The organism is Ensifer sp. ENS10 (assembly GCF_014852025.1).
GTDB lineage: Bacteria > Pseudomonadota > Alphaproteobacteria > Rhizobiales > Rhizobiaceae > Ensifer.
In genome coordinates, this window is record NZ_JACVAS010000013.1 from 1 (window position 1) to 115,343 (window position 115,343).

The following is a 115,343-nucleotide window of genomic DNA, read 5'->3' on the forward strand; positions in this document are numbered from 1 at the left end:
TTGCCGTCGACGTATCACCGTCGCCGTCCGTCACCGTGTAGGTACCGTTGACCGGCAGAGATGCTCCGACCGTCGGAGCATCCGCCTGGAACTCGTAGCTGCCGTCGGCCTTGACCCGGATCGAGCCTGCACCGACATCGATCCATGCGGACCAACCGGTGACTGCATCGAAAGCACCGACCGAGGTGCCGTTGATCTGTGTCAGCGTTGCTCCATCCGCGCCAGCCGCAAAGTCGAACGAGCCACTGATCGTCGTGCCTTCCGAGACGTTCCCACCGGCTTCGCTCGACGCCAAAGGTACGTCGTCGGAGACGGAGACCGAGACAGTGCCTTCGGCCGTATCGCCATCGGTATCGGCAGCGATCACCTTGACCGAGCCGAGGCTCGCAAGGTCGTCGGCGTTGATGCCGGGGTGGCTGGCATAGTTATCGTTCAGGGTCGCCGTCACCGTCGCGCTGTCGCCGTTGCGCACCAGGTCGAGGGTGACGATCGCAACACCACCGGCACGGCCGATAATCTGCGTGTCTGAGACGCGATCCCAGGTCAGTGCCCCGGTCAGGCCGCTGGTGTTGCCGAACGCGATCGTCGCGATCGCATCCGAACCGGCCGTAAAGCCGATCGTGCCGCTGCTCGTGTCCGAACCGGCCGGCGTCGAGCCGTCCGCAAGGTTCTGGTCGTCAAGCGTCAGCGAGGCGGAGGCGGCAAGCGGATCGACCGCCGGGCCAGCACCATCCGTCACCGTGATCGTCTGGCTGTCGCTCGTCGTGTCACCGTCGGCATCCGTGGCCGACAGCGAGAAGGTGACATTGACGCCACCAGCATTGTTGAGGTTGCTGGCCGCATCGAACGACCAGGTCTTGTCGGCATTGACCGTCAGCGTGCCTTCGGCAAGCGTGAACACCACCGACTGACCTGCCGTCAGCGCCAGGGTGTGGGTGGTGTTGCCGACCGTGACGTCCACGGTGCTGACACCGTCAGCGCCGGCCGAAAGCGTCCAGTTGCCGGCAAGCGCCTGGCCCTCGACCACGTTGGACGAGGCCGGATCCGTGATGCCGATTACCGGAACGTCGTCGGAGACCGACACGTTCACCGCGCCCTCGGCCGTGTCGCCGTCCGTGTCGGAGGCGATCACCTTGACCGAGCCGAGGCTCGCAAGGTCGTCAGCGTTGATGCCGGGGTGGCTGGCGTAGTTGTCGTTCAGCGTCGCCGTCACCGTGGCGCTGTCGCCGCTGCGCACGAGGTCGAGCGTGACGATCGCAACGCCGCCGGCGCGGCCGACGATCTGCGTGTCGGAGACGCGATCCCAGGTCAGCGCCCCGGTCAGGCCGCTGGTGTCGCCGAACGCGATCGTCGCGATCGCATCCGAACCGGCCGCAAAGCCGATCGTGCCGGCGCTCGTGTTCGAACCCGGCGTCGAGCCGTCCGCAAGGGTCTGGTCGTCGAGTGTCAGCGATGCGGTTCCCGCCTCCGCTTCGATCGACGGACCACTACCATCGGTGACGGTGATTGTCTGGCTGTCGCTCGTCGTGTCACCGTCGGGGTCCGTGGCCGACAGCGAGAAGGTGACGTTGACGCCACCGGCATTGTTGAGGTTGCTGGCCGCAGCGAACGACCAGGTCTTGTCAGCATTGACCGTCAGTGTGCCTTCGGAAAGCGCGAACACCACCGACTGACCTGCCGTCAGCGCCAGGGTCTGGGTGGTGTTGCCGACCGTGACATTCACGGTGCTGACACCGTCAGCGCCAGTCGAAAGCGTCCAGTTGCCGGCAAGCGCCTGGCCCTCGACCACGTTGGACGAGGCCGGATCCGTGATGCCGATCGAGGGAACGTCGTCGGAGACCGACACGTTCACCGTGCCCTCGGCCGCGTCGCCATCCGTGTCGGAGGCGATCACCTTGACCGAGCCGAGGCTCGCAAGGTCGTCGGCGTTGATGCCGGGATGGCTGGCGTAGTTGTCGTTCAGCGTCGCCGTCACCGTGGCGCTGTCGCCGTTGCGCACCAGGTCAAGCGTGACGATCGCCACGCCGCCGGCGCGGCCGATAATCTGCGTGTCGGAGACGCGATCCCAGGTCAGTGCCCCGGTCAGGCCGCTGGTGTCGCCGAACGCGATCGTCGCGATCGCATCCGTACCGGCCGCAAAGCCGATCGTGCCGGCGCTCGTGTTTGAACCCGGCGTCGAGCCGTCCGCAAGGGTCTGGTCGTCGAGCGTCAGCGAGGCGGAGGCCGCAAGCGGATCGACCGTCGGGCCAGCACCGTCGGTGATGCTGATCGTCTGGCTGTCGCTCGTCGTGTCACCGTCGGCATCCGCGGCCGACAGCGAGAAGGTGACGTTGACGCCACCGGCATTGTTGAGGTTGCTGGCCGCAGCGAACGACCAGGTCTTGTCGGCATTGACCGTCAGTGTGCCTTCGGCAAGCGCGAACACCACCGACTGACCTGCCGTCAGCGCCAGGGTCTGGGTGGTGTTGCCGACCGTGACATTCACGGTGCTGACACCGTCAGCGCCAGTCGAAAGCGTCCAGTTGCCGGCAAGCGCCTGGCCCTCGACCACGTTGGACGAGGCCGGATCCGTGATGCCGATCGAGGGAACGTCGTCGACGATATCCACGCGCAGCGTCGCCGTACCGATCGCGCCGTCAACGTCGGTGACCCTCAGATTGAAGGTATCCCGGTCCTGCTCGACATTTGCGCCCGGGCCGGAGCCAGTAACGGGGCTCGTCAGTTCATAGGTATACTGCGCCGCGCCAGTGGCGGGGTTGTACGCGGTGATGGTCAGCACGCCGAACAGGCCCACGACCGATTGGCCGACGAGTCCGCCGATTGTGAAAGTCTGGCCGTTGATCGTCAGGCTGGCGACATCGCCCAGGCCGTCCGGATCGGAGATCGTGAAGATGCCATTGACCGAAGCGCTGCCATCGCCTGCGCGCGATCCGCTGGCGAGGCCAGCTTCGTCGACCTGCCGGTCGCTCACGAGGATACCGCTGGGATCGCTGCTGCCGCCATCGGGGATGATCGACGGGTTGTCATTTGGGTCAAGCGTAAAGGGAAGAAGCTCGGTCGCCTCGAGGGTCGGAAATTCCAGGGCGGTCGGCGGCAACAGACCGATAACCGGTCCGGCCTGGCCAATGTCCGCGTTGGCGTCACCAAAACCGCCGCCGCTGCTCTGGTTCGAGACGACGCTGATGCTGCCATCCGGACCCGCTGCAACGTTGATGCCGTTTTCGCCGAGCACGGCCACCAGGGTTTCGCGCGGGATTTCAGCATCGCCGATGACGAAGGTCGGAACCTTTAATGCGGCGTTGTGAATGGTGATCGTCGAGCCGTCCGGCTGTTCCAAAACGATATCGGTACCGACGACCTTGATTTTCTCGATCGACGCGCCTGCGGGCAGGTGCACCACGTTCGAAGCATCGGCTGTGACCGTCGCGGGCATGGGCGGCGTCTGTGGCGCTGTCTCGGCGCCTTTCACCGGCGCTCCGGTTGCCGGGTCGACGAGCTGGGGTTCTCCCTCTGCTCCCGTCGCCGCCTGCGCCACCAGTCGGTCAGCCTTGCCATCCGGCGCGTTGCGGAACTCGATTGCCTCTGCCTGCGTAGCGGCGGCTTCGTTCGAAATTGTGGTGCCTTCGGTTGCCATAGAAATACCCCTCGACCTTTGCGAGCAAGAAAACACCAAGCTTTTTGGAGCGCAATCGGGGGCTGAGGGATTAGCGAAAAACAGCATAATATATTATGCTAATACCCAAAATTGGTGAGCTTAGTACAAATTTAGTATTTCTGGTCATTGGTCCATAACCATCTTCCGCGCGGGCACGGCGACTCGAAAGAGTGGCCCCGAAATCGTGCTCGGCGACACCTAAGCCCTTCCATTGGTTCGACGTGCAGGCTTATCGCTTAGGGAACCTCAAGAAGAACTGCGAAACAAACGGTCGCGGTTTGCAATCCACGCGACATGCCGCCAATGACGATGTTATTGGTGTGTCTACAAGGTGGGCTGGCGACCTGATCCGAAAGAATACACAAGTATAAAATTTGAATAAAATTTTACACAAAACGTATTGTTCCGAAGCACACTAAATAATACATACCGCTTTACCGGCATTTTTCTTTTCATTCGTACAGTGTCCTCACGAAACCGAGAGACACGGCAATGAACAAGAACAGCTGGATGCACTGCGGAAAATACCTGAAGACTTCGGTGTTCGCGATCGGCCTGGTGTCGCTATCTGCGACATCATCCGTTCAGGCGGGCCAGTCCGGTATGCTCCACGCTGGTCTCTTCCAGCAGCTGCTGAGCATGGCAAGCCCCCTGGCAGCCGTCGCCACGGAGACGATCAACACCTTGTCGAAGCAGGCTTCCGAGGCTCTGAAGAGCCGGCAGGTGCAGAAGGTGGCGGTGACTGCGCGCCCGAGCCTCGGCGGCCAGGCAGCGGCAGAGTCGGAACCCTCCGCCGTGTTCCATTCGGTCGCCTTCCGCGTCTCTTCAATCCCAGTGGCGCGCAAATGGAAGACCGTATATCCGGCAGTCGTGGCGGCGGACTTCAACGGCTGCGCACAGGAGAGTGGTTGTGCCGCCCGCGGCATTCTCGGCAAGGCGATCGAAAACGCCAACGGTCTTGCATTCCGCCAGAAAATCAGCGGCATCAACCGCACGGTGAACCGGATCGTGCGCTACCAGCCGGACGCGGAGAACTACGGCTCCAAGGACTACTGGGCAAAGCCGGATGAAATTCTTGCCCGCGGCAAGGGTGACTGCGAAGACTATGCCATCCTGAAGATGGCTGCCTTGAAGGCGGCCGGTCTGCCGTCAGAGGCCATGTCGATCGTTGTACTTCGCGATGTCCGGCGCAACCTCTATCACGCGGTGCTCGCAATCACGACGAGCCAGGGCCACTTCATTCTCGACAACCTGAGTGACGAGGTGAAGCTTGACCGCGCGCTTCCGAGCTATCAGGCGCTCTTTTCGGTCAGCGCCGATCGCTCCTGGATCCATGGCATTAAAACGACCGGTGATAAGGTTGCGTCTGCCGCACCTCTCGCGGATGTCATGCCCGGCGAGGGCATTGCGGTTCGCTGAATGTCGGCTCCAACGTCGATGCCTTCCCTAAGCAGGCTATGAATGCCGCCCAGCCGTCATCGCGGCAGGCAGCACTTCCGAGCGCTCAGGCCAGGATGAAGCCGATGATTACATCCTGGTCGGCCAGCGGGGCCAGTGCGGCGTTGAGTTTGCCGCGCGTCACCTGCCCCTGCACGCCGATGGTGAAGCCCGCGGGCTGCGGCTCGCCTGGAGCTGCCTTCAAACGACGGACAAGATCGACGAACTGAACATCGAATGCGAGCCTCAAGCCGCGCGCCGGCTGCGGTTGCTGCGACCGCAGCACCCGCGACTGGACGAAGGAGAGGAACGCGGGGTTGAAGGCGACGATGTTCTTGTTTCCCGTGAGGGCAAAGGCAGGCGTTGGGCTGGCGCGCACCTGACCGGCGACGATCGCCAGATTGCTGCGTTGCCTCGCACCGATAAGCTGGTCGCGCATGTAGCGCGTGGCGACATAGCGCAGTCGCGCCGTCAAATTCCCCTCGCCTTCAAGCTCTCGTTCACAAGCTGCAACGATATCCGCAAGTCTTCGTCCCTGCCGCGCGGCAAGCTCGCCAAGACACTGCCAATAGATTTCCTCGAGCTTGATCCCGCGGCGCTGACCGCCAACGGTGACGACGCGGAACCGCAGCGCGCTCAGGTCCTCATCGGACGGTGGAGGCTGCGTTTCGTTCATTCATCAGCGCTCCCGCAGGGCTTCCTCACGCGCCTTGTTGATCGGCTTCATCAGATAGGCAAGGATCGTCTTCTTGCCCGTCATGATATCGACCGAAGCGATCATGCCCGGCATGATGGCGTATTCCCGCCCGTCCTTCACCAGCGCAGCCGTGTCGGTTTTAACGCGCACGAGATAATAGGTCTCGCCATTGTTCTGGTCGACGAGACTGTCGGCGCTGACGGTTTCGACGATGCCGCCGAGGCCGCCATAAATCGAGAAGTCATAGGCGGAGACCTTGATCAAGGCCGGTTGGCCCGGACGCACGAAGGCGACGTCGCGCGGCGAAAGCCGCGCCTCGACGAGCAGCGTCTCCGACGTCGGCACGACGCCGCCGATCACTGCGCCCGGCGTCACATAGGCACCGACCGTGTTGACATCCAACGTATTGATGATGCCGTCGACCGGGGAACGGATGTCGGTGTTGGCGACCCGGCTGGTCGCCCCGCGGATCGTTTCGTCGATCACGGAAAGCTGCGAGAGGGCCTCCGTTTTTTCGGCCAGGGCCTCCTGCTTCAGTTGCAGGGAGAGTTCGGTGACCTGCAGCGACGCCTCCTCGAGCGCCGCCTCCAGCTTGCCGACCGATTGCTTCCAGAGGGCGAGCTGTCCCCGGGTGTCGGTCAATTCCTTTTCGACCCGCAGCAGCTCCGTTTGAGCGATGAGCTTGCGTTTGGCCATCGGCTCGATAAGTCCCTGTTCCCGTTCCGTGACCTGCAGGCTCTCGGTCAGCCGGGTGATGTTGGCTTGCGCCTCCGCCAGTTCCTTCTGACGCTGGCCCTCGCGCGCCTGCATGACCGACAGCTTGTTATTGAAGTTTCCAGCCTTCGCCTGGAGCAGTTGCTCCTCGTTGGCGCAGATAGCCGGTGCGACCTTGGCGATATTCTCGGGGCAATTGTACTTGGCGTCGTAGGCCCCACTCTCTTCGAGTTCCAGCCGCGCTATCTGCGCGCGTAGCGACCGCGCCTTTGCTTCGAGCTCGCCAAGCGAGGAGCCGCTGGCCGTATCGTCGAGCCGCAGGATCAGATCGCCGCGACGGACGACCTGCCCGAGCTGCACGGCGATCTCGCGCACGATGCCGGGCTCGCTCGACTGGATGATCTGCGTCTTCGAGACGGGAATGACCTTGCCTTCACCACGTGCGATTTCGTCCACTTCGGCAATCGCCGCCCAGGCGACGAAACAACTGATCAGCAGGCCAATGACAAGCAGTCCGGCGCGAGCGGCGAGCGGCGGTTTCTCAGTCATGCTGTCCCCTCCCGCCGCTTGCGGACAGGCATTGCTTCGTCGTCATGTCGAGAGCGTGGATCATAGCGCCGCCCCCTCGGCCGGTCCGGCAGGACCGGAGCGTCGTTGCAACTGTTCGATGACCGCGGCCTTCGGGCCATCGGCGACGAGGCGCCCGCGGTCGAGAACAAGCAGGCGATCGACGAGGCTCAGCATGCTGTGACGGTGCGTGGAGATCAAAAGGGTGACATCGCTGCTGAACACATTGGAGAGCTTATTGATCAGCTCACGCTCGCTGGCGAGATCCATTGCCCCGGAAGGCTCGTCCAGGAACACCACCTTCGGCTTGCGCAACAACAGCCGGGCAATGGCGACCGCCTGGCGCTGCCCGCCCGAAAGCTGGGAACCGCGCTCACCGACCGGCATGTCATAGCCACGCGGATGATGGGAGACGAAGTCGTCGACGCCGGCAAGCCGCGCTGCCGCGACCACCTCTTCATCGCTGGCTGTCGGGTTCGCCATCAGCAGGTTTTCCTTGATGGTGCCGGAAAACAGGTCGGAATTCTGCGACACGAAGGAGACGGCCGAGCGGACGACGGAGGGATGCAACTGCCGGATATCGACGCCATCGAGCAGAATACGGCCGGCGCTGGGCGCGTAGAGACCTGCGAGAAGCCGGCCGAGCGTGGTCTTTCCCGAACCGATACGGCCAATGATGCCAACACGCTCGCCCGCCTTGATCGTAACGTTCATGCCGCTGACCACTTTGTAGTCGGTCCCCGGATAGGCGAAATCGAGATTGGTGAAAGTGATGCTGCCGCTGCGGATCTCGCGGTTGACGAAACCGATCGTGTCCGGCCGATCCTCCGGCTGCTCCATCACCGCATTCAGGATGCGCAGCGACAAAATCGCCTGACGCAGCCGTGCCAGCGTCATCGCAATCTGCCCCAGCGGCGCGACGGCGCGGCCGGAAAGCATGCTGGCCGCAATGATCGCGCCCGAGGAGATGTTGCCTTCAGTGAATTCGTAAGCGCCGGCGACGACAATGCAGACCGTCACCAATTGCTGCACGAATTGCGTCGCGTGCGAGGCCCAGGAGGAGATCTCCTTGATTTGCTCGGCCGTGTTCGAAGAGTGCTTGGCCAGTTCGTTCCAGCGGCGCAAAAGCTGCTTTTCCGAATGCAGCGTCTTCACCGTCTCGATGGCGCTGATCGTCTCTACCAATAGCGCCTGGCGCTGGGCCGATTCGTTCGAGGCGGCGGCGACGCGGTTGCCGATCTTGTACTGCGCGACATAGCCGATCAACACGCTCAAGAGGAACGCGACCGCCGGGATGAGCGCGATCCAGCCTGCGACCGCGTAGACCGCTGCGATGAAAACAAAGACGAAAAGGCTGTCGATGAGGGTGCTGAGCGTATTCGAGGTGAAGAACTCGCGAACGAATTCATACTGCATCGCTCGGTTGGCGTATTCGCCTGTCGAAGGTGGCCGCGATGCCATCGTCGCATGCAGTATCTTCTCGAACAGCATGTAGGAGAGCTTCAGGTCAGCCTTCCGTCCGGCAAAGTCGATCAGCGCGGCACGAACCGTCTTGAGCAGGAAGTCGAACAGAATGGCGGTGCTGATGCCGAGCGCCAGCACCCAAAGTGTCGCCATCGCCTTGTTCGGCAGAATCCGGTCATAGACGTTCATCGTAAAGAGCGGTGCGGCCAGCGCCAGCACGTTGATGAAAAAGGCCGCGATCGCCACCTGCACATAGGCTTGCCAGAATGGCTTGACCGTGGCCGTCAGCCAATGCCGGCGGTCGATGTTACGGGCCTCACCGACGCCGCGGCCGGACGCCGTATTGAGATAGGTGGCTGAGAAGGACAAGGCATAGGCGAGACCGCCGAGCTGCAACTCAGACAGTTTCACCGCCGCTTCGCCGGGGGCAACTGCTCTGTTCGAAAGGTTCAACGTGCCGTCAGGCGCCTCTTCCAAAAGCGCCATGGCGCTGCCGTCACGAAAGACGAGCAGCAGCGGGTACACGAAATCACGATTGCTGATCGCGCGCCCGGAAACGATTTCCGTTTCCAGGCCGACCCGCTCCGCAATACGTGAGACGTCCTCGGCGCTCGGCAACCGCGCGTCAAAAGGAACGTCGGAATAAAGCACGCTGTCGGACGAGGGGCGGTTCAAGAAGATACAGATCTCCTTGAACGCCTCGGAAAAGCCAGTCAAAGACGGGCCGATCTGCACATGCCTGTCAATGCTTTGCACTACCACCGATTGTGTCCACCTTGACGAGGACTATCATTTCTGCCGGATCGGCGCCAACAAATCGAGCGGCAAGTCGTTCGTCTGGCGCGAAGGAACACGGCGATAGGTTTCCGTGGGCGGCGTATCCGGAACATTGAACTCGTTGCGGGCATAGGCTTCGGCCTGGGCCGGCGCCTTGATCTGCATCGTAGAAAGGAGCTGGCCGGTAGCCGCAAGCAAGCGGTACTCGGCAAACAGAGCGGCGTACTGCGAGGTTTTCGCGAGAACGCTGACATTGAAACGCGAATTCTGCGCGCCGAGCACGTCAAGCAACGAACGCTGCCCGACCTTGAGCTGTTCGCGATAGGACTCGACGAGCTGTACGTTCATCTGAGCCTGCGCGTTCAGCGTGCGGGAGATCTCGTACTGGCTGTTGCGGCGTTCCCAGGAAATGCGAACGGCTTCCTCGACCTCGCGATGTGCCTGGTGGAAGACCAGCCGCTGTTCGCTTGCGCGGCGCATCTGCTCCTGCTCGTTGGCGATATCAATGCCGCCACGATAGAGGTTCCACTTCGCCACGATCCGCGCCTGGGCATCCCAGCTGTTGCCGGTCGCGCCGTCGATATCGTTGCCGGTGCGCACACGCCCTTCGGCGAAGACTTCCGGAAGCATGTTCGAGCGTGCCGCTTTGACCTGCGAATCCGCAGCGCTGATGTCGGAATCGGCGGCCTTGATGCGCGGATTGCTGCCGCGGGCGATACCGATTGCCGTCTCGAGCGTCTTCGGCAGAACGCCGGCCACCGACTTCGGCATGGACGGCTTCGTGAGCGGCTGGCCAACCAGGCGGTTGAAGCTGATCTTGACGGTTTCGAGCGATTCCTCTGCTTCCTGCAGACGGGCCTTGGCCGACAACAGGCGTTCACTCGCCTGCTGGCGATCCGCATCGGTAAGGGCGCCACCTGAAATCAGCGAGCTGATATCCGACAGGATCGACTGGTGCACGCCGACGTTCTTGCGCGCTTCCGCAACGATCTGCTGCTGGAGAATATATTCGAAATATTCGCGGACGATCTGCAGACCGATCGTCTCGGACCGTTCGAGGACCCGGAAGGAGGCGCTGTCGACGCGCGCCGCCTGACGCTCCAGTTCGGCGCGACGACCACCGCCATCGAAGAGCTTCTGCGTAATGGTCAGCCCGACGTCGGAAGGATAGAGCGGATCGTTCTCAATGGAACCAAGGCGACGGGCTTCGTCCTCAAGATGTTGAACGCCCGTCGAAGCTTCCATGTCGACGCTCGGCAGATAGAGACCGCGCGCCTGCCGCAGTTCGAACTCGATTGCCTCGCGGTTCTCGATCGACTGCCCGATTTCCGGGTTCGATTCCATCGCGATCTGAAGCGCTTCCCTCAGCGTCATCGCTTCGGCCGCGCCACCTGCAAATACGGTTGACGCGAGCAGAATGGAAAAAAGTCCGCCCTTAAAAGTTTTCCCCACTTTCAATATTATCCCCCTCGCAATCCGTACGTCATGCTGGCGAATCCGAGCGTGCGTTACAACTGCCGAAATTTACCGATAGATAATACAGAGGTAATATAACGCGGCCACCAATTTTGGGGTGGTTCTATGGCGCCCCAAGCTTTCGCACGGCTATGTTGCAAAAATGGAACATTCGTGTGGCGAGAAGAGTAACCGTTAACCTATTGAAATAAAATAAATCAGCCGCGGCTGCCCAAAGTAGCAAGGCGCTTCGACCCACTGCAACGTCGCCGTCAACGCAACGGCAGCGCGAATTCCTTACCATAGCCTCAGCCGCCGCGAGCGGAGGTTACCTGTTTTCCTGGCACTGGCGCTGGCACCAGTAAATCACGCTGAAGGCAGCCGGACGAAATCGACGGTTTGCGTTCCCTCGCTGGCCACCAACACCGTTTCGGATGCCGCCGCACGGCGCAACCTTTCGAGATCTACGCTGCCGTCGAACAATGCGCCGCCGACGCTGAGTGCCAGATCGACCTTGCTGCCGTCTGCCGAGAAGTGTGCCGAAGCCAATGCCTTCGTCAGGCGGACGGAAACCTGCTCGGCATCCGATTCGCTCGCGCCGACCAAAAGAACGTCGAAGCTTGCCGGGCCGGTTCGAGCGACGATGTCATCGCGCCGCACCGAGGTGCTGATCGTGGAGGCGACGAACTGGAGCAGTTCTTCGCTCCAGGCCGGACCGAAAGCGGCACCAACATCGTCGAGGTTGTTGATCCTGAGATGAATGAGTGCTCCGTGAAGCTCTTCGCCGGCGCGTTGCCGGCGACGCTCGAGGCCATTGACCTGCTGGACCAGCCCGCGGCCGGTTACGCAGCCCGTCGTGGCATCGTGGGCGACGACATGGTTGATCTGGTTGCGAAGGCGCTGGGCCCGGCGAAACTGCGTCGCCGCGAGAACGATCAGCGGCACGCCCATCAACAGGGAGATCAACGCGGCGCCAACCACGGCGGCCGCATAGGGCCGATCGACGAGAGCCACCAGGCTGAGATAGACCAAAACCTGGGCGAGTACGGCGAAACCAATAATGCCACCGATGACATATCGCGCGATTCGCCAGTCCCTCTGCCCGTTGAACTGTACTTCTCTTCGCATCCACCGCTCCCGATTCACCAATGACAATCGGTCTAGCGCCAGTTTATGGATATTCCATTTCCAGGGTACCTACAACTTTATGCAGTATGCGGGCTTTCCAAGAAAAATGCTCCAAAACGGGATATCCGGTTCGCCGAAAGCAGCTTGCCGGTCCCTCCCGCGGGCTTGAACGCGCCGTCAACCGCCACCGACGAAAAGAAGCGATTCGATGCCGGATGTCACCTTACCGACCGGGCTCACGCACAGCAACGCTTCCCAAGCGGTCGCCGGCTGTCGTCGATCGCTTTGTTCTCAGTACGCGAGTGCACCGCCGACAACCGACGAAGAGCGCCTTGTCTTCGGCGCTTGATAGGGCCCATGCGTCCGTTCAACTGCGGCAAGGTCGGGAACCCTCCCCGTCTTTCGGCGTTCCTATTCCGCCGGGCGCCCTTGCCCGATGCTGAAGCGCCACGAAAGGAACCGATGATGTACGACAGGGAGCGTTGGCCAGAACAAAGGGCATCAACCGGACTGCCGGTCGGAATCATGCTCCTTTCAGCCCTCACCATAACCGCCTATCTCGCCGTCGGCGGCGCATTTTCGGACGGTGGTGATCGGGCTGTCGTCTACATCCCACAGACAATCGGAAAGTAGCCCACGCAGCGCGGAAGTGCACGGCTACGTTGACCGAAGCTGGCGGACATGAGACATGGCGTGAGACGGGGCGGCTCCTCCTCCGTCCCGTAATTCACGACAGGCCTAAAATGTCTCTACAAACAATGCCGTGAGTGACCGGCAATGAATCCGGCGAGCATACAGCCCGTCCGGTGGCCATTCACGAGCTATCAAGGTGACAGCGACGGCCATTAAAGGCAACGAATCAAAGGGGTGGCGAACTACTCAATTCGGGCTAGGCGGCGCTGACCTCAGCGTCGTATTTTACCTGTTGCACAACTGCGCGCGAGCGCCCGCTCGCCGTCCTTGAGACGATGGAGTGCCGACTGTCCGGGGCCCTTTCTCATCCGAAACGATCAGATCAAGTCGAGACGCATGTGGATCTTTCGAACGCGCCCCAGCGCGCGGCTCCAATATTTGCTAAATCGGCTATAAGCCACTCGCTCAAACCAATCAGGAGAAATCATGGAAACCGTCGAGATCAGCGGCCGCAGCGACTTCGCACTTTGGGCAATCCAGCGCGCCCAGGAAATCGTCACGGCCGAGGGCGCCGCCTTTGCTATGGCCGCTCGCGACATGAATGAGGATACGCTGGGGGAAACTGCCGCCGCGCTCGGCAAAGCCATCAGCGATGCCATGCTCGAAGTCTTTGACGGTCTGACCGCGGAGTGACCTGAGCCGTCGGGACGCACACCGGTCTCGCGATAGGGGCGAGCGCCGGATATCCAAATGGAGGGTGGCGGGTAGCGATCAGCCGCACATCTGGCTTGTGGTTCGCGGTCCGGAGGGCTCGCCGTTCGCCTGTCACCAGCCAGAACGCAATGGCGCGCGCCTGTCCTTCATCAACGCATCCAAGTTCTTGAGGAGGGTTCACTTCTGCCGCACGTCGAGGCCTAATGCCTCGGCGATTGTGATGGTTTGGTCGATCGTGATGATCGCGTCCTTGAGGTGCACGTTTTCCGGTTCGATCGCACTGAGGTCGCTGCCCCTGAGATCACAGGCTGTGAAATCGATGCCGTGCAGCCACGCGCCGGAGAGATCGACGTCTCTCAGCGAGCCACCCTTGCAGGAGGCACCGGTAAGGTCTGCCTCCCGCAAGCGGGTTTCCTTGAAGGATGCGCGGCCGAGACCGGCGCCGGGCAAGCTGACGAAGGACCAGTCGCCGCCTGAGACCTGCATCTGGTCGAAGTCGCATGTATCGAACATGCTGCCGACGAACTTGCACTCTGTGAACCGGCTGTCGAAGAATTTGCAGGACACGAAAGTGCAATTCACGAAGGCACCCGCCTGATGCGACGAGGCATTGAAGCGCGCCCGCCGGAAGGTGCATTCGTGGAAGACGACACCAACGGTCTGCGCCTCGGTCAGGTCGAGATCGACGAACAGAGTGTTCTGATGACGCTCGCGATCGATCTGCCGGCCATACCAGTCCGCACCGGCAATCGTGATATCTATCTTCGGCGGCGCTTCGCCATGTCGTCGTTCAGCCATCGTCATCCATCCATTGAGCTCTGTTAGACGGCGAACGCCTGCCGTTCGGTCATCCTGTTCGACCGGGCAACAATTGAGGACACCGGCAGCGACCTCGCTTCACGCGAGGGTCGACAGACTGTTCAACCTGACTAGCAGAGTCGACAGATTCTAGTAACCGGCAACTGCCGAAGACCCGCCCGGCCGCGCGTCAGTCGTCGATCCGGAAACCGACCTTCATGACCACCTGATAGTGCGCCACTTCGCCGTCCTTGATGTGGCCCCGGATCTGATCGACCTCGAACCACTCGAGATTTCTCATGGTTTTCGACGCCCGCGCGATCGCCGTTTCGATCGCCTCCGTAACGGAAGACTTCGAACTGCCGACAAGTTCTACCTTCTTGTAGACATGGTCACTCATGACACCCTCCCGGTTGCCTCTAGAAGCGATCAACAAGCCTACAGGCAAATCACGAAAACAGCACCTGCCCCACGCATCGAAAGCGACGCGCGCGAGTTGCGGGCATCGCCACGGCTTGCTTCGACTACCCGTCGTCCTGGAAAGCGAGCGTGACCTCAAAGCGGATCATGCCCATGCCTCAGCGACCGCGTGATTTGCACAAGGAACGTGCAGTTTGCCTGGCACTGGCCGGTTTTTCCCGCAAATCGGACGCGCGGTCGTGCAAATGCAACACCGTTTCAGGTGGCCCAACTCTTGCTTCACTCTGTCTGAAACATCCAACCAAGGGATTGTCGGATGATGTGGAGTGGGTTGCTGCTGTCGCTGCTGCTGAGCGTTTCAATGGCCTTCAGCCTGACGGAGTTGAGTTTCGTGCGCAATGGCCGCGGCCAGCAATCGCGCGGCGATGCGGTGCGAACAACGCTCGCGATGTCAGCTGGATTGACCGCTTTGGGATTGGCGTTCAGTCATCAGGGGCCATCACTGGGGGTAATGGCAGTCGTCGCCGGCATAGCGCTCTCATGGCTGGCGGCGCGGTTCGCCTCACGTACCGTTGCGCTCGCGGTCACCATCCTGTCGCTCGGCTTCTATCTGCAGTTCGCGGAACTCGCACCCTTGCGCCCTTGACCGACGGTGCATGAAAGCGTTCGCCCTTCGGTCACGATCGCATCCATCGCGATGTCGTGCCATTGTGGCCTGATGCTCTCCATTCTCTGCTGTTCGAACCCAACGCCGATCACGAATGGCTTCGGTTGAAGCACGGCGAGTGTACGATCGTAATAGCCCCCACCATAACCCAAGCGATAACCGCTCTCGTCGAAACCGACGACCGGGGCGATGACGATGGTCGGCTGAACATCCCGCCCCTCGGTCGGAATTGGGATCCCCCAAACACCCCTCTCGAGCGCCTCGCCAGCGCGCCAGGATCGAAAGCCGAGAGGTTTTGCCTTGGCGAGCACCACCGGTAATGCGCAGTCGGCGCCGCGGGCAATGAGCGTGTTCATCCAGGAGCGCAGATCCGGTTCACCACGGAACGGCCAATACAGCGAAATCGTTTCGCCTCGAACGTTGGACAGAAGTTGGTCGAGCGCAGAAACGATCGCGTCTGTCCGTGCGGTCCGTTCTGCAATCGGAATGCCCTGTCGCGCGGATATCAGCCTTTTTCTCTCTTGCTCCCGCCATTGCACAATCGAGATCGCCTCTGGAGATTCCATGCCCATATAGGCCGGATCCACCTCGTGCATCAGGCAAGGCGGTGATGAAAAGCGCGGCGGAAGATCGTCCTCATCAGGCGTGCACATGGTCGATGGCCTTTCTCCGTTTCCGGGAATGTTTCGAACGCAGTTTCACGAGATCACCTTGATTATCATTTCCCATTCGAGAACAATAAAGCAGCTTCATTCCCTTTCGTAGATAAAATGGACTTCACGACCCTTGAGATTTTTCTGCTGGTAGCCGAGCGCACCAGCGTGACCCGCGCCGCCACCGAGATTGGCCGTGCGCCATCCAACGTCACCAACCGTATTCGCGCACTCGAGGAAGAATTGGGCGTCGGCCTGTTCAGCCGCGACGGCAAGAAGATGACGCTGACGCGCGAGGGGCGTCTTTTTCGCTCCTACGCCACACGGCTGGTGGCGCTCGGTGACGAGGCGCGCAACGCGCTGAAGCCGACGATGATGCCGGACGTCTTGCGGCTGGGCAGCATGGAGAGTACCGCTGCCAGCCGCCTGCCGACGGTTCTGCAGACGATCAACCGAACGCACCCGGATTTGGCGCTGAGGCTCACAATGGGCTCGACGGAGGAACTGACCCGAGCCGTGCTCGCTGAAGAAATCGACTGTGCGCTGATCGCACGTTTGCCAAGCGATATCGCGATGCCGAGACCCGACCCGCTCGAGGACCTCGATGGAGATCCGATCTACCGCGAAGACGTATTGATCGTCTTGCCCGCGTCGCATCCGCCGATCAAAACCGCCCTGGACGTGCGTGTGAGCTGGTTGGCGGCGCTCGAACCCGGATGCACGTACCGCCGTGTCGCGGAACAATGGGCACGTCCGTCGCCGACGATTGCGACCAAGGAGGTTTCCTCCTATCACGCCATACTGGCGAGCGTTGCAGCCGGTGACGCGATCGGTGTAGTGCCACGATCCGTATTCGAACTGATGGACTGGCCAGGCGACGCTCGAACCCATTCATTGCGTGAAATTCAGACACTGCTCATCTATCGTAGGGAGGCCAGCTCCCCTGCGATCGAAATCCTGCGCCGCGCATTGCATACCGACGCTGGCGCCCACTGAAATATTCAACCTACGCGCTGCCATTTACAGGTGACTGCATGACCAATTCGCCCAACCAGACGCCCTCGCAACCGCCGGGCCGTCGTTTCTTCGCGCCGATCCTGGCGGGTGCGACATTGAGGGAGCGCCTGATTGCGTGTCTCGGAGCGCTGGTTGGTATCCTCCTGACCGGTATGATCAGCGGCAGTATCTTTGGTGGCGGTGCCAGCCTTCCCTTGATCGTGGCGCCGATGGGCGCATCCGCGGTTCTGCTGTTTGCGGTTCCCACAAGCCCGCTTGCCCAGCCGTGGTCGATCGTCGGCGGCAACACGATCTCCGCCTTCGTGGGGGTTCTGTCAGCTATGTTCGTGCCGGATCCGCTGATCGCAACTGGTATTGCCGTGGGGATCGCGATCGCGGCGATGTCCTTTACGCGCTGCCTGCATCCGCCCGGCGGCGCCGCTGCGTTGACGGCAGTGCTTGGCGGCCCTGTCGTGGCGAGCTGGGGCCTCCTGTTCCCGCTGGTGCCCGTCGCGCTCAACTCGTGCCTGCTGGTGGCTCTCGGGATCCTGTTTCACAAGCTGGCGAGACGCAACTACCCGCACGTCGTCGCTCCGCCCGCAAATATGCACGCGACCATTGATCCGCCCGCCAATCGCCGGGTCGGCTTTACCGGCGCGGATGTCGATGCCGCGCTCGAGGCGCTGGATGAAACGTTTGACATCAGCCGGGAAGATCTTGATCGGGTGCTGCGCCAGGTGGAATTACAGGCGGCAATTCGGGCGACACCCCACATCCTGTGCCGGGATATCATGTCGAGGGACGTCATCTGCATCCATCAAGACGACAGCAGCGAGGCAGCGCGCTCGTTGCTTCTCAAACACAATATCCGGACCATACCCGTAAAGGATGGAAACGAGCGACTTGTCGGTACAGTCGGACTGAGGGAGCTGACCGAGCCCGGCGCCACCGTCGGCAGCAACGTTGCAACGCCAGTGGTCGCGCGCCAGGACGACCGGGCGATGAGCTTGCTTCCGGCGCTCACCAGCGGAACAATTCACGCGGTCATCATCGTGGATGACGACCATCATGTGCTGGGACTGATTTCACAAACGGATCTGCTGGCGGCAGCAGCGCGGACGTTATTCGATCACAACTCAGGTCGCGAACAGGCTGCATAGGATTTGCCTTCGGTTGTCCACCCGGATCAATCCACCATGCCCGTCGTCAGATTGGCGAGATCAGCAGGCTCAGTGCAGCGAAATCTGTCGCGTCGGTTGCCTCACGTGATGCACGAGCGGTGTTTCGCTCGATATCAGTCGCGCAACCAGACGCCCTGACGCCGTAACCACATCGATGACTGCGTCGCAATAGTCGTCGTCCTTGGTCAATTCATCGACAATCCTTTGACCATAGGCAACTGCGGGTCCATCTGATGGGTATTTCCGGCCAACTTCGTCGCGGCTGACGACGCCTGCTGCATAGATATTGAACAGATAGCGGCGCATGATATTCCACTCCATACGGGATGCCGCTTCGGCGCTGGCCATGCTGAAGGAACCGAAAGCGCTATGAGCGGCATTGCAGGGTTTGAAATGACCCTGCAACCTATCGCGACATCGTCTCCTTGTCGCGTGACCCGAGCGTGACATTTACTCTACGTTAAGCATCGTCAGCTTCACCGTGCTCGACGGACAAGCTGGGATCGGCGTGTCGACCTCGCGGATGCGTGTGACGCTGACCTGACTCGGGACATATTACCGGTCAAAAAACGGCTCGCTGTCGAAGTCGATTCCTGGGCGGACGACGCCCCGTACCTAAGAGGAACGGGTAGGTCAACGACGAGACGTACGCGCGTTTCTGGCGTTTGCGCAGGCACAAAGACGAAGATCCTCACCTCGCGTAGCCAAGGATGCTCTCTGCGCCGCACGGCAGCCCGGAAGTCCCCGGCGCCGGAGGGGCCGATACACATTGCCTCAACCCCAGACGACTTCGATGCGTCCGAGCGCTGCTCGGAATCCGTCTGCAAGCATCCAACAAGGAACAGATGATGATCGATCTCAGCCTCGAAAGCACAGTCGCAACGATCGCAGCCGAATTGCCGGGGGCCGCGGAACTCTTCCGCCGTTACGGCATCAGCTTCTGTTGCGGCGGCAAGATGTTGTTGTCGGAAGCTGCGCTCAAGGCCGGTATCGCCCCTTCGGCATTGCTTACAGAACTGGAAACGCTCAAGCGTTCCGCAAGTCGAGATGCCCCGGAGGAGACCGCCGATCTCATCGCTCACCTCCTCCACAGGTACCACCAAACGCACCGTGCTGAGCTCGCATGGTTGATTCCGCTTGCTCAGAAGGTGGAACGGGTACACGGCGGCCATCCGTCGGCGCCTGTCGGGCTTTCCCAAGCCCTGGAGGCGCTGCGCGACGAGCTCGAAAGCCACATGATGAAGGAAGAGCTCGTGCTGTTCCCGATGATGCAGCGCGGTGATGGCGCTACGATTTCCTATCCGATCGCCCAGATGCGGCGCGAGCACGACGACGAGGTGGAGCATCTGCGAACGATCGAGCACGTCACCCACGGGCTTTCCTTGCCGGACGGCGCCTGCGGTTCGTGGGCTGCGCTTTATACCGGGTTGCGTAAGCTCACCGACGACCTCGTCACTCATATGCATCTCGAAAATGCCGTGCTGTTTCCGCGCTTCGAGGCCGGCCTCCAGACGATTTGATGATCGCGGCGCCAAAGGCGTGGACATCGATCTGGCAGGCGCCGCACCGACCCCTGTTCTTTCTGGCGGGTCTATGGGCGTTTGTCGCGCCTGCGGTCTGGCTTCTGCCCGAGGGTATTGGACCGGACAAAGCCGCCTGGCACAGCCATGAGCTTCTCTTCGGCATGGCCGGTGCGGCGGCAGGTGGCTACCTGTTGACCGCCCTGCCTGCCTGGACAAAGAAGGGCCCGGTCTCGCGTGATGTCACCGTGCTCGCGACCGTTCTCTGGTGCGTGGCCCGCCTGACGACGGCTCTTTCGGCGCACCTCTCGGTCGTTGCTGCAGCGGTCGGGATGTCAGCCTACTTCGTCTTTCTCGCGGTCGTTCTCGCCCGGGGGGGTGTATCGAGCAGAGCGGGACGCCGCTTCTGGGCACCGTTCGCCATGGCGCTGATTGGCATGCTCAGCTCGCTGTGGCTTGACGGAGAGGCAAGCTATCTCGTCGCAGAGGCAGTGCCGCGGATCTTCCTCGCCCTGATCACCCTGATCGGCGGGCGTGCCGTGCCCGCTTTCACACGCTCCTGGCTCGGACGAACTGGTGAGGCAGGTCTCCTTCGGGACCAACACGGGCTTTCCTACCTGGCGATCGGCGGCATAGTTGCCGCCGCCTGGCTCAACGCTTCCGAACAATCGAATGCAGAGGGCATCTTCCTCGTACTGTCCGGCTTGGCGCTCGTGTTACGAATGAGCGGCTGGCAATGCCTGAGAACCCGGCGCTACCCGGCGCTCTTCATTCTGCATCTTGCTTTTTCCTGGACGCCGGCGGCTCTCCTGCTCATTGGGTTCGCCACCATGTTTCCAGACCAGATGTCACCCGCGACCGCCGTGCATGCGGCGACCATGGGGGCAATGGGAACAATGATGGCGGCCCTCATGATGCGTGCTGCGATGGCGCGCAACGAAGGCATACTCGTGCTCAACGGGAAGATGGCATGTGCTTTCGCCCTTACCTGCCTCGCCACAATGATTCGCATTCTCGCCGAATGGATCGGTAGCGCGTATTTCAATCCCATCGTCGCCGCGGCCGCATGCTGGATGTTGGCATGGGGGCTGTTCCTTCTTGCCTATCTACCGGCGCTAAGAGGACCTGTTCCGAGACCAGTCCTGAGCGCTGACAGGGCGCTAGCACCGCTGACCGAACCCGAACGATAGGCTTTGCGCGGTCCTTTCGGACCCGCCATGTGCACCGCCGCGAGAGCGAGTTCTGTTGCCGGAAACACCTGCCTGCCGGCCAATTGCACATTGCATCATGAACATTGTCAGGTCACAAGGTCGCGCTATCTTCCGGAAGATCCATTTAGCGGTAGCCGATGCCACGCCCTCCCAAGACCTCAACCCAGATTGCAAACACCACCAGCAAGGGTGCCGATCGCCCGGAAAGCTCGGAATCGACTGTCGAGCATGTCGTGCTCCAGACGGGCGCTTCAAACCCATCCGACGGGCCGGATCAATCCACGAAAGCCACCCCCTCCCCGACACTCTTCGGCCAAAGCGGACAGGCAGCTCGCCATCTGCTGGTTGCGCTCGGCCACGACTTGAAGGTGGGTGCAATCTTGGTCCGCGCGAAGACCAAGCATGCGGCTTCGTACTTGAAAACGAAATTCAGCCCTTCGAATGCAGACGAAGCCGCATCAACTGCCGACGATCCCCGTGGGTGGTTCGTGGCTGCTCTGGCGAAGGTCGGGAACCGGCTGGGTGCGCTGCGTAAGAAGCCCTCCGAAGATCGCGCGCGCACCTTCGTCAGGCCAAGCTGGTGGAAGGTTGCCATCGGCTTGGCCCTCCTCGCCTGCCTCCTTCTTCCCGGTACTGTACTCGTGTGGGCGCTGAAGGATGTTCCCTGGAGCGAGATTAGGGACGGAACTTTGAAGCCTGTCGTGGTGCTGGAAACGGCGGACGGAGGACCGCTGGTCAGACAAGGCCCTTATCAGGGACCCTACGCACAGTACGACCAATTCCCGCCGCAGCTGATCGATGCCGTGCTGTCAATCGAGGACCGCCGGTTCATGGACCATTTCGGCATCGATGTCAGAGGGATCGGACGGGCACTCGTGCGGAACTTCGAAGCGGGCTCGGTGGTCGAGGGCGGCAGCACCATCACCCAACAGCTCATCAAGCTGCAATATCTCGACAGCGACCGAACAATGAAACGAAAGATCCAGGAGTTCGTGATCGCCCTGTGGCTGGAGTGGAAGCTCGGCAAGCAGGAAATTCTGACGCGTTACCTCAACAGCGCCTATCTCGGCGCCGGCGCGACCGGCATGCCCGCAGCCGCGAGGATCTATTTCAACAAGGACATCGGCGCACTCAACCTGCCGGAATCGGCGATGCTGGCTGGATTGTTGCGGGCGCCGAGCCAGTGGAATCCGATCGACAATTTTGAGGGTGCGCGCCAACGCACATCGGTCGTCCTCGACACGATGGTAGCCAATGGCAAGATCACCGCACCCGAGGCTGCACAAGTCAAGGCGAGCTTCGCCACGCTCCATCCGACGACGCCGACGCCGCGATCCGGAAGCTGGTTCGCCGACTGGATCTCGCCGCAGGCGAGCGAAATCGCCGGCGCATCGCCGGGTTCGACGACGGTACGCACGACACTGTCCCCACAGCTGCAACGGATCGCCGAAAGGGTTCTGGCAAACGCGCTGGATACGGAAGGAAAGGCGGCCGGGGTATCCCAGGCCGCGTTGGTTGCGATGACGCCCGACGGAGCGGTCGTCGCCATGGTCGGCGGTCGCGACTATAAGCAAAGCCAATTCAATCGCGCGGTGACCGCCATGCGGCAACCGGGTTCCACCTTCAAGCTGTTCGTCTACTATGCGGCCCTGAAGGCCGGGTTCACTCTGTCCGACCAGGTCCTGGATGCGCCGATCGACATTAACGGCTGGTCGCCCGAGAATTCCGGTGGCCGCTATCGCGGCTGGGTCACGCTTGCCGAGGCCTTTGCCCGCTCGCTGAATGCGCCAACGGTGGCGCTTGCCCAGGAGGTCGGGCTCGACAATGTGATCGCCGCAGCGCGCGAGCTCGGCATAAACGCGCCGCTGGCCAATACGCCGTCCTTGGCCCTCGGCACTTCCGAGGTCAGCTTGCTTGACCTCACCAGCGCCTATGCCTCCGTCCATCTCGGCAAGGCGCCCGTAGAACCCTGGGGCATCATCGACTTTCAGGCGGCCGGGCAGCCGGAGGCGTTCCGTGTCGGCTCACAGGCCGCGCCGACCATTGATCTCTCCGCGTACCAGCCGGATCTCGTTGGCCTTTTGCAGTTGGTGGTCGAGCGCGGAACCGGACGCGGGGCCGCTCCCGGCGCGTTCGCGGCCGGCAAGACCGGCACCAGCCAAAACAATCGCGATGCCTGGTTCGTCGGCTTCACAGAGCCACTCGTCGCCGGCGTATGGGTTGGCAATGACGACGATACGCCGATGAAGGGGGTCACGGGTGGCGCCTTGCCAGCGCATATTTGGCGCGACTTCATGCTGGAAGCGATGGCGGCGCCTGCGGCAGGAGCGCTTGTCGAAAGCCCGGCCGCGCCGCAGTCCTGCAACATCACGGCCTGCTCCCGCAGCTATCGTTCCTTCAGGCCGTCGGACTGCACCTATCAGCCCTATTATGGCGGACGGCGACTCTGTGAAAAATGAGCCTTGCTTGGGCACGATGCCAGCTGACTGGAGCACGGCCTTTGACGTTGGACGGCGGCGATCAATCCAGTTCTTCAGGAATAAAGCCGCCGGTCTGTCGCTTCCAAAGACGGGCATAGAGCCCGTCTCGCTCCAGGAGCGCATCCGGTGTGCCTTCCTCGATGATCCGGCCGCGATCCAGAACGATGATCTTGTCCATCCTAGCAATCGTCGAAAGGCGGTGGGCAATGGCAATCACTGTCTTGCCGTCCATCAGCAGGTTGAGCTTTTCCTGGATCGCCGCCTCGGCCTCGCTGTCCAGTGCGGACGTGGCTTCGTCGAGGATCAGGATTGGCGCATTCTTCAGCAGCACCCGCGCGATCGAAACACGCTGTCGCTGACCTCCTGATAGCTTGATGCCGCGATCGCCGACAAAGGCCTCGTAGCCCTTGCGACCCTCGCCATCGGTCAGTTCGGCGATGAAGGTATCGGCTTGCGCTGCCCTTGCGGCCTGCTCGATTTCCGGCCGGGTTGCTTCGGGATGACCATACAGAATGTTGTCGCCGACCGACCGGTGCAAGAGCGCGACATCCTGGGCGATGACACCAATGTTTCGCCGCAGGCTCGCCTGGCTCACGGCGCGAATGTCCTGCCCGTCAATGTGGATGGTGCCCCCCTGGATGTCATAAAAACGCAGCAACAGGCTGACCAGCGTCGTCTTGCCCACACCGGACAGGCCGACCAAACCCACCTTCTCGCCCGGGCGAACCGTCAGCGACAGATCATCGATGACCGGCCGGTCCACCTTGTAGGCGAAGCGAACATTCTCGAACCGAATTTCGCCGCGCGGAACGGTGAGCTTCGTTGCGTCCGGTCGATCGGTCACAGTCGGCGGCGTGGTCATGACCGGCATGGCATCCTTGATCGTGCCCAGCGCCTTGAAGATCTGCTGCCCCATCTGCAGGAAGGTGAAGGAGCTCGCCGAAAGCCGTTGGAGGATATAGACGGTCGCAACGAAATCGCCGACCGTCAGAAAGCTGTCGAATAGCCCCCAGAAGCCGATGCCCAGCATGACGAGCCAGAGCAGCATGTTGAGGCTGATGACGACGAGCTCGGTCGTCCGGTAGATGCGCTGCTCGTGGTGCAGCGTACCGACCGCCTTCGACATGATCTTCCGCAGCGCACCCGCCTCACTGTCTTCGGCAGCGAATTGCTTGACCATCTGGATGTTGCCGTAGATGTCGGTCATCGCGCCGGAAACCAGGCTGTTCTGCTTCGCCGAGCGCCGTGCGCGCTCCGTGAAATCCGGTACGACCTTGATGGTGAAGAGCACATTGACGATCACCCAAAGGACGACCGGCAACGCCAACTGCCAGGAGAGCGCAAACAGGAGCAGAACCGAGCCGACGATCTGAAGCAGGAAGCGCGGCGCCGTCTGAAAGGCAATCAGGATCTGTTGCTGAACGGCATTGGCGACCTGGCCGAGACGCGATGCCACCTGCCCGGCAAAAAGGTCATGGAAGAAGGCGAGATCCTGCCCTTCGATGGCCTTGTGCCCCTGCCACTGTATGGCGATCGGCAGACTGATGCCGATCGTATGCGAGTTCAGAATGTTGGTGATGTAGAAGAAGATCGGCATCACCGGAAAGATCAGAAAGGCCAGGAACGCCAACAGCCAGAACCGGTTCTCGACGAAGAGCGCGACGCCCTGTGTCGCCACGCCATCGACGATCACCGATAGCCCCCAGATGATCGTCAGGTTGATGGCTTCCACTGCCATCGACGTCAGCGCCATCGCAATGACGACGGCACGAAACATCCGGATGAAGTGCAGGAGGACCGCGACGGGTCCGCTGGTGGGAAGTGGTTGGTATGGGATGTCGAGCGGTCGGATCAGCGTTTCGAAGGGGCGGTAGATCGCATCTGAAATGGACATAAGCCGCTCGGTTCGATCGTCGGGAGAGGAAGGTCTAGCTACACGCCGAGCATTGCACCACCATCGCGCCGCAATCTCAACTAGAAAAACCTTCTGGCTGGCCACAGGCATAGAAGCCAGAACGCGTTCGCACCGTTATTTGTCAGTTGGGGAGCCCGCCGGATTAACGACTGTTTGGCTGACACTTGTTGGTAGTCGTCGTTCAAGCTTTGCGGTCACGCCAAGCAGATTTGAGATCCACCGCGTCAGGTCCTCCATGTAGAGGTAGATCACGGGCGTCACGAAGAGGGTCACGAACTGCGATACCATTAGGCCGCCGACCACCGCGACACCTAGCGGCTGGCGCAGTTCGGCGCTCGCGCCACTGCCGACCGCGATCGGTAATGTGCTCATGATCGCGGCGGCGGAGGTCATCATGATCGGGCGGAAGCGCATAAGGCAGGCGCGGTGGATTGCCTCGCGGGCCGAACTGCCAGAACGCTGCAGCGCCAGCGCCACATCGATCATCATGATCGCGTTTTTCTTGACAATGCCGATCAGCATCAGCACCCCGACGATCGCGATGATCGAGAGGTCGAAGCCGCAGAAGTAGATCGCAAGAAGCGCCCCGGAAATCGCCGACGGCAGGCCGGAGAGCACGGTCAGCGGATGGATGAGGCTTTCGTAGAGGACGCCGAGCACCAGATAGATCGTCACAATCGCCGCGAGGATCAGCAACCCCTGGTTGGCGGCAGCATCCTCGAAGAGCTGCGTGGTGCCGTAGTTTCGGGTGGCGATCGCTGAGGGCATACCAATCTCCGTCTTGAGGCGCGCGACCTCCGCAAGTGCGTTGCCAAGAGCGACCTGCGCCGGCAGGTTGAAGGAGATCGTGACCGCCGGCAGTTGCCCCAGCTGATTGATGGTGAATGGCCCGGACACCGTTTCGACACGGGCGAAGGCGCCGAGGGGCACAAGCGCACCATTCGCGCCACCGACGCGCAGTTCGGCGAACTTGTCCGCAGACCACTCGATGCTCGGATCGAGTTCCACGATGACTTCGTAGCTGTCGCCTGCCGTGTAGATCGTTGAGATCTGCTCGGCGCCGAAGCCGCCATAGAGTGTCGTACGCACTTGACTGGCATCGACTCCCAGCGTTGCCGCCTTGTCGAGGTCGACGACCAGGCGCGTTTGCGGCGCGTTGATCTGAAGGTCGCTGTTGACGTCGGTGAAGAAGGCGCGATCAGAGATCATCGCATCGCAGAGCTTTTGTGCCCACTCGTTCATCAGCGGCTGATCGAGGCTCTGGAGGACCAGCTGATACTGACTGGCGGCGGCGCGCGACCCTACGGAGAGGTTCTGGATCGGCGACATATACGCCTGGATGTCGGGAATGGCCGCAAGCTCCCGGCGTAAATCGGCAAGAACGGTTTCGAGCGGAGGGCGGTCGCGCTTGGGCTTGAGTTCCACAAACAGACGCCCGGTGTTGAGCGCCGTCGATGCACCACCCGAACCGATCGCGCTTGCCACATGGGCGACATAGGGCGACTTGGCAAAGACCGCCTCTACCTTGGACTGAAGATCCGTCATCGCTGCAAAGGAGATATCCTCGCGCGCCTGAGTGGTGACCTGGAGCTGGCCTATATCCTCCTGAGGGAAAAAGCCCTTCGGGATCGTCGTGATCTGATAGGTCGTGATCGCGACGGTGAACAGGAAGAAAAGAAGCACCAGGCCACGCTGCCGGATGCAGATGGAAAGCAGCCGTTCATAGGTAGTCACGACGCGAGCGAAGCCGCGCTCGAACGCAATGTCCAATCGCGCAAGCACGCCGGCCGCTGGCGCGCTGTCCTTGTTGGCAGGCAGTCGCGCGGCGAGCATCGGCGTCAGCGTGAGCGAAACGAGGGCGGAGGCGAGTATCGCCACGGTGACGACCACCGCGAACTCGTGAAGGATGCGGCCGATGACGCCGCCCATCAACAGGACCGGTATGAACACTGCGACCAGCGACAGGGAGATCGCGACGATGGTGAAGCCGATTTCCTTCGAACCCGCAAGCGCGGCCGAAAAGGCATCGGCGCCCTCCTCTTCCATGTGCCGAACGATGTTTTCCAGCATCACGATCGCATCATCCACCACGAGCCCGACAGACAGCGTCAGCGCCATCAGCGAGATATTGTCGATCGAGAAGCCGAGTGGATACATTGCGGCAAACGTGGCGATGATGGAGATCGGCACGGCTAACGCTGGGATAAGCGTTGCCCAGAGACGGCGGACAAACACGAAGATAACGAGGATCACCAGGCCAACGGTCAGCGCGAGGGTAAATTGAACGTCGCGCACCGCGCCGCGCACCGAGGTCGAACGATCGTTGAGCGTTTTGATGAAGGCGGACGCGGGAAGCGACTGGCGCAGCGACGGCAGGAGCGCCTGCACCCGGTCGACGACTTGTACCGTGTTCGCATCCGGCTGGCGCAGGATTGCCAGGATAATGGCGCGCGATCCGTCATGCCAGCTCGCCGTCTGATCGTTGGCAATGGAATCGACCACCGTCGCAACATCGCCAAGCCGCACAGGCCTGCCGTTGTCGCTCTTGATGATGATGTTTGCGAAGCTCGCAGCGTTCATCCGCTGCGTATCGGCAACGATCGCCACCTGGCGGTCTTTCGTCTGCGCTGTGCCGAGCGGGGAATTGTCGTTGGCCGCAACGACCGCGGTTTTCAGCGCATCCACGGAGATACCCCGCGCCGTGAGCGCATCCGGGTGCATCTGAATGCGCACGGCGAATTGTTGGCTGCCGAAGATGGACACTTCGGCCACCCCGTCAAGCACGGACAAGGTGGGAGAAATCACCTGTTGTGCGATTGCATCGAGATCGGTGAGAGGCACCGTATCACTCTTCAGCGCCAGCAGCAGAACCGGGGCATCGGCCGGGTTGACCTTACGATAGCTTGGCGGCGCCGGCATATCCTGCGGCAGGAGCCTCAGCGTTCTGGTGATGGCCGCCTGCACGTCGGCGGCGGCGGCATCGATGTTGCGCCCGAGCACGAACTCGATGGAGATCGACGTGGAGCCAAGCGCGTTGGTCGTCGAGATCGTGTCGATCCCCGCTATCGTCGCAAACTGCTTAATAAGGGGCGTTGCAACCGAGGTCGCCATGGTATCCGGTGACGCGCCCGGGAGCGAGGCCGAGACGTTGATGACCGGGAAGTCGGTGCGCGGCAGGGCCGCAACCGGCAGGACGAGATAGCTGAAGACACCCGCAAGGATAAGTGCGACCGACAACAGCGTGGTGGCGATCGGACGGCGAATGCTGAACTCGGACAGTGGCATCTTCGTTCACTCCCGAAATATCGCAGGAACTCAATCCGTCAGCGGTTGTGCGCCAGGAGGCACCGCCTTTACGGCATCGCCCGGTTTCAGGCGGGCTTGTCCCTCGACCACGACCCTTTCGCCCGGGGCGAGCCCCGAAGCGATCACAGCCAGTTTTCCGTCATCGAACAGAGGCTTTACGGCCAGTGTTTCCACCGTGTTGTCATCCTTCACATGGAAGACGAAGGGGCCGTTCTGGCCTGGTTGCACGGCAACGCTCGGGATCACCGGCGCCTGATGCAATTGCTCCTGTTCGATATCGACATCGACGAACTGACCTGGCCATAGCTTTTGCGCGCCATTGGGGAAGGTCGCCCGCATGGCGATCGTGCCTGAGGCGGCGTCGACCGAGGAGTCGATGAAATCGAGCACGCCCTCGCCTATGGCCGTTTCAGAACCGCTCAGCTTGGCCCGCACACGCGGCGGTTTGCCCTGATCGAGCAGCGCCTTGAACGTCTGCAATTGCTGTTCCGGCAAATGGAAGGCAACGTCGATCGGGTCTATCGCCGTAATCGTCACCAGATTGTTGGAGGTAGCGCCCGTCTGACCGACAAGATCACCGAGAGCGACCTGAACGACCCCGAGGCGACCACCGATAGGCGCGGTGATCTGGGTCAGGCTCAGCGCGACCTGATCGGCGTCGACCGATGCTCGGTCAGCATCAAGCGTTGCTTGCGCCGACTGTTGCAGCGAGAGAGCGGTGTCATAGGTCTGCTGCGTACCCGTCTTGTCGTCGCGCAGGGTTCTTGCGCGCTCCATCTCTATTTTCGCGTCCGAGAGCTGCGCAGCGTCCTTGGCAAGGATCGCCGTGTTACGCGCGAGCTGCGCCTGCATCACCCGGTCATCCAGAGTGAAAAGCAGATCCCCCGCCTTGACCATCTGGCCGTCCTTCACGTGGATGGCGGTGATCTGGCTTGCGACGCGGGCACCCACTTCCACGGTATCGGGCGCCTGGACATTGCCCAAGGCATGGACAATGACGGGAACGTCCTGAAGCGTGACGGTGGCCGTTTCGACGGGCACGCTGCCTCCATGTCTGGAGTTGGCTGCAACACCACTTTCGGGCTTTGCCTCGCTCAGTACGGCCGTCCTGGTCACACTGACCCCGACGGCGGCCACACAGAGGAAACCCGCGGCGAGGATCGCGATACTTGATCGACTGGCCATCAGCGCCTCCGCGATCCTTGATATGCTCCGGACGTCCGCCTCAAGAGGGACCGCGACGTTAGACCCAGAAGACGGTATCCGCACAGCCAGCGTGGTCCGTTTGCGGGTGCAGCGGATCCCTTCTGATCTGTTCGGCCAATTGGGGCGGCGGAGGCGCATCGTGGGAAAGAGCGCGCGTCGTGCCAACGCTTCCGAAATTGGGCGCGAATCTGGCCGCTTCAATGGCGCAACACGCTGAAAAACAATTAAAAATTGTTCATGTTTAGAGATCTACACGCGGTCGCGCTTGGCGGCAGCTCCAGCCGCACGAGACGCTTCTCCTGGCGGGTCGTCAGGCGAGAGTGATGGTCGGGTTTTAGATAACCTGGCCAAGTGCTTGATCCATTCACTGTTTTGGCGGTGGAACTGTAGTGCCAACTGATTGCAAGGAATGCAGCAATCGAGCAGAGCACGTCGGCGATGTGGCGCACCACGCCCGCGCTTCTGTGGGTTGGTAGGAGCGCATCATCCTCGTCGCGCCTGGATCGGCCCGTCCTGCCCAGTCTCCTTCGATCACTCCAGGCGGAGAGCGTGGCGGCGCTGTGTTGCGGGGACATTGCGGCCCGGGATCGGATTGGGCTCGGACGACTCTGGTAGCGGACGGGTAGAGGTCGGTAAGGGACAGCGACACCCTCGCGGGTGCGTCGACGGAGACGGAGCACTGCATGGATTCGCAGTCGGCGCGAAGCTTGCTGTTGCATCGATGCCTGGGCAATGCTTGCAGCTCGATGGATTGACAGCGCGCATTTCACCGGCGAGATGATCGAGGCGAACACGATCGCGCCTGACCTGCGACCGCTCTCTGCTGAAGGCAGCGCATAACAACAAGACCGCCGAATCGATAATGCACAGCAATCGCTCGATCTTCGAACGCCCCTTCTATCTGGCCCTCCTTTGGTGTCTGCTCCTGCTTGTCGGTGGAGGCATGCTGGCGGGCTGGGAACGCCAGGCGCTGGTTGCCGAACTTGAGCAAGAGAGCACGCTCCTCCATAGCCTGGCCTCCCAGCGGGCCGATCAACACGATGCGCACCTGACCGCGCTGTCGGCCGTTGCCGTCGCCTCCGAAGGGCGCAGGCACGACCTGTTCCTCGAGGTCGCCCGCACGATTGCGCGCTTCTATCCGCGGATCGACGAGGTTCAGCTCGTCCCCCTGGATCCAAATGCGGAGACCGTCGGGACCGATCCATTCGACGCCAAGGCCACAGAGCTCATCCGGGCAGCTGCCAGAGCTTCGGACGGGCGCATTGCTCTCCTGCCCCATCCGCAACGCTCCGGCCACTACATTATGGTCAAGCGCAGCCCGAACAGCGACGGGGCCCGCTATGGATTGATGCTCGGCATCGACGCAGCGAAGTTGATCGGAGACGTTGGGCCATTCTGGTCTCGCCCGGGGGTCGCGGTGCGGTTATCTTTGCCGGACGGACACCTCCTGCTCCAGCCTGCCGCCCTGCCCGAGGCAATCCGCTTTTCGAAGGCGCTGAGCAGCGTATCGCAGCCATTGCTGCTCGAAACAGGCATGGAGATCGGACTCGCGGACATGTTCCCGCCCGTACAGACCGGCTTGACGCTTCTGGTGGTCAGCCTCGCCTATCTCGCTGGATTGGCCGCATTGCGCCAGCGTGCGCGCACGCGCGCTGCAGAACAGCAGGCAACGCTCAGTGCGCTGGAATCGCGCCTCACGCACGCCTCGCGCGTCAACGCGCTTGGCGAAATGGCGAGCGGCATGGCGCATGAACTGACCCAGCCCCTGACTGCAATCCTTGCGCAGGCGCAGGCCGGGCGCCGGCTGCTCAGCCAAGGGCAAGACGCAGCGCTTGCTCCGGTACTGGAGGATACAGTGAGCCAAGCGCGCCGGGCATCCGCCATATTGGAAAGGTTCCGCAACTGGTCGCAGCCGCATGCGGCGCCGGTTGCTGCCTTCGATCTGCGTCAGGCGCTCGCAAATGTTGAAGCGCTACTTGAACCGGACGCGATATCACGCGGAATTCAGCTTGATTTTCAGGTTCCAGAAACATCGGTTTCGGTCGTTGCCGATCCGGTCGAGATCGAACAGGTCGCATTCAATCTGGTCCGCAACGCCTTTGAGGCTTTGGCTCAACAGGCGGGCGATACAGGACGCGTGGCCGTTACCTTGAGCGAGGACGATACCACGGTGGTCTTCGAGGTCGCCGACAACGGCCCCGGCGTTCCGGAAACACTTCGCCCGCAGCTGTTCACGCCATTCGTGACGACCCGCACCGGGGGCACCGGGCTCGGTCTGGCGCTGAGCCGGCGACTGGTGGAACGCGCCGGCGGCGAAATTGCCCTGGTCGAGAGCGACCACGGTGCCACCTTCAAGGTGACGCTGCCCCGTGCGCGCCGAACCGAGGAGCCGATGCGATGACCCTCCCCGTCTATCTCGTTGACGATGACGATGCAGTGCGTCGCGCGCTCAGCCTGTTGCTCTCGACGGTCGGCATCAAGGTCACGGGTTTTTCTGATCCGCAAGCCTTTCTGACACAGGTTTCGCGCCTCGAGCCCGGCTGCCTGGTGCTCGATATCCGCATGCCCGCCATCTCCGGGCTGAAGCTGCAGGAAAGACTAAGGGAGCATGGGGTAGACTGGCCGACGATCGTTATCTCCGGTCATGGTGATATCGAGGCCTGCCGTCGTGCCTTCCGTAATGGCGCGATCGATTTTCTCTCGAAGCCTGTCGACGAGCAGGACTTGATCGATGCGATCCATAAGGGCCATGAACTGCTGGAGCGGACCATGCGCGTGCATGCCGAGAAGGCAGAGACGCTCGCTTTGCTGGCGATGCTCACGCAGCGCGAGCGCGAAGTTCTCGACCGTATCGCTGCGGGTTTCACCACCCGCCAGATCGCCGAAGGTCTCGGCCTCTCGCCGCGTACCGTCGAAAGCCATCGCGCCGCAATCGGTGCCAAGCTCGGCAGCACGTCGCAGGCGGAGATGACGCGCATCTGGCTCGACGGAACGAAAACTCCGTAGAACTACGGATGCTCGCGCAAGGTCTACGAATACCGGCGACAGCCGAGGCGGGATAGCCTTTCCACATCAACAGGAAAGGAACCTATGATGATCCGCAATATCGTGCTCGCAGCCGCGCTTCTCGCTCCCGTCGCCGCCACGGCGCAGGAACTCCCGACCGCGGCCTACCTGCCGCTCGACATGGCCGTCAAGGCTGCCGAAGCCGCAGTGAAGGCTTGCGCCGCGGAAGGCCACAATGTCAGCGTTGCCGTGGTTGGTCGCGATGGCGCAACCAAGGTGCTGCTGAAGGCCGACAATTCCGGTCCGCACACCGGTAACAGCGCGCAGGGCAAGGCCTTTACGTCTGCTGCCATGGGTCGCGACACGGCTGGCCTCGGCGAGTTCATCGCCTCCAAGCCGGCGAATGAAGGTCTTCGCGACATGGACGCCCGGATGGTGATCCAGGCTGGCGGCGTGCCGATCAAGTTCGGCAAGGCCCTGGTTGGCGGCATCGGCGTAGGCGGTGCGCCGTCGGGCGATATCGACGCGAACTGCGCCACGGCCGGCCTTCAGGCCATCGGCGCCAAGTAATCCGCTGGACATCAGAAGTGGCCCTCCCAAGAGGGCCACTTTCCGTTGGAGGTTCTGCGCTTCGGAACCGATCCAACAGAAACTTTCGCAGGGCCGAAGCGCCTGCATGCACTGGCCGTCAGTCCTGCGTGGGCTTCATGTTGCCGACGGATATCGTGCCGGATCGCACGCCTCGGGCAAGGTCTTTGCGGACCCTCGGTGCTCCGCTGCGCCGGCCATCATCTGAAGCCTACTCGAAACCGGCCCCGCACTGGTCCCTTGAAATTGCAGCCGCCCACTCCATTTAAGGGACATCACCCGTTTCGAGAGCTTGTCATCAGCGATGCTATCAGCATGCGATGACGGCACTCCGGGTCCGAACAGGGCGCTCCCCGGAACACGGGTCGAGCGCCCTGTTTCGTTGAACTCGGGCGAGCGGAATACTGTCGTAGATGAGCGGCATCAGCCGTCCCAGCCGGAACCGAGCATACCCGGCGCTCTCAGTCTGCTTTGATCCGCTGGCGGTAGACGAGATACGCACCTGCGGCGCTCATCGTCGCGAGTGCGAACCACGTCAGCGCATAGACCAGGTGGCTGTTGCGAAAGCGGACGATCGTGAGGCCGCCGATCGGCAGTCCACCGGGATTGGGTGTTGCATCCGCATCGATAAAGTAAGGCGCGACATTGTGCAGGCCCTTCGCTGGGGCGATTGCGGCGACGTCTCGCGAAAACCACCGATCGCTTGCCGGGTCATTGGACCGCAGGAAGGCGCCGCCGGGTTCGGTGATGCGGAGAAGCCCGGTTACCACAGCGGTTCCGTCGAGCTCACCCTCACCGCGTCCGGCAACATCGCGGCGATCGGCCGGCACGAAGCCGCGATTGATCAGCACGGTTGAGCCATCCTCAAGCCGCATCGGCGTCAAGACCCAAAATCCGGCGCCAAGCTCCGTCACCGCCTGTACCAGAGCGGTTTGGTCGTGCCTGAAGGTACCGGTCGCGCTGACGCGGCGGTATTCGTCCTTTTCCCGGCTGACGGCACCCCAATCGGATTGCGCTGGCGCCGGTACAGAGGGTGCACCGACACGCGCCTCGACACGGGCAATGAGATCGAGCTTCCAATAGAGCCGTTGCACCTGCCAGGTGCCGAGCGCCAGGAACACCGCAACGAGGAAGAGCAAGGCACCCGTCATCATCAGGCGGGCGCGGGAGGATAGACGGACCCTCCCCGTCGCCTTGTCGTCGGTGATCATCGTCGTGTCCGCCTGCCCCGTCCCGCGCTCAGGGCATGTTCTTCATCATCTCGTGGGTCATCGGCATCATGTTGGTGTTGAGATGATGCATGACCCAGAGCGAACCTGCGAGCGCGATGCCGACGATGACGATCGTGAAGATCAGCGCCATCAGCGTCCAGCCCCCTTCGGAACGGGCGTTCATGTGCAGGAAGTAGATGACGTGCACGACGATCTGGACGACGCCGATGCCCATGACGATGACGGCGGTCAAAAGCTTGCTGTCCAGCACGCCGCCCATGACCAGCCAGAACGGGATAGCCGTCAGGATCACCGACAGGATGAAGCCCGTCATGTAGCTCTTGAACGAACCGTGACCGGCGGCATCGCCGTGATGGCTGTGCGCGTGGTGAGGTTCGAACGCGCTTTCGTGGTCGGAATGTGCGCTCATCCGAGAGCTCCCAGGAGATAGACGAAGGAGAAGACGCCGATCCAGATGACGTCGAGGAAGTGCCAGAACATCGACAGGCACATCAAACGGCGACGGTTGTCCGGGATCAGCCCATGTTTGCTGACCTGCACCATCAGCGTGATCAGCCAGATGATGCCGAAGGTGACGTGCAGGCCGTGCGTGCCGACCAGCGTGAAGAACGACGACAGGAAGGCCGAACGTGTCGGGCCGGCGCCCTCGTGAAGCAGGTGATTGAACTCATAGAGCTCCACAGCCAGGAAGGTTGCGCCGAACACGCCGGTGACGCCGAGCCAAAAGAGCGTCTCCATCTTGGCGTTGCGCTCCATCTGGAGCATGGCAAAGCCATAGGTGATCGACGACAGAAGCAGCATCGCCGTGTTGAAGGCAACGAGGCTAAGGTCGAACAGGTCGGCCGGTGACGGTCCCGCCGCGTAGTTGCGGCCGACGACGCCGTGCGTGGCAAACAGTACGGCGAAGATCAGGCAGTCGCTCATCAGGTAGAGCCAGAAGCCCAGCATGGTGCTGTGTTCCGGGTGATGCTCTTCCGTGATGTAGAACTGCGGCTTCTCGTTTTCTTGGACTTGGGTTTCGCTCATCGTCTCAGGTCCGTTCCGCGAGCAGCTTGGAGCGTGCATCTTCAGTCGCCGCTACAGTCTCTGCGGGGATGAAGAAATCTCGCTGATAGTTGAAGGTATGGCCGATTGCGACGGCAAGCAGGGTAATGAAGGACACGGCCACCAACCACCAGATGTACCAGATCAGCGCCAAACCAAGCACGACGCTGATACTGGCGAGAATGACGCCCGTGCCGGTGTTCTTCGGCATATGGATCGGTTTGAAGCCGGTGAGCGGGCGCTCATAGCCGCGGTTCTTCATATCGTACCAGCTGTCGTGGTCATGCACGACCGGGGTGAAGGCGAAGTTGTAGTCCGGCGGCGGCGACGAGGTCGACCATTCAAGCGTTCTGGCATCCCAGGCGTCACCGGACGTCTCGCGCAGTTGCTCGCGGCGCAGAAAGCTGACGATCAGCTGCATGATAAAGGAAGCGATGCCGATTGCGATCAGGACGGCGCCGAAAGCGGCGATGATGAACCAGATCTGCAGCGACGGATCTTCGAACTGGCTGACACGGCGGGTCACCCCCATCAGGCCAAGCACATAGAGCGGCATGAAGGCGAAGAAGAAGCCGAGCTGCCAGAACCAGAAGCTCATCTTGCCCCAGAACGGATCGAGCTTGTAGCCGAAGGCCTTCGGCCACCAGTAGACGAGCCCGGCCATCAGCCCGAACAGCACGCCGCCGATGATGACGTTGTGGAAGTGGGCGATGAGGAACAGCGAGTTGTGCAGCACGAAGTCGGCTGGCGGGATCGCCAGCATGACGCCGGTCATACCACCGATGACGAAAGTGACCATGAAGCCGATGGTCCACAGCATCGGCAATTCGTAGCGGATGCGGCCGCGATACATGGTGAAGAGCCAATTGAACATCTTGGCACCCGTCGGGATCGAGATGATCATCGTGGTGATGCCGAAGAAGGCGTTGACCGACGCGCCAGACCCCATCGTGAAGAAGTGGTGCAGCCACACCAGGTACGACAGGATCATGATCACGCAGGTGGCGTAGACCATCGAGGTGTAGCCGAAGAGACGCTTGCCGCAGAAGGTCGCAACAACCTCGGAGAAGATGCCGAAGGCCGGCAGGACGAGGATGTAGACCTCCGGGTGGCCCCAGATCCAGATGAGGTTGATGTACATCATCGGATTGCCACCAAGGTCATTGGTGAAGAAGTTCATGCCGAGGTAGCGGTCGAGCGACAGGAGTGCCAGCGTCGCCGTCAGGATCGGGAAGGTCGCGACGATCAGGATGTTGGTGCAGAGCGAGGTCCAGGTGAAGACCGGCATCTTCATGAAGGTCATGCCCGGGGCTCGCATCTTCACGATGGTCGCAATCAGGTTGATGCCCGATAACGTCGTGCCGACGCCCGCCACCTGTAGCCCCCAGATGTAATAGTCGACCCCGACGCCGGGACTGTAGTCGGCGCCCGAGAGCGGCGGATAGGCAAGCCAGCCAGTGCGCGCGAACTCGCCGACGAACAGCGACATCATGATGATGACGGCGCCGCCGGTGGTCATCCAGAACGAGAAGTTGTTGAGGAAGGGGAAGGAGACGTCGCGTGCGCCGATCTGCAGCGGCACGACATAGTTCATAAAGCCGGTGACGAAGGGCATCGCCACGAAGAAGATCATGATCACGCCATGGGCGGTGAAGATCTGGTCGTAGTGATGCGGGTTGAGGTAGCCCTCATTGCCGTTGAAGGCGATCGCCTGCTGCAGGCGCATCATCAGCGCATCGGCAAAGCCGCGCAAAAGCATGATGATCGCCAGGATAATATACATGATGCCGATCTTCTTGTGATCGACGCTCGTGAACCACTCGTGCCAGAGATAGCCCCAGAGCTTGTATTTCGTGATCAGGGCGAGGATCGCAAGGCCCACCACTGCCACGACCGCGAAGGTCGCGACGAGGATGGGTTCATGATAGGGGATCGCTTCCCAGGTAAGCCGCCCGAAGATGAATTGCGTGAGGCTGGTGTCACCAAACATGGGTCTTCCAATATGTCTCGAATTGCGGCCCAAAGGGACCTTGGCGCTCGCTGGATCGGAGCCGGCGAGCGCGCGAAATCCTACTGCGTCTTGTGCATATCGTGGTTCATCGGCGCTGGCTGCTTGACGCCCTCGGCCGGTTCCTCGCTACGCGCAGGATTGCCGGTTTCGGGGAAGGTTGCGCCGGGTGCGGCCGCTTCCGTCGCGCCGCCGGCATGACGGTTGTCATGCTCGAGCTTGGCGCGGTTCTCGTGGCTTTCGACGCCGGCGCCGCCCATCATGTCGATGTGCATCATGTCCTTCATGCACATTTGCCCTTCCCGCACGCACATGTTGAGCACCGCCTCATAGAGGCCGTCGTCAACGGAGGCGTAGTAGCGCACCGGCTCCTTGATGCTCGGCTTTTCGAGCTTCAGGTAGGCATCGCGGTTGAGCATCGTGCCGTTCTGCTTCGCCCGGGCGACCCACTGGTCGAAGCCCGCCTGGTCCACACCGTGGAACTTGAAGCGCATGTGCGAGAAGCCGTCACCGCTATAGTTGGATGAGAGCCCTTCGTATTCGCCCGCCTTGTTGATGACGGCGTGCAGCTTGGTCTCCATGCCGGGCATGGCATAGATCATGCCGGCGAGCGCCGGAACATAGAAGGAGTTCATCACCGAGGATGCCGTGATCTTGAAGTTGATCGGCACGTCCACGGGTGCTGCCATCTCGTTGACTGTCGCGATGCCATAGTCCGGATAGAAAAACAGCCATTTCCAGTCGAGGGCTACGACCTCGACCGTGATCGGTTTCACCTCTTCCGTCACCGGACGTGCCGCATCGATGCGGTCGAGCGGCCGGTAGGGATCGAGCTTGTGTGTGCTCACCCAGGTGATCGCCCCGAGCGCGATGATGATCGCCAGCGGCGCCGACCAGATGATGACTTCAAGACCAGTGGAATGGTGCCATTCCGGATCATATTTGGCGGCAGTGTTCGACTGGCGATAGCGCCAGGCGAAGAAAAGCGTCAGGAAAATGACGGGTACGATGATCAGCAGCATCAGGACCGTCGAAATGACGATCAGATCCCTCTGCTGTGCGGCAATATCGCCGGATGGCGACATCACAACCATGTTGCATCCCGTGAGTGTCGAGAGCAACAGGACGGATATCATCGATCGTCCGGCTAAACTGAATGGCTTCGGCATTGCGGCCTCAACTTGCGTTTTGTCTAGTCGGCATTACTCGGGCATGATCGCGCATGGAAGTGAGGTCCATCGTCGCAGCGCAGCATTTTGCCGCAGTGCAGTGACAGCCTTATCGCTCTATGCGCGTTTGTACGGGCGCAAAGTCTCATTGTCGGTCCGATGCCAGCTGCTCCAGCGAACGTTAGGCACGAACTCAAATGAGACATGTGCGCAGGTACGTGCGCGGCATTCTTGATATCAGACGCCAATTGGTCAACACTCTAACGACAAGACGTTCGTTCGTCGGAGAAATTCATGGTTTCGGTCTCTCACCCCACATCGTCTGGTCTCGAGCGGGATGCACGTCGCATTCATGAAGACGACAAGCCTCTTTCGCCGGGTAGCATCGCCATTGGGGTGGTCATCGGGCGAACCTCCGAATTCTTCGATTTCTTCGTCTACGGGCTTGGTTCGATCCTTGTCTTCCCGAAATTGATCTTTCCGTTCGCGTCCAATGCGGTGACCGCGACGCTGATGTCCTTCGCGCTGTTCCCCCTCGCCTTCCTCGCGCGCCCCGTCGGTTCCTTCGTCTTCATGTGGATCGACCGGAACTACGGACGCGGCACGAAACTCACCATCGCCCTCGTCATCCTCGGCGGCTCAACGGCATCGATCGCCTTCCTGCCTGGCTACAACACGATCGGCTACTGGGCTGTGGCCCTGTTGGCGTTGTTCCGCCTTGGACAGGGGTTTGCCCTTGGCGGCGCCTGGGACGGTCTCGCCACGCTGTTGAACCTCAATGCGCCACAGAATCACCGCGGCTGGTATGCGATGATCCCGCAGCTCGGCGCGCCGATCGGCTTTGCACTGGCGAGCATTCTTTTCGGCTATTTCGTCAGCAACCTTTCCGAGGCGGACTTCCTCGCCTGGGGTTGGCGCTATCCTTTCTTTGTCGCCTTCGCGATCAACGTTGTGGCGCTCTTTGCGCGTCTGCGCATCGTTGCCAGCAAGGAGTTCGGTGCGGCCATGGAGGCCAAGGAGCTTGAAGCCAGGCCGATCTTCGAGATGCTGAGCAAGCACAGCATCGATGTCGTGCTCGGCGCCTTCGTGCCGCTTGCGAGCTTCGCGATGTTCCACCTCGTGACAATCTTCCCCTTGAGCTGGATAACGCTCACTGGCGGTCAGTCGGCAGCCGAATTCCTGTGGGTCCAGGTTGCAGGTGCCGCTCTCGGCGCCATCGGCATTGTGCTGTCGGGCGTGATCGCCGACCGGGTCGGTCGGCGAAACCAGCTGATGATCGGCGCCATCCTGATCGCGATTTTCAGCTTCTCTGCGCCGTTCCTGCTCGATGCCGGCGGCAAGGGCCAGGACGCGTATATCCTGATCGGCTTCGCCATCCTCGGCCTTTCTTTCGGCCAGTCCTCCGGCGCCGTTTCGTCGCGCTTCACCCAGTACTATCGCTACACCGGTGCGGCGCTGACATCCGACCTCGCCTGGCTCGTTGGCGCGGCCTTCGCGCCGCTTGTGGCGCTCGGCCTTGCCACCAGCTTCGGCATCATCTTCATCGGCGGATATCTGATCTCCGGTGCGATCTGCACGATCGCCGCGCTCAGCCTGACCCGCGCGCTCGATCAGCAGTAAGGGCATGGCGGGCGGCAGCGCCCGGCCTGCCAATCGTCAGAGACGGACTTCGACATGGAAGCCCCGGTCCATGCCTGGGGCCGGCGAAGCGATCAGCAGTCGTCCGTGCATTTGTTCCACCAGTCGCTGCACGATCGCAAGGCCGAGGCCGGAGCCGGAAGCTTCCGTCGGCCCGCGATTGAAGCGCTTGGTCAGGCCATTCAAGGTATCCGCGTCGATGACGACACTGTCGTTGGTGACGCGCACGCCTTGCGCATCGACGTCGATCCTGACCGGGCTGCCGGAAGGGCTATGGATAAGCGCGTTTTCCAGGAGATTGCGCAGGACGATCGCAAAGGCATCGGGGGGAATCGGACGCACGAGTTCGGCGCCTTCGGCAACATGAACCTTGAGGCGGCTTGCGCCGAGCGCCGACCGCTCCATGTCCTCGAGGACAAGAGCCAGCACCGGCAACAGGTCCGTGCTTTCGTCTGAGATGGCGATCCCGGCTTCGGCCCGCGACATCTGCAACAGCTTCTCCGCCAGTCGACCGAGGTGAAGCAGCGCGCGTTCGATCTGGCTGGTTCGTTGCCGAAAAGCCGGAGGCACTTCGCTCGCAAGCCGCTGTGTCTGCGCGAGTGCACCGGCGATCGGGGTCCTCAGTTCATGGGCGCTGTTGGAGGTGAACTCCCGCTCTGCGTCGAGCGCGGCCTTGAGCCTCGTCAGCAGAAGGTTCACCGAACGGGCAATTGCCCGCAGTTCCTTCGGCAGCGCCGCTTCGTCGAGCGGGGCCATGTTGCCGCTGTCCTTGGTGAGGATTTCTTCGCGCAACCGTTCGACCGGCGCAAGCGCGCGGCGCGCGACAAGGATGATGGCGATGATGCTGGTCGGAATCAGGGCCAGCAGCGGCAAGAGAAGCGCCGTGCCGCCCTCGAAGAGGGCTTCGGTGCGATGCTCGAAGGCGTCAGCCACCTGCACGAAGAGGGAGCCGTCGGCCGTTCCGGCGGTGTAGATCCGGTGCGTTGCCGTTTCCGAGAAACCGACCTCAAGCGGAACGGCGAAGGGTTCCGGCGCGCCGTCGTCAAACAACACCCTGCCGCTGCGGTCGCGGACCTGATAGGCTAGATATTGTGAATTCAGCTTTGGCGCGACCAGGCCGACGGCGGGCGTGCCATCGGCACGGTCGCGGGCGATGTCGTCGACTACGATTTGCAGCAGCCGTTCGGCCGTTTCCTGGACACCGCTGTCGAAAATCTCGGTGAATTCGTCCTGCATGACATAAACGCCAAGGCCGAGCGCGACGAACCAGAAGATGGCGATGACGCTCGTCAGCGCGATGGTCAGCCTGCGGGTCATGCTTGCAACGCGCGACATCCGGTCACCTGATGCTGTAGCCGAGGCCCCGCACCGTCTCGATCCGGTCGGAGCCGATCTTCTTGCGCAGGCGGCTGATATAGACCTCGACCGTATTGCTTTCGATCTCAGCGCCAAAGGCGTAGAGCGCGTCGTGGAGTTGCTCTTTCGAAACCAGCGCGCCGGGGTGGGCGACGAGTTTGTCGAGCACGGCCCATTCCCTTGCGCTGAGGCTCTGGCTTTCACCTTCGACCAGCACCTTGCGATGGACCTGATCGATCTCGATGCCGGGAAGCCGAACCGTTGGCGTCGCCTTGCCGACATACCGCCTGGAAACGGCCAGCATGCGGGCACTCAACTCACCGAGGTCGAACGGCTTGACCAGATAGTCGTCGGCCCCGCTGTTCAATCCTTCGATGCGATCGGAGATCTGGTCGTGTGCCGTCAGGATGATGACGGGCGTGCCGTCGCCCCGCGTCCGCAGCGAGCGCAGGAGCGATAGCCCCGAACCGTCAGGCAATCGAAGGTCGAGCAGTATCAGACCATAGAGAACCGTCTCCGTCGCGGCCGTGGCATCGGCAGTGCGCGTAAACCAATCGACGGCGTGGCCGGCCGCCGCGACATGGTCGCGCAGCGCCTCCCCCAGAACCTGATCGTCTTCGACTAGTAGGACTCTCAAGATATCACCGGACACTTGTTCGTCCTTGCCTATGTTCGATGGGGGATGGGCGTCAAGCCCCTGAAGCATTGCGCATCACTTTGCGGCAGCGGCGGCGCCGACGCTTGGATGGTCGCGATCGTGGAGCAATGGGCGCCAGCGGGCTGCTAGGATGCGGCGCGTTCGCGAAACGCGCCGCGCCTCTTCATGTAGCTGACGATCGCCGTACCGATGCCGACGAGCGCCATCAGAACGCCGAGCGCCGCGAGTGCACCGGTATTGTGTTCCGCGGGGGCGCTGCTCGCGAACTTGTACATTTCGGTCGCGAGGATTGCGATCATCGCGGCTGAGACGGTCGAGTAGTCCTTGCCGATAACGCGCTTGACGTTGAACGACATTCCCTCGGTAGACTGCGCAAAGTTCCTCATTCGCAATGCCCATCGCGGCACGTCGCGGCGATAGGCCTGGTAGGCTTCGCCGAACGTTCTGTCGAGGAAGGCTTCTTCGGCATAAACGATGCACTGGTACATGAAGGCAAAGAGCCCGATGCCGAAGACGACGAGAAGCGGGTTGCCGTGCAGCAGAAAGACGCCTGAATAGAGCAGCATGTTTCCAACGTAGAGCGGGTTGCGACAGACGCCGAACATGCCTTCCGTAACGAGATCCTTGGCGTAGACCTTTTTCTTCAGGCCGCCGCGCTGAATGTATTTGTACCCGACCACGGTCGCACGCAAGGTGAGGCCAGCCAGGATGACCAGTACGGCCGCGAGGTCCTTGGCGAGCGTTAGCGCCGGGCTATCGAGCACCAGGGCCGGAGGCGGCGCCAGCAGGAACAGAACAATGATGATGGCCGGAAACAGTTGGTTCCGGAAACGGAAGAGAAAATTGCCGATCGCGATCATGGCCCAACGTTCCTACTTGATCGCGATGATGCCGCAGAAATTGTACCAGCGGAAAAAGACCTCGACGCTGCGGAAGCCGGCTTCCTTCAGGAGCTCGAGGTTTTCCTCCAGACGGTAGGGAATGAGCACGTTTTCGAGTGCTTCGCGCTTCTTGGCGATCTCGATATCGGAGTAGCCGTTGCGGCGCTTGAAATCGTAATAGTGCTCGATGAAGAGACGATTGAACGTCGAATCTTCACTGGTGAGCTTTTCGACAAGCAGCAGAGCGCCGCGTTCATTGAGCCCGTCATAGATCGTGCGCATGATGCGCTCGCGATAGAGCGGACGGACGAACTGCAACGTCAGCAGCATCATCACGACACTTGCGTCGTGAATGTCGATGCCCTGGTGAAGGTCGCCGACCCTCAGGTCTATTGACCGGTTGGTGTTGGCTTCGACGATCTTCTCCCTCGCCTTCTCGATCATGTCGGGAGCGTTGTCGATGCCAACGAAGCGGACGGAGGGATCAACCATAGTGTCGAGGCCGAGCAATGTCGTCGCCGTCGAACAGCCAATATCGTAGAGACAGCTACCCGGTTCAGCGAAGTCTCCAGCTAGTTCGCAGGCCATCCGTTGGATCTCACCGTAATAGGGAACCGAGCGGCTGACCATGTCGTCGAAGACAGCGGCCACCGTCGCGTTGAACGCGAAGTCGCCGACCGGCTGATCTGGTGTCGCGAAAACCTCGTCTCGCCTGTTGTTGTTCTCGTGCACCTGTAGGTGCGGTACCTTGCTAGCCATTTGCAGGTTCCTTTGTCCGTCCAAAGCACTACGCGGACCCCTGCCTTCGTTGCGGCAGGAGCCGATTGCGGGCTAGAGGGCCATCGAAACCTGACATGAACCTGAATGGCGGCACCAACGCACACGACACTCCAACAGCGCCAATGTAACGCTCTGATTTTATGAACTTGCCGGCCGTCCGGATGCCGACTATTCGAGATCGTCGGCTCGGTCGTCAAAAGTCACGGAGCAGCGATGCCCGGCCGGTATGTGGTTGTTGGGATTGGGAAGCTCTATTCGCAAGCCGAATGTGCCGCTCGCTGCGTCGAAAACCTGATCAACCACCTTGATCTTACCGGTAAAGCGGCCCTGGATCGGAGCATTCGGGACGACCTGCGCATCCATTCCCACATGCAACTTGCCGAACTCGCTGACCGGGATGAAGGCCTCGACAAAGAGCGGGTCAAGCTTGGCAATTGTCGCCAGCTTGCCGTCCTGATCCAGGTATTCTCCGTTGAAGAGTGAACGCTCGAGCACGACGCCGCTGATCGGACTGCGGATCGTCCTTTGCTCAACCACCGTCTGCGCCCTTTGCAGTTCCAACTCAGCGCTGCGCTTGCGGGTTTCGGCGGTCGCAAGCTCCTTCTGGATGACCTCCATTTCGGCAACGGCCTCTTCGAGCTTGTCGGTCGAGGTGACATTGCGCGCAAGCAGCGCCTCCGCCCGTTTCATGCGGTTGCGAGCAAGATCGAGCCGCGCCTTCTGCGCCTCGATCTCGGAGGTACTCGCGGCCTGCTCGGACATCAGCTCCACGGTCGCCTGCTCCGCATCGGAATGGAGCCTGGCGATAATCTGGTTTTCGTTCACCTGGTCACCGCGAGCGATCAGAACCTCTTTCAAAAGGCCGGGAACCGGACTGCCGATGCGTACGACGACAGAAGGGTCGATGACGCAATCGAAAGCTTGTGCCGAAGCCGGCGCAATGGAGCAAAGCGGAAAGAGAACGGCGAGCATCTGCCGCGCCTTCGCGCGCCTGTCCGCCAGGGGTTTTACCATTCCGTCTTCTGACATTGCGTCACTTGTCATCGGGTCACTCCGGCAAGCCTGAAAAGGCCAGCAATGTGCCCAGGCGTCGATCCTGGGCCAGAAGGTTCTTTCGGTCCTTGGCATGCGTTCGTTCCGCCCGCTGCTGGGCCAGATCGAAAAGCAATAGCCGGGCACGCTTTCCGCATCGACCGAGCAGACGCAGCGGCTGCCAGGGAATGAGCTCAAGCAGCGGGTCTTCCAGAGACAGGATCGCTTCCGTGCTTCCCGGGTCCCCCTTGCGGGCGGTTCGTCCCTCCATCTGCCTGTCGATGCGCCCCGCGTCATGTCGTTCGCTGAGCAAAACGTGAAGGCCACCCAGCGCGAGAGCCTGCGGGACCACGGCGATGTCGACGCCGCGTCCCGCCATGTTGGTGGCGACCGTCACCCGACCGACGCCGCCGGCCTGCGCAATGATCTCGGCCTCCTCCGAACTCTGTTCCGCATTGAGCACCCGATGCTCGATCCCTTGCCCCTGCAGTACGACACTCACTGCCTCGGAGGCCGAGACCGAGCGCGTCGCAATCAGGACCGGGCGGCCGGCGGCTCGCAGTTCCTGGACGCGTCGCACGATCGTAAGCCATTTGTCGTCGAGCGTGGGGCAAATCGTCGTCGGCAGTTTCGTGCGCCGTGAGGGCGCGTTCGGGGGAATGCGCATGACCTGCAGCCCGTAGACATGCCGGAGTTCTTCGGTAATTTCGCGTGCGGTTCCCGTCATTCCCGCCAGGTGGAGGTATCGGCGGAAAAACCGCTGATAGGTCATCCTCGCCATTGTCAGCTTGCGGCTGGTGATCACGCAGCCTTCCTTTCCTTCGACCAGTTGGTGCAGCCCGTCGCTCCAGGAGCGATCAGGCATCACGCGGCCGGTATACTCGTCGATGATCTGCACCTTGCCGTCGCCGACGAGATAGTGCTCGCCCTTCCTGAAGAGCAGCAGCGCGACAAGCGCCTGGCTTGCAGCCTCCTCACGCCGGATGCGATTGCGCCAGATGCCGCCGATCGCCTCGGCACGTTCTGCAAGCTTGGCCTTTCCGGCTTCGGTCAATTCCAGCCTGCGCTCGTCGAGCAGCAGCAGATAATGGGTCGGCTCCTTGAAGCCGTCGATCAGCGCGAAGGTCTGCTCCACCCATTGCCGCTCGCCGTCCGCGTCCGTTTCCTGGGAAATGATGAGCGGCGTTCTCGCCTCGTCCACCAGTACGCTGTCGGCTTCGTCGACGATGGCGAAATGCAGTCCACGCATGACAAAAGGTGGCGATTGGCCCCGGCGCTCGTCCAGCATGCGGTTCACCTTCGCGTGAACGGGGCGTGGCTGGCCGCCGAAAGTGATGCGGTCGCGCAGATAATCGAAGGCGATTTCCTTGTTGCTGGCATAGACGATATCGCACGCGTAGGCGGCCGGCCGATCCGGTCTTGGCACAGTACTGTTGACGAGGCCAGTCGTCAGCCCAAGAAAATCGTAGATGGGGCGAAGTATATCCCGATCGCGCGCCGCCAAGTAATCATTGACGGTGATGACGTGGACTGAAAGCCCCGCAAGCGCCGCGATCGACGCCGGCAGGCCGGCGGTCAAGGTCTTGCCCTCGCCCGTGTCCATCTCCGCCACGCGCCCCTTCAGCATGGCAAGGCCGGCAAGTATCTGCACGTCGAGGTGGCGCAATCCGATGGTGCGCTGTGAAACTTCGCGCACGATCGCAAAGCCGAGACAAATATTGGCATCGGTGAGGCCATGGCACCGCAGGGCCGCACGGACTTCGCCGATGCGCGCAGCGAGCCCCTGCCCGGTTTCGTCGCCCAGGGCTGCTCCCGCCGCATTGACCTTCTGGACAAGTTCCCTCAGATGGCGCCGGTGCAAACGACCGGCAACCATCTGCGGAACGCTGGTCACCATCTTCTCGATGCCGTCAAGCCAGTGCTCGGGTCGGTCCTGGCGTTCGGGGTAGACGACCAGTGGAGGCGGCGACCAGCTTGGGACGAGAATATTCATGGTCGCTTGCCCAATCCGCCTTAGGCGCTCGCTTCCTCGACGGGCGCATCTTGGCCGTTCCGGTAGTTCTTCGGCTGTTTCGGTACGGCGGGCGGAGCGTCTCCCTTACCGGCAGCATCCACGGCTTCGGGCATGCGCTCCAGCATGCTGGAGAAATGCCTGAGCGAGTGAAGATGCAGGTACGTGCATTCCAGCTCGTCATTGGTGAACATGGCCTGCAGGTCTTCGCTTGCCAACGCTTTCAGCTTTTCACGGTTGACCGTCATGAACCCGGAAAGCGACCGGCGTTCGCCGCTGTTGAGGTTGAACTGGGCCTGCATCGGCTGCAGCAGCCCCAGTGATTTCAACCGCTCACAATACTGGCGGGTTCGCTGGTGCCTTGCCTGATAGTCCTGCAGGAAGCCAAGCACGCTCTTCAGGTATTGGGTTTGCTGTCCCTCGCTGTCGAACAGGCGCTCGCCGCGGCCTTCGCGATTGAAGCCGTCGAAACTTTCGTCGATGTGAAGGATGAACGTCTTGCCGCTGCGGTCCGTTGAGAACACGAACGGATAACGGCGCACGAACGCCGGCACATATTTGCCGAGCCAGGCACCGTCGTCGCCGACGAAGAGGTTTTGCGTCTGCTGGGCGCCGAGAACCACCGCAGGTGTCACCGTGTCGTCCGTGCCGGCAAAGACGATCGGATACTCGGCGGCGGCCTGAGCAAATTCGATGGCCGTCACCGGAACCGAGTTCACTTCTTTTGCGAACTTGTATGAAGTTCCGCTTTTAATTGACACATCCTTATGGCGATCGGCCGAGACAGGATGCACGTCTTGATAGAAAAGAAGTTGCGCTGTCATGGTGGTTTCCCTCCAGTATCTTGTAAGTGCCACTCAGGTATTCTAAAAGACAATCGCCAGATTTTTACTCAGGCTAATTTGATCGAACACTTTATTAGACTTCGTGTCCAGTCAAACTTTAAATAAACGCAGGAATATCTGCCGCGTTGAACGATAAATTCTACTGGCGACGGGCGAGGACCCGTGAGAGAACCTCACAAAGACACGTCCACCTATTCGAGGCACGGTCGGGCTCTCGGTCAGCATCAGGTCGAGATGCAAAAGATTGGCAAGCACCCGCCGCTGTGACGTGTCGCGGGGGTCGAGCGTAATGGCGCCGCCGCCGGCGGTGCTGAGCGCCGCATTGGGCAATGTGTCGGTTAGCGCCGGAACCTCGCGGACAACAACCGCCCTGTAGATCTTCGAAAAATCCTCAACGAAGCGCAGACTTACGTCCCGTGTTTGCGAGCGGACAAGGTCGGCGTCCTCCTCCGGGACGATGACCCGAATGGTTGGCTTGTCGAAGTGCGCAACGTAGGCGATCACCTTGCCACGTTGCACGAACTTGCCCGGCAGGTCGCGATCGTCGGGCAGGATCAGCGTGCCGCTCGATGGTGCTCGGACGATCAAATTCTCCTGCCTTTGCCGTGCCAGGTCGAGATCGGCACGAGCAAGCCGCAGTTCCTCCTTGACCATGCTCGCATGGGCAAGATCCGACAGATCCTGCTTGGTAAGACGCCGTTGGAGCTCGGCGACACGCAGTTGCAGCAGTTCGACGCGCGCCGCCAGCAGCGGATCCTCCTGCCGGATCAGTGGATCGCCAGCCTTGACCTCGGCGGCGGGTGCGGCGGCGATTTCATCGACCGTACCATCGGTCTGAACATGGACGATCGCATCGCCTGGCAACCATACGATCCCCTGCACGACAGTCGCGTGCGGAATGGGCAGCACGAAGACTACCAGCGCGACTGCGGCGAGGACGGAGCCGACCACCGCGAATGCGCGGCCCCGGCTTCGCCGCAGGAGCGGGCTCGTCAGCAGGAACCAGAAAGCCTTTGCCAGCGGCACTGCAAACATCAGAATGAGCGCCCAGATGGCGAGCAAGGTACCGACGATGAAAAACTTCTGACTGACGAGCGCGATGATCGCGCCAGTGACCACAAGGCGGTAGAAGAACGCCGAGACGCCGTAGAGAACGAACCAGAACTCCTCCCCAGGCGCCGTCGCCGGCGAGTTGACCGAGCCGATCTTGAAGGCGTAGCGCTGAACGAGATAGGCGAGATATTTATTGGCCCGGCTCGCGAGGTTGGGTATCTCCAGAAGATCGCTCAGGACGTAGTAACCGTCGAAGCGCAGAAGCGGGTTGCCGTTGAAGAGCACGGTTGACACGCCGCCGATCAGCATGACGTTGAAGGCGAAGGCCCGCACGAGCCCCTCCTCCGCATTGACCCATACGATGAGGGCGACCGCGGCAAGCGTCATTTCCACGAAAATGCCGGCGGCACCGACGAGGGCGCGTTGCCACTTGCTGGCAAAAGCCAGACTGTCGGATGCATCGACATATGGGACCGGCATGAAGACCAGCATCATCGCACCGACCTCGTGGACGTCGCCGCCCCATCGCTTGACTGCGTAGGCGTGCCCTAGCTCATGCAGGGTCTTGATGAGCGGATAGGCGATCAGCATCAGGAAGAGGTTCGACGTTGACAGAACGCGGTCGGTCACGTTGGCGGTCAGCGCGTTCCAATTCATGCCGGCAAGAACGGCGGCATAGGCGACAAGACAGATGAAGACGAGCGCGCCGAACCATGAGAACAGCACCCGGCCGACAATGGCGGTGGCGTTCAGAAACTCGTTCGGGTCGAGAAGGCCGAAGCGAATGGCGAGGGGATTGCCGAAACTCATCAAGAGCTTGCGATTGCGCGCCTTCTTGCCGCGCTCGGCGATTTCATTGATATCGGGCGGAACATTGCCGAACAGGACGTCCGCCGCGTGCAACTGCCCGAGAAGCTGGATGACCTCATCCTGGGTCACGACCTTGTCGGTGAGCTTGTCGCAGGCGATGTCCCAGATCGCCTGCATCGTCCGGTGGCCATCCATCAGGCTGATGATGAGATAGGTCTCGGGCGTGAAGCGGTGGAAACGCCCGGATGTCCGGTCCTGCAGCACGTACCAGAGCTGATCACGAAAGACCGTGCGATGGATGCGTACATGGCCGCGCAGCTTCAGCTTCAGTTGCGCGACGCGGTACCAGGATGAACTGAAGTAGGACCGTTCCATGTCCGCGCCCTCACGGCATCCAGCGCCACGCGGCGAGATAGGCCCATTGCACCATCTTGTCGGTGTAAACGCGGATCAGGAGCCGTTCGTCGACGGAGGTCTTGGCAATGCCCTCCATGCCAGGCCGAAGCCGATCGCTCAGATGATCCAGCGCTGCTTCGACCTTGAAGAAATTGTGTCCCTCCTTCTGGGTGGAAATCGCGGTGATCTGCTCGATTCGATAGGTGAGCGGCTCCTGCGGAAGCGCGGAAACTCGCAGGACTCCCTGGCGGCCGATCTCGACATCGTCAATGTCGCTTTCATCGACTTCGAGGATGACGCGATAGGACTTGAGCGGTGCGACCGTAAAGAGCTCCTGCCCGCGCTCGACCGCAGCGCCGATCGACTGGCTGAGGTCGCCGTTGACGACATAGCCGTCAAAGGGAGCGAGCAGCCGGGTGCGCTTGAGCTGTTCGTCGATCAAAGCGAGCTGGGCGTCGGCCTGATCGATCTGCGACTTGACGATGAGCGCCTCGGCCCGTTCGTGCTGCATCAGCGCCCGGTCATATTCGGTCGTCTTCTGCTGTCGGGTGGTCGTCAGCCGAAGCCGTTCCAGTGTCAGATCCTGGTCGTCGAGCTGCGCCAGGATCTGCCCCTGTTTGACCACTTCGCCGGCCCTTGCCGACTGGCTGGATACATAGCCGTTGAATGGCGCCACGACCGTTCGCTGGATTGTACCGCGAACGACGGCCGAAGACGTGACGGAGTATTCCGTCGTGGCCACGCTGAAATAGGCGGCCAGGATGACGGCGATCAGCGTCGCGAGCTTGCGGCCGAAATAGCCTGGGCCCAGCAGGCGCCGCAACTGGTTGCCGGCGGCCTCCCAAAGCTTCACCAAGACGTTCCTGTCGTTGCGGCGTTTTTCCTCAAGCACCGGTCCGACGACCGCTGCCACTGCATCGCACAGGTCAACGGTCGTCTCGTCGAAGGCACTGCCGCGTGGGCGCTGCAGCGTCAGGGCGCCCACGATCTGATGCCCAGATTGCAGGGGGATCGTCAGCACGCCTCCGCACTTGTGCGTCTCGACCAGCTCTTCGTGCGCCCGAAGGACACGATACTCCCAGTGCTCCTGCGGCGGGTAGAGAACGATGGCGCGCTGATCGACAGCCTCGTCCATCGCCGCGCCGATGTCGCGAATGATGTTTACCTTGTTGCCGAAGCCTGCCGCATGCGAGACCGTCGCGACACGACATCGCCGGCCGCGGACGAAACCGACGCTGACAGGGTCGCAGGCAAGCCGCATGGCGAGTTCCGTCACGAGCGCGGTGGCCGCTTCGGCGAAACCTTTTGCCTCGATCACCGCGGCAAGCATGTCGAAGGCCAGCCTGTTGCGTTCGCTGATTTCTTCGTTTTCGACTTGGAGCTGGCGCCTGAGCAGGACCTCGACCCAGCCGGAGGCCCATTGCACCTTGCGCATCACCGCGTTGATGGCAGCAGGCTCGACGGAAAGCGAAAGCGCGCAGGCGCCATACAAGCGCTCGTTGACGATCAACGGCGAAGCGATCAGTTGCACCATACGGCTACCGGTCGTTCCGGTGGAGATGCCCTGGCGTTGGCTCAGCGCCCTCTCAGCGGCGGCCGTCAATCCCTCGTCGGCGGCCCTTTCCGGCCAGAAGGCGATCGGCGTGTAGGGCCCGGTGTCCGGTTCCCCGAGCATGACCATGCCGCTGGCCACGCCAGAGATCTGCCGGCAGAGTATGGCCAGCCACGTCTCCATGAATTCGTCTGGCTCGGTCGCATTGCGGAACTTTTGCCAGAGCGCTTGATCCAAAATAGCGTAATTCACCGCCCCCGGGCCTTCGACCGGGGGCGGTGGTGCATATTCCCTGGCAATGTGATCAGTCATGCCGGCACGCGGTGGCCAGACAGTTTACTCGCACGCTAGCGCCCTCCAAAGAGACTGACCAGTCGAGAAAGCAGTCCCTTTCGGGCCTCCCACTCGATTATGCCGTTCAACACTTCTTGCTCACTCGTATCCGCATCATTCTCACCGGCGCCTGAAGTCTTGGCGGCATGATCTCCGACCTGTGTCCAAGCCGTTGGGTCGACAAACGTGCCGGTTGCCTCGTCGAAGACCCATGACTTCTCGTCGCTGCTGCCGAAGCGCACTATGCCATCGCCCCCGCCCGTTGCCGGTTGCCACGCGGCCGCCAGAGCGCCTCTGCCGCTTCCGGCCCAGCCGGATGCCGCGGCTGTCTCGTTCGCCTCGCTAACCCCTGGGACATGGAGATCCGAGGCGCTGATGCCGGCAAGTTTCATCAGCCGTCGCTCAGTCGGGGTTACGAACAGACCCAACTCCTCATCGAACACCTGGGCGTCGTTTCGCGTTTCGGACTGGGTTGCCGGCAGCGGCAACCGGCGCTCGCCGACCTCAAGCGTTTCGGCCATGACGCCGCCGACAGCATCGTCGGCAGAGTGGACCAATCCGGCCTCGTGACCCATTTCATGGAGCAGGACCGAGAGCAGATCGAAGCGTCCCGCGGCTGGGCCGCCACCGATCGCCTGCCACTTACCGTCGACAAGGCTGTACTCCTCGTTATCCTGCGGCGTGAGATCGACGAACCAGCCCCGTCCGGCGGCGTTGCGGTCGATCCTGATTGCGCCGAACACGGCTTCGGCCAGTCGGTCGCCTTCGAGATCGACGATCTGCAGATCGATCGTGCCGAGGCGCGCCAAGGTTGATGCATCGAGCAGCCCCGATTTCGCCCAGAGGGCGACGGCATCGTCGAGCACCGAGAGTGCCTGTCCTCTCGTGATCTCACCACCGGCGACGGTCGTGTCGCCGGTCGCCGCCAGCAGATTGGTCGACGTGTTGAAGGCGGGATCGTTGGTACGGATCAGGAAGCGATCGAACGAGCTTGATCCGACACGTGACATCGTGCCGAAGCCGCCATCGACCAGTGCGGCATTGAAGCCATAGGTGCCGACGAGGCCGCCGTTCACCTGAATGCTGACCGCCGCCCCCTTGAAGATCACCTTCAAAGTATAGTCGACGCCGACATCAAGGACGCGACTGAAGGACTGATCGACCTTGTAGCCGCCCTTGGCACTGACGTGGCCAACAAGGACCTTGTCGTTGGCCACATCGAGGGCGACGAACTTGTAGTCGTTCGGACCATAGCTGTCGAAGACGATGCCGCCCGTGCCCGCCGTCAGTAGCTTGGCCTCGAGTTCGAGGTAGGAGTCCGCCCGGAGCTTGGTGCCAAGGTTGAACGTGCTGATGGAAGCACCGGCGGCGCCGACGAAGCGACCACCTGCGACGGTCCAGCCCGTGGCCGCCGTACCGCTCATCGGGAACCGGCTGGTTGCGTCGAAGTTGTCGGTATAGTCAAGCGACAGGTTTGGCGGCAGGATCTGAACCGAGAAGTTGTCCACCTTCGACTTGGAGCCATCGTTGCCGGCGCCCACCAGACCGCGGTTGAGGCCCACGGGCACGCCATCCTCGATCCTGGGCGCGAAGGTGTAGCCGAACCAGTTCACACCCGCGACCGTCACCGTGACGTTCGTGCCGTTGACGGCGACGAGCACGTCATAGGTTATGCCAGCCTTCAACTGGACGGGCTTGTTCGACTGGGCGACCTGGTGCCAGCCGCTGGCGTCGCGGTAGCCCATTTCGATCTTGTCATTCGAGATGTTGATACCAGCCCATTTGAAGTCGGTCGGCGAGTGGTAGTCGAAGATGACATAGGCGTTGGCCTTCCAGCCCGCCAAAGGCTTCTGAGCGGTGATCTTGGCCGAGATCTCGAAATAGATCGGCAGGTACTGGTCGGCATAGAAGACCGCCGCCGCCTGCCCCCACGATGTCTCGGATTCGACCGACATCATGCCGCTCGAGACTGAGAACTTGCCCTGGTCGGCGGCGAACACGTCAAGCGTGCCGTCGTTGAAGTCGGCCGTGCGCAGAACGTCGCGTCGTCCACCGGGGATATTGCCCGGTTGCGGATCAGTCGGTCCGCCGGTCTGGTCTTGCCAGATGCCGTGATCCTTCTGGGTCACCAGGCCAAGTTCGCCTTCGACCCCGCCCTGGAACTGCGACACATGGCTGTATTGGTCACTGCCATTGACGCTTCCGGTATCGGCCGTGCGGGTGATGTCGACACCATCGCTGAAGGCTTGCGCATAGAGGAAGTCGAAGAGCTGCGGCGGCACCTGACGGCTGACCGTCGCGATGCCGAACGGAGCGAACGGCACGAGATAGCTGTTGAACTCGCCGACCCAATCGATCAGGCGGTCGCCGCCGGTGTTGCCGATCAGGATGTCGAGCCCGGCGCCGCCGAAGACACGATCCTCGTAGACCGGATGCGTTTCCGGCTGGTCGTTCATCCAGCCATTGGTGCTAAGCACATCGTCGGCATTCATGAGGTCATTGCCCCAGCCGCCATAGATGTGATCGCGCCCTGTGCCGCCGACGATCCAGTCGTTGCCGAGGTCGCCGAAGATGGCGTCACTGCCGTCCGTATTGCGGTCGGCGAAGGCGATCGGCGTGCCGTTGGGCGAGAACGCGATCGCGCCGTTGACCAACGGTCCCTCATTGTCGACCAGGTTGAGGAAATACTGGAACTGGGTCGGCGCAGCACCCGACTTCCAGGCGGTTCCGTCAGCATTGAACAGAATCGTCCGGCGCGGATCGTATTCGTCATAGAGGAAGAATTCGCCGAGCTTACTCTGAACCGGCTTCGGTGCGTTCCACGGATCGGTATCGGCACCAAAGCGCAGGATGTCTCCCGGGTTCCAGGGCCGTGTGAAATCGGTGCGCACCAGCCCGACCACGACGCCGTTTTCGAAGCGCTGGGTGTAGCTGAGCGGCAGGGCTTCGCCGCCGCCGACGGCATCGTCGCCGGCGCCGCCATGGATGAAGTCGTCGCCGAGACCGCCGAAGATGATGTCGTCGACGACATTGGCGTCGAACAGCGGATCATCCGCGCCCTGAGCATTCGGCTTCAGGTTATAGGGCGTGAGGTCGACCGATTTCTTCAGCTGGCCGCCGATATTGATCGTCTCGGTCTGCACCTGCCCGGGCGTGTAGATGAATTCGTTGAGCACGTCGCCCTGGCTGGTGCGGGTATCCGGGTCGGTGGCAAGGAGGGCCAGGACGCCGTAAAGCGGCTCTGCATAGGTAGCGCTGTTGCGGCTCGTGAAGATCCGTCCGTCGTCGCCGAGGATGCCGTCCTGGCCGGTACCGCCAGAGATCCAGTCATTGCCCCAACCGCCGATCAGATCGTCATTCTCGGCATCGCCGAACATGCGGTCGTGGCCGCCGCCGCCATAGGCGATGTCGTCGCCGGTTTCGCCGTGGAATTCGTCATGGCCGCCGATGTCATTCTTCGCCCACAGACCGAATTCGTTGCGATAGGCCGCGTCGTTCGGGTTCGTCTTCGAGAACAGGTCAGGACGGAAATCCGGGCCGCCCGGTGTGTAGTCGAGAAGGTGCACGCCGCGGACGACGATGCGTTCGGCGCCGGCGCGGGCCGGATCGTTCACATCGTAATTGTACCGGACGTAGAGCTGCTGGTTTGCCAGCCCGTTGGGGTTGATATCGACGCCATTGATCCCGACAATACGGACGATATTACCGTTGTCGCCGACCATGGTGTCGGCATCGCGGGCATAACGCGCAGCCGCAAGGGTGCCGTCGCCCGGAAGGTCGAGGTCGTTCCGGTCGATTTCGCCGCCGGTACCGCCGAAGATGTAGTCGTCGCCGTCAGGCCGTGCATTTGCATCGGTCAGGCTGAAGAACGAGGACGAGCCGCCGACCAGGTCGTCCTGGCCGAGGCCGCCGAACAATTGGTCATCGCCACCACCGCCTTCGATGTAGTCCTGGCCATCGCTCGCAGCAGCAAAGGATGCGATCACCGTCAACGGACCGATCGGATCGACAACACCACCCGACGTCCGGGAGGCACCGACATGCGACGTGCCGGCGAAGGCAAGTTCGATACCGCCGTCGCCCTGGATGACGTCATTACCCAGTTGGCCGAAGATTTCGTCATGACCTTCGCTGCCGGCAATGTAGTCGTTGCCGAAACTACCAACGCCGGCAGCTCCCTGGTCGAAGGCGAAGGTGTGAAGGGTCGCATAGTCGACCGCATACTCGCTCCACCACGGCGCGCCGTCCGGGTCGCGGTAACGGCGTGCGATACCGTCGACCAAGAGGAGACCGCTGTTGTCGCCAGTGACGGTGCCGAAGCCAGCCGGGATCGGCCGATCCGTACGGCTGTAGAGCAGCGCGCCGGCCAAGGTCTGGAAGCGCTTGCTGAATGTGTCGTCCAGCAAGTTGCCGTCCGCGCCGCCCTGGCGGGTGAGGTAGACGTTGTCGCCGAAGATGCGATCGTCCTGCTGGTCGCCGTCCAGCATGTCATGGCCGGCACCGCCGACGATCACATCGCGGTCAAGCCCGCCGAACACGATATCGTCGGCGCCGTTCTGCAGCTCGGCCGACTTGATCGCCGTCACGAGCACGAGCTCGGTCGTCTGGATTCGCTGTTTGAGACCGGACGGCAGGTTCGGATCGTCCACGAACATCTCGATGACGCCATGGTCGGCGAAGATGATGTCGTCGAAGTCGCCGAGCACACCGGCTGCGGCAACGGCACTCGGTCCGTAGCCGAGATGCGATGCGCCATCACCGAAGATCAAGTCACGGCCGGCCTGCATGAGGTCGCGAACCGCCGACTTCACCGGCTTGATCGTGGTGCCGTTGGTGTCGGTGTTCGGGTTGGCGGAAGGCAACGGGCTGTTGTCGACCGTGTCGATGAAGAGCTGGCGGGTGAAGATGTTCACGTTCACGCCGCTGTCGCCATAGATATGATCGACGCCGCGGTTGCCGATGATCAGGTCGTCGCCGGAACCACCGGCCAGATGATCGCCGGCCTGGCTGCCATAAATCGTGTCGTTGCCCGCGCCGCCATAGATCGTCAGGCCGACGCTGGGCAGACTCCCCCCTCCAACGCCCGCAAACAGTGCGCTGGCGTCGATGACGTCGTTGCCGGCGAGCTTGTAGGGGTTGGCGAGCGGGAAGACCCATTCATCGTCTTCGTTCTCGCCATCCTGCAGTTGCGGGAAGGGATCGAACGGCTTTTCACCGAATTCCATGCCGAGCACATTGTGTGCCTGGCCGGAATACCAGATGCCGTCCTGGCTGGTGTCGCCATAGATGACGAGCGGCGAGTTCGGACCTGCGCCGCCATTGACCTTGATGTAGTCGCCGCCGACGCGCTTGCCGCCATCGAGCGTTGTGTCATAGCCGAACACGGTCAGTTGGACGCCCGTTGCCGGTGTCAACGCCACGTTCTGCAACGTCATCACCGCGGCGGTCAGCGCCTGGATCGTGAACGGTCCGGCATAGCCGCTGACATAGACCTTCTGGCCGACATAGAAGCCGTCTGCTTGCCAGCTCCCGGCGCTGCGCGTCAGGCTGTTGGTGGCAACGTTCATCGTGCCGGAAGCCGTGATCGTGCGTGCTTCGGCGACGTGCAGAGAGCGTTCGGCGTAACTGTTGAACGCATCGGCCGCCAGCGAGACGCCGGCCCCCTGTCCGATGTGGGTGTTCGGCGCGCTCAATACCAGGGCGCTGAGATCGCCCCAGGTCAGGGCCGAGTTCGGCGGCGGCGGAAGGGTCGCGTCGACGATGGCAAGGATCGTCCGGGTGTAGGTCTCGCCCTCAAGCTGGATGACCTGGCCGACCTGGTACCGGTCTTCGGACCAGTCGCGCCCATCGAGGCGGGTCACGACGAGCGAGCCACCGCCGGCACTGGCAATGTTCATCTTGCCGGCGCTTTCGAGGTACATGTTGCCGCCGCCGTGGACGAGCGTCAGGCCGCCATGAGCACCCTGCACATAGAAGCTTTTGACCGCATCGTTCTGCGTGGCGAGCAGCGCGCCTTCTAGCTTCAGCGAGAAGCCGTCATCGGAGATCTCGATAATGCGGAAGTCGCGCTTGCCGTTTTCATCGACCATGGTGATGAGGTGACCGGCAAGATAACCCTCATCCGCCCACTTGATGCCGTCCTGACGGGTGACGATGCCACCGGTATAGGTCGGATCGATACTGACATCCGTGACCACCGTTTGCAGGATCGCGTCGGTGACCGGGTTGATGCGGTTGATAGTCCGGGGCGCGTCGCTGACGAGCGCGAGTTGACCGCCGGTGACGCGCATCGTCGAGCCGACAATCGAGACGATCTGGTATTCACCCTTCGCGAAGTCCTCGTCGATAGTGATGAAATCGCCGACCGCAAAGCCGGTCCATGAGCCTCCATCGGTGCGCACGATGATCCCGCCGGCAATCGTCTGGGCGACGTCGACGGACTTGTTGACGGTGATCACGTCCTTGTCGATCGCGGTGATGGTCAGTGCGCCGCTGGCAACGCCAGCGAGCGATGGGCCGCTGAGAACCAGGATCGAATTGTCGTTCGGGTCGGCGCCTTCTTCCGGATGCAGCGGATCGATGAGGGCGTCGTTGATCGCGACCACGGTCCAGGTGCCCACCTGCCCCGCAATCTTCACGGTCTGGCCGACGAGGAAGCCCATGGACTTCCAATCGAAGCCCGCGCGCACGATCGTGCCGCCGTTGCTGCCGTTCGGCGTCACCGTGAAATTATTGGTGACCTGAACGGAGGGCGCCGGATCGAGCGTGCCCTGGATGACGAGACCATCATTGCCCTCGCCGAGCATCAGATTGACGACCTCGATGGTGCTTTGCGTCGCATTGGTGCCGAACTGGCCGTCAGAACCGACGCTGATCTTGCCGAAGCTGATGCCGCCCGGGAAGAAGCCCGATTCGCCGAAGGTCGGATCGCCGGTGACCCCGAGGCCGAGGCTCAGATCATCGGCCATGTTGAAGCCGGTCAGCGTCGTCTGCGTCATGACGCCGTCGACATCTTCCTTGCTGGTGTCGTTGAAGATGTTGAGGACATCGATCTGTTGCGATTCCGGCGGCTGGGCGCCGATGGCGATCAGGAAGTCGTCCGCTTCACCCGGCAGTTTCAGGCCGTTTTCCAGCGAACGGTCAGCGCCCGTCGGGCCGCCTTCAACAGCCAGCGGTCCGCGCAGCTTCGAGAGATAATGTCCCGAAGCCGGGAAGACCTTCACGCCTTCGCGCGTGACGGGGATGTCGTAGTTGTCGTCCGCCTGCAGGACGACCGTCTGCTGGATATAGTAGTTCCCCGGATTGAACGTCGCGACCGCCGCGGTGCGCAGCACCTTGACGCCCGCTAGCGTGCTGCCGACCGGCAGCAGTCCAGCGTTCTCCGAGGTGATCTGGATCGTGGCATCCTTGGTGTCGTTCTCGCCGCGAATGATCGCGATCTTGAAGTTGCCGATAACGTTGTCGGCGGCGTCGAAGACACGGATCCACTGGCCTTCCAGGAAGCCATAGGCGAGCCAACCGTCCGCATCGTCGGCAAGGCCGGCGATCGTCATCCGATAGGTGGGCGTGCCGTCCTCGATGACCGTATGGAACTGGATATTGCCCGTGAAGGCGCCATCGCTGGCGAGGTCCGAGAGGATGACATCGGCAAGCTGGCCGCCGGTACCGAACGTCCGGTCAACCTTGATGAACTTGCCGTCGACCGTGTCGATTGCGGTGATGTAATAGTCACCGCTGTTGCCGCCGGCGTTGCCGACGCGGATCTGCTGGCCGACGAAGAAGCCTTCATCGACGAAGCTGCCGAGATCGGCGCCCGTGCCGCGGGTAATCTTGCCGTTGAGGCCGTCATTGCTGAAGACGAGGTTGCCGTCGAAAATCTGCGTCGGCCGGAGCCCGCCGATCACCGTATAGCCCGAGCCGGGTGTGACGGCGACGCCGTTGACGCTGACGACATCCGCCAGTCCATCGGTGACGATCGCGACCTGTACGGTGGTGCTGGGCGCCTTCGTCAGCCGGATCGTGTAGTCGTCCGTGTCGCTGCCATCGGCATTGAGCAGCGTCGTGCCGCCGCTTTCGAGCACGACGGCGCCGGCCGTGTCGTTGTCAATGACTTCAATGTCGACATAGCCGGGGCCGGAGCGCAGATTCGGGAAGACATAGTCGTGGTCGGCGTCAGTCGTCAGAACGTCGTCGCGCTGGAAGTAGATGACCGCCGTATGCGGATCTTCGCGCGGGATATCGTCACGCGCCTGAACGCCGATGCGAACCGGGTCATCCCAGTTGGTATGGTCGAAGGTTAGCCGCCAGTAGCCGTCGGCATGTTTGTACATGCGGTCGCCGACCGAGTTGAAGATGTTCGTCGGATCGTCGACATCGAAGATCTGGATATCCTCGTCGCTCGCCTCGTTGAGGAAGAGCTTGACGACGATGATGTCACCCACTTCCGGCGCCGTCGAAAGCTGAACGAGGATCTCGTCCGTCAACTGGGTCGTCGGGCTGCCTTCGATGACCAGCGACCGGCCGTCTTCGATGTTCGTGCCAGGCGCCACCTCGGTGACATAGATTCCGGGTGTGTCGTTGTCCCTGACCAGCACTTCAACATTACGGACGTCAGCCGCGTCAAAGGGGTCGCCGTCGGGATATTCGGCATCGATGTCGATGACATTGGTATCAACGCCGCTCAGATCGGAAATCACGCTGTGCTGGATGACGACCACGCGGTCGCCTTCTGCCCGCGGGTCGTCCGGCGCATAGACGTAGACCATCTGCGGATTCATCCAGTTGCTGCTGTCGAACCGCAGCACGACCGCGCGATCCTTGATGATCTGCGGTACGCCGTTGACCATGACAACATGCTGGAAGTCGCTGTCGGTGACGGTTCCGCCGGGGTTGACGGTGGACAGCCAGACCGTATCGCCAAGGCCGTTCGGCAAGGGCGCTGGGTTCAACAGTGTGCCGTCTTCCTCTTCCTGCGGCGAGCGTGCCGCAGACACGGTGACATAGACCACCTGGCCGGCGAGCGGAGCGATTGCCAGCTTCACCGTGTAGCTGTCCACATTGACCGGGCCGCCTTCGCGCACGGCAGTAAAGCCGCCGGTTTCGTCGATGCGGATGATGCCCTCTTCTCCGGAAGCGACGTTGTAGTCGAAACCGTCGACCAGCACACCGTCGTAGAGCGCGTCACCGGACGTGACGAGATGATCGACAGCACCGGAGGCCCCTTCGAGCTCGCGGGTCACGATGTCTTCGGTCACGTCGCCGGTGACGTTGATCGTATCGGATCCCAGGCCGCCAATGACGCGATAGGCAACGCCGAAGGCGGTCGACTGGACAAAGAATTCGTCGTCACCTTCGAGACCATCGACTTCGACCACTTCGATCGTGGTGTAGCGCACATTGAGACCGGCGCCGAAAATGCCACGTTCGGTGATCGCAAAGTCGTCGGCGAACTCCGTACCGAGGATGACGAGCTTGTCGAAGCCCGTGCCGCCGTCGACGGAAACCGGAGCATTGACGTTGTACTGGACCTCGTCCTCACCACCACCGGCGCGGATGTCGGGCGCCCGCGCAACAGAGAAGCCGAGCCCGATGATCGGCATCGCAACGCCCTGGTCGTCGCGCACGATCACGTCGTCGGTGTAGTCGTCGGGCGTGGAATCGGCATCGGCAAAGTTAATGACGCCGTCGCCATTGGTGTCGAGCGTGACAGCCGGCAGGTCGTCCTGGTCGATCGTGCCGTCGCCATTCCAATCCTGGTTGGCAACAGCGGCGATCGCAAAGGCGCGCACGATGAACAGGTCGTTGTTGTCGTCGCCTTCGAGCCTCAGCTCAGCTTGGTTCGAATAGACACGGAACTCGTCGTTGCCGGTTCCGCCCTGCGCGACCAGCGGCGCGCTGATGCCGGGGCTCAGCCAGCCGCGTGTCGTAGCAACCATGTCCGGGAAGACGTCCTGGGCGAGCAGGCCGCCGCCGAAGAACGGCGTGACGCCGTTTTCCGGATCGTCGGTGCGCTTGTTGCCGAAGATCTGCCCGATCTGGAAGGAGTCGTCCCCCGCTCCGCCCTGAAGCGACACGATCGCCGTCGTATCATCGGAATAGAAGTTGTCGTTACCGCCGAGGCCTTCGACGGTGACGCGACCATTGAGGGCCGTGTCGTAGTTGATGCGTGCGCTCTCGTTCGACGGTTCGTTGTCTTCGATCGTGTCCGCATAGGTGGTCGGCTGGCCATAGACCATCGCGACATAGGCCGGGCGATCGGCCGTTTCATGCGGCAGATAGTTCGCACCGCGCAGCAGGAAGATGTCGTCGATCGGCTTGTTGCCGTCGCCGTCCTTGCCGTTGAATGCCGAGTTGTAGCCGTAGACGTTCAGCGCATCGACGCCGTCGTTGGAGCGCCCGGTATCGAGCACGTTGATGACGTAGTTGCGGTTGAAGTCCGTGCCGGCCGTGCCGCGGCCCGGATTGTTCGAGCCGAGCGTGTAGACCTCATAGAGATCGCTGCCGGAGACGCCGTCGAGCGTCAGCGTGTGCTCGGCGACTGTCGTCATGTTGGGCGATGTCTGCGTCGCTGTATCCTGCAGGTAGTAGACCGTGAAGCGATCTTCGCCGTCGGCAACCGTCGGATCAAGCGTCTGGCTGCCATAGGCCCGCGTCTTCGAGCCGAGGAAGATATAGCCGGGGCTCCCCTGGCTGTTGGTGCCGCCGGCGCCCGAGGGATCGCCGAACTGGATGGTATCGACATCGGTATTGCCAAAGATCCAGGTCAGATTCGTGGCGTGAGGCGCAGCCGTCTTTGGTGCAGCGGTACCAACAGGCGTGCCATTGCTCTTGTTGCCGGGCGTTACTGCGGCATTGGCGATGATGCGCCCGCGCAACAGCATGACCGAACCGAAGCCGATATCGGCATTGGCAAGCAGGGTGATGGCCTCGTCGAAGGCGGTGACGTCGCCATAGATGTCGATCCGCTTCGCCGCCAGGATCTCGCTGTTCGAATCGAGTGTGACGTTGTCGCCGACCCGCAACTGCACATTGCCCTTCTCGGCGAAGATCTGGCCATGCGGGATGAGACGCTCGGCATCAGCCTGGAAGGTCGGGAAGGTGAGGCCGTCCTCGGAGAAGCGTGCGCTGCCGCTGTGCAGCAGGTCGAGGTTCTCGCCCTGGACCGCCGTCTCGCGAACGGTGATGCGAATGTCGCCGTCATAGGTATGGGCGAGCACGAGCCTGAGGTTGCCGGCGCTCTCGCCGGGATTAACGGGTGCTTCCGCCAGATAGATGTTGTTGTCGGCTTCGAGGGCGACGTCGTCGTTCGACGAGCCGCGTGAGGAATCTATCTCCAGGTCGTTATTGAAGGCACCGATCGAGCCGCCGCCATTGGCGTCGAGATCGATGCTCTGGCCGAGCAGGTCAGCGAAATCGTCGCCAGCGCCGTTGTTGCGAGCGTCGAGGATCGAGCCGGCGACGGTACGCAGCGAGATGTCACGCGTCGTATGGACCGTGTGGACGAGCAGGTCGCCGACGACTTCATCGAGGAAGATGCCGAGTGTGCTGTCGGCGGTCGTGTCGAATGCCCTCAGCACGCCCAGGCCGCCGACCCCGTTGCGGATGTCGACGTTGATCTCGAGGAAATCGGTCGGCAGCCCGATGCCGCCGAGCGGCGAGTTGATGTCGAGCAGCGTCGGGTTGAGAACCTGCGCAGCGACCTGTGCATGGTTCGGGTTAAAGAGACCGACACCGGCGGCCATGGTGATGTTGCGGCCGGCGACATCGGCTTCGACATCGCCTTCCGTGAGGCCCCGCGCATCGATGATGCGCCGCGGCGAATAGAGCAGCACGTCCGACGCGGTCGACTTGATCCGCTCGACGCGCATGTCGCCGGTCTTTTCGCTCAAGGCGATATAGCCGTTGGTCACCACATCGATATCGCCGTTTCCGGTGATTTCGGTGATTCCGAGGACATTGATCGTCGTTGCGCCGGGATCGGGATTTGCTGCAGCGACGATGATATCGCCACCGCTGGTGACCGCTCCGGCCTGGAGGCCGGGCAGAGTCCGATTGCCGGTAGCCGGATCAATGCCACGGAAGTCGTAGGTGGAAGCGATCGGCGTGTTGCCGGTTCCGAAAACGCCGCGGCTCAGCTCTTCAGGAAGGCCGCTGTCCGGCCGGAAGAAGTTGTAATGGGTGATCCCGGCTGCCTGGCTCGGCGCCTTGACGAGCACGCCGCCCGAGGCCCCTGCGCCGCTCTGCTCGAGGCTCGCCTGTAGCAGCACATTGGCGCTATCGCCGGCGCTGATCCGGTCGATTTCGACAATGTAGTAGCCGCCGCCGAGATCTTCGCGCAGCAGGGACTTGAGGTCGAGGTTGATGTTCTGGACGGCATCGACGGTAAATGTCTCCGCCGCAATCAGGCTGTGCTGGTTGGTGAGCGGCCCGCTCGGCGAAAGATTGATCGCGACACCGGCGAGGGAATTCGCCAGCGTGCTCGCCAGCTTAACGCTCAGGCCATCGGACGAAGCGATGACATAGTAGTAGCCGCCATCGACGAGCCCACCGATCGCCGTGCTGACCGCGTCATAGCGCACGAGTTGGCCGGTATAGAAGCGGTTTTCGTGCCCGAGGAAGATCTGCTCCGTCAAGCCGCTGACACGGCCGGTATCGAAGCTGACAAGCTGCGGCAGGCCGGCGCTGTCGACGATGTCGATGTTGACGCGGTTTCCTGTCGTGCCGACGTTTTCCTCGGCGCGGATATTGAGGATGTGCGTGCGGATCAGGGATTCCCGGCCGTCGCTGCCGAGCACACCGCGATCGTTGGTCGCGAAAACGGATCCGTCGGTATTGACGATCGAGGTGGTCCCGATCGGGTTTTCGATGGTGCCGTTGATATAGATATCCGACCGGCCGCCCGTGTCGGTGATCTCAATCAGCGTCGGCGCCACCTCGCGCTCGATGTTGAACGTAAGCGTCACCGCTTTCGACGGGTTCAGCCAGGCAAGCGGTTGCTCGTCGGTTACAACGTCGATGTTGTTGATGATGATGTCCTTGTCGGACTCGTTGCGGATCGTGACGCGCTGCAGCGTATCGCGGAACGTCCAGGTGCCGCCGGAACCGACCATCGTGTCGGAATCGAAGACGACGTCGCCCGGGCCAGGATTGACGATGTCGTTGACGACGATGTCGGCGCTCTGGATCGTATCGCCCTCTCCTTCGCTGCTGCCACCACCGCTGGCGCTATCGTTGACGGTCACCTCGACCGCGACGTCGATCTGGCCGTCAGCACCGATGACGAGCTGTTTGACAACCAGTTCTGGCGAGCGCCCGGAGAGAATGAGGACATCCGAATTGAAGTCGATCTGTTGCGGCCGGTCGTCGGGGCTGCTGCCATCGGAGCCGCCGGCGGCAAGCGAACGCTTGCTGTGGTCGGCGTCATCCGTCTGCGAGATCGAGCCGTTGACGGTGGAAGCATAGAGCGCCAGGTGTTCGCTCGATGCCGCGGGCTCCTGCGGATAATCCGGATGGCCGAGAACACCATCCGCATTGTCGCGCGGGCCGGCCGTGACCAGAGCGCCGGCGGCGCCGAATATCTTCGACGCCACGTCGGTGTCGTTGTGCGCATCGGAATCGACGAAGCCGAAAAGGCCTGTGGCACGGGCATAGGACTTGGCATGAGTCTTGACGTTGTCGTAGCGGGTGACGAGGTCGACGCCCTCCCAGCCGGTCAGTTCGGCGTCGGCATTGATGTGCACTTCCGCTTTCGGCCGGGCCGTTATGGTGCTTTCGGCCTGGCCTTCGCCATAGAAGCCGGCGCCGCGGCCGTCGCTGCCGGCGAAGACGTCGAAGCGCCCGACTTTCGCGCTGGCAACGGCGCGTTTGGCATTCAGGACCGCCCGGTCGCCGAGGGTTGCAATCGTGTCGGCCTGATCCGGATCGGGGTTCGGATCCGCAACACCGATATAGACATGCGTGACGGCGTCGCCATCTCCGCCGAAGCCGATGCCTGAACCGGTCGACTTGGCGGAAACGCCAGCTTCGGAATAGGCGGTTAGCCGTGCCAGTTCGCCGGCGACGACGATCGCGTCGGCGCCGATCGTCGCGGCACTGTTGTACTCGATCCAGACTACGGTCGTCGGCGAAGCCAAGCCAACGGCACCGCCAGCGCTCGCATGCGACGAGGCTCCGGTATTGGCATTGGTGCTGGATGCAACGGTGAAGTTCTTGCCGGCGACGATGCGCGTGCCGTCCCCAACCGAGGCAACACTGTTGATGTCCTGGTAGCTGTTGGCATCCGCGTCGCCGACGGCGACGAAGCCGCCGGTGCCGTTGACCGCGTGCGCCGTCGTATTGGTGGTGGCCGACGTGGTGATCGAGACATCGCCGCTCGTCGTTACAAGCGTCGCCGATATCGTGGCGGTCACGTTCGGATTGCTGGTGATATTGGCGTCATTGCCGTTGACGCCAACAAAGCCGCCGCCGGAACCCTTTGAATAGGCCGAGGATACGCCGTCGCCTGACTGCGGCGCGATTTCGCTGAGCGAGACCTCGCCCGGGCCGAACAGGAACTGGCCGCCAGCTACCGACGTCACTGCATCGTTGATGTCGATCCGAAGCTGTTGCTCGCTCGTGCTGTCGCTCGATATGTCGACGGCCAGCGCGCCAATGCGATGGTTGGCGTAGGGGCCGGAAAGCCCTGTCGGCGTCAACGTCATCTGCGTGCCGCCGGAAGGCGCGTCCCACAGTTCGAAGGTATCGTCGCCGGGCCCGCTGACGCCACGGACATAATAGGTCTTGCCGTCTTCGAGCCCGCCGATTGGCAGATTCTTGGCGTTGATCAGCGAATGGATGTCGTCGGCAGTCTTCGCCTTGTTGGGCGTGAGCGTGATGATCGACTGATCGAAGGTCTTGGTGAGCGTCGTTTCAGTAACGCTGTTGACGACCGACAGGATCAGCGTGCTGCCGCTGACGCCGGTAACGGTGTAGGTACCGCTGTTGGCACCGGCGCCGCTGATGAACAGAGTACCAGTTCCAAAACCGAAATCGGCCCAGTTCTCGCCATCGGTACGGATGATCCGGTCGCCGGCCCCATTGCGGACGAACTGAACCTGTTCTGTGACCACGTCATTGCGTTTCAGTTGGATCGTCGTCGAATTGACGACGTGGACACGGTAGGTCTGGCCATCGGACAGCCCTCCAATCGGCGTTCCGGGCGCTCCCGTTTCCGTTTCGACGTTGTAGACAACGTGCTCGCCCTCGCTGAACCCATGGTTCAGCGCGTTGCCGTTGTCGTCAAAGAAGCGAATGTTGTTCTGCGTGCCGTCGTCAATCGGTGAGCCATCGGGATTGAGTGCCGTCGGATGGACATCGACCTGCCGGCTGACGAAGGTCTTGGCGTCGGGCGCGTCATAGGTGACGGCAATGCCATTGGTGAACCCATGACCGGAGATCGTGATCTGATTGCCGGCGATGTCGTCGGGCTGGAAGTTCTTGAAGTAGTTTTGCGGGTTGACCGCCTTGTCATGCGTATTGACCAGTTTGATATGGGACTCGTCGATAACCAATACGTAGTAGAGATTGCCTTCTGTCAGGCCGAAGCTGTTAACCGTTTCGTCGGGCCCGGCATAGTAACGCACGGCATCGCCGCTGATGAAGTTATGCGCACCCTGGAAAGTAATAATCTCGGTTTCGGCATCGATGCGTGCGGCATTGAAAGTCGAGCCGAAGTATAGCTTGTTCGGGTCGACATTGCCGCCATCGATGACGTTGATGACGTTGTACTGACGGTTGACCGCCGGATCCTGCGGATCGGGCCAGTTAAGACCGGGGATCACCGCGCCACCGCTGCCGGCATCGTATTCGACGGTATCGCCGGTCACGAGACCATGGTTGTTGACAGTGATGGTGTTGGCGACACCATCGGCGTCGACGACTGCATAGTCGGGCTGCGTGCCTGGAATGGGCGCGGCAATCGCCTCGACCGAAACCGTGCCGGTCGCATTGATGACGCTGCCAGTGCCAATGGTGCTGGAGACGGTCGGGCTGACATTGGTCGTGGCATCGGAATCGCCGGCGCCGAAAATGCCGCCGATCGTCACGCCGACGACCTTCGAATCCCCTTCGGTGTTGGCGAGTGCCTTGAGCCGGATATGGCGTGCGGACTGAACGGACGTATTGTTGCCGATGGTCGCCGCAACGGAGGACGGGCTTGCGGTTGCCGTGGCGCTGTTGAGCGTCAGCGCCCCGAGGACGCCGCCGCCTGTCGCTTCCGCAACGGCGAGCGCGCCGTTGATCGCAAGCGCGTCGACCCCGATGTCGCGAACCGAAACGATATTGGCATTCATCGCCGCGTTCGACTGGCCGTTAGCGGTCGCTTCAGCATCGGTTGCACCGACAGCGGCCGCACCAAAGGAATTCGCCTCGGTGTTGGCGACGGCGTAGTTGCGCAGGCGCGACTTGATATCGATGTCGTTGGTAATGGTCAGGCTGCCGCCCGCGCCGATCGTAGCATTGACGATGGCGTTGGCCTTGGCGGTGGGCACTGCGCCCTGGCCGCTGAACAGGCCGCCACCCGAGGCTTCGGCAAAGGCCTTGGCGCCACGATCCGTCGCTGTTTCGCCGACGAAATTGTGGGAGGCGAGCATGACGATGCCGCCGGCTGTAATAGTCGAATTGCCACCGATCAGCGCACTTGTCGTCGGCACGACATTCACCGTCACGAAGCTCGTGCCGACCGCGCCGAGACCGATGGTGAGCGCGAAAACATCGCCCTTGGCATTGTGGCTCGAAAGCGCTTCCAGCGTCACGGTGCCGGTGGCATCGATGTTTGCGCCGCCAAGGATCGATGCTTCGATGTTGGTCTCAACATCGATCAGCGCAAAATTGAACGAGAGGCCGAGCGCACCGCCGGCGAGCGCAAAGGTCTCCGCCTTGGCGTCGACGGTCGAGTCCGCATGCACAGTGATCGCACCGACCGTGTCGGTCTGGCCGATCTGGCTGCCAGCCCCGATGGTCGCCAGAGATTCGATAGTGCTGTCGTCCGTGTCGCCGATATTGAGGTCGACATAGGAGGCGCCGGCCGCCACTGCGCCGACCTGTATGCCTGTCGTCGTGACGTCGAAGTCCTGCGTGTTCGAAGCGTTGACCGACAACAGGGCGGCATTCTCCACCACGGTTCCATCGAGCAGGCGGGCCTGCACGCGGCTGGTATCGTTGATGACGATGACCGATGCGCCGAGGCCGACGAACCCGCCCTGGAAGGCGACGGTCGTCACATCGACCTCTTCGTCAAGCTCAGCCTCGACCTTGATCTGGTTGCCGGCGCTGAGGTTACCGCCGGCCTTTGCCTTGACCTGTCCGGAGACGTTGAGCACGGTCACGGCTGCGCCGGCGCCGACGAGGCCCGCGGCAGCGTTGCCGATCAGAAGATCGACCTTCATGTTCTGGCGCGAGACGACCAGAATGTCATGGCCGGCCTCGACATCCGCACCGGCTTCGATCGTGGCGGTGGTACCGTGCTCCTCATTCGTCGGGATCAACGCGGCATCGAGGTCCGCGCCCGAGAAGAACGACGGGTCGTTCAGCCGGTCCGATGCACCCTGCATGTTGTCCCTGACACGGGAGTCCGCGGTGCGGGAGTTTCCGTCGCCGCTGAAACCGGTCATCTGGCCGGTCAGTTCGCCGACGCCGCCATCGGTCTTTTCCCCCGCATCGGCGGCCGCGTTGTCGCCACCACCTGTGGTGGCATCGCCCGACGTGCCTTCCTTCTCGTTGGCGTAATCGTCCTTGAAATCCTGTCCGATCGACCAGACCGAGACCGACGCACCGAGGCCCACGACGCCGCCGACGCCGCTGAAGGCGAAGCCCTTGAGGGCCTGAATCGAGTCTGCACTGACAGCGACATCGTTGCGGGCCAGGATGTCAGCATTCGCGCCGATCGAGGCTGTGGTGTCGTTCTTGATGCTGCCGAAATCGATGCCACCACCGATGCCGACGAAGCCGACGGCAGCCGAGCCGGCAAAGGACGTGATGCGGACATCATTGGCGGCGTTGACATAAACGCCCTGCCCGAGGCCGACATTGCCCGGATGCAACTGATAGTCTGCAAAGCCCTGGTTGATCGCGGCACCCGCGCCGATGGCGGCCAAAGTATCGGAATCGATGATTGTCACACTGACCGCACCGGCAATGCCGACATAGAGCCCGCCGGCGCCGGCAACGGCGATATGCGTAACGATTTCCGACGATTGCGCCTGGACGATCACGCCGTGCGCCTCACCGGAAAGCGTGGAGAAACCGGTCGGATCGCCGCCGCTGGTCGTGATCTGGCCGTCGAGCACGTTCGAGATACCCGCGCCGTTGGCGCGCGCGTCGATCGTCGCGTTTTCGCCGATCGTTGCCTCGGTATCCTTGGTGACGTTGACGACGCCAACGGAGCCAGCGGCACCACCGCCGGCGAGACCGATGGCGACCGCACCGGAAACGATGGTGAACTGCGAGTCGTCCTTGGCCATGACGGCGACATCGCCGCCGGCCTCAACCGTCGAATCCCCGATGCGCGCGAACGTATCGGCATCGAGCGAGACAACCGAGACGCCGCCGGCGAGGCTGACGGCGCCGCTTACCGCAAGCCCGGCGGAGACGACGAGAACCTTTTCCTTCGCAGTAGCGATGACCGCTACATCATTGTTCGCGTCTACGAGCGTGTCGTCGCCAATAGTCGCCTTCGTTTTCGTGGTAATGACCGACACGTCGACTGCCGGAGCGGCTGCACCCGACCCGCCGAAGGCCGCACCGGCGCCAACGCCGAGGTGGCTGAAATCGCTGGCCGCAGCGACTAGGACCGACTGCGCCCCATTGCCGCCACCGCTCATGTCCTGATTAATGCGGGCGCCTTCCCCGATCAGCGCGGTCGTCGTCGTGTTGAGTACGTTGACCGCCGCACCGACGGCGACACCGACGGACCCGCCGCCGCCAACGCTAATGGCCGCCGTTTCGATATCGTCCTTGGTGCTTGCCGAAACTGCGACGCCGCGGAAGCCGCCATCAACGGCGGCCGTCGCCGTCCGCTGCTGGGTCAAGCCTGGATCGGTTGGGGTACCGTCATCGCTCTCATCCTGGTCGAGGTCATTGAACTGGCCGAGGCCGCCGCCGCCTTGCTTGATCGGCACGCCCGCTTCGAGACTGTCCTTGCTGACCTGGCCGTCGGTCTGCGGGTCATAGCCATCGCCCATGCTTTGCGATCCGGCAAAGCTGATGTCGAACCGGCCGGTGCGTGCAGCCACGCTGTGCTGGCCCTCGCCGGTCACGCGCGCGTCTTCACCGATGAACGATTCCGTCGTCTTGGTGACGACGGCCACACCGGCTGCGACACCGACGCCGGCGCTGCCGCCAACGGCAACGCCGCCGACGATCAGATCGAGCTCCGTTTCATCGACCGCCTGCACCAGCACGCTGCCAAGGGCGCGAACGTCGGTCAGGCCCGCATTGCCAATGCCGTCGATCGGATCGTCGCCGATGAAGGCGCGAGTCTTCACGTCGAAGATGAACACATCCGCCGAGACCGTGATCGCGGCTGAGGAGGCCCCGCCGGCTGCGACCGAGAAGGAGCCGACATCCTCGTTGCTGGTTGCCTCGACCTTGATGTTGCCATCGGCATCCATATCCATGCCGGAATCGATCGATGCCTGCGTGGTCTTGATCAATGTCGCGATATTCACGCCGGCGCCAACTGCGGCGCTGCCGCCGGACGCAGCAAGCGATCCCGCAACCGTCAGGAGATCCGTCTCGCCATAGGCGTAGGCGGCAACACCCGGATCGTTTGCACCGGACTGGGCCGTGACCGCCGTATTCGAGCCGATGCGCGCGATCGTCGTTTCCGTCAGCACCGTGACAGCGACAGAACCAGCCACGGCTGCGCTGCTGGTCGATACTCCACCGGCGGCGGCGATCGTGGTCACGTCCTCAGTCGAAATCGCCGAAACATCGAGACCAACGGGTCCGCCTGTTTCAACGTCGGCGTGGCCGCGGATCTCGGCCTTCACATCGTCGATGTGAACGAAGACCGTGCCGCCGATGCCGATGCCGGCACCCTGGCCGAAGGCGATGCCGCCGGCGAGCGCAAAGATCTTGGCGTCACCGGTTGCCTTGAGGGAGACATTTCCGCCGGCATGAAGCTCGGATTTGTCGAGTGCTGTTCCCGTCTCGACATAGGCTTCGGTCGAGCTGTCGAGCACGACGACACCCACCGAGGCCGCCACACCGGAGCCGCTGAGGCTCAATCCGAAGGTGGCTGCAATCGAGGTGATGGTGTCGAATGAATCGGCGTTGACGAGGATATTGCCGGCAATGGCACCGAGATCCGCAGTTCCGCCGACCCAGGCGCTGGAATTGCGGATGATGACATTCACGTCGAGGCCGATGCCGACACCGGCATTGCTGCCGCCGGACAGTCCGATGCCGCCAGCACCACTGACCATGGTCAAGATATCGGTCGCTTCGACGGTCACCCCGCCATTGCCGTCGAAATCGGAGCCGTCATTGATGAAGGCATGCGTCTCCATGAAGACGACGTTGACGCTTGAGGAACCGCCCACCGCCGTTCCGTTGCTTGCCGCAACGCCGGCAGCAAAGCTGGTCACCGCCAGATTGCCGATGACAGGAATGCTCTCCGTAATCGGCAGCAGTTCGGCATGGGCCGTGACACCAATCGCGCCGCTCGCCTCGGCATCGACGCCGGTCCCGACGTCGGCCTTGGTGTTGAGATCGTTGACGATATTGATGGAAACCGCGACGCCGACACCGGTGCCGCCATTGAGGCTCAGCGCCGCGCCGCCGGCGATGCTCTGCATCTCGTTGACGCTGACCGCATTGATAGCGATCCCGCCGGCGTTGGCGTCGAGATCGGCGTTGTTGCCGATGATAGCACTCGAATTGACGTCGAGATAGTTGATCGCGACGGAGCCGCCGACGGCGGTGTTCTTCGAGACGGCGCCTGCCAGTGCCCGCGCCTGGAAGGTATTCCTTTCGCCATCGGCCGTGATTGCCCGCACCTTGATCGAACCGGCGGTAAGATCGGCGCCGGAATTGACCTGCGCGGTATTGTCGAGCAAGGCGATATTGAGGCCGACAGCGGCGGCAACGCCGGTATTGGCGCTCGTGTTGGTCGCCGTCGCCGTGCCGAGCGCACGCGCGTCGGTGGTCATGGTCGCTGCGATTTCCATCGCGCCCGAAGAACCGATCACGACATTGCTTGCGATCGTCGCGGTGTTGTCGGCGTCGAGGAAGTTGACGGCGATCGTTGCGGCGACGCTGGTCCCGCCCTGTGTCGACTTACCCGTCTCATTCGTGCTCTTGCTATCGGCGGTGCCGAGACTGCTGCTGCCAGATTGGGTCGGCGCCTTCGAGCCGCCACTCTGGTTCTGCGCCATGTTCGTCTGGTTGCTGCTCTCCTGGTCGGAGTTCGCCTTCGAGGTATCATTTCCCTTGGCGCTCGCCTTGGACTCTGCCTTCGTGTCGAAAGTCGACGTCGCGGTGACACTGACATTGTTGGCGCCGGAGAAGTTCCTGCCGACAAAGGCATCGTTGGTCACTTCGGCGATGTTCAAAGCGAGCGAAACGCCGACGCCGACATTGCTGCCGGCCGCTTCGCCGTCGCCGAGCGTGTGGATCGTGCTGGCATGGCTCGCCTGCGCGGCGAGATTTCCGGTCAGCGTGATCGCACCGCCAGCACCCGAGCCGATATGTGCATCCGTGTCATTATCCACGTAGGCGACTGCAATTGCGCCACCGACAGCAGTGTTGCCGGCTGCGCCCGCCTTTGCCGTGGTGGTGACCGTATCGTTCGAGGTGGCAAGTGCCTGAAAGTTGCCGGTGTTGCCGCTGATCGTTTCGCCGTTTTCGATCCCGGCGAAGGTCGTGTTGAGCGAAATACCAAGCGCTATCGATGCGCCGACGCCAGTGCTTCCTGAGCCGCTGCCGGCACCATGGGCCGTCGCTTCTGTCGTCGATTTGGTTGTGTTGGTTGCCTGCAGGCTGACGTTGCCGCCAGTGAGCGTCACAGACGTCGTGCCGCCACCGCCGTGGTCGAGCCCAATCGTGCCGAGCGTATTGGTGGTTGCAACGCTCAACGCAAACGAGCCCGCCACGCCGGTTTCGCCGCCGCTCGCACCTGACGTGGATTTCGCACCGAAATTGTGCTCGGCGTTGCCGCCGACCGTCTTCATCGTCGCCGAAGCGGTGAGGCCGTCGGCCGTGATGTGCGCGCCGGCGCCGACCGAAGCTTCGTTGCGCATGGTCGCGACGTTGATGGCAACGGCGACACCGACGCCGGTGCCACTGCTCGTGGTCGTCGCCTTGCCGTCGCCCGTCGCACTGGCATTCATGTTGTTGGAGGACTGGAGCTGAAGCGCTCCGGTGCCCGCACCTTGCCCGGCAATGATCGTGACGCCATCACCGATCGAGGCGACGGCGAGCGACGAGGAAACGTTGAGGGCGAGCGCTGCGGCGACGCTTACCTGGCCCCCGCCGGTACCGCCCTGGCTCGTTGCGGACTTGTCACCCGTGTTCGTCTTGCCCGATTTCTCGTTGGCAAGTTGCTTTTGTTTATTCTTCTGGTCGTCAGCGGTGGTGTTGCCGCTGTCGCTTTCCTTATCCTTGTCCGCACCCGCGGCACTGGCTGTAGCTTCGGCCTTGCTCGCGCCATCGCCATGGGCCGAGAAGCTGACATTGCCATCCGCAGTGATGTTGCGGGCGGTGCTCGCAGTCGCGCTGTCATCGACGAACGCAAGCGCAATAGCGGCGCCGACCGCTGTATTCCCGGCGATTGCGTCGCCGAGTGCCGAAGTCGTGCTGTCGCCATGGTGGGTCGCGGTCGCGGCGAAGGCGCCGTCAAGGTCGATAAGGCCTCCAGTGCCGAGCTTTGCCTCCGTCACATTGTCGGCAACAGTGATCGCGATAGCGCCGCCAACACCGGTACCATCTTCGGCAGTCGCCCCGGATTCCGCCGTCGTGGTGGTCTTGTGGCTACCGGTGGCGCTGAGCGTCAGGTCGTCGAGTCCTGTGAGGACCACGGAATTTTCGACCTTGGCCGATGCCGTGTTGTCGGCTGCGTTGATGGCGAAGGAGGCTCCGACGCCGGTGCTGGCACTCTCGGCATCCGCCTCGGCGACCGCGCTGCTTTCCGAAGTATTGGAGACCGTCAGCGAAGCGTCGTCGCTGCTGAGCGTGACGCTGGCGAAAGGCCGGATCGCCGATTCTGCGGTCGCATCCGACACGTTGAGCGCAAACGATCCGGCAACGCCGGTGTCGCCGCCGCTGGCGCCGGAGGTCGAATGCGCTTCGAAGACGTTCTTTTGGTCGCCGCCGACATTCTTCATGGTGGCAGACAGGATGACGCCGCCGTCGGCGTTGACGACCGCACCGTTGCCGATGATCGCCCTGTTGCTCATGTCTGCGACGTTGATCGCCACGGCGGCGCCGACCGCCGTGCCCGAGGTTTCGCTTTCGAGCGTCGCGCTGCCATCGGCGATGGCCGAAGCATCCATGTTGTTCTTCGCCTGCAGGCTCACGCCGCCGGTTCCGGCGCCGTCGCCAGCCGTCACGTTGCGGCCAATGGCGATGCTGGCCAGCGCTTCGCTGTCGGAGACGTTGATCGCAAGGGCGGCCGCGACGCCGACATCGCCACCGCTGCCACCGCCGGTGTTGGCGGTCTGGCTCGTGTTGTCGGCATCGCCGGATTTGCTGTTGGCGAAGTCTACCTGCTTCTGCTTCTGCTGATCGGCCTTGGTGTTGCCATCGGCGGATTCGTCGTTCTTGTCGGCGCCTTTGGCGCTGGCTTTCGCGTCCGCCTTGCTGGAGCCATCGCCGAGCGCCGACAGGCTGACCGAACCGTCGGCACGCAGATTGCGGTTCGTGGTCGAAATCGCGCGGTTGTCGACGAAGGCAAGCGCAATCGCGGCGCCGACCGCGGTCGAACCGATCGCCGTGCCGTCAGCCGTGGTTGTGCTCAGCCCATGATGGGTCGCCGTTGCCAAGAAATCACCGGTTATGTCGAGCTCGACATCGTCCGTCCCGAGCGAGGCGCGGGTGGTGTTGTCGATCACGTCGATCGCCACTGCGCCACCGATGCCGGTGCTGCCGCCGGTGCCGCCGGCTTCCGCCGTCGTCTCGGATTCATGGCTGCCGGTTGCCGAAAGCGTCACGTCGTCTGCGGCCGTGACCGTCGCACCGTTTTCGAGCTCCGCGATGGAATTGTTGTCGATGACGACAAGAGCTACCGAGCCGCCGATGCCGGTCTCGCCGGCTTCACCGAGATCATCGCCATTGGGGGTGGCGGCCGTCTCGGCGTGAGTGGTCGACGAGGCCGTGAGGCTGAGATCCGCGCCATTGAGATCGACCGTCGCACCGGCCTCGATCACGGCTTCGACGTCGGTCATGATGATGTTGATCGCGAGAGCCCCGGCGACATTGGTTTCGGCGCCGCCCGCACCGGCTTCCGCCGTCACGACAAAGCTGTCGCCGGCATTCAGCGTGGCATTGAGGTTGACGGCGCTCGCCGTCAGATCCGACGTTCCAGCGACATAGGCACGGGTGGTTACATCGGCGATGCCAAGCGCGACAGCCACGCCGACGCCGGTCCCGGCGCTGCCCGTAGCCGAGCCGTCGGCGGCTGCCGTGACGCTCTCGGTGGAGGTCGCCGTCAAGGCAAGTGTGCTTGCGGAAACGAGGGTGGAACTGTCGAGATAGGCTTCCGTCGTTGTCCGGTAATCGGAAACCGTGACGGCACCTGCGAAGGTGATGTCGCCGCCGCTGGTCGCCGCCTTGTCCGAGGTATTGCTGTCCTGGTTCGGGTCGGCGAGCCGCTTTTCGGATTCGCTCGTGCCATCGCCCTGGTTCGAACCACCGGCGCTGGAGATCGCGGTGGTGCTGACATTGCTGGTCAAAGTCGCGCTGAAGGCGACGGAATCGGGCAAGTTACCGCCATTGGCGTTGAGCGACGAGTTGCCCGCCATATAGGCGCGCGTCGTCGCGTTCACTTCCGAAACGGCAACGCTCGCGCCCTTGGAGCCCGAGCCGCCATCCGCGGTTGTCGTCAGTGCCAGCTGGGTGTCGGCGGTCAGAGAAACGGAGCCGGATATGTTGAAGGCACTGCCGCCCAGAACTTCTGTGATGGAATCGCTGAGAACAACCGTCACGGAAACCGCGGCATCCTTGGTCGTGTCGTTCTCGCTTGCATCGCCTTCGTCGGCCGCGGTCAGCGAAACGCTGACCGAACTGCCGGCCGTCAGGCTCGCGGCCGTCAACGTGCTGTTGTCAAATCTGATCCTCGCCTCCGGCAGAACGGTGACGATGACGCCTTCGAGCGGACCAACCTCCGCGGTCGAAGCCGAAACGGTCGCATCCGCCGTCGCCGAGATCTGCACGGCGCCAGAGGCGGTGATGGTCGCGCCGCTGAGGTCGATGATCGCCTCGGGTGTCGCGAAATAGGCGCCGCCGGTGATTTTGCCGTCGTCTTCGGCGAGCGCCACAAGGGTGACCGTCGTCGCCGAGACATTACCTGAAACCGTGATCTTTTCGACATGAACCGCCAAGGCGCCGAATGTGTTCGTCCCCTCGATGAAGACTTCGTCCTTGCCGTCATCGCCAGCTGTATCGGCAGCGTTCTCGCCAAAAACAGTAAAGCTTGCAGCCCCTAGATTGACACCCGTAACCGTCAGGACATCCTTCGACAGCAGCGGGATCCCGAGGTCGGCGCCAAGTTTGATTGTCAGGCTGTTGGTGGGCTTGGCGAAGGTGACCTTCTCGAAGGTCGGGATAAGCGACAGCGACTCGAGCGTCAGAGTGCCGTCACCGTTATCCTTCAGCCTTGCTTCGTCGTCGAAATCGCTGGTCGCGATAATACGATCGGCGACGACCGTATTATCTGTGATCGGCTCCAGGCCATCGTAGCGCAGAACCTGACCATCGCGGGTGATCGTGCCGGACGCGGGACCGGTCGCAACGTAGGTGACGGAATGGAAGAAGCCGCCATCGAGAACGAGACTGTCGAAGCCGCCGGCACCACCGTCCATGACGCCGGTCAGACCGCCGCCAGCTGAAACGAAGAAGGTGTCCTCGTTGTCGGCAGAACCCTTGAGATTCTCAACCTCGACGAAGGACACCCCTGAAACGTTGCCGGAATTCAATCCGGTTATGTTCCAGTCGGTATCTTCCGGCGGTCCGATCACTGCGTCGCTGCCGGCCCCACCGCTCAGCAGGACCTTGCCCGAAACGGCGTTGTCGAAACCATTATGGACGAAGGTGTCGTCGCCGGCGCCGGTGTCGATCGTCAGCTTCAGATTGGGCGAAGCGAAGGTGTAGGACACCAGCGCGCCGCCATTGATGCTGTCAAGCGTCGAGAACCCGTCTCCCGGCGTGCCGGCATCGCTGAGACGCAGAGTCTGCCCCTCGCCCGTCATGTCGGCAAAGATGCGCTCCTGCGCGGTTGTCGCATCGGTCACGGTCGAGACGCCACCGATACCGATCCGATGGCTGATCTCGCCGTCTGCGGCGGTAAACACACCGGAGCCTGCACCATCGACCGCGAACTCGACGAGATCGAACACGCCGCCGGTCAGCGAGAGCCTGTCGTCGCCGTCGCCGCCTTGAAAATCGATATCGAGCGCCTGAAGGAAATCCGTGCCGAAATCGATTGTCAGCGTGTCGTTCGCAGCAGTACCGGTCACCCGGATATAGTCGATTTCCGCGGCATTCCGCTGCGCAACGAGGAGGCTCGACCTGTTGTCGTAAACCTGGACCGCCTGGATCAGGTTGTCATAGCGCAGGCTGTAGTCAGCGCCGCCATCACCGACCATGTCCACCGCAAAGGGCATGATATCGGCAGACAACAGATAACGGGGCTCAAGCGTCTCGAGCGCGAGCCCGGGTAGATGGCTGGTTTCCGAGCGCGGTGTGAAGCTTCGTGCCTTCCTGCCACCGAACCACCGGAAAAGGCGTTCGATCATCGCCGTTTCCTGGGGAGGTGGCCCATCCTGTGCGGCTGACTTTCGGCGGAGGTGTCGGGAATTCTTGGAATCAAGCATCGACGACAGCGGCATGCCACCCTCCCGCGTTCAAAGCTGTAATGAAACCCCTATATTCGAATGTTAACAAACTCTAATGCGGAAAGACAAGCCGTAATCTTTCGCAGTCAATAAATCTTCATAATCCGCTAGATTTTTACTTAAACCGGAAAGCATATGACAACTGCGTTACAGAATTTTCATAATAGATCTGTCGCCATTAACGGATTGGTTTGAATGGATTTTATAGCTCCTACGAGCTAATCCGGCCGCCTCTTTTTGATGACCCAAAGTGATCAGAGGCCCGATCTGCTCAGCGCCGCTTCGTCCGCCACATGACCGCCATTCGGGTGTCGATTAATCGCTTCGCGTTTAACGAGCGATAAAATTGCAATCACCAATTGCGCGCGGATAGTCTACGATCGTTGCGATGCCTTGCCTGCCTCCGGGAACTCCGATCTGAAAACGAGCGGAACCAGACAGGGCGGACGGTGTCCGCTGCCGAGATCACGCGATTTTGCAAGCAGGCCGCCTCCCAAGAAGCCGTGTTTGGCCGATAATCGAGCGATCGGAAACCGGAGGACGAGCTATGCGCCCTGGCTTCGCAGGTACGTTGCTGACCATTGCGTTGCTCCTGTCGGAGCCGACTGCTCTTCATGCAGTCGACGTCACGCGTTCGGGCCAGCCTGTGTTTGACCGCGTCGTCGAACTGGTGGATGAGGAATTCTACGACACAACGGCGCTGGCCCGCTTCAACGCCGCTGCTCGGGCACAAATCGACGGGAGGTTGCACTCGATCGCGACCACGAGCTCACCCAGCGACGTCGACGACGCGATCACATCGGTCCTTTCCAGCCTTCGGGTCTCGCATACCGGACGCTACAAGCCCGATACGATCGACTATTTCGAACTCTCCGACATTTTCCGTTTCGCAATCCGGAATGACGTGCGCCGCCTCTTTCCGCCGGATGGCGAGGTCCGCTATCCCGGCATCGGCATGGTGACGGCCGTTGACGGTGATCGTCGCTTCGTTGCCGATGTCTACGATGGATCGCCCGCCGAGAAGGCCGGCCTGCTCGTTGGTGACGAGATCCTGTCGGTTGACGGGCTTCCCTACCGGGAAATCGGCTCTTTCGCCGATAAGGTAGGTAGAAGCGTCGAGATCCGGCTTCGACGCCATCGCGATGCCGCATCGATTTCGGCGAAAGTCCAGGTGGAGCGCTTGCGGCCGCTGCCGATGTTCGAGCGGGCGATCGACAAAAGTCTTGCACTCAGCGAACGCGATGGCCACAAGATCGGTTACGTGCGGATGTGGACGCTCTCAACGCGCAATGGCCTCAATATTGTCGCGGAAGCCCTTGCGACCGGCCGCCTCAAGAACGCCGAGGGTGTTGTCGTTGACTTGCGCGGGCGCTGGGGTGGTGGCCCTGCCGATGCGGCGGAGCTTTTCGTTGGCGACACGCCGTCCTTCCGGTTGGTGCCGCGCCGCGGGGATGCGACACTCGCAAACTTCCGTTGGCGAAAGCCGGTAATCGCGCTGATCGATAAAGGTACGCGTAGCGGCCTGGAGCTCTTCGCCTACGCCCTCAGGCAGAATGCCATCCCGCTGGTCGGTGAACGGACGGCGGGCGCCCTGCTCGCAGGCCGCGCCTATGTCTTGCCGGATGACAGTCTGCTCGAACTCGCGGTTTCCGATGCGGTGATCGACAACGACCTTCGGCTCGAAGCTGTTGGCATCGAGCCGGATATTTCGGTGGCGTCGCCGCTTGCCTATGCGGCAGGAAGGGATCCACAGCGGGAGGCGGCGGTCAACGAGATGGCCAGGATGCTCGCCGCCGGTAAAAATGGCCGGATTTCCGCGCCACTCGACCCAGCGCTGACACGCTAGTCCGCGCAATGTTCATGCCCCAGGCGCGTCACGCCAAAGCCTCGAGCGCAAGCGCGCTCTAGCGGCTAACACGTACCGGCGACGACTGTCGCGGTCGAGCGCAATTCGACTTTGCCCGCCCGGATCGACTGCCGGGCAAGATCCAGAACCTCAGCCTTGATACGCTCCCGCGTTGCAATATCCGCCTGGCCCAATCCCGCCACCACGGGTGCGGCGATTTCGGTCATGAAGGTCCAATAGTCTTCGGGCGTGTCGTGAACCATCGTGGTCGTGACCTCTTCCTCACGGACGTCTCGCAGGCCCGCGTCAGTAAAGACGGCAGTCATCAGGCCCTCGGGCGCACAGCGGAACAGGCCGGGGGCTCCCGCCGGCGGTTTCGGCATTTCCACGTGGCGCGCAATGGTCGACATGATCGTCGTTGCCCAGATGTTCTTGTCAGGCGAGGCCCAGACGGCAGCACAAACACGTGCACCCGGTTTCGCGACCCGCTTCAATTGTTCGGCTGCTGCCGCAACATCAGGGAAAAACATGAAGCCGAACCGGCAAAGAACAGCGTCGAACGTCGCGTCCGCGAAAGGCAATGCACCGGCCTCGCAGATCCTGGTTTCAAAATTCGTCAGACCGCGGTTCCTGGCGTTTTCGCTCGCCACCTGAAGCATGCGCTCGGATAGATCCGTGACGGTGACGCGCCCGTTCGGGATCGAGGCGGCGACGGTCAGTCCCGGCTCGCCTGTCCCAGCAGCGACGTCAAGCACCTGATCGCCGTCTTTGATCGCTGCTTGGCGGATCATCGCCTGGCCGAAGGGGGCAAGCCAGCCGAGAACGAGAGCGTCCCATTTCTTCCAGCCGGCTGAAAAGCGGTCCCAGGTTTCTCTTTGCTGATCGCGGATTTGATCGAGATGCGCGGACATACTGGTTCCTCCCTTGGAGCCGTTTTTCGACCTCGTTTGGCGAAACTATGAACCCGCTTTCGGATGGTACAAATCAATTTTGCGCCGGGATACGAGGGCCTTTGTGACCGCGGTTACATGTGAGCTTAGACAATCCGCTCTAGGGTGAGAGCGTAAGGCACGCTATATTCCAATTAAAGATACCGGGAAGGAGAGATTCGCACCGATGTCGAACCGGACGAACGTCAAGAATAGCGGCCGGATAGAGCCCAGCGACGAACAATCCCTCGGTGATCAATTGCGGATGATGCATCGGGCTTTCATGGCCTCGCCGCTACGCAACAAGATCATTTGGCTCAGCATAACCATCGTCGTTGTCATCGTTGTGACAGCCTTCGGCCAGATCATCCTCAATCGATGGTACAAACCGTTCTACGACACGCTCGAGCGACGCGACCTGCCCGCCTTTCTTCATCAGTTGGTCGTCTTCGCCCAGATCGCTGGCGTGCTTCTCGTCCTCAACGTCCTGCAAACCTGGCTCGGACAGGTCATCAAGCTGCGCCTGCGCGAGGGCCTGACGGAAGATCTCATAACCGAATGGATGCGCCCCTCGCGCGCGTTTCGTCTGGCGAACGCCGGCGCAATCGGCATCAACCCGGATCAACGCATCCATGAGGATGCACGCCACCTGACCGATCTGTCAGCCGGGCTTTCAATCGGGCTTTTCCAATCGGGTATTTTGCTGGTGAGCTTCATCGGCGTGTTGTGGTCGCTGTCCGACGGCTTCGTCTTTCATGTGTCTGGCTACGCCTTCGCCATTCCCGGCTATATGGTCTGGGCCGCCATTCTCTATGCAGGCACGGCCTCGTGGCTAAGCTGGCTGGTCGGCCGTCCGCTGGTGGCGCTGAACGGTGAACACTATGCCCGTGAGGCGGCGCTGCGCTTCTCGCTGATGCGCGTTAACGAGCATATCGAGGCGGTGTCTCTATCTTCAGGCGAGGCCAATGAAAAGAAGCGCTTGCAGCGCGATCTCGCCTCGGTGCTCGAGATCAGCTACGGCCTGTTGCGCGCGGTGACACGCCTGACCTGGGTGACGGGCAGTTATGGTTGGATCACGGTCGTTGCCCCGATCGTCATTGCGGCGCCGGTTTACTTTGCCGGCGACCTGAGCTTCGGCGGGCTGATGATGGCGGTCGGTGCCTTCAACCAGGTGCATGCGTCGTTGCGCTGGTTCGTCGACAACATCGGCGCGATCGCCGACTGGCGTGCCACGCTGCTACGCGTTGCCGCCTTCCGTTCCGCATTGCTGATGACCGACGAAAGGCACGAGGGCGACAAACGTATCGACTTCAAGACGTCGGAAACGTCGCAGATGAGTTTCGACAATATCGAAATCGTCTCGCCGACGGGCTGCATCACGCTGCGGGAGCAGAGCGTGACAATCGATCCGGGCGAACGGGTGCTTGTCACCGGTGCGCCCGAGGTGGAGAAGGCGCCGTTCTTCCGGGCGATCGCTGGCCTTTGGCCCTGGGGTCACGGCCGCATTGCACTGCCGGTCGATGATGGCCTCGCCTTCGTTCCGAAGTCACCTTACTTCCCGCCCGGGACCCTGGGCGAAGTTCTCGCCTATCCAGGTCCAGCCGATAGCTACAGCAAGGGTGAACTTGCATCGGTGCTCTCCAAGGTCGGGCTTGGTCGCCTCAGCGGCCGGCTTGACCAGGATGCGCGAAAGCAGATGAACCTCAGCGAAGCGGAACAGCGCCTTTTGGCGATTGCCCGGCTCAGCTTGCACAAGCCGCGGTGGCTGATCATAGACGAGGCGCTCGACACGCTTGAGGACGACGCCTACCAGCGCGTTCTGAAATTCATGGACGAAGAACTCCAAGGTGTCGCGATCGTCAATATCGGACGCACCGAACGCGGCAATGACTTCTTCACCCGCGTGCTGCACCTCGACAAGAACCCGGCAGGCAATACGCTGCGGCGACTGCAGCCAAGGAGCCTTCAGCCCGCCGATCCGCAATTGGTGGATTGAAGCAAGCGAGCCATTCGGAAGCGCCAGTAACGCATTGAGGAAAATAGAAAACCGCGCATTCGTCGAATGCGCGGTTTTGCCTTACCTAGCGTAAGTTTCCTTAGCGCGCCCGCAGCTTCATATGGCGGTTCACGTCCTTGTAGAGCAGATAGCGGAACTTGCCCGGACCACCGGCGTAGCAGGCCTGCGGGCAGAAGGCGCGAAGCCACATGTAGTCGCCGGCCTCGACCTCGACCCAATCCTGATTGAGCCGGTAGACCGCCTTGCCTTCGAGCACGTAAAGGCCATGCTCCATGACGTGTGTCTCGGCGAAGGGAATGATCGCGCCGGGCTCGAACGTGACGATTGTCATGTGCATGTCGTGGCGCAGGTCCGCCGGATCGACGAAGCGCGTCGTCGCCCACTTGCCGTCGGTGCCAGGCATCGGCGACGGGGTGATTTCGGCTTCATTGGTGAAGATGGCTTCCGGCACAGGCAAGCCATCGACATACTCATAGGCCTTGCGCACCCAATGGAAGCGAACCGGCGCTTCGCTTCCATTGCGAACGCTCCAGTTGCTGGCCGGTGGAATGAAGGCGAAGCCGCCCGGCTGCATCTTGTGCGCCTTGCCGTCGAGCGTAACGGTCAGTTCGCCTTCGACGACGAAGATCGCGCCCTCGGCTCCCTCGTCCAGTTCGGGCTTGTCGCTGCCACCGCCCGGAGCGATTTCCATGATATATTGTGAAAATGTTTCAGCAAAACCGGAGAGCGGACGGGACAATATCCACAGCCGGGTTTTATCCCAGAACGGCAGATAGCTGGTGACGATATCCATCATCGTCCCCTTCGGAATAACGGCATAGGCTTCGGTGAAGACCGCGCGATCCGAAAGGAGTTGGGTTTGCGGCGGGTTGCCGCCATGCGGCGCATAGTAACTACGGTTGGTCATATCTTCCTTCAGTCTGCTGGCAGGCACCGCCTCCTCTTATCAGCGGTGCAATTGGTTCGTTTGAGCGTCAAAGCAAGGCGGTGCGAAGATCGCGGGGCTGATCCTTCTCCTCGTCCAGATCCAGTTCCGCTTCCACATGGTTCAGGTGTTCGGCCATTTCCTTGATCGCGCTCGCGACATCGCGCGCTGCGATGTGTTCGACTACGGCCAGATGTTCGTCCGGCCCGCAATTGTGAAGGTGGTTCGAACGGTACATCGCGGTGATCAAGGATGTACGGGAGACCAGGTCGCGCAGAATGCCGAAGAGAAAGGCCGAGCCCGAGAGTTCCGCGAGCAAAAGGTGAAAACCGCCCGAAAGCCGAACGATATCAGAGAGATTGCCGGATCGGCCGGCAATGCGCTCTTCCTCGATATGGCCTCGCAACCGGACGATATCCTTGGAGTTGGCGCGTTCACACAAGCGCTCGACGACGCGCTGCTCGATGGCCCGGCGGGCAACGAAGACATCGCGCGCCTCATCGACGGAGGGCTCGGAAACGAAGGCGCCGCGGTTCGGCATGATCGTCACCAGGCCGTCGCGCTCCAGCGCGGTCAGTGCCTGTCGGATGCGCGCCCTGCTGACGGAGAATATTTCGGCAAGTTGCTCTTCTTTCAAGCGCGTTCCCGGGCGTAGCCGCCGCTCTGCAATCGCAAGCCAGATCTTCTCGCAAATGATCGCCGTCGGAGCACCGGCGGCTTCGTCCGCGTTGTACATGAAATCTCCCTTAGCCGTTCGCTTACTCTCGCCGTGCGGCGCTCAAAGTCAATTCCATCAGCTGCAGTTAGATATTGACTACAAAATTGTAGACAATATTGTGTACCGCAACTTGATGTGCAATGGCAACTGCTTAAACACGACCGCGCGACCGGCCCGAAGCCGGGGCGCGATGCCACTTGAGAGCCCCGATGGACCTTAATTTCACTGAACTGCCGGACCAGGAGAGGGGCGTGATGCGCACTCTGGACACCACGGCCGACGTCCCCTTCGCAACCGTCCTCCGGAAAACGAGCTGATCCATGCGTCTCCTGCTCATCAACCCGAATTCCACTCGCTCCATGACCGAACAGGCGCATCGCAGTGCGGAGCGCGTCGCAGCACCTCATACCTTACTGGAGTCCATTAACCCTACGTCAAGCCCGGCCAGCATTGAAGGGCATGCCGACGAAGCCATGGCCGTACCGGCGATGCTCGCAGAGATTCGTAAGGGCGAGATGCGCGGCGTCGACGCCTATGTCATCGCCTGCTTCGATGACCCGGGCCTTGGTGCTGCGCGTGAGATCGCACGTGGTCCGGTGATCGGCATCTGTCAGGCGGCCGTGCAAGTGGCGATGAACATCGCGACCCGCTTTACGATCATCACCACCCTGCCCCGTTCCGTGCCGATCATCGAGGATCTGGCTGACGCCTATGGTGCCGGTCATCGCTGCCGCAAGGTCCGTTCGGTGGACATGCCGGTGCTGGCGCTGGAAGAGGACCTCGCCCATACCGAGGAGATGCTGGTGCAGGAGATCCTCAAGGCGCGGCAGGAAGATGGTGCTGAAGCAATCATTCTCGGCTGCGCTGGCATGTCAGAGCTCTGCGACCGCCTGAAGGCGCGCACCGGCATGCCTGTCATCGACGGCGTGACCGCTGCGGTGAAGCTAGCCGAAGCGCTGGTCGGCGGCGGCTATGCCACCTCAAAGGTCGGCGCCTATGACTATCCCCGTGCCAAGGAAAACCCGGCCTGCAGGCTGGCTGACGTCGCCGGCTAAATCTTAAGCCTTTACGGGCCACCGGGCGGCACCCCGTCCGGTAGCGCTCGCGCTGGTGCCGATTGGCTAGATCAGCGCATCAAGGCGTCAAGCTGCTCCTGCAGCGTCGCCACCTTCTGCTCGAGCGCTTCCAGTCGTTCTTCGAGGGCGGATAGCGCCGAGCCACTCGGAGCCGAAGACACCACAGCCCTCTCGGCAGCCGGCTGCTCGACTTCACCGCACAGCAGATGCGCGAAGCGGTCCTCGCGCTGACCGGCGCCTCGGTTCAATTGAACGATCAGTGGCGGCCGGCGGCCCATCATCAGATCGAGATTGTCCTTCAGCTCCTCGATCGAGGAGAACCGCGCCATGCGCTCGCTGCGTGCCCAGAGCTCGTAAGCGGTCTGCGGACCGCGAAGAAGCAGAAGACCCAGCATGACGATCTGCGGCGAGGTCAGCGAGAAGCGGTTGGCTACCAGGTGCTCGTAGCGCTCGACCCTGGACGCAAACGCCTGGCGGACCAACCCCTTCTGCGCCAGCGACGAGAGCGCGCGGTGGACGTCAACCTGTTCGACCGCCATGACGGGATCGCGGGCCGTCTTCTGGTTGGCGGCTGCATGCGCCGAATTGAGCGTCAGCGGGTAGACGTCGGGCGTCGTTTCCTTCTTCTCGATCAGGCAGCCGAGAATGCGGGCTTCAACGGCATTGAGGATGGGGAAATCGGTGTCGGAGGTCGTGTTCATAAGCCAACTCTTCAAATCAACGCATTCGATCCCAACCGAGCCCCCCAAGCGGAGTGCAGCCCGGCTTTCGGCCCCTACCCTAACGTGAGTGTCGAAGCCCGGAAATGGTCATCGGTCTATTTCGTTGAATTCCGGTTAGCACCGTAGCATTCGCCTGACGACAGGGATACGAAACACGGTCGTCCGCAATTCGGGTCGCCTGAACATCGGCCGAAAAAAGAGGCTCCGCGACTGACACGACACGGAGCCCAAGGCTTCAGGGAACTCGATGTGTCAGGCCGCGTGGATCGCCTTCGCCGTCTCTTCGATGCGGTGGCAGGCGGCACGCGAACCGTCGGCGAAGTTGCGCATTTCCGGCCGTTCGCTCTTGCAGCGCTGGTCCGCAAAGGGGCAGCGTGGATGGAACGTGCAGCCGGACGGCGGATTGAGCGGGCTCGGCACCTCGCTGGCAGCGATACTGCGCCCACGCTTCGGATGGGTAATGTCCGGGATCGTCTCAAGCAGCAGTTGCGTGTAGGGATGCCGTGGATTGGCGAAGAGCGTTTCGGTGTCCGCCTCTTCGACGATGCGCCCGAGATACATCACCGCGATACGGTCCGACATGTGGCGCACCACGCTCATGTCGTGGCTGATGAAGAGATAGGTCAGCCCCATCTCGTCCTGCAGTTTGCGCATGAGGTTCAGGATCTGGGCCTGGACCGACACGTCAAGGGCCGAGGTCGGCTCGTCGCAAACGAGGAACTCCGGCTCGCCGGCAAGCGCCCGTGCGATCGATATGCGTTGGCGCTGGCCGCCGGAGAATTCATGCGGAAACTTGGTTCCGTCCGAAGGCGCGAGGCCGACGATCGTCAGCAGTTCGCCGACACGCTCCATGATCTCCGCTTCCGAATTGCGAAGCTTCAGCTCGCGCAGCGGCTCGGCGATGATGTTGCGCACGCGCCAGCGCGGATTGAGGCTGGCATAGGGATCCTGGAAGATCATCTGCGCCGAAAGCGGTTGCCCGTTCTTGCCGGGCGCAAACCGTACCTCGCCTTCGCTCGCCCGGTAGAGACCGGTGACGAGCCGCGCGACCGTCGACTTGCCGCAGCCGGATTCGCCGACGAGGCTGAGGCAGCCGCCCATCGGCACCCTGAAACTGATGTCGTCCACCGCCCGCACGAACTGCTGCGGCTTGCGCTCGATCACCCGGTTGAGCCAGGGCGCGGAAACATCGAAATTGCAGGTCAGGTCGTTGACCGTCAGGGCATCACTCATAGAACTCCTCCTGCATTGAGCCAGCAAGCAGCAACGCCGCTGCCGACCGGGGCCGGCTCGGGACGATCCTTGCGGCAGCGCGGCCCCGCCTCAGGGCAACGCGGGTTGAAGGCGCAGCCGGTCGGGATTGCGTTCAGCCGCGGCATCGAACCGTCGATCTGGTTCAGGCGCTCGACGCGACGGCCGAGTGCCGGGATCGAGCCCATCAGACCGCGGGTATAGGGATGACGCGCATTCTTCAGCACGTCGCCGACCGGACCGATCTCAACCAGCCGTCCGGCATACATGACCGCGACACGGTCGGCGGTCTCTGCGATGACGCCCATGTCGTGGGTGACCAGCATGACCGCGGTTCCATGATCGTCGCAAAGACGGCGGAGCAGCGAGGTGATCTGCGCCTGGATCGAGACGTCGAGTGCCGTCGTAGGCTCGTCTGCAATGATCAGCTTCGGCTCGGCGGCGAGCGCGAGCGCAATGACGACGCGCTGGCGCATGCCGCCCGAGAACTGATGCGGATAGTGGTCGTAGCGCGCTTCAGGCGCCGGAATGCCGACCTCCTTCAGAAGCTGGATGGCGCGCGCCTTGGCGTCGGCCTTGGAGAGCTTCAGATGGAGGCGGATTGTTTCGACGAGCTGCGCGCCGATGGTGAAGAGCGGGTTGAGCGAGGTCAGCGGATCCTGGAAGATCGCGCCGATCTGGCGGCCACGCACGTTCTGCATCTCCTTGTCGCCGAGCTGGTCGATGCGGCGGCCGGCGAGCCAGACCTCTCCGCCGGAGATACGGCCGGGCGGCTCCAGCAGTCCCTGGACCGCAAGGCCGGTCATCGACTTGCCGGCGCCGGATTCGCCGACGACGCCGAGGATCTCGCCCGGGCGAATGCTGAGCGAAACGTCTGAGAGTGCCGAAACCGTGCCATGGCGCCCGGGGAATTCGACGCAGAGGCCGCGAACGTCAAGCACGGCCGATGAAGCAGTTTCCGTCATCGCGGCACCTCCAGAGGGTAGCTCGGCGGGAAGATCTCGCTGACCGGCGGGTGACCCCAGCTTCTTTCGGGATATTTGGCGATCAGACCATCGAACTGCGCCTGCGCCTTTGCGCGCGCCTCGTTCATATCGAAGCCTGCCACTTCGCCGTCACGCATCGACAGACGGCCATCGACGAAGACCGCCTTGGTGACGCGTCCCGAACCGCCGACCACCAGCGTGGTGATCGGATCGACCGCCGGTGCCATGTGGTGGTCCATGAGATCGAAGACCGCGATGTCGGCCCGAGCACCCGCTTCCAGGCGGCCGAGATCCGACCGGCCGAGGGCCTTGGCGCCGCCAAGTGTCGCGGCGTCGAAGAGATCGGCACAGCTGACGGCGCCCGGATCGTTTTCGACCACGCGGCAGGTGATCAGGCCGACCAGAAGGTTCATCAGCATGTCCGGCGGTGTCGTGTCGGTGCCCATGGCGATGTTGACGCCGCGGGCCTTGACGGAGCGGAACGAATTCAGCGTGCTGCCGCCGCGAGCCGAAACCAGCGGGCAATGGACGATGCTGACGCCGTTTTCGGCATAAAGACGCAGATCGTTATCGGTCGCCTGAGTAGCATGCGGCGCAATCAGCCGGTCGCTGAGGAAGCCGAAGCTTGCCAACCACTCCGGCGCCGTCTTGTCGTGCAAGCGGCGAACGGTATCGACTTCCATGGTGCCCTGCGCCGCATGCAGGCGGATCGGACAATCAAGGTCGCGCGCCGCGTCGGCAGTGCGGATCAGAAGCTTCTCGGTGCAGGTTTCCACCCGGTCCGGAGCCAGCAGCCCCTTGACCAGGCCACCGTGACGCCCTTCGTGCTCGCGGATGAAGCCGATGGCATCCTCGAGGCCCTTCAGGCCCCTTGCTTCGTCGAAGATCGCTTCGAGCTGGCCCGGCGCCGTCACCATCATGCCGCCGGCGCGATAGGCCGGGCTCAGATAGACGCGCAAACCCAGATCGCCGGCCGCGTCGGAAGCGGCGGCGAACTCCGCGACGGTCTCGCCCCACTCGCGGTAGAAGAGCGAGGCGATCGGGGCTGCCGTGGTGATGCCGTTCAGGAGAAGCTGAGCGAAGGCAAAGCGCTTCTGGAACGCCAGTTCCTCCTGCGTGTACATCTCATAGGGCCCGCGCTCGATATAGGAGCGCGGCCAGACGCGACCCTTGGCCCAACCGGGCTGATGGTCGATCGAAAGGATCGTCGTGTCGAGATCCGAAAGTGCATCGAGGTCGATCAGGCCGGGGCTGATCATCGCGGCCCCGAGATCGATCCGCCGAGCTACGTCGCCTTCGAAGTGTGGCCCGACATAGAGCAGCGTGCCGCCTTCAATGACGACCTCACCGTTCGGGATCAGCCGGTGCGAACCGTCCCGGTGACCGAGCACCCATTGCGCCGTCAGAAGCGTGCGTCCCTCGGGACGTTGGCCAAGTGTCAAATCCTTGATGGTGTTCATGGGATTGCTACCTCCGCAATACCGTTTCGAGCGACGACACGTCCGCGCTTGACGACCAGCGGCCGCGGCGCGACGTCGACGACGGCATGGGCCAGCGTCTCGCCGGTGAGCAGGGTGAAATCGGCGTCGCAGCCGACGTCCAGGCCGTATCCCCTAATGTCCATGACCTCGGCGCCCCCCTTGGAGCAGACATGCAGCGCATGTTCGAGATCGACGTCACGGCGCAGGCCATTCTTCATGCCGAGGATGCGGGCGCGGTCCATCATGTCGGGCTGTCCCCACGGACCCCAGGTATCGCGGATGCCGTCGCAGCCGGCCGCGACCTTGACGCCGGCGTCCTTCAAACGGAGGATCGACGGCACGGTCGAAGACGGTGAGCCGGTCGTGACGATACGGATATCGAGCTCGGCAATCTGTTCGATCAGGCCGGCGACGCGCAGGTAATCCGGTGCTCCGAGCGCGAAGGCGTGACTGATCGCCACCTTGCCCTGCATGCCGAGCGCGCGGATGCGCTCGAACATCATCTCCATGCTGAAGGCACCGAGTTCGCCCTGCTCGTGCAGATGAATATCGATTGGCTTTGCATGTTTGTCGGCAAGGCCGAAGATCGCGTCGAGGTGTCCCTTCGGGTCCCAGTCGATGCCGCAGGGATCAATGCCGCCAAGGACTTCCGCGCCATTGCTCAGAGCCTGGTCGAGGAGCTCGACCGTGCCCGGACGAGTGACAAGGCCCGACTGCGGGAAGGCGACGATCTCGATGTCGATGATGCCCTCAAGCGCCTTGCGGGTCTCGACGATGCCTTCCATCAGCCTAAGCCCATGGGTCGTGTCGATGTCGACGTGGCTGCGGATGTGGCTTGCGCCGTTGGCCGCGAGCATGATTGCCTGACGCATGGACTGGCGGTGCGGCTCGATGCCGATTTCGAGCCGCTGCTCGCGCTCGAAGTCGATGCGTTCGCGCAAGCTCGCAGACTTGGCATTGACATGCCAGGGCATGCCCCAGACCGACTTGTCGAGATGCGTATGGGCTTCGACGAGACCAGAGATCACGATATGGCCGTTGCCGTCCTCGGTTGCTACGCCTTCAGCGGAAAGACCTTTGCCGAAGGCCGCGATCTTGCCGTCGCGCACGAGGATATCGGTCGCTTCGCCGGCGTTGGGCCTGACGTTACGGATCAGGAGATTGGACATTATTCACCTCAATTTCGGATTGAGCGCATCGCGCAGCCAGTCACCGAGCAGGTTGACGGAGACCACGAGAAGGCAAAGCTGGACGACGGGGAAGAGCACGACCCACCATACGCCCGAAAACAGGAACTGGTTGCCGAGGCGGATGAGCGTTCCAAGGCTCGGCTGGCTCGGCGGCATGCCGATGCCGAGGAAGGAAAGCGTCGCCTCCGTCAGGATCGCCATGCCGAAGTTCAAGGTCGCCGCGACCAGGATCGGCGTCAGCGTGTTCGGCAGGATGTGCTTCAGCATGATGCGCCGCGCCGGCGTTTTCAAAAGACGCGCGGCCTGGACATACTCCTTGCCGCGCTCGACGATCGTCTGGGCACGGACGGTACGGGCATATTGCACCCAGGCGCTGAGCGTAATCGCCAGCACCAGCACGGCGGCAGAACCGACGTCCCTGAGTTCCGGCGGCAGCATCTGGCGCGCGACGGCGCTGACGAGGATCGCGATCAGGATCGTCGGGATCGAGAGGAGCACATCGCCGATGCGCATCAGCAGATTGTCGATGAAGCGCCCGAAATAGCCGGCGACGAGCCCGAGGCTCAAACCCACGGCCAATGAAAGGACGACCGAGGCGACGCCGATCAGGATCGAGATGCGCGAGCCATAGAGAATGGCCGAAAGCATGTCGCGGCCTTGGGTGTCCGTGCCGAGCACGTAAGGCCATTGGCCGTCGGCCTCCCAGATTGGCGGCAACTCGGAATTCCAGAGCTCGAGCTGGGCCGGATCGAACGGGTTCTGGGGCGCAATCAGCGGCGCGGAAAAGGCGGTCACGATCAGGAAGGTGAGGATGACCGCGCCGATGATCGCCGACGGCTTGTGGGTGAAGGACCACCAGAGGTCGCTTTGGCGCCAGCGGGCAAGCCGCGAGGGCCGGCGTGGCGGTGTGGTTTGCTGGACGTGATCTGTCATGGCAGCGACCTCAGCGGGTGGCATCGCGCAACCGCGGATCGATGACCGCATAGGCGATATCGACGAGCGTATTGAGCGTGACGAAGATGAAGGAGACGATGCAGAGATACCCCGCCATGACAGGCATATCGAGGAAGGTCACCGCCTGAATGAACAGCATGCCCATGCCCGGCCACTGGAACACGGTTTCGGTGATCAGCGCGAATGCGATCAGCGAGCCGAAGTTCATCGCCGTCATGGTGACGACAGGCATCAGACAGTTGCGGAGCGCGTGGCGGAAATAGATCCGCCAGCGCGGCACGCCGCGGGCACGTGCGAATTTGACGAAGTCCGAGCGCAGCACTTCCATCATCTCGGCGCGGACAAGGCGCATGACCAGAGTGATCTGGTAAAGCGCGAGCGCAAGGGACGGCAGAAGCAGGGACGCGCGACCCGAAGCCGTCAGCAAACCGGTGCTCCACCAGCCAAGCTGAACCACGTCGCCGCGGCCGAAAGCGGGCACGAGGCCAAGCGTTACGGCAAAGACAAGGATCAAAAGGATGCCGACGACGAAGCTCGGCAACGAGACGCCGATGATACTGACGAATTGAAGCCCCTCCGAGTACCATCGCCCGCGATGGATCGCAGTGATGACGCCAAGCGGAATACCGATCAAGAGCGACAGGACGGTTGCGACCAGCGCCAACTCCATCGTCGCCGGGAAGCGTTCGGCAATCAGCTTCATGACGTCCTGGCCGTTGCGGTAGCTGATGCCGAAATCGCCCTGTGCAGCGTTGACGACGAACCGTCCGAACTGGGTCACGAACGAATCGTTGAGCCCGAGCTTTTCGCGCAGCTCGATGCGGTCGGCCTGCGACATCTGCTCGTTGGCCATCAACTCCACCGGATCGCCGGCGAAGCGGAAGATCAGGAAGGCGAGCAGCGCAACGGCGAGCATGACCAGCACGGCATTGGCCAGTCGCTTGATGAGAAAGACAATCATTGGGTTTCTCGCTGAATGAGAAAGCCCGGCAGAGCGAACTCTGCCGGGGCAAGGAAACTCAATCGCCGATGCGCGTCAGCCAGTGGCGCGGCTTGTTGTCGGCGCGAATGGTGACGTCCGTGACGTTCTTGGACATCGCCCAGGCCATCGGCTGCTGGTGCAGCGGGATCATGATGACCTCGTCCTTGGCGAACTTCAGCGCCTCGGTTTCGATCGCCAGACGCTTGTCGTGATCCATCTCGACCGCGGCCTTCTTCACCATGGCGTCGAGTTCCGGATAGGACCAGCCGCCGTAGTTGGCGACGCCGGCGGCACCTTCGCGGGTCGAGAGAACCTGAACCAGGATCGAATAGGCATCGAGGGTTGGCTCGTTGGCCCAGCCGATCATGTAGGCGTCGGACTTGCCGCCGGCGCGCTTCGGCGCCTGAACCGCACGCGGGCCGATGTCGAGGGTCGGCTTGAGACCGACGCGCGACAGCATCGAAACGAGCGCGCTGCAGACGTCTTCCTCGTTGACGCTCTCGTCGTTCATGCAGACGAACGTGAACTCCTTGCCGACGGCGCCCGCTTCTTCGAGCAGCTTCTTGGAGAGTTCCGGATCGTAAGCGGTCGGCACGTCGAGCTCGGCGCTGTAGCCGGGGATCTCAGGCGCGACCATGGTGCCGGCGACATGCGACTTGCCGCGCATCACGCGCTTGAAGATGAGCTGGCGGTCGATCGCATGGTCGATCGCCTGGCGTACCTTGATGTTGTTGAAGAAGTTTTCGCGACCGTCGGCGAAGGTCTCGTGGCGGTTGAAGACCATGTGCACGGTGCGCAGGTCGGTGCGCTCGACGACCTTGATGTCCGGCGAGCTCTTGAGGCGCTCCAGATCCTGTACCGGGGCACCATCGGTGAGGTCGATCTCGCCCGAAAGCAGGGCCGCGACCCGGGTGGCGGCCGAGGTGATCGGCATGAATTCGATGCGGTCGAGATTGTGCTTCGGCGTATCCCACCAGCCATCGTTCTTGATGAGAACGGTCTTGCTGTCGGGAACGCGGGACTCGACCTTGAACGGGCCGGTACCGTTGGTGTTGTAGGTGGCGTAGCCTTCGACCTTGGCGCCGACGTCGGTCGGCAGCTCGGACTTGTTGTCGACCAGCCAGTCCTTGTCGAACATGAAGATGTTGGTCATGTCGTTGAGGAACAGCGGGTTCAGCGAATTCACTTCGATGTCGACCGTGTAGTCGTCGACCTTGGTGGTCGAGACATAGGCCGGAATGTTGCCGCGCAGCGGCGAGGTCGGGTGGCTGACGCGGGCCATGGAGGCAACGACGTCGTCGGCGGTGAAATCGGCACCGTTCTGGAACTTCACACCCTTGCGCAGATGGAAGCGCCAGACCTTGTCCTTCACCATCTCCCAGCTCGTGGCGAGCGCCGCCTCGACCTTGAACTCCGGCGTATAGCGCGTCAGGCCCTCATAGACGTGGTTGAGGAAGGCCAGGTTCGAGGGGCTCCCGTAGGAATAGGGGTCGAGCGAGAAGATATCCCGCGGGCTTCCCCAGCGCAGCGTTTCGGCGGATGCCGAGGATGCGAGGACGGTAAATGCCAACCCCGCGAGGAGATGCTTTCTCAGTTTCATGTCGTTCCCTCTGTTTTCTCGTCAGTCGCCCTATGCCGGCGCTCTCGCCCACTCGTGAGCAAGCCACCCTAGATTTGAAGCTGTTGGCGACAATGTCAACTATTTTGTCGACAATTTTGTATGCATAAATGTTTAAAGTGGCATACGATGTAAAAAGTGGGGGGTCGCTTCCCGAACAAACAGCTTGAAAGACAGTGGTCGAGCAGCAACTATGAGGCGAATAAAATCTGTCGGAACGCCTGAAACGGGACGCCCGCCGATATCTTTCGATACCGACGGGCGAATGCGATTTGTCAGATTACTCGGTGCTTGGGCGCGTCAGCTCTCGCGGAACGCGCGGTTGACCTGATCCATCAGGGGCTTGACGAAATAGGAGGCAACGCTGCGCGCACCGGTGGTAATGAATGTCTCGACCGGCATGCCTGGCATTAGCGACACATTGCCAAGCCTTTGGATCTCCTCGGGCGAGATCGCGACGCGCGCGACGTAGTAGCTGGCGCCGGTCCGCTGGTCGACGGTGACGTCGGCGGAGACACGCTCCACAGCACCGTTGATCTCCGGCGTCGTCTTCTGGCTGAAGGCGGAAAAGCGCAGGATGGCGCGCTGGCCCGAATAGATCTGGTCGATATCCTGCGGCGCGACCTTGGCCTCCACCACCAATTTGCCGATGTCAGGAACGATCATCATGATCTGTTCGCCAGGCGCGACGACGCCACCCACCGTGTGGACGGCAAGTTGATGCACGATCCCGTTCTGCGGCGCCACGATATCGACCCGTTTCAACTGGTCTTCGGCCGCCACCTTGCGCTCGACATATTCCCCGATGCGGGCATCCATTTCGCGCAGATCGCTGCCGACTTCTTCCGCCCATTGCTCGTCCACCTGAATGATCTGCAGCGCCGTCTCGGCGATCTTTTCGTGAACGCCGGCGATCCCCGCGGTGAGGCGGCCGATCTCTCCGTCAATGTCGGTTGCCTGACGCTCGAGCGTGCTGATCCGGCTTTTCTCCATTAGGCCCATGTCATGCAGGAAGACGTAGCGGTCGAGTTCGTCCTTGATCAACACCCGCTCCCGCTCGCTTGCCGCGCGCTCCGCCTCCATACCGCGGATTTCGTCGTTCAGCTGCTGCACACGCCGTTCGAGTTGGCGCTTCTTGCTGTCGCGAACGTCGCGCCGGTTTTGATAAAGCTGTTCCTCCGCGTGCATCATAGCTGCGATCTCCGGCTCATTGCCGCGTGCAAGCAGGGTCTCGGGAAAAGCCACGCGTTCACGACGGTCGCGCTCGCCTTCGAGCCTTGCCTTTCGCGCCGCGAACTGGTCGAGACTTTTCAGGATGATCGCAAGATTGGCTTTCGTCATCGTCGCATCGAGACGCATGACCACGTCGCCGGCCCGAACCCGATCGCCGTCACGAACCATCAGCTCGCTGACGACGCCGCCCATCGGGTGCTGTACCTTCTTCAGGCTGCTTTCGACAACAACCGAACCCTGCGCAATCACGGCGCCAACGATTTCAGTTCCGATGGCCCAGCCGCCGAAAAGCCCAACGAGCGTGGCAAAGCCGAGCGCGCCGACGATCAAATGCGTGCGGATCGAGCGCCGCAGTGTCTGCCAATCGTCCATGTCCATCATGCCTTTGCTGCTTCTACTGTTTGCACGACCTTGAGCGCACCTGGATTGCCCGGCGCCTGCCTCAAGACCTTCGAGAGAACCTCATCTTTCGGACCGAAGGCCTGCTGTTTGCCGGCGGCCAGCATCAGCACCTTGTCGACCGCAATCAGCGCGCTCGGGCGATGGGCGATGACGATGGCGATGCCGCCGCGCTCCCGGATGCCGAGGATTGCCGCGGTCAGCGCCTCCTCCCCTTCGGAATCGAGATTGGAGTTCGGCTCGTCGAGAATGACAAGGAACGGATCGCGATAGAGCGCCCGCGCCAGCGCGATGCGCTGTTTCTGGCCGGCGGAAAGCGCGCGGCCATTTTCGCCGACTTCCGTCGAATACCCGTCCGGAAGGCTGACGATCAGGTCGTGAACTCGCGCCGCACGCGCAGCCGCGATCACATCGTCGGCTTGAGCGTCGGGCTCGAAGGAAGCAATGTTCTCCGCGATCGTGCCGTCAAGCAGCTCGATCGCCTGCGGCATGTAGCCGATGTGTCGCGCGAGCGCTGCCGCCGGCCATTGGTCGGGCGTGGCGCTATCGAGACGGATCGCGCCGCGGGCCGGCTTCCAGATGCCAACGAGAATGCGCGCCAGCGAACTCTTGCCCGAACCACTGGCGCCGATGACACCGAGGCCGGTACCGGCTTCCAGCGAGAACACGATGTCCTGAAGTACGGATTCACTGGTTTCCGGGGGAACCGCCGTGATGCGCTCGACCGAAAGCATCGCCTTCGGCGCGGGCAAATCCATGCGGCCCTGCATCTCCGGCAGAAGCGACAGCGTCTTCTGCAGACGCACCCGGCTCTGGCGGGCGGCGATGAAGCCTTTCCAGTTGGCGATAGCGAGGTCGACGGGCGCCAGCGCCCGCGCCGAGAGTATCGAGCCAGCGATGATGATGCCGGGGGTCGCCTGCTGGTTGATCACCAGCCAGGCGCCGACGGCGAGAATGCCGGACTGGAGCAGCATGCGCAGCACCTTGCTGAGAACGCTGAAACCGGAGGCGATATCGCTTGCTCGGCGTTGCTCGCGGGTAAAGGCGCGGTTCTCATCCTGCCAGCGGCGACGCAGATGCGGCCCCATCCCGAGAACCGAAATGACATCGGCATTGCGCCGCGCGCTTTCGGCCATGCGGCTGCGCTTGGAAGAATGCCTGGCGGCTTCCTCGACGGGTCGTTTGGAGACAAGCTCGGTCAGCAGCGTGATGGCTGCAAGCACGATTGCGCCGCCGAGTGCCGTGACCCCGAGCCAGAAATGGAAGGCGAAGCAGATGGCAATGTAGAAGGGCAGCCAGGGCAGATCGAAGAGCGCGGTCGGGCCACTTCCGGAGAGGAACGAGCGGATGGCGTCGAGATCGCGAAGGGGCTGGGCGTAGCGGGCGCTCATCGGCGCTTGAAGCTGCAGGCCGAGGATCGCATCGTAGACGCGTGGCGAAATTGCCAGATCGAGTCGATGGGCAATGCGCACCAGGAGACGCCCGCGTAGGGCGTCGAACAGCCCTTGGAAGCCATAGAGGACCGCGACGATGGCAAGCAGCGCCGCAAGTGTCGGCAGGCTGCGGCTCGGCAGCACTCGGTCATAGACCTCCATCATGAACAGGGAGCCCGTGAGATAGAGGATGTTGACGACGGCGCTAAGCAGGCCGATGCCGACGAAGGCGTTCATGCATCCGGCAAAGACGCCTTTGAATTGATTGGCACTTTTGGTCGAGGAGATATCGCGCATGGTCCGTGGTCCGTTGAGATCGCGGCGGTAGCAGTCAGCCATCACAGGGAAATGACAGGGATGTTGGTGAGAGGGGCGAGCACGGTGCCCGCCCCTCGTCTTTCATCAGGCGAAGCGGAAATCGTCGATGACGAAGTTCTCCGTTTTGACGCCGTTGAAGGTGATCGACGAGCCGTCGTTAAGCGCGATTTGCGCGCCGTTCTCACCGTCAGTGATGGCGCCCGAGGCCATCAGTGCCTGATAGTCGGCAAAGAGGTCCTTGGAGAGCACGACCACGTCGCCACCTTGCGCCCCGGCTTCGAAGTCGAGGACGACATCCCGGCCATCGCCGGCAGCAAAGACGAAGGTGTCGTTGCCTGCACCGCCCGACAGCACGTCATTGCCCGTGCCGCCGTTCAGCGTGTCGTTGCCGGTACCACCATTGAGCTGGTCGTTGCCGGCACCGCCATTGAGCGCATCGTTGCCGCCACCGCCCATCAGCACGTCATTGCCGGCGCCACCTTCGACGACATCATTGCCGTCACCAGCGACCACCCGGTCGTTGCCAGCACCGGCGTCGACCATGTCGTTGCCGTCACCGGCAAGCACAGTGTCGTTGCCGCTGCCGGCCTCGATCATGTCCTTGCGGTCGGTGGCGACGAGCGTGTCGTTGCCGTCGGTGCCTTCGACCACATTGTACTCGGTGTAGCCGTCGACCCGGATCGTCGCCGCACCGGACGACTCTCCCCCTTGAGCGTCGCGCACGGTGTAGGTGACGGTGACGAGCGCGTTCTGCTCGTCTTCGAGAGCCACGAAGGCCGAGGACGGGTCGGCGACCAGCTTGCCGTCAACGATCGAGAAGGCGGCAGCGGCTTGAGCGTTCGTCAACGAAAGGCCGGCGACTGCCGTGACCGCGAAGCCGACGAGCGTCAGGCGATCGCCCTCGATGTCGGTGTCGTTGGCGACGAGATCGAAGCTGCCCGTTTCGTTCTCGGCGACCGCTCCCGTGTCGGCGACCGCGACCGGCGCGTCGTTGACCGGTTTTACCGTGACGCTGACCGTGCTTTCGTTGCTGCCGCCCTTGCCGTCGGACACGACGACCGTGAAGCTGTCGGAGCCGTTGACATTGGCGTTCGGACGGTAGGTCCAGGCACCGGTCGCTGCGTCAAGCTGTAGCTGGCCATTGGCGGGGCCGGCGCCAGCCTTGACCGCATAGCTGAGCGCATCGCCGTCCACATCCGCAGCGACGATCTGGCCGTTGATCGGCGTATCCTCGTTGGTCTCGACCGCGAGCGGCGATGCCGTCGGGGCATCGTTGACCGGCTTGACCGTGAAGGAGGCAGCCGTCTCGCTCGAACCACCGCGTCCATCGGAGATCTGGTAGCGGAACGAAGCCTCGCCGTTGAAGTTGCCGGCAGGCGTGAAGCGGATGCCGCCCTGTTCGAGGACGGCCGTACCGCCAGCGACCGCGGTGACGCCGGTCACCGTCAGGCTGTCGAGATCCGCATCGGTGTCGTTGCCGATGAGGCTCGAGAACGGGATGAGGAAAGATGCCGCATCCTCGTCGACGGCAGCCAGCGTGTCGGCCACAGCCACGGGGCCGCGGTTGACAAGGCCGTAAGCGATCGCCGCACGGTTCAGGACCGTGCCGTCGGCAAAGGTCACGAGCTCAACGCCTCCGCCTGCAAGCTGGCCCTTCAGGGTCAGCTTTTCGCCATTGACGAACTCGACCTCGACGGCTTCACCGTATTTGTGCAGCACGGCTTCGCCGCGGGCGATGTCGTGCAGGACGAGAACGTCCCGATCGCCTGGCGTCGTCGCCGTTTCCACAATTTCGTCCGAGCCTTCACCGCGTCCGTAGACATAGGTGTCGGAACCGTCGCCGCCGATGAGCACATCGTTCCCGGCACCACCTTCGATGACGTCGTCGCCGAGCCCTCCGGCGATCATGTCGGCGTCGTCGCCGCCCATCAGGACGTCGGAACCCTTGCCGCCGACGAGCGCGTCACGCCCGGCGCCGCCAAGCAGCGTATCGTCGCCATCGCCACCGTCGAGACGGTCGTTGCCACCATTGCCGAGCAGCGTGTCGTTGCCGCCGAAACCATAGATCGTCTCATCAGCATCGGTACCGGCGAGCACGTCACGGGCATTGGTGCCATTGATGATCTGGCCACCTTCGAGGCCGGACTTCAGATCGACAACCGTGAGGTTATCGAACGTAAGGCCTGCATTGCCCCAGGAATAGAGGCCGAAGGTGCCGGCATCGAGCCCACGGTCGCCGACCGGATAGGCAAACAGCGCCTCGTCGTTGAGGAATGCGGTGATCTTGTCACCGACGACTTCGACCCGAAGCTTCATCGCCTGGCCCGGTTCGTACTTGCCCGGAACCTGTGCGAGGATTTCCTCAACCCCGTTCTTCATCCGAATGAGGTTGAAGATGCTGCCGGCGCCGTTGCCCGGGTTGCGGTCAAGAATGCCGTCAGCATCGAGTTCGAGTTTGTAGTAGTTCTTGTTGTCCTTGTAGCGGAACAGGAAGCCGAGGCCGTCCTTGTCCGGCGTCTGGATCGTCGCCTCGACCGCATAGTCGGTCCAGGCAAGGGCCGCAGGATCCTTGAACAGCGCATAGGTGCCGAGACGCAGGACGTTGACGCCGTCGCCGAGCGGGCTCCAGCCGCGCTTCCAGTAGTCGGCGGCCGTGGCACCCGACCAGGTGAGCTCACGGCTCTGCAGGTCGGTCGTCTGAATGAGCTTGCCATTGCTCACCAGCCATTCCGACGACTTGCCGTTCGGGCCGATGCCGCCGAACTCACCCTCATCGATGATGTTGAAGCGAGAGAGAGTGTTGGCGTTCGAGAAGTCCTCTGAAACGAGGATCTTTGTGCGGTCGACGACGGTGACGTCGATGCGGTCGGTCGAGACCGAACCATCCACAGCAGTCACCTTGAGCAGGAGCTTGTTGACACCCGCGTCGAGGTTGACGTTGGCAGTCTTGCCGGTGGCGACAACATTGCCGGCGAGGTCGGTCCAGACATAGTCGACGAGCTGCTTCGGACCGAAGGAGCCGGAAGCGTCGAGCACGACCGAAGCCTTGCCGTCGCCGTCGATGTCATAGGTCCGCTGGTCGATGCCGGCCTTGGCGGTGGTGTCGGCTTTGGTGACGACGATATCGTCGAAGACCGAGGTGCGCTGGCCACTGGAATAGAGACCGACGGTGCCGCCCTGCAGCGGCTGGGTCGCATCGACGATCGGACCGCCGAAGACGTTCCTGTCGCCGAGGAAGACGTTGATCGCATTGCCGGTCACGGCAACGGTCAGCGGGATTTCCATATTGTAGGGCGAGCCCTCGTTGACAGAGGCGATGATCGTCTCGACGCCGTTTGCGACTTTAACCAGCTGGCGGCGGTTGGTTTCGCCGTCGAGGGTGAAGCGGTAGTGATTGTTGGCGTCCTTGTAGTAGAAGAGGACGCCAATCGTGTCGTTGTCGAGCTGCGTCAGCGACGCCTCGAAAACGTAGTCCTTCCAGCTGGCCGAGCCTTCGCCGATGAAGACGAGCTTGTTGCGGGCCGCATCGCTCTGGTCGAAGAGCGCTGCCTTCGGGGCGGCGAGGCCTGCCGTGCCTGTCGGCCGGGAGAAGACGGTGCCCTTCAGGAGGAAGTTGCCGGTGTTGCCGTTGGCAGCACCGGTTTCGGTCGCCCAGCCGTTGGCATTGCCGTCGTTGAAGGTTTCGACCAGCAGCGTCCGGTCGCCGCGCACGATCACGTCAACCGTGTCGCTGGTCTTGACGCCGTTGACGTCGGTGGTGGTCAGCGTCAGCTTGTGCTTGCCAAGATCAAGTTCGGCCTTGGCTTCCTTGCCTTCGGCGACGACATCGCCGTTTTCATCGGTCCAGACCCAGCTCTTGACGTTTGCCGGCAGCAGCGACTTCCCGCCCGACAGCGAAACGTTCGCCGAGGATGTGCCGGTTGCGGCGTCGGCGAGGATGTCGTCGCCCGCTTCCGCCATTGCGCGCGCCTTGCCGCCGCTGACATCGATGTTCTCGAAGACTTCCTGATGGCCCCGGTAGTAGCCGGTCAGGCCGTCGCGATCGAGTTCCGGCTTGGAGCGGAAACCGTCGAGATAGTCGTCGAAGCCGGTGAAGTAGGTCTCGGTCGAGACGCAGTTGTTGTCCGGGTCGATCGTGATCAGGCGGATCGCGCCGTTGCCGCCATTGTTGCCCTTCGCCTCATTGCCGTTGCCGGTGATCTCGCGCGAGACGCCGTTCTGGTAGTTGACCAGGAACTGGAAGACCGGCTCGCCATACTGGTTGTAGGTGATGTCGGTTTCAGCGCCATCGCCGAAGATGTGACCGGAGAAGGTCATGACGATGTTGGGGTAGCGGGAAAGCAGTTCGCGCGAAACATACTCGCCATCATTGGCGCCGCGCTGGTCGGTGCGCATGCCGTAGTCGTAGCCAGCACCTTCGTCGTAGAGCGGCAGGGCAAGATTGTCCTGGCGGCCGGCATAGCTCGTCAGCGAATGGGTCGCGAGCATCACGCGGTAGTCGGGATGGGCCTCGATCACGTCGCCGGCCCAGCGGATCACGTCGTCGCGCGGGCCGAATTCGAGCGAGATCGACAGCCACTTGGTGCCGTCCGGGGCAGTGAAGGTGCTATAGGTGTTGCGGGCGCTCATCAGCTCCTGGTCATAGGCGCCGCCGAACGTTCCCGGGTTGGTCACCTTCTGCTTGTCCGGCGAGAAGCGCTGGTCGAGATAGATCGACGTATGGTCGGCAGCACTGCCGCCGCTCGCCTGGTCGTGGTTGCCTGGTAGAAGCGCATAGGGGATCTTGCCATCGAGCTTGCGTAGCGCTGCCTCGGCGATATCCCACTGGCCCGAGAGGTTGTTCTGGGTGATGTCACCGACATGCGTCATGAAGACGATGTTGTGGCCCTGGCGGTTGTCGACCAGCCATTGGGTCATGTCGCCGAAGAAATGCTTGAGGCCGTCGTTCGAAGTGTAATCCTGGGTGTCCGGGAAGACGGCGATCGTATAGGCGTTCGCACCGGCGACGCGGACGCGGAAGTCGTCGATCACCGCGTTGCCGGCGGCATCCGTCGCGGTGACGCGGATATCGGAATGGCCGAGGGCGGCGAAGTCGAGCACCAGCTTGTTGCCGTCGACGAGAACCGCCTTCAGCACTTCGCCCTTGGTGTTCTGCACAGTGTAGGTCAGGTTTTCACCGGAGAAATGCTGCGACAGGTCGATCGTCACGTCGCCGGCGTCCGGTGTCACCATCATGTCCTTGATGGCCAGGGTCTTGGTGACCGAACCCGGGTTCGGCGTCGTCGTATCCTGACCGACAGCCGGGATGCCCGCAGTTGCCGGGGTCGTGGTGGTCACCGTGGTGCCCTTGCCGCTGAGGCTGCCCTGGCCGAAGGTCGGCGTCGTCGAGCCTTCACCGAAGCGGAATTCCGTGCCGTTCGACAGCAACGCGTCGGGCTTCAATGCGTCCGGAACGATGCCTTCGGGCTTGGCCTTGCCGAGGGCGGAGAGTTCGTCACCGCTCAAGACCTTTTCGATGAACAGAAAGTTGCTGAGATAGCCCGAGGAGGTTTCGCCGTCGTCGTCGGTAAAGATCAGGAAGCCCTTGGCCTTGTCGATGGTGAAGCGGGCGGCGAGCGAGCCGGTCATCTTCTGTTCGGCCGCGAACTCGCCATTGATGTACTTCTTCATCGAGACGCCGCCGCTGGCGTCCTTTTCGATCGTCAGGCCGATGCGGTTCCAGGCATCGAGCTTGGCAGCGCCGCGATAGTCGCTGTTGATGCCGAGGCCGAAACTGTCGCCACCGACCTTGCCGAAAACGTCGCCGTCCGACGCGTTGGTCGCATCCGTCTGCAGGAACGGGATCCAGCCGCTGGAGCCTGCGGATGGGAAGTAGACGTCATAGACGAGGCTGTAGGACGAGACCGTACCAGTGCCGCCCGGCGATACCAGGATACCCTGCTGTTGCGACAGGCGCGGGATGTTCAAAAGCCAATCGGAAGACGATTGGATTGGCGTTGCAAGCGAGTTGGGGGAGGAAGTCATGTCGGCTTTCTCTCTAAGGTGAACGGGATCGGCTCTGGGCCGTGCGTCACCGTTAGCGAGGTCGCTTACCGACCAGATGACAGTTGCTTAACAAAGCGTAAAACGGCCATAGCGTTTTCCCATGCCTGCCATCGGTTTTGTCCAGCGTGCAAAAGATGAGCGGATGTCACGTGACTGTCAGCTTTGCCGACAATGATGTGCGGCGCCGCCAGGTGGCGGCAATCACAGGCAGCAGAACGGACCATATGTCGATCACCCAGTTGAGAGCCTTTCATATCGTCGCGCAATCCGGCGGGTTTTCTCAGGCCGCGCGCGACATGGCGATCAGCCAGTCCACCCTCTCGTCCCATGTCCGCGAACTCGAGGCCCATTGCGGTCTCAACCTCTTTGAGCGGAAGCCACGCGGTGTCAGCCTCAGTGCCGACGGCGAGCGCCTGTTCGAAATCACCTCGCGCCTGTTCACAGCCGAGAAGGAGGCGAATGCATTCCTTCGCGGCGAAGCGGGCTCGAATGGCGGGCATTTGCGCGTCGCGGCCGACGGCCCGATCCTGGCTTTGCCGATCCTGTCACGGCTAAAAGTCGACCGGCCGAAACTGACCTTCTCGCTCGCGGTCGACAATTCCGCCCGCGTCATCGACCAGATCCTCGACTACCGGGCCGATGTTGCGATCACCGCGCAGACGCCTGACGATCCGCGCCTTTATGGTGTTCATTTCCTCAGCATGCGGATCGGGCTATGCGTACCCGTCGGCCATCCGCTTGCCGAGCGCGACGGCGTGAAGATGAGGGAGCTGGAGGGCATGTCCTTCGTCATGCGCGAAAGGGGTTCACGCACACGCGAGATCTTCGAAAGGAACCTCGCCGAACACGGCACCACCGTGCAGCAGATCGTCGAGATCTCGTCGCGCGAAGGGGTGCGCGAAGCGATCGCCAACGGTGTCGGTTGCGGCGTCGTCGCCGACCTCGAATTCGGCCACGATGCCCGTCTCGCCTACGTGCCGATCGACGACGCCCGCGAACTCATCGACGAATATGCCATCTGCCTTGCCGAGCGCCGGCACCTGCCGCTGATCCGCGGATTTATCGACGAAGCGGGCCGATTGCGGCCGGACGACAGCGAGGCGGTCTTCGCGACGCCGCTGCCGGGAGTGCATCCCGACACGCACGATCGCAAAACGACCCGGCCGACCACACAATAGTGACGGTCAGCGCACTTGGATCACGCGATTCCGGGCGGAAAACCGCTTCACATTTTTCCCGGAATTGCTCGAGCGCTATGGCGCGCCGCCAAAGCCGGAGAGGAAGGACGTCAGGTTGTCCGATAACGCATCGCAGAGATAACCGCCTTCCTGTACGATCGCGGTCGGAAGGCCGAGGCCCGCGATCGCCTCACCAATCCGGGCAAAGCCCGGAGTAGAGACCGAGAGACCCCCGAAAGGATCGCCTTCGAAGGCATCCAGGCCGAGCGCGACAACCAGCGCGTCCGGCGCGTAAGCGCGGATGCGGCGGAAGGCGACGTCGAGCGCGGCGAGAAATTCCGCATCGCCGGATTTGCGTTCGAGCGGCAGGTTGAGGTTGTAGCCGAGGCCCGGCCCCTCGCCGCGCTCGTCCGCATGGCCCCAGAAGAACGGGTAGAAACGCACTGGGTCCGCATGGATCGAGATCGTGAGCACGTCGGAGCGCTGGTAGAAGATGCCTTGCGTGCCGTTGCCATGGTGCAGGTCGATGTCGAGGATCACCACGCGGGCAGCATTTGTCAGGAAGCGCTGCGCGGCGACCGCCGAATTGTTGACGAAGCAGAAGCCGCCGGCGACGTCGGCAAAGGCATGATGGCCCGGTGGCCGGCAGAGCGCATAGGCCGCCCGTTCGCCCGCCATGACCGCATCGGCGGCATCAACAGCGCTCCAGGCGCTCCAGCACACGCTCTCCCAGGTTTCGCCCGAGATCGGACACGCGGTATCGGCCATGTGGTAACCGGCCTGCCCGACCGCCGACGCCGGGTACCGACCGTTCCGCGCTAGCGGATGGATGTTCGGGATCACCTCCTCCGAAGCCTCGGCGATACGCTGCCAGCGCGCGTAGATATGTTCGAGAAAATCGAGATACTCCGGCGTGTGCACCGCGGCGATCGGGCTGAGCCCGTGATCGCGGGGCCGCAGGATCTCGCAGCCGACGGCACGGGCACCGGTGAGCAGGCGCTCGACCCGTTCCGGCTGCTCCGGATTGGGCTGCGGCGCGCCGCTCGACAGAAAGGCCTTCGGGTTATGGCGCTTCTGTTCGGCTGCATAGAAGGCTTTCATGCTGTCTCCCTTTCCTGCGTCGTCAAACTTTCAGTCCCCGGCCAGAGCCCCGAACGCCTCGCCATACGCGGCATGAGCGCGATCTTTCGTCTGCCAGGTGATGCCGATACGCTCGTAAAGGCGCTGCGCCGGCAAGTTCTCCACGTCGACTTCCAGCCGCAGATAGTCGCCGCCCCGCGCCTTCGACCATGTGGCCACTTCGCGAAGCAGGCGCTCGCCGATACCGAGGCCACGGAAACGATCGTCGACATACAGATCCTGCACGAAGACGCCGGGCCTCCCGCGCCAGGTCGAAAAGATCGGGAAGAACAGGCAAAGACCGGCAAGATCTGCACCCGCCTCGGCGATCAGACTGTGGAAGGCGGCGTTCGGACCGAAGCCGAAACGGCGATACTCATCGACTGTGCAGCTGACCTTGTCCGCCATTTCGAGCCCACGCCCCATAGCCAGGATCGCGTTATGTATGGTGTCGGCATCTCCTGGTTCGCCTGCGCGAATTCGGATATCAGCCGTGGAGTGCTGCATCGTCGTCACTGTTTTCCCTTTCACTGCCAGCAGGCGAAGGCTCAAGTCGAACCATGCCCGTGTCGCCGGCCTCAGAATGCCACCTGATCTCCGCCCTTGAGGCCGAGAAGCGCGCGTGCCTCCTTAGGGGTTGCAACCTCCAGTGACAAGGCGTCGAGAACTGCGCGGATGCGATGGACCTGCTCGGCATTGCTGGTCGCGAGCGTCCCGCGGCCGTTATAGAGGCTGTCTTCTAGCCCCACGCGCACATTGCCGCCCATGGCAGCAGCCATGGTGATCATCGGCATCTGGTGACGGCCGGCGGCGAGCACCGAGAACGAGTAGTCGTCGCCAAAGAGCTTGTCGGCGATGCGTTTCATGTGCGTCAGGTTCTCAGGATCCGCACCGATGCCGCCGAGCACGCCGAAGACGAACTGGATGAAAAGGTGCCCGGACACCAGGCCGCGATCGCGGAAATGCGCCAGCGAATACAGATGGCCGACATCATAACACTCGAACTCGAAGCGCGTGCCGCAGCCCTGGCCAAGCCGCGTCAGGATGAATTCCATGTCGGCGAAGGTGTTCTTGAAGATGGAGCTCCGCGTTGCTTCGAGAAGCTGCGGTTCCCATTCGTGTTTCCACTCCGTCGGCTTGTCGAGCGCCGGAAACAAAGCGAAGTTCATCGAGCCCATGTTCAGCGAACACATTTCCGGTTCGGCGCGCAGCGAAGCCGCAAGCCGATCTTCCAGCGCCATCAGCGACGAACCGCCGGTGGAGATGTTTATGACCGCATCGGTCGACTGCTTGATGCGCGGAAGGAACTGCATGAACAGCGCCGGATCGGCCGACGGGCGGCCATCCTCAGGGTTGCGCGCATGCAGATGCAGGATTGACGCACCAGCTTCGGCCGCGGCGATCGCCTCAGAGGCGATCTGGTCAGGCGTGATCGGCAGGTAAGGCGACATGGTCGGCGTATGCACCGATCCCGTCACCGCGCAGGTGATGATCACTCTGCGCGATGTTTTGGACTTCGTCATGGTCGAGCCCTCAGCGGTTGACGGGAAGATTGAGTTCTTCGGCGAGCACTTCGAGTACGTCGCCAAGGATGGCGACGATCTCGCCGATCTGCTCACGGGTGATGATCATCGGCGGGCAGACGAGGAAATGGTCGCCCTCCACACCGCCGCGCGTACGCCGTGAATAGATGATCAGGCCGCGCTCATAGGCGAGATCGACCATGCGCTGGTGCGCATTCAACTCCTTCGGCAACGGCCTCATGCTCTCACGATCGGAGACGAACTCGGCCGCGAGCAGCAGTCCCTTGCCGCGCACGTCGCCGATGAAGGGGAACCGATTGGAGAGCGCCACGAGTTCAGCTTTCAAAGCATCGCCCATGGCAGCGGCATTATCGATCAGGCCAAGCCGATCGATTTCGTCGAGAACGGCGAGACCAGCGGCGCAAGCGAGCGGATTGCCTGCATAGGTGAAGCCGTGCTGGAACCCACCGGCGTCGAGCACCGGCTGAACGATCCGCGACGGTGCGGCCATGGCACCAAGGGGGCAGTAGCCCGAAGCAAAGCCCTTCGACAGGGCGATCAGATCCGGGCGGCAATTCCAGTGGTCGCCGCCGAGGAATTTTCCGGTGCGGCCAGCACCACTCATGACCTCGTCATGGATCAATAGGATGCCGTACTTGTCGCAGATCTCGCGAATGCGCGGATAGTAGCTGTCGGGTGCCACGAGCGCGCCGGTGGAAGCGCCGCCGATCGGCTCCATGATGAAGGCGAGCACGCTCTGCGGGCCTTCCGCCTGGATCTTCTCCTCCAGCATGTCGGCATATTTGATGCCGCGCTGCTCCATCGTCAGGTTGTCCCGATCGAGATAGGCGGTCGGCGCAGGCACCTTCGGCATTTCGCGCATCATCGGCGAGAAAGGATCGGAGAGCGCCGCATAACCGGTGACTGCCAGCGCCCCGAGCGTGCCGCCATGGTAGGACGGAAAGCGCGAGATCACCTTCCAGCGGTCCTTCTGACCGGTCGCGACGGCCCATTGCCGCGCGAGCTTGAGGCAGGATTCGACTGCTTCCGAGCCACCGGAAACGAAGAAGATCTTGTCCATGCCCTCCGGCAGCTTTTCCGCCGCGCGGCGGGCCAGATCTTCGGCCGGCTCGTTTTCAAAGTGCAGGCGGTAGGCGAAGGTGACGCGGTCCATCTGGCTCTTCATGGCGTCGAGCACATTGCGGTTGCCGTGGCCGATATTGACCACCATGGCGCCGCTTGAGCCGTCGATTACCCGGCGTCCGTCCTGGTCCCAGAGATAGATGCCTTCGGCCCGATCGACCAGCGGCCGGCGCAAGCGCGACTGGTAGAAGAGATGCGAGGCAGGTCGTTCGTTGGAAGCTGTCGTCTTGAGCATGGCAAATCTCTGTCAGCGAGTGAGATAGTGATTGAGAACATTAGCGGTGACGCGCTCGACCATCGCGTCACCGCGCTTGAGGGCCGCCACCCATTCGCAGCTTCCGGCGTGGAACACCTCGCCTTTGCCGCGCGGGAAATTGACGATCATGCCACAGCCGCGCTTGACGCGTTCGACGGCCGCAGGGGCAGTGTCGCCGATCAGCGTTTCGGCGACGAATTTCGCGTCGGCATCGGAAAGGAATTGGTCGTCCGCCGGAATGTCGGCGCTTTCTTCCTTCAGCGACGACATGCCGAGCGCGAGGATTTCGAGGCCCTCGGGCGCGCCGCTGTCCTCCGTCGGCTCCGGCAGGCCGTTACGGATAATATAGTCGAGGCCATCAACCTCGTAACCAAACGCATGGCCTTCCGAACCGAGGATATCACCGTAATAGATGCCCGTTCCGGAGAAGGCCCAATGCTCGGGCCGATAGACCGGGAAGCCCCGCGCACCACGCGGGGCGCAACCGCCCCAGCCGACGTAAAGGCCGCGGGTGGCGTTGAGCCCAAATGTCGCCGCCCCAGGCCGGCCGATCTCGGCCGCTTCCCAGGAGCCGCTGGTGCGCGTCGGATCTGTCGAGCGATAGGCTGGGTCTTCGGCCCGTGAGCGGTATTTGTAGCAAACCTGGCGCTTGCCGCCGTCTTCGAGGCGCGTCTGCCACATGAAGTTGCCGGCAAAGCGCGCCGCCTTTCCGCCGCGTTCGACATAGTTGTCGACCGCATCGCGCATTTCCCAGGTCCAGTATTCGTCATGGCCGACGAAGACGACGCAATCGTAGCCGTCGAGGATCTCCGGGTTGAAATGAAGCTCGTGCTGGCTGGCGAGATCGACGGCATAACCTTGACGTTCCGCCCAGCGGAAGAAGTGGCTGTCATAGCTCGCCCAGCCGGACGAGGCATATTTCTTGGAATAGCCGTTGGCATAGGCCCATTCCATGTGCGGATAGCGCGGGGCAACCGCCATCGGCGCATAGATTTCCAAGGGCACCCGTGGAGCATCCTGGGGCAGCACGACGAAGCCGCGGCAGAAAGGGCGCTCGATGCTGACCGTCGTCGCGTATTGATCGCGATTGGGTCCCGTAATGCCCTGGTAGTGGTTGGAGCCGCCCCAGGTGTTATACGAGGTCCAGGAGCCGGTGGCCGCCACCTGCAGCACCCGGCCCGGCTTGCGACCGGCGAGTGGCCGCACGATGAAGAGATGGTGGCAATGGATCGGCGCGCCATCCCTGCCCTCGGCTCTCAGCGTGATGCGGTAAGCGCCGGACGGCCAGTCTTCGGCAATCTTGAATTCGAAGCACGTTTCCCAGCCGCAGCCGATGACCGAACATTGGTCCGGCGTTTCCTGCCAGCGCGCATCGAGCGCGTCGCGCTTGAAAACCGTCGTCTCTGTCGCTCCATCGCGCGTAATTTCGAGCGAGAACCGTGAAGCTGAAGAGCTCACTTGTAGCCGCGCGGTGGCACCGGACGGATAGGCATAGGCGTCGGTGTAGCACCAGATCTCGCCGCGCTCACCGTCCATGCCCGGATATTCGTAATAGTGACCGAGCACCGCCTCGCGGCGCTGTTCCGGCGTCAGGCCGAAATCGGGATACTGATTGCTTTTGTCCATCGCGGCACCCATCACGCTGCCAGGTATTTCTTGAGGAACGCCCGGGTGCGCTCCTGCGTCGGCTGGCGGAAGATCTCGCTCGGCGCCCCTTGCTCGACGACGACCCCGCCATCCATGAACAGCACGCGATCGGCGACCTCGCCGGCAAAGCGCATCTCGTGGGTGACGATCAGCATGGTCATGTGCTCGGCAGCGAGCTGTTTCATGACGGCGTTCACCTCGTCGACCAGTTCCGGATCGAGCGCCGAGGTCGCTTCGTCGAAGAGCATTACCTTCGGCTGCATTGCGAGCGCGCGAGCGATCGCCACGCGCTGCTTCTGTCCACCGGAAAGCCGTGACGGAAAGGCATCGACCTTATCCTTGAGCCCCACCTTCGACAGAAGCTCGATGGCGAGCTCACGCGCCGCAGCCTTGCCCATGCCCTTCAGGATGATCGGGCCCATGGTGATGTTCTGCAGGACGGTCAGGTGCGGAAACAGATTGAAGTGCTGGAACACCATGCCCATCTGCTGGCGCACCGCATTGATGTGCCGCTCGAAGGCCTGGCCCTTCAGGCTCTGATTGACCTTTACGCCATCGAGCCAGACCTCGCCGCCATTCAGCGTCTCCAGGTGGTTGATCGACCGCAACAGCGTGCTCTTGCCCGACCCGCTCGGGCCGATGATCGCGACGATCTGTCCTCGGGCAACGGAGAGGTCGATGCCCTTCAGGACCTCCAGCGCGCCGTAGTTTTTGCGGGCGCCCTTCACTTCGACCATGGGTTTCTGAGCGGTCATCGGGAGACCTCCACGTTCTTTTCGACCTGGCGCAGACCCGCTTCGAGGACGAGATTGAGGATGTAATAGAGAGCGGCAACCGTGATGTAGAATTCGAACGGCCGGAATGTCTCGCTGATCGCGAGCTGTGCTGCGTGCACCAGTTCGGCAATGCCGATGATCGAGACGAGGGACGATTCCTTCAGAAGCACGATCAGGTTGTTGCCCATGGCGGGAATGGTGTTGCGGATCGCCTGCGGCACGACGAAGTAACGCAGCGTCTGCATCCGACCAAACCCAAGGCTGCGCGCGCCCTCCGTCTGGCCGGGATCGACGGCCACGATACCGGCGCGAAGGATATCGGCATTGTAGACGGCAAAGTGCAGGCCGAGACCGATGATGCCGGCGATCAAGGCAGGGATCTTGAGGCCCAACTGCCCGAGCCCGTAATAGATCAGGAACAGTTGCAGGAGCAGCGGCGTGCCCATGAACAGCCACATGAAACCGCGCACCGGGAGGGCCACCGACTTCGGTGCGTAGAGCACGACAAGGGCGAATACTATGCCGAAGACGAAGCTGATCGCGGCGGCGGAAATGGTCAGAACGACGGTCCACCAGACACCCATCCAGAGGATATCGGCATAGGGTGGAACGACGCTGAAATCGAGACCTTGCATATGGCGCTCCTCCCTCAGGCTATGGCGTAGCGTCGATCAAGCAGATCGACGATCCGCGCGACGACATAGACGATGAGCATGTAGAGCACGGCGGCCACGCCGAAGATCTCGAACGGCTTGTAGGTCGAACCGATATAGCGCTGCGCCGTGTAGGTGAGTTCGACCACCGAGATCGTCGAGACCAGCGCCGATCCCTTGACGAGCGCCACGGCATTGACGCCGAGCGGGCGGATCATGAGACGCGCGGCTTGCGGCAACACGACCTTGCGCATGGTCTGGAACCGGCTGAAGCCGATCGAGCGGGCGGCTTCCGTTTGCCCACGGTCAACCGACAGGATGGCGCCGCGGATGGATTCTGCCATGTAGGCGCCGATGTTGAGGCCGAGGCCGATGACGCCGGCAGCAAAGGGCTCCAGATTGATACCGATCTGCGGGCCACCGAAGTAGAGCACGAAAAGCTGGATGAGGCAGGGCGTGCCGCGAAACAGGCTGACATAGGCGGTGCCGAAGGCGCGCAAAAGGAACGAGCGCGACATCTTTGCAGCCGATATCAGGAACGCAACGACGAGGCCGAGCGCAAGCGCAAGTACCGAGATCTCGATCGTGATCCACGCCGCTTCCACGAAAAACGGGAAGACGCGCTGCACCAGCGAAACGTCCATGGGGAAACTCCGGAAGGCAAACTCATGATCTCCGGCCGCAGCTCATGCGGCGGCCGGAGAGACGGAAGCGTAGGGGATCAGCGGATGTCGCTGCCGACCCATTGCATCGCGATCTTCTCGTAGGAGCCGTCTGCCAGCATGTCCTCGAGTGCCTTCTGCATCGCCGCCTTCAGTTCCGGATTGTTCTTGCGGATGGCGATACCGATCGCGACGCTGCCGCCTTCGATATCAGGCGTTTCGAGGCGGCGGACCTTCTCGCCGGTCTCCTTGACAGCAACCATCACCGGGATGTTGTCGACGACGACCGCATCGACGCGGCCGCTCTTCAGTTCCATCAGCAGTTCCGGCAGGCCCTTGTAGGTGCGAACGTCCCAGCCGCCCTGCTCGCGCGCCCATTTCTCATGGGTTTCGCCGAGCGTGACGCCAAGCGTCTTGCCCTTGAGTTCGTCGAGCTTCTGGACACCAGATGCTTCGCTGACGAAGACGGCGCGGCCGGCATGGTAATAGGGGCCGACGAAGTCGACGACCTTCTCCCGCTCCGGGGTAATCGTCATCGAGCCGACGATGGTGTCGTATTTGTTGGCAAGCAGGCCGGCGATGATGCCGTCCCAGGCAGTGGTCACCAGCGTGCCCTTGACGCCGACGCGCTCGGCGATCGCCTGGCCGATCGAGGCGTCGAAACCAACGACCTGGTTTTCTTCATTGACGAAATTGAAGGGCGGGTACTGGCCCGACATGGCGATCTTCAGTTCGCCGGCGGACTTGACGTTCTCCAGGTCGTCAGCCCGAGCCGAGACGGCGGAAAAAGTCGCAGCAATGGTGAGCGTCGCGGCCAAGAGGCCGGAGAATAGGGTCTTCATGAAATGTTCCTTGTTCCTCTGTATTGGGGCGCGCCTTCTTGTGCGCTTGGGATTGGCAAGGGGCGCCTTCCGAATTTCATGATTGCTTCTGCTTCAGCATTGCGCAAATAGATAATGGAAATAGAAGGCATAGATTTCAGGAATGGCATCACCGCGATTGGAACGGCTCGTCTGGGAGCTCGACTGGAACCTGCTGCGCACCTTCGTGGTGATTGCCGAGGTGAAAAGCATCACGCGCGCGGCCGAGCGGCTGAACCTCAAGCAACCGAGCGTCAGCAACGCGCTTCGACGGCTGGAAGACCGCGTTGGACGCCGGCTCGTCGAACGTGACGCGACGCGTTTCGATCTC

General features: G+C 62.2%; 68 protein-coding genes (1 of these 68 running past the window's edge). 17 read left to right on the top strand and 51 right to left on the bottom strand.

What is annotated here, in order from left to right; genetic code table 11:
* Positions 1-3,634 (bottom strand): hypothetical protein (locus tag IB265_RS31305; RefSeq protein WP_210334649.1); only part of this gene is annotated, 3,634 nt, incomplete at its 3' end.
* A gap of 513 nt (positions 3,635-4,147) precedes the next feature.
* On the opposite strand from IB265_RS31305, the gene IB265_RS31310 reads away from it, so the two are divergent.
* On the top strand, positions 4,148-5,074 hold the full coding sequence (locus IB265_RS31310; RefSeq protein WP_244495581.1) for a transglutaminase-like cysteine peptidase: 927 nt from the start codon (positions 4,148-4,150) through the stop codon (positions 5,072-5,074).
* An 85-nt stretch (positions 5,075-5,159) separates the two neighbouring features.
* Here IB265_RS31310 and IB265_RS31315 read toward each other — a convergent pair whose 3' ends face one another.
* From IB265_RS31315 to IB265_RS31335, 5 genes are all read right to left on the bottom strand, one after another.
* Positions 5,160-5,768 (bottom strand): ribbon-helix-helix domain-containing protein, encoded by a 609-nt coding sequence (locus IB265_RS31315; RefSeq protein ID WP_057249625.1) that lies wholly within the window; start codon positions 5,766-5,768, stop codon positions 5,160-5,162.
* 3 nt (positions 5,769-5,771) lie between these two features.
* A complete protein-coding gene (locus IB265_RS31320) occupies positions 5,772-7,052 on the bottom strand; it encodes an HlyD family type I secretion periplasmic adaptor subunit (protein ID WP_057249622.1) in 1,281 nt (426 codons plus the stop codon).
* A 60-nt stretch (positions 7,053-7,112) separates the two neighbouring features.
* Positions 7,113-9,290: a type I secretion system permease/ATPase gene (locus tag IB265_RS31325; protein ID WP_192495766.1), complete on the bottom strand. Its 2,178-nt coding sequence runs from the start codon at positions 9,288-9,290 to the stop codon at positions 7,113-7,115.
* Between the two features lie 33 nt (positions 9,291-9,323).
* On the bottom strand, positions 9,324-10,772 hold the full coding sequence (locus tag IB265_RS31330) for a TolC family outer membrane protein (RefSeq protein WP_373419816.1): 1,449 nt from the start codon (positions 10,770-10,772) through the stop codon (positions 9,324-9,326).
* Between the two features lie 360 nt (positions 10,773-11,132).
* Positions 11,133-11,894, bottom strand: a complete 762-nt coding sequence (locus IB265_RS31335; protein WP_057249616.1) for a diguanylate cyclase domain-containing protein — start codon at positions 11,892-11,894, stop codon at positions 11,133-11,135.
* A gap of 1,119 nt (positions 11,895-13,013) precedes the next feature.
* Between IB265_RS31335 and IB265_RS31340 the strand changes: the two genes are divergently transcribed.
* Positions 13,014-13,220, top strand: coding sequence for a hypothetical protein (locus IB265_RS31340; protein WP_057249614.1), 207 nt, complete (start codon positions 13,014-13,016; stop codon positions 13,218-13,220).
* Between the two features lie 198 nt (positions 13,221-13,418).
* Here IB265_RS31340 and IB265_RS31345 read toward each other — a convergent pair whose 3' ends face one another.
* Both IB265_RS31345 and IB265_RS31350 read right to left on the bottom strand, forming a co-directional pair.
* On the bottom strand, positions 13,419-14,039 hold the full coding sequence (locus tag IB265_RS31345; protein ID WP_057249718.1) for a pentapeptide repeat-containing protein: 621 nt from the start codon (positions 14,037-14,039) through the stop codon (positions 13,419-13,421).
* A gap of 190 nt (positions 14,040-14,229) precedes the next feature.
* On the bottom strand, positions 14,230-14,439 hold the full coding sequence (locus tag IB265_RS31350; protein ID WP_057249612.1) for a dodecin: 210 nt from the start codon (positions 14,437-14,439) through the stop codon (positions 14,230-14,232).
* 336 nt (positions 14,440-14,775) lie between these two features.
* Here IB265_RS31350 and IB265_RS31355 point away from each other — a divergent pair, with 336 nt between their 5' ends.
* Entirely contained in the window at positions 14,776-15,105 is a 330-nt protein-coding gene (locus tag IB265_RS31355; protein ID WP_057249610.1) for a hypothetical protein, read from the top strand.
* On the opposite strand, the gene IB265_RS31360 is transcribed toward IB265_RS31355, so the two are convergent.
* Positions 15,066-15,779, bottom strand: a complete 714-nt coding sequence (locus IB265_RS31360; RefSeq protein ID WP_057249608.1) for a 5-formyltetrahydrofolate cyclo-ligase — start codon at positions 15,777-15,779, stop codon at positions 15,066-15,068. The two genes, IB265_RS31355 and IB265_RS31360, sit on opposite strands and share 40 nt — an antisense overlap.
* A 117-nt stretch (positions 15,780-15,896) precedes the next feature.
* Between IB265_RS31360 and IB265_RS31365 the strand changes: the two genes are divergently transcribed.
* Complete coding sequence (locus tag IB265_RS31365; RefSeq protein ID WP_057249606.1) at positions 15,897-16,775, top strand: LysR family transcriptional regulator; 879 nt, start codon at positions 15,897-15,899, stop codon at positions 16,773-16,775.
* A 38-nt stretch (positions 16,776-16,813) separates the two neighbouring features.
* On the top strand, positions 16,814-17,935 hold the full coding sequence (locus IB265_RS31370; RefSeq protein ID WP_057249604.1) for an HPP family protein: 1,122 nt from the start codon (positions 16,814-16,816) through the stop codon (positions 17,933-17,935).
* Between the two features lie 69 nt (positions 17,936-18,004).
* On the opposite strand, the gene IB265_RS31375 is transcribed toward IB265_RS31370, so the two are convergent.
* A complete protein-coding gene (locus IB265_RS31375; RefSeq protein ID WP_156414616.1) occupies positions 18,005-18,304 on the bottom strand; it encodes a DUF6894 family protein in 300 nt (99 codons plus the stop codon).
* Between the two features lie 500 nt (positions 18,305-18,804).
* Here IB265_RS31375 and ric point away from each other — a divergent pair, with 500 nt between their 5' ends.
* From ric to IB265_RS31390, 3 genes are all read left to right on the top strand, one after another.
* The gene (gene ric, locus IB265_RS31380) at positions 18,805-19,476 is read left to right on the top strand and encodes an iron-sulfur cluster repair di-iron protein (RefSeq protein ID WP_057249601.1); all 672 of its coding nucleotides are present in this window, start codon (positions 18,805-18,807) and stop codon (positions 19,474-19,476) included.
* Positions 19,476-20,666, top strand: coding sequence for an NnrS family protein (locus IB265_RS31385; RefSeq protein ID WP_057249599.1), 1,191 nt, complete (start codon positions 19,476-19,478; stop codon positions 20,664-20,666). Before ric ends, IB265_RS31385 begins: the two co-directional genes overlap by 1 nt.
* A 158-nt stretch (positions 20,667-20,824) precedes the next feature.
* Positions 20,825-23,146 carry a PBP1A family penicillin-binding protein gene (locus tag IB265_RS31390; RefSeq protein ID WP_192495712.1) on the top strand — a complete coding sequence of 774 codons (2,322 nt, stop codon included), beginning with the start codon at positions 20,825-20,827 and terminating at the stop codon, positions 23,144-23,146.
* Between the two features lie 61 nt (positions 23,147-23,207).
* On the opposite strand, the gene IB265_RS31395 is transcribed toward IB265_RS31390, so the two are convergent.
* The 3 genes from IB265_RS31395 to IB265_RS31405 form a co-directional block, all read right to left on the bottom strand.
* Complete coding sequence (locus tag IB265_RS31395) at positions 23,208-25,061, bottom strand: ABC transporter ATP-binding protein (RefSeq protein WP_192495713.1); 1,854 nt, start codon at positions 25,059-25,061, stop codon at positions 23,208-23,210.
* Positions 25,062-25,196: 135 nt separating this feature from the next.
* Entirely contained in the window at positions 25,197-28,367 is a 3,171-nt protein-coding gene (locus tag IB265_RS31400) for an efflux RND transporter permease subunit (protein ID WP_192495714.1), read from the bottom strand.
* Positions 28,368-28,397: 30 nt separating this feature from the next.
* The gene (locus IB265_RS31405; RefSeq protein WP_057249592.1) at positions 28,398-29,573 is read right to left on the bottom strand and encodes an efflux RND transporter periplasmic adaptor subunit; all 1,176 of its coding nucleotides are present in this window, start codon (positions 29,571-29,573) and stop codon (positions 28,398-28,400) included.
* A gap of 883 nt (positions 29,574-30,456) precedes the next feature.
* Between IB265_RS31405 and IB265_RS31410 the strand changes: the two genes are divergently transcribed.
* The 3 genes from IB265_RS31410 to IB265_RS31420 all read left to right on the top strand — a co-directional run bounded on the left by IB265_RS31410 (position 30,457) and on the right by IB265_RS31420 (position 33,170).
* Entirely contained in the window at positions 30,457-31,995 is a 1,539-nt protein-coding gene (locus IB265_RS31410) for a sensor histidine kinase (RefSeq protein WP_192495715.1), read from the top strand.
* Positions 31,992-32,600, top strand: a complete 609-nt coding sequence (locus tag IB265_RS31415; RefSeq protein WP_057249588.1) for a response regulator transcription factor — start codon at positions 31,992-31,994, stop codon at positions 32,598-32,600. Before IB265_RS31410 ends, IB265_RS31415 begins: the two co-directional genes overlap by 4 nt.
* 87 nt (positions 32,601-32,687) lie before the next feature.
* Positions 32,688-33,170 carry a heme-binding protein gene (locus IB265_RS31420; protein ID WP_057249716.1) on the top strand — a complete coding sequence of 161 codons (483 nt, stop codon included), beginning with the start codon at positions 32,688-32,690 and terminating at the stop codon, positions 33,168-33,170.
* Positions 33,171-33,649: 479 nt separating this feature from the next.
* On the opposite strand, the gene IB265_RS31425 is transcribed toward IB265_RS31420, so the two are convergent.
* The 5 genes from IB265_RS31425 to cyoA form a co-directional block, all read right to left on the bottom strand.
* Entirely contained in the window at positions 33,650-34,399 is a 750-nt protein-coding gene (locus IB265_RS31425; RefSeq protein ID WP_082615787.1) for an SURF1 family protein, read from the bottom strand.
* 28 nt (positions 34,400-34,427) lie between these two features.
* A complete protein-coding gene (cyoD, locus tag IB265_RS31430; protein ID WP_057249586.1) occupies positions 34,428-34,829 on the bottom strand; it encodes a cytochrome o ubiquinol oxidase subunit IV in 402 nt (133 codons plus the stop codon).
* Complete coding sequence (cyoC, locus tag IB265_RS31435; protein ID WP_057249584.1) at positions 34,826-35,446, bottom strand: cytochrome o ubiquinol oxidase subunit III; 621 nt, start codon at positions 35,444-35,446, stop codon at positions 34,826-34,828. The genes cyoD and cyoC overlap by 4 nt, the downstream gene beginning before the upstream one ends.
* 4 nt (positions 35,447-35,450) lie before the next feature.
* The gene (gene cyoB, locus IB265_RS31440) at positions 35,451-37,454 is read right to left on the bottom strand and encodes a cytochrome o ubiquinol oxidase subunit I (protein ID WP_057249582.1); all 2,004 of its coding nucleotides are present in this window, start codon (positions 37,452-37,454) and stop codon (positions 35,451-35,453) included.
* A gap of 80 nt (positions 37,455-37,534) precedes the next feature.
* On the bottom strand, positions 37,535-38,641 hold the full coding sequence (gene cyoA, locus IB265_RS31445) for a ubiquinol oxidase subunit II (protein ID WP_057249580.1): 1,107 nt from the start codon (positions 38,639-38,641) through the stop codon (positions 37,535-37,537).
* Positions 38,642-38,935: 294 nt separating this feature from the next.
* On the opposite strand from cyoA, the gene IB265_RS31450 reads away from it, so the two are divergent.
* Entirely contained in the window at positions 38,936-40,261 is a 1,326-nt protein-coding gene (locus IB265_RS31450) for an MFS transporter (RefSeq protein WP_057249579.1), read from the top strand.
* A 36-nt stretch (positions 40,262-40,297) separates the two neighbouring features.
* Here IB265_RS31450 and IB265_RS31455 read toward each other — a convergent pair whose 3' ends face one another.
* From IB265_RS31455 to IB265_RS31500, 10 genes are all read right to left on the bottom strand, one after another.
* A complete protein-coding gene (locus tag IB265_RS31455; RefSeq protein ID WP_057249577.1) occupies positions 40,298-41,614 on the bottom strand; it encodes a HAMP domain-containing sensor histidine kinase in 1,317 nt (438 codons plus the stop codon).
* 4 nt (positions 41,615-41,618) lie between these two features.
* Positions 41,619-42,272, bottom strand: a complete 654-nt coding sequence (locus IB265_RS31460) for a response regulator transcription factor (RefSeq protein WP_057249712.1) — start codon at positions 42,270-42,272, stop codon at positions 41,619-41,621.
* Between the two features lie 146 nt (positions 42,273-42,418).
* Entirely contained in the window at positions 42,419-43,153 is a 735-nt protein-coding gene (locus tag IB265_RS31465) for an isoprenylcysteine carboxylmethyltransferase family protein (RefSeq protein WP_057249575.1), read from the bottom strand.
* Positions 43,154-43,165: 12 nt separating this feature from the next.
* Entirely contained in the window at positions 43,166-43,933 is a 768-nt protein-coding gene (gene cmoA / locus IB265_RS31470) for a carboxy-S-adenosyl-L-methionine synthase CmoA (protein ID WP_057249574.1), read from the bottom strand.
* A 189-nt stretch (positions 43,934-44,122) separates the two neighbouring features.
* Positions 44,123-44,968 (bottom strand): efflux RND transporter periplasmic adaptor subunit, encoded by an 846-nt coding sequence (locus IB265_RS31475; protein WP_192495716.1) that lies wholly within the window; start codon positions 44,966-44,968, stop codon positions 44,123-44,125.
* A 34-nt stretch (positions 44,969-45,002) separates the two neighbouring features.
* Entirely contained in the window at positions 45,003-46,979 is a 1,977-nt protein-coding gene (locus IB265_RS31480; protein ID WP_246806109.1) for a prepilin peptidase, read from the bottom strand.
* Between the two features lie 20 nt (positions 46,980-46,999).
* A complete protein-coding gene (locus tag IB265_RS31485) occupies positions 47,000-47,821 on the bottom strand; it encodes a SapC family protein (RefSeq protein ID WP_113132304.1) in 822 nt (273 codons plus the stop codon).
* Between the two features lie 111 nt (positions 47,822-47,932).
* On the bottom strand, positions 47,933-50,080 hold the full coding sequence (locus IB265_RS31490) for an efflux RND transporter periplasmic adaptor subunit (RefSeq protein WP_113132305.1): 2,148 nt from the start codon (positions 50,078-50,080) through the stop codon (positions 47,933-47,935).
* A gap of 10 nt (positions 50,081-50,090) precedes the next feature.
* The gene (locus tag IB265_RS31495) at positions 50,091-51,836 is read right to left on the bottom strand and encodes an HlyD family efflux transporter periplasmic adaptor subunit (RefSeq protein WP_162728009.1); all 1,746 of its coding nucleotides are present in this window, start codon (positions 51,834-51,836) and stop codon (positions 50,091-50,093) included.
* A 164-nt stretch (positions 51,837-52,000) separates the two neighbouring features.
* On the bottom strand, positions 52,001-78,973 hold the full coding sequence (locus tag IB265_RS31500) for an LEPR-XLL domain-containing protein (RefSeq protein ID WP_192495717.1): 26,973 nt from the start codon (positions 78,971-78,973) through the stop codon (positions 52,001-52,003).
* A gap of 646 nt (positions 78,974-79,619) precedes the next feature.
* On the opposite strand from IB265_RS31500, the gene IB265_RS31505 reads away from it, so the two are divergent.
* Positions 79,620-80,918 (top strand): S41 family peptidase, encoded by a 1,299-nt coding sequence (locus IB265_RS31505; protein ID WP_057249561.1) that lies wholly within the window; start codon positions 79,620-79,622, stop codon positions 80,916-80,918.
* 65 nt (positions 80,919-80,983) lie between these two features.
* On the opposite strand, the gene IB265_RS31510 is transcribed toward IB265_RS31505, so the two are convergent.
* Entirely contained in the window at positions 80,984-81,829 is an 846-nt protein-coding gene (locus tag IB265_RS31510) for a class I SAM-dependent methyltransferase (RefSeq protein WP_057249559.1), read from the bottom strand.
* Positions 81,830-82,034: 205 nt separating this feature from the next.
* On the opposite strand from IB265_RS31510, the gene IB265_RS31515 reads away from it, so the two are divergent.
* The gene (locus tag IB265_RS31515) at positions 82,035-83,843 is read left to right on the top strand and encodes an ABC transporter ATP-binding protein/permease (RefSeq protein WP_057249558.1); all 1,809 of its coding nucleotides are present in this window, start codon (positions 82,035-82,037) and stop codon (positions 83,841-83,843) included.
* Positions 83,844-83,943: 100 nt separating this feature from the next.
* On the opposite strand, the gene IB265_RS31520 is transcribed toward IB265_RS31515, so the two are convergent.
* Positions 83,944-84,771, bottom strand: coding sequence for a bifunctional allantoicase/(S)-ureidoglycine aminohydrolase (locus IB265_RS31520; RefSeq protein ID WP_057249556.1), 828 nt, complete (start codon positions 84,769-84,771; stop codon positions 83,944-83,946).
* A 67-nt stretch (positions 84,772-84,838) separates the two neighbouring features.
* Positions 84,839-85,525, bottom strand: coding sequence for a GntR family transcriptional regulator (locus IB265_RS31525; RefSeq protein WP_057249554.1), 687 nt, complete (start codon positions 85,523-85,525; stop codon positions 84,839-84,841).
* 302 nt (positions 85,526-85,827) lie between these two features.
* On the opposite strand from IB265_RS31525, the gene IB265_RS31530 reads away from it, so the two are divergent.
* A complete protein-coding gene (locus tag IB265_RS31530; protein WP_057249553.1) occupies positions 85,828-86,562 on the top strand; it encodes an aspartate/glutamate racemase family protein in 735 nt (244 codons plus the stop codon).
* A 71-nt stretch (positions 86,563-86,633) separates the two neighbouring features.
* On the opposite strand, the gene IB265_RS31535 is transcribed toward IB265_RS31530, so the two are convergent.
* From IB265_RS31535 to IB265_RS31585, 11 genes are all read right to left on the bottom strand, one after another.
* The gene (locus IB265_RS31535) at positions 86,634-87,284 is read right to left on the bottom strand and encodes a YceH family protein (RefSeq protein WP_057249551.1); all 651 of its coding nucleotides are present in this window, start codon (positions 87,282-87,284) and stop codon (positions 86,634-86,636) included.
* A gap of 273 nt (positions 87,285-87,557) precedes the next feature.
* Positions 87,558-88,538: an ABC transporter ATP-binding protein gene (locus tag IB265_RS31540; RefSeq protein ID WP_057249550.1), complete on the bottom strand. Its 981-nt coding sequence runs from the start codon at positions 88,536-88,538 to the stop codon at positions 87,558-87,560.
* Positions 88,535-89,521, bottom strand: a complete 987-nt coding sequence (locus IB265_RS31545; protein WP_058320910.1) for an ABC transporter ATP-binding protein — start codon at positions 89,519-89,521, stop codon at positions 88,535-88,537. The genes IB265_RS31540 and IB265_RS31545 overlap by 4 nt, the downstream gene beginning before the upstream one ends.
* A complete protein-coding gene (locus tag IB265_RS31550) occupies positions 89,518-91,002 on the bottom strand; it encodes an amidohydrolase family protein (RefSeq protein ID WP_057249548.1) in 1,485 nt (494 codons plus the stop codon). The genes IB265_RS31545 and IB265_RS31550 overlap by 4 nt, the downstream gene beginning before the upstream one ends.
* Entirely contained in the window at positions 90,999-92,192 is a 1,194-nt protein-coding gene (locus IB265_RS31555) for an amidohydrolase family protein (RefSeq protein ID WP_057249547.1), read from the bottom strand. Before IB265_RS31555 ends, IB265_RS31550 begins: the two co-directional genes overlap by 4 nt.
* 3 nt (positions 92,193-92,195) lie before the next feature.
* The gene (locus IB265_RS31560) at positions 92,196-93,146 is read right to left on the bottom strand and encodes an ABC transporter permease (protein WP_057249545.1); all 951 of its coding nucleotides are present in this window, start codon (positions 93,144-93,146) and stop codon (positions 92,196-92,198) included.
* Between the two features lie 10 nt (positions 93,147-93,156).
* Positions 93,157-94,128, bottom strand: a complete 972-nt coding sequence (locus IB265_RS31565; RefSeq protein WP_057249543.1) for an ABC transporter permease — start codon at positions 94,126-94,128, stop codon at positions 93,157-93,159.
* Between the two features lie 58 nt (positions 94,129-94,186).
* Positions 94,187-95,749, bottom strand: coding sequence for an ABC transporter substrate-binding protein (locus IB265_RS31570; protein WP_192495718.1), 1,563 nt, complete (start codon positions 95,747-95,749; stop codon positions 94,187-94,189).
* 318 nt (positions 95,750-96,067) lie between these two features.
* Positions 96,068-97,372, bottom strand: a complete 1,305-nt coding sequence (locus IB265_RS31575) for an HlyD family type I secretion periplasmic adaptor subunit (RefSeq protein ID WP_057249710.1) — start codon at positions 97,370-97,372, stop codon at positions 96,068-96,070.
* 5 nt (positions 97,373-97,377) lie between these two features.
* A complete protein-coding gene (locus IB265_RS31580) occupies positions 97,378-99,129 on the bottom strand; it encodes a type I secretion system permease/ATPase (RefSeq protein WP_192495719.1) in 1,752 nt (583 codons plus the stop codon).
* Between the two features lie 105 nt (positions 99,130-99,234).
* On the bottom strand, positions 99,235-105,174 hold the full coding sequence (locus IB265_RS31585; protein WP_192495720.1) for an Ig-like domain-containing protein: 5,940 nt from the start codon (positions 105,172-105,174) through the stop codon (positions 99,235-99,237).
* Positions 105,175-105,344: 170 nt separating this feature from the next.
* Here IB265_RS31585 and IB265_RS31590 point away from each other — a divergent pair, with 170 nt between their 5' ends.
* Complete coding sequence (locus tag IB265_RS31590; protein WP_244495579.1) at positions 105,345-106,373, top strand: LysR substrate-binding domain-containing protein; 1,029 nt, start codon at positions 105,345-105,347, stop codon at positions 106,371-106,373.
* 75 nt (positions 106,374-106,448) lie between these two features.
* Here IB265_RS31590 and IB265_RS31595 read toward each other — a convergent pair whose 3' ends face one another.
* From IB265_RS31595 to IB265_RS31635, 9 genes are all read right to left on the bottom strand, one after another.
* Positions 106,449-107,474 (bottom strand): histone deacetylase family protein, encoded by a 1,026-nt coding sequence (locus IB265_RS31595; RefSeq protein ID WP_057249538.1) that lies wholly within the window; start codon positions 107,472-107,474, stop codon positions 106,449-106,451.
* A 30-nt stretch (positions 107,475-107,504) separates the two neighbouring features.
* Positions 107,505-107,999, bottom strand: a complete 495-nt coding sequence (locus tag IB265_RS31600; RefSeq protein WP_192495767.1) for a GNAT family N-acetyltransferase — start codon at positions 107,997-107,999, stop codon at positions 107,505-107,507.
* Between the two features lie 71 nt (positions 108,000-108,070).
* The gene (locus IB265_RS31605; RefSeq protein ID WP_112994939.1) at positions 108,071-109,015 is read right to left on the bottom strand and encodes a 3-keto-5-aminohexanoate cleavage protein; all 945 of its coding nucleotides are present in this window, start codon (positions 109,013-109,015) and stop codon (positions 108,071-108,073) included.
* A 10-nt stretch (positions 109,016-109,025) separates the two neighbouring features.
* Positions 109,026-110,393 (bottom strand): aspartate aminotransferase family protein, encoded by a 1,368-nt coding sequence (locus tag IB265_RS31610; RefSeq protein WP_057249533.1) that lies wholly within the window; start codon positions 110,391-110,393, stop codon positions 109,026-109,028.
* A 12-nt stretch (positions 110,394-110,405) separates the two neighbouring features.
* Positions 110,406-112,040, bottom strand: coding sequence for a N,N-dimethylformamidase beta subunit family domain-containing protein (locus IB265_RS31615; RefSeq protein ID WP_113132333.1), 1,635 nt, complete (start codon positions 112,038-112,040; stop codon positions 110,406-110,408).
* A gap of 11 nt (positions 112,041-112,051) precedes the next feature.
* Complete coding sequence (locus IB265_RS31620) at positions 112,052-112,816, bottom strand: amino acid ABC transporter ATP-binding protein (RefSeq protein WP_057249531.1); 765 nt, start codon at positions 112,814-112,816, stop codon at positions 112,052-112,054.
* A complete protein-coding gene (locus IB265_RS31625; RefSeq protein ID WP_112994942.1) occupies positions 112,813-113,472 on the bottom strand; it encodes an amino acid ABC transporter permease in 660 nt (219 codons plus the stop codon). Before IB265_RS31625 ends, IB265_RS31620 begins: the two co-directional genes overlap by 4 nt.
* A gap of 14 nt (positions 113,473-113,486) precedes the next feature.
* Complete coding sequence (locus IB265_RS31630) at positions 113,487-114,134, bottom strand: amino acid ABC transporter permease (RefSeq protein ID WP_057249527.1); 648 nt, start codon at positions 114,132-114,134, stop codon at positions 113,487-113,489.
* A gap of 77 nt (positions 114,135-114,211) precedes the next feature.
* Entirely contained in the window at positions 114,212-114,994 is a 783-nt protein-coding gene (locus IB265_RS31635; protein WP_112994943.1) for an ABC transporter substrate-binding protein, read from the bottom strand.
* Positions 114,995-115,136: 142 nt separating this feature from the next.
* Here IB265_RS31635 and IB265_RS31640 point away from each other — a divergent pair, with 142 nt between their 5' ends.
* Positions 115,137-115,343, top strand: the 5' portion of a protein-coding gene (locus IB265_RS31640) for a LysR family transcriptional regulator (RefSeq protein WP_057249523.1). Its footprint extends 753 nt past the window's final position; 207 of the gene's 960 nt are visible here — the first part of the coding sequence; the start codon lies at positions 115,137-115,139; its stop codon lies beyond the right edge, outside the window.

Bases quoted from the DNA above. Each gene is read 5' to 3' on its own strand.
- IB265_RS31555 (WP_057249547.1), bottom strand. From the start codon at position 92,192: ATGTCCAATCTCCTGATCCGTAACGTCAGGCCCAACGCCGGCGAAGCG.
- IB265_RS31465 (WP_057249575.1), bottom strand. From the start codon at position 43,153: ATGATCGCGATCGGCAATTTTCTCTTCCGTTTCCGGAACCAACTGTTT.
- IB265_RS31490 (WP_113132305.1), bottom strand. From the start codon at position 50,080: ATGGAACGGTCCTACTTCAGTTCATCCTGGTACCGCGTCGCGCAACTG.
- IB265_RS31385 (WP_057249599.1), top strand. From the start codon at position 19,476: ATGATCGCGGCGCCAAAGGCGTGGACATCGATCTGGCAGGCGCCGCAC.
- IB265_RS31425 (WP_082615787.1), bottom strand. From the start codon at position 34,399: ATGATCACCGACGACAAGGCGACGGGGAGGGTCCGTCTATCCTCCCGC.
- IB265_RS31525 (WP_057249554.1), bottom strand. From the start codon at position 85,525: ATGTACAACGCGGACGAAGCCGCCGGTGCTCCGACGGCGATCATTTGC.
- cmoA (WP_057249574.1), bottom strand. From the start codon at position 43,933: ATGGCTAGCAAGGTACCGCACCTACAGGTGCACGAGAACAACAACAGG.
- IB265_RS31450 (WP_057249579.1), top strand. From the start codon at position 38,936: ATGGTTTCGGTCTCTCACCCCACATCGTCTGGTCTCGAGCGGGATGCA.
- IB265_RS31350 (WP_057249612.1), bottom strand. From the start codon at position 14,439: ATGAGTGACCATGTCTACAAGAAGGTAGAACTTGTCGGCAGTTCGAAG.
- IB265_RS31420 (WP_057249716.1), top strand. From the start codon at position 32,688: ATGATCCGCAATATCGTGCTCGCAGCCGCGCTTCTCGCTCCCGTCGCC.
- IB265_RS31520 (WP_057249556.1), bottom strand. From the start codon at position 84,771: ATGACCAACCGTAGTTACTATGCGCCGCATGGCGGCAACCCGCCGCAA.
- IB265_RS31570 (WP_192495718.1), bottom strand. From the start codon at position 95,749: ATGAAACTGAGAAAGCATCTCCTCGCGGGGTTGGCATTTACCGTCCTC.
- IB265_RS31585 (WP_192495720.1), bottom strand. From the start codon at position 105,174: ATGACTTCCTCCCCCAACTCGCTTGCAACGCCAATCCAATCGTCTTCC.
- IB265_RS31580 (WP_192495719.1), bottom strand. From the start codon at position 99,129: ATGCGCGATATCTCCTCGACCAAAAGTGCCAATCAATTCAAAGGCGTC.
- IB265_RS31475 (WP_192495716.1), bottom strand. From the start codon at position 44,968: ATGGTAAAACCCCTGGCGGACAGGCGCGCGAAGGCGCGGCAGATGCTC.
- IB265_RS31405 (WP_057249592.1), bottom strand. From the start codon at position 29,573: ATGGCCAGTCGATCAAGTATCGCGATCCTCGCCGCGGGTTTCCTCTGT.
- IB265_RS31530 (WP_057249553.1), top strand. From the start codon at position 85,828: ATGCGTCTCCTGCTCATCAACCCGAATTCCACTCGCTCCATGACCGAA.
- IB265_RS31360 (WP_057249608.1), bottom strand. From the start codon at position 15,779: ATGTGCACGCCTGATGAGGACGATCTTCCGCCGCGCTTTTCATCACCG.
- IB265_RS31320 (WP_057249622.1), bottom strand. From the start codon at position 7,052: ATGACTGAGAAACCGCCGCTCGCCGCTCGCGCCGGACTGCTTGTCATT.
- IB265_RS31545 (WP_058320910.1), bottom strand. From the start codon at position 89,521: ATGACGGAAACTGCTTCATCGGCCGTGCTTGACGTTCGCGGCCTCTGC.
- IB265_RS31620 (WP_057249531.1), bottom strand. From the start codon at position 112,816: ATGACCGCTCAGAAACCCATGGTCGAAGTGAAGGGCGCCCGCAAAAAC.
- IB265_RS31515 (WP_057249558.1), top strand. From the start codon at position 82,035: ATGTCGAACCGGACGAACGTCAAGAATAGCGGCCGGATAGAGCCCAGC.
- IB265_RS31335 (WP_057249616.1), bottom strand. From the start codon at position 11,894: ATGCGAAGAGAAGTACAGTTCAACGGGCAGAGGGACTGGCGAATCGCG.
- IB265_RS31500 (WP_192495717.1), bottom strand. From the start codon at position 78,973: ATGATCGAACGCCTTTTCCGGTGGTTCGGTGGCAGGAAGGCACGAAGC.
- IB265_RS31565 (WP_057249543.1), bottom strand. From the start codon at position 94,128: ATGATTGTCTTTCTCATCAAGCGACTGGCCAATGCCGTGCTGGTCATG.
- IB265_RS31355 (WP_057249610.1), top strand. From the start codon at position 14,776: ATGATGTGGAGTGGGTTGCTGCTGTCGCTGCTGCTGAGCGTTTCAATG.
- IB265_RS31365 (WP_057249606.1), top strand. From the start codon at position 15,897: ATGGACTTCACGACCCTTGAGATTTTTCTGCTGGTAGCCGAGCGCACC.
- ric (WP_057249601.1), top strand. From the start codon at position 18,805: ATGATCGATCTCAGCCTCGAAAGCACAGTCGCAACGATCGCAGCCGAA.
- IB265_RS31410 (WP_192495715.1), top strand. From the start codon at position 30,457: ATGCACAGCAATCGCTCGATCTTCGAACGCCCCTTCTATCTGGCCCTC.
- cyoB (WP_057249582.1), bottom strand. From the start codon at position 37,454: ATGTTTGGTGACACCAGCCTCACGCAATTCATCTTCGGGCGGCTTACC.
- IB265_RS31455 (WP_057249577.1), bottom strand. From the start codon at position 41,614: ATGTCGCGCGTTGCAAGCATGACCCGCAGGCTGACCATCGCGCTGACG.
- IB265_RS31540 (WP_057249550.1), bottom strand. From the start codon at position 88,538: ATGAGTGATGCCCTGACGGTCAACGACCTGACCTGCAATTTCGATGTT.
- IB265_RS31625 (WP_112994942.1), bottom strand. From the start codon at position 113,472: ATGCAAGGTCTCGATTTCAGCGTCGTTCCACCCTATGCCGATATCCTC.
- IB265_RS31415 (WP_057249588.1), top strand. From the start codon at position 31,992: ATGACCCTCCCCGTCTATCTCGTTGACGATGACGATGCAGTGCGTCGC.
- IB265_RS31595 (WP_057249538.1), bottom strand. From the start codon at position 107,474: ATGAAAGCCTTCTATGCAGCCGAACAGAAGCGCCATAACCCGAAGGCC.
- IB265_RS31370 (WP_057249604.1), top strand. From the start codon at position 16,814: ATGACCAATTCGCCCAACCAGACGCCCTCGCAACCGCCGGGCCGTCGT.
- IB265_RS31310 (WP_244495581.1), top strand. From the start codon at position 4,148: ATGAACAAGAACAGCTGGATGCACTGCGGAAAATACCTGAAGACTTCG.
- cyoD (WP_057249586.1), bottom strand. From the start codon at position 34,829: ATGAGCGCACATTCCGACCACGAAAGCGCGTTCGAACCTCACCACGCG.
- IB265_RS31340 (WP_057249614.1), top strand. From the start codon at position 13,014: ATGGAAACCGTCGAGATCAGCGGCCGCAGCGACTTCGCACTTTGGGCA.
- IB265_RS31485 (WP_113132304.1), bottom strand. From the start codon at position 47,821: ATGACAGCGCAACTTCTTTTCTATCAAGACGTGCATCCTGTCTCGGCC.
- IB265_RS31345 (WP_057249718.1), bottom strand. From the start codon at position 14,039: ATGGCTGAACGACGACATGGCGAAGCGCCGCCGAAGATAGATATCACG.
- cyoA (WP_057249580.1), bottom strand. From the start codon at position 38,641: ATGCCGAAGCCATTCAGTTTAGCCGGACGATCGATGATATCCGTCCTG.
- IB265_RS31510 (WP_057249559.1), bottom strand. From the start codon at position 81,829: ATGTCCGCGCATCTCGATCAAATCCGCGATCAGCAAAGAGAAACCTGG.
- IB265_RS31635 (WP_112994943.1), bottom strand. From the start codon at position 114,994: ATGAAGACCCTATTCTCCGGCCTCTTGGCCGCGACGCTCACCATTGCT.
- IB265_RS31615 (WP_113132333.1), bottom strand. From the start codon at position 112,040: ATGGACAAAAGCAATCAGTATCCCGATTTCGGCCTGACGCCGGAACAG.
- IB265_RS31480 (WP_246806109.1), bottom strand. From the start codon at position 46,979: ATGAATATTCTCGTCCCAAGCTGGTCGCCGCCTCCACTGGTCGTCTAC.
- IB265_RS31600 (WP_192495767.1), bottom strand. From the start codon at position 107,999: ATGCAGCACTCCACGGCTGATATCCGAATTCGCGCAGGCGAACCAGGA.
- IB265_RS31390 (WP_192495712.1), top strand. From the start codon at position 20,825: ATGCCACGCCCTCCCAAGACCTCAACCCAGATTGCAAACACCACCAGC.
- IB265_RS31495 (WP_162728009.1), bottom strand. From the start codon at position 51,836: ATGGAGACGTGGCTGGCCATACTCTGCCGGCAGATCTCTGGCGTGGCC.
- IB265_RS31575 (WP_057249710.1), bottom strand. From the start codon at position 97,372: ATGGACGATTGGCAGACACTGCGGCGCTCGATCCGCACGCATTTGATC.
- IB265_RS31560 (WP_057249545.1), bottom strand. From the start codon at position 93,146: ATGACAGATCACGTCCAGCAAACCACACCGCCACGCCGGCCCTCGCGG.
- IB265_RS31610 (WP_057249533.1), bottom strand. From the start codon at position 110,393: ATGCTCAAGACGACAGCTTCCAACGAACGACCTGCCTCGCATCTCTTC.
- IB265_RS31375 (WP_156414616.1), bottom strand. From the start codon at position 18,304: ATGGCCAGCGCCGAAGCGGCATCCCGTATGGAGTGGAATATCATGCGC.
- cyoC (WP_057249584.1), bottom strand. From the start codon at position 35,446: ATGAGCGAAACCCAAGTCCAAGAAAACGAGAAGCCGCAGTTCTACATC.
- IB265_RS31505 (WP_057249561.1), top strand. From the start codon at position 79,620: ATGCGCCCTGGCTTCGCAGGTACGTTGCTGACCATTGCGTTGCTCCTG.
- IB265_RS31535 (WP_057249551.1), bottom strand. From the start codon at position 87,284: ATGAACACGACCTCCGACACCGATTTCCCCATCCTCAATGCCGTTGAA.
- IB265_RS31605 (WP_112994939.1), bottom strand. From the start codon at position 109,015: ATGACGAAGTCCAAAACATCGCGCAGAGTGATCATCACCTGCGCGGTG.
- IB265_RS31395 (WP_192495713.1), bottom strand. From the start codon at position 25,061: ATGTCCATTTCAGATGCGATCTACCGCCCCTTCGAAACGCTGATCCGA.
- IB265_RS31400 (WP_192495714.1), bottom strand. From the start codon at position 28,367: ATGCCACTGTCCGAGTTCAGCATTCGCCGTCCGATCGCCACCACGCTG.
- IB265_RS31630 (WP_057249527.1), bottom strand. From the start codon at position 114,134: ATGGACGTTTCGCTGGTGCAGCGCGTCTTCCCGTTTTTCGTGGAAGCG.
- IB265_RS31550 (WP_057249548.1), bottom strand. From the start codon at position 91,002: ATGAACACCATCAAGGATTTGACACTTGGCCAACGTCCCGAGGGACGC.
- IB265_RS31315 (WP_057249625.1), bottom strand. From the start codon at position 5,768: ATGAACGAAACGCAGCCTCCACCGTCCGATGAGGACCTGAGCGCGCTG.